Here is a 113,075-nt window from a genome sequence, read left to right on the forward strand (position 1 = left end):
TCTTCACTGCGCTGATCTATGTCGGCTTCTTCATTTCCAACATCGTCCTGGCGGGCAAGACCATCCACGGCATCGCCCCGAGCGTGCCGATGCCGGGCGCGATCGTGATCGGTGCGCTGAGTGCGACGGCCATTGGCGTAATTGGCTACCGCTTCATCCACATCCTCAACCGTATCGGTACCTGGGTGATGGGTTCAGCGCTGCTGGCCGGCTTCATCATGATGTTCGTGCAGGAGCTGCCGGCCGACTTCTTCAGCCGCGGCGCGTTCAACCTGTCCGGCTTTATCGCCACGGTGTCGCTGGGCATCATCTGGCAGATCAGTTTCTCGCCTTACACCTCCGACTACTCGCGCTATCTGCCGCGTGAAGTGGGCATCGCCAAGCCGTTCTGGGCCACCTACTTCGGCGCCACGCTGGGCACCATCCTGTGTTTCAGCTTCGGCACGATCGCGGTGCTGTGCGTGCCGGAAGGCACCGACGCGATGGATGCGGTCAAGCAGGCCACCGGCTGGCTGGGCCCGATCCTGATGGTGCTGTTCCTGCTCAACATCATCAGCCACAACGCCCTTAACCTCTACGGCGCAGTGCTGTCGATCGTCACAGCGATCCAGACCTTCATTGCCGAATGGACGCCGAGCATCAAGGTGCGAGTGATCCTGGCAGTGGTGATCCTGGTGGGCTGCGCGATGGTGGCGCTGAACGCGTCGGCGGGCTTCATCGGCCAGTTCATCGGCCTGATCCTGGCGCTGCTGCTGGTGCTGGTACCGTGGGCTTCGATCAACCTGATCGACTTCTACCTGATCAAGAAGGGCCAGTACGACATCGCCTCGATCTTCCGTGCCGACGGCGGCATCTATGGCCGCTTCAATCACCACGCGATCATTGCCTATGCCTGCGGCATCCTGGTGCAGTTGCCGTTTGCCAACACGTCGCTATATGTGGGGCCGTATTCGAACATTGTCGAAGGGGCTGACCTGTCGTGGCTGTTCGGCCTGCTGGTGACGGTGCCGCTGTACTACTGTCTGGCAACCCGTGGCAAGGCGGCCGAGACGGCGGGGCGGGTTGTGAGCGTCAACGACTGATAGAGTGCTGTTGCTGTAAGGGGCTGCTTTGCAGCCCTTTCGCGACACAAGGCCGCTCCTACAGGGGTATGCGTTTCCCGGTAGGAGCGGCCTTGTGTCGCGAAAGGGCCGCAAAGCGGCCCCAGCCATTTCAGATCAGACCTTGAACTGCGCAACCATGCCATTCAAATCCACCGCAAGGCGCGACAGGTCCTGCGCCGCTGCGCTGGTCTGGTTGGCCCCCGCCGACGTCTGCATTGCCAGATCCCGAATGTTCACCAGGTTGCGATCCACCTCCCGTGCCACTTGTGCCTGCTCCTCGGAAGCGCTGGCAATCACCAGGTTGCGCTGGTTGATCGAGGCGATCGCCTCGGCAATCACTTCCAGCGCCTCACCGGCACCTTGCGCCACCTCCAGCGTACCGTTCGCCCGGCCGCGGCTGCTGTGCATCGCCGCCACCGCACGCTCGGTACCGTTCTGGATCCCGGCGATCATCTGCTCGATCTCTGCCGTCGACTGCTGGGTCCGATGGGCGAGGGCGCGTACCTCATCGGCCACCACGGCAAAGCCGCGGCCCGCTTCACCTGCGCGTGCGGCTTCGATGGCGGCGTTGAGTGCCAGCAGGTTGGTCTGGCCGGCAATCGCACCGATCACATCCAGCACGCGGCTGATCTCGTTGGCATTGCTGGCCAGTTGTTCGATCTCGGTGGAGGTGCCCGCCACGTCGTTGACCAGGTGCTGGATGGAGGCCAGCGCCTGGTTGACCTGCTCACGGCCATCGCGAGTGGTCTGGTCGGCACCTTTGGAGGCATCGGCCGTGCTCACCGCGTTGTTGGCCACTTCTTCGACTGCTGCGGTCATCTGGTTGACGGCGGTGGCGGCCTGGTCGATTTCCGCGCTCTGCTGATGCAGGCCGCGGCTGGTGTCTTCGGTGACGGTGTGCAGCTCTTCCGAGGCCGAGGCCAGCTGGTCGGAGGAGGCGGCGATCTTGCGGATGGTGTCGCGCAGGCTGTTCTGCATGCGGCTCAAGGCGCGCAGCAGCAGAGCCGGTTCGTCACGGCCGATGACACGGATGTCCTGGGTCAGGTCGCCGGTGGCCACGCGCTCGGCCACAGCCACTGCATCGGCCAGCGGCACCACGATGCTGCGCGTGAGCACCGTGGCAATGGCGGCCAGTGCAAGCATGATGATCACCAGTGAGGCGATGATCGCGGTGAAGGCCTCGTCGGCTACATCGCTGCTGCGCTGCGAGGCATCCTCGGCACCTTTGCCGTTGTAGGCAATGAGCGCGGCCATGGCCTTCATCATGGTATCGGCGTACTGGCTCAGCGGGCCGCTGATCTGCTGCTTGGCCTGGTCCATGCGACCGGCAGCGATGTCCTGCACCACCCGCGACTGCAGGTCGAGGTATTGCGTGTAGGCCGCATTGAAGGCAGTGAACAGGGCGCGATCATCGGCGGCGATGATGGTGTCCTGGTAGTCCTTGAGGCCCCTGCTGAGCTGTTCGTTGACGCCCTTGAGCATGTCGATGTTGCGCGCACGCTCGCCGGGGTTGTCGTCCAGCGCGGCGCGCAAGGTGACGGCGCGGGCGCGTCCGAGGTTGGTGCTGATTTCACCGAGGGCAACCACGGCGGGCATCCAGGTGACACGGATTTCGTCCGTGGCGGAGTCCATCTGCCGGGTTTCATGGATTGCGATGAGGCCCATGGCCAGGACCAATGCGCCTAACAGGGCGAAAACGCTGCTGGCGCGAGTGCCGATCTTCATATTCCGTAACTGCATGGAATGCTCCTTGACGTTGGCGTGCAGGCGTCAAGAGCATGGTCGGACGGCCGGGTCACCGGGATGGCGCCAGGCTCTCGATGCGCTGCGATTTAAGTGTGTGCCTCACCCTTTGGAATGCTTTTTGATTTCAATGATGCCATATGGCCATCAATATTGACCAGTCATTCAATGTAACGACATCTTCTGAGGGATCCGTCATTTTTTGCTGGATCTGTCAGGAATGTGCCGTTAAAAGATCGAGATCTACGCAATGGCTGCGGCGAGCGGCGAGGCACGACCGGGGGCGCCTGCGCGATTCACGCGGCGCTTCGGGCGTAAGGGGCCGACCGAGTTCGGGCAGAAGGTCAAGGAATGGATGTGCGTACGGCGCGATGGCAAGCGGGCCGGGGATACCCTGGTCAGCCAGGTCTGAGTGCAGTGCCGAGCTTGGTGCTGTCGCGGGCATGCGCGACAGCACCAAGGCGATGCTTAGCTGTCGTAGCCGAGGTTCGGCGCCAGCCAGCGCTCGCTCACGCTAACCTCCTGGCCTTTGCGCGCGCTGTAACGCTCGATCTGGTCCTTGTCGACCTTGCCCACGGCAAAGTACTGCGCCTGCGGATGGGCGAAATACCAGCCGCTGACAGCCGCCGCCGGGAACATCGCGAAGTGCTCGGTGAGGAACACGCCACTTGGGCCGGTTTCGCCGATGGCGCTGCCGTCGAGCAGGCGGAACAGGGTTGCCTTCTCGGTGTGGTCCGGGCACGCCGGGTAGCCCGGGGCAGGGCGGATACCGCTGTATTGCTCCTTGATCAGCGCCTCGTTGTCCAGCTGCTCGTCGCGGGCATAGCCCCAGTGCTCTTTACGCACCTGCTCGTGCAGCCACTCGGCACAGGCCTCGGCCAGGCGGTCGGCCAGGGCCTTCACCATGATCGAGCTGTAGTCGTCGCCCTTGTCCTGGTACGCCTTGGCCACTTCCTCGGCGCCGATGCCGGCAGTGGTGATGAAGCCGCCGACGTAGTCGGTGACGCCGCTGGCCTTCGGTGCGACGAAGTCGGCCAGGGACAGGTTCGGCTTGCCATCGGGCTTGATGGTCTGCTGGCGCAGGTGGTGCAGGGTGGCCAGGGCCTGGCCGTCTGCGCCGTAGACTTCGATGTCGTCATCGGCAACCTGGTTGGCCGGCCAGAAGCCGAACACCGCGCGGGCGCTGATCAGCTTCTCGTCGATCAGCTTGTCGAGCATCTCGCGGGCATCCTTGTACAGCGCGGTGGCGGCTTCGCCGACCACTTCGTCGGTGAGGATCCGCGGGAACTTGCCGGCCAGGTCCCAGGAAATGAAGAACGGCGTCCAGTCGATGTACTCGGCCAGGGTGCGCAAGTCGATGTCTTCCAGCACCTTGACCCCGGTGAAGGCGGGCACCACCGGCTGGTAGCTGGCCCAGTCGTACTGCGGTTTGGCAGCGATGGCCTGCGCGTAGCTCAGGCGCTCGGTGCGGGCGCTGCGATTGGCGGTGCGCTCGCGCACTTCCACGTATTCCTGGCGGGTCTTCTCGACGAAGCCGGGCTTGAGCTCCTTGGACAGCAGCTGGGTGGCCACACCCACCGCACGCGAGGCGTCGGTGACGTAGACCACGGCGTCGTTGCTGTACTTGGGCTCGATCTTGACCGCAGTGTGTGCCTTGGACGTGGTGGCGCCGCCGATCATCAGCGGCAGGTGGAAGCCCTGGCGCTGCATTTCGCGGGCGACGTGGACCATCTCGTCCAGCGACGGGGTAATCAGGCCGGACAGGCCGATGATGTCGCACTTCTGTTCGCGGGCGGTCTGCAGGATCTTCTCGGCCGGCACCATCACGCCAAGGTCGACGATGTCGTAGCCGTTGCAGCCTAGTACCACGCCGACGATGTTCTTGCCGATGTCGTGCACGTCACCCTTGACCGTGGCCATGAGGATCTTGCCCTTGGCTTCCGGCTTGTCGCCTTTCTCGGCTTCGATGAACGGAATCAAATGGGCCACGGCCTGTTTCATCACCCGGGCCGACTTGACCACCTGGGGCAGGAACATCTTGCCCGCGCCGAACAGGTCACCGACCACGTTCATGCCGTTCATCAGCGGGCCTTCGATGACTTCGATCGGGCGTGCGCACTGCTGACGGCATTCTTCGGTGTCTTCGACGATGAAGGCGGTGATGCCCTTGACCAGCGCGTGTTCCAGGCGCTTTTCAACGGGCAGCGAACGCCACTCTTCGTTTTCCACTTCCTTGGTCGCGCCGCCGCCCTTGTAGTCGTCGGCAATCGCCAGCAGCGCGTCGGTGCCGTGCGGCGTGCGGTTGAGCACCACGTCCTCTACCTTCTCGCGCAGCGCGGCCGGGATCTCGTCGTAGATCTCCAGCTGGCCGGCGTTGACGATACCCATGGTCAGGCCGTTCTGGATCGCGTGGTAGAGGAATACCGAGTGGATCGCCTCACGCACCGGGTTGTTGCCGCGGAACGAGAACGACACGTTGGACACGCCACCCGAACTCAGCGCGTGGGGCAGGTGATCACGGATGTAGGCGCAGGCCTCGATGAAGTCGACGGCGTAGTTGTTGTGCTCTTCGATGCCGGTGGCGACGGCGAAGATGTTCGGGTCGAAGATGATGTCTTCCGGCGGGAAGCCGACTTCGTTGACCAGGATGTCGTAGCTGCGCTGGCAGATTTCCTTCTTGCGCGCGGCGGTGTCGGCCTGGCCGACCTCGTCGAAGGCCATCACCACCACGGCCGCGCCATAGCGCTTGCACAGCCGGGCATGGTGCTTGAACTGCTCGACGCCTTCTTTCATGGAGATCGAGTTGACGATGCCTTTGCCCTGGATGCACTTCAGGCCCGCTTCGATCACTTCCCACTTGGACGAGTCGATCATGATCGGCACGCGGGAGATGTCCGGCTCACCGGCGATCAGGTTGAGGAAGCGGACCATGGCGGCCTGGGAATCGAGCATCCCTTCGTCCATGTTGATGTCGATCACCTGGGCGCCGGCCTCGACCTGCTGCAGGGCGACCTCCAGGGCTTCGGTGTAGTTCTCTTCGCGGATCAGCCGGGCGAACTTGGCAGAGCCGGTGATGTTGGTGCGCTCGCCGACGTTGACGAACAGCGACTGGCGGTCGATGGTGAACGGTTCCAGGCCCGACAGGCGGCAGGCCTTGGCGATTTCCGGGATTTCGCGTGGCTTGTACTTGGCCACGGCCTCGGCGATCGCCTGGATATGGCCCGGGGTGGTGCCGCAGCAGCCACCGATGATGTTGAGGAAGCCGCTGGCGGCGAACTCTTCGACCACCGCCGCCATCTCTGCCGGGGTTTCGTCATACTCACCGAAAGCGTTCGGCAGGCCGGCGTTGGGGTGGGCAGACACATGGGTATCGGCCTTGGTCGCCAGCTCTTCCAGGTACGGGCGCAGGTCCTTGGCGCCGAGGGCGCAGTTGAGGCCCACGGAAATCGGCTTGGCGTGGCGCACCGAGTTCCAGAACGCTTCGGTGGTCTGGCCCGACAGGGTGCGGCCGGAGGCATCGGTGATGGTGCCGGAGATCATGATCGGCAGTTCGATGCCATCGTCCTCGAACACCTGTTGCACGGCGAAGATCGCCGCCTTGGCATTGAGCGTGTCGAAGATGGTCTCGATCAGGATCAGGTCGGCGCCGCCCTCGATCAGGCCACGGGTGGCCTCGATGTAGTTTTCCACCAGTTCGTCGAAGGTGACGTTGCGGTAGCCGGGGTCGTTGACGTCCGGGGAGATCGAGCAGGTCCGGCTGGTCGGGCCGAGCACGCCGGCGACGAAGCGCGGTTTGTCCGGGGTTTCCAGGGTCTTGGCATCGGCGACCTGGCGGGCGATGCGCGCGCCCTCGACGTTCAGCTCGTACACCAGCGATTCCATGCCGTAGTCGGCCTGGGAAATCTGGGTGGCGTTGAAGGTGTTGGTTTCGAGGATATCGGCGCCGGCATCCAGGTAGGCTTTCTCGATCGCCGCGATCACATCCGGGCGGCTGAGCAGCAACAGGTCGTTGTTGCCTTTCACGTCGCTTGGCCAATCGGCGAAGCGCGTGCCACGATAGTCGTGTTCCTCGAGGCGATAGCTTTGGATCATAGTACCCATGCCGCCGTCGAGGATCAGAATGCGCTCTTTGAGTGCGTGCTGGAGTGCTTGGAGACGAGCGCTGCGGTCGGACATAGGAACTACCTGGTCGGGCAAATATCAGAAGGTGCCGAATCATAACAAAGCTGCGCGGTTTTTAGGCGCATCGCCCTTTTTCATGAATTTTGTTCATGTTGGGTGACATCAAGGCACCCAGGGCCGACCAGACAATCGTGATGGCTTCACTACCCAGGACTTTTCGCACATGGTGCATCGTATCCTTGCCAGCGTCTTCGCGCTGCTCATCAGTGGCGTGGCGTCAGGGCAAGTCCCCCAGTCGAGCCCGGTGATTTCCTACACCCGGGACATCCAGCCGATCTTCACCGAAAAATGCGTGGCCTGCCACGCCTGCAACGACGCTGCCTGCCAGCTCAAGCTGGAGAGCCCCGAAGGTGCAGTGCGAGGTGCCACCAAGGTGCCGGTGTACCAAGGCGAACGCAGCAAGGCCGTGGCACCCACGCGGTTGTTCTACGACGCCCACAGTGAAGATGAATGGCGCAAGAAGGGCTTCTATTCGGTACTCGACAACCAGGGTAGCCAGGCGGCGCTGATGGCACGCATGCTTGAGCTGGGGCACAAGACCCCGCTCACGCCCAATGCCAAACTGCCTGACGAGATCGTCCTGGGGCTCAACCGCAACAACATGTGCCCGCTGCCGGAAGAGTTCGACGCCTATGCCGGCGCCCACCCCAAGGAGGGCATGCCGCTGGCGGTCACCGGCCTGACCGACAAGCAATACCAGACCCTGCAGCGCTGGCTGGCTGCCGGCGCGCCGGTCGAGTACCAGCCGATCCAGCCAAGCGCGGCCGAGGCCAGGCAGATCGCCGACTGGGAGGAGTTGCTCAACCGCCCGGGCTCCACCGAGGCGCTGGTCGGCCGCTGGCTGTACGAGCACCTGTTCCTGGCGCATATCTACTTCGTCGGCGGCGAGCAGGGCCACTTCTTCCAGTGGGTGCGTTCGCGCACGCCAAGCGGCAAACCGGTCGACATCATTGCCACGCGCCGCCCCAATGACCCGCCTGGCACCGACTTCTATTACCGGCTGATCCCGGTACAGGGCGTGATCGTGCACAAGACCCACATCACCTACCCGATGGGGCCGCAGAAGCTCAAGCGCGTCAAGCAGCTGTTCTACGCCGGCGACTGGCATGCCAGCGCGCTGCCGGGCTACGGCCCACGCCACCGGGCCAACCCGTTCGAAACCTTCGAGGCGATCCCGGCGGTGGCGCGTTACCAGTTCATGCTGGATAACGCCGAGTATTTCGTGCGCACCTTCATCCGTGGCCCGGTGTGTCGCGGGCAGATCGCCACCGACGTGATTCGCGACAACTTCTGGGCGTTGTTCCAGGAACCGGCCCACGACCGTTACATCACCGATGCCAAGTACCGCGGCGAAGCCACGCCGCTGCTGGCCATGCCGGGGCAGATCGACGATGTTGGCAGCGTGCTGAACCTGTGGCATGCCTACCGCGACAAGCGCAACGATTACGAGAAATTGCGGCGTGAGGCCTATGCCGAAATGCCGGCTCCGGGCTGGGCAACCCTGTGGGCCGGCAACGACAATGCGCTGTTGAGCATCTTCCGCCACTTCGACAGCGCTTCGGTGACCAAGGGCCTGATCGGCGACGTGCCGTTGACCGTCTGGTTGTTCGACTACCCGCTGTTCGAGCGCACCTACTACCAGCTGGCGGTCAACTTCGATGTGTTCGGCAACGTCTCGCACCAGCTGCAGACACGCCTGTATTTCGACCTGATCCGCAACGGCGCCGAGGTCAATTTCCTGCGCCTGATGCCGGCCGACCAGCGCAGCGAAATCCTTGGCAGTTGGTACCAGAACAGCGGCAAGGTGAAGATGTGGCTGGACTACGAGGACATCGACACCGACACGCCGAGCGGCATCAAGCTCGACCCGCGCGACCCCAAGCGCGACTTCGGCTTGAAGCTGCTGCAACGTACCGCCAGCCTCAACGCTGCCCCCGACCCGATCAACCGCTGCACCGGCGCCTACTGCTCGCGGCCGCAGATGAGCGAGGAGTTCCGCAACGTCGAGCAGTCGCTCAGCCGCTTGGTGTCACGCCCGGCCGCCGGCCTCAAGGTGATCGGCCAACTGCCTGAAGCGACCATGCTGCGCATCGAAGGCGAGGGCGGCCAGCGCCAGGTCTACAGCCTGCTGCGCAACCGCGCGCACAGCAACGTGGCGTTCCTGCTCGGTGAGGCTTACCGCTACGTGCCCGGGCTGGACACCCTGACCCTGTACCCGGGCGTGCTCAGCAGTTACCCCAACTTCATCTTCAACATTCCGGCCAGGGATGTGCCGGAGTTCGTCGAGGACATGGAGTACGCCAAGGATGACCCGGCGAAGTTCGAGCGCATCGTCATGCGTTGGGGGGTGCGCCGCAGCCATCCGGAGTTCTGGCGCTACTTCCATGACCTCAGTACCTATATCAAGGAAACCGATCCGGTGGAGGACGGGGTGCTGGACATGAACCGCTACGAGAACCTCTGATCGGGTGGGCTGACCTTTCCGAATACGCTGCGGTCGGAATCGGTGGGTGGTCCTGATCGATTGCTGGGGGCTGCTTTGCAGCCCTTCGCGGGTAAACCCGCTCCCACAGGTACTGCGCTGTTCTTGAAGTCAGCTCCGTCCCGTGGGAGCGGTTTTGCCCGCGAACGAGCGCGCAGCGCTCGCCTGTGCACTCGATGCGGGCCTCAATGCACCGGCAATCGCAGGTATTCCATGCTGTATTCGCTTCAGGCACTGCGGGCGTTCGCCGCCTGGGTGGTGGTCTGCCACCATTTCATGCAAATCTTCTTCGACTTCCATGCCACCGGCCCCATCGGCCAATTGCTCACCGACCGTGGCGCGGTAGGCGTCGACATTTTCTTCGTCATCAGCGGGCTGGTGATCTACCTGTCGACCCGCGACAAACCCATCGAACCTCGCCAGTTCCTGCTCAACCGGGCCTTGCGCATTGTCCCGGCCTACTGGTTCTACACCGCGCTGATGGCGTTACTGTTGCTGGCCTTCAGCCAATGGATGCCGCACCAGGCCTTCGACTGGCATCACCTGTTGCTATCGCTGCTGTTCATCCCGGCGGAAAACCCCGGCGGCTACGGTTTGTACCCGACCCTGAACGTAGGCTGGACGCTGAATTTCGAGATGTTCTTCTACCTGCTGTTCGGCCTGGCCTTCCTGGTTCGCCAGCGTCATCACCTCGTGCTGGTGACCGCTGGGCTGCTGCTGGTCAGCGAAGTACTCGGCCGCATGGGCGTACTCAGCCGTTTCTACAACAACGACATCATCTACGAATTCCTGCTGGGCATCGGCCTGGGCGTGATCCATCGTCGCGGCCTGATCCGCGAAGGGTTGTGGTTGCCGCTGGCGGTGCTGGGCGTGGCGGGTTATGCGATCTATCACCTGGACGCTGCGCAGCGCCTGCTGCACTGGGGCGTGCCAAGCGCGATGATCGTGCTGGCGTTCATCGCCCTGGAGCCGTACTTCAAGGGCAACCGCCTGCTCAAGGCATTGGGTGACTGCTCCTACTCGGTGTACCTGATCCACGTGCTGGTGCTATACGCCGGCTGGTTCGCCTGCCAGCGCCTGCGCCTGAACCCGTACCTGGTGTTCGCCTTGTGCGTGCCGTCCATTGGACTAATGTCGTGGTTCAGCTATCTGTGGCTGGAGCGCGGCCTGTACCGGCGGATGCAGGCGTGGCTGGCCGCGCCACGGGAGCAAAGCCCGGCATTCGTGCTTTCCCGAGTCAAATACTAGGACTTTGTTCAAAGGCCAGGTTGGCGTACACTTGGGCGCAAGTCTGTGAGGAACTTCCATGAGCGCTATAACCATTACTGACGCCGCCCATGATTACCTGGCCGATCTGCTTTCCAAGCAGAACACGCCTGGCATTGGCATCCGTATTTTCATCACCCAGCCGGGCACCCAGTACGCCGAGACCTGCATCGCCTACTGCAAGCCGGGCGAAGAGAAACCCGACGACGAGCCGGTCGGCCTGAAGAGCTTCACTGCCTACCTCGACGCGGTCAGCGTGCCGTTCCTGGAAGACGCGCTGGTCGACTACGCTACCGATCGCATGGGCGGCCAGCTGACCATCAAGGCGCCAAACGCCAAGGTGCCGATGGTCAACGAAGACAGTCCGATCAACGAGCGTATCAATTACTACCTGCAGACCGAAATCAATCCCGGCCTGGCCAGCCACGGCGGCCAGGTGAGCCTGGTGGATGTGGTCGACGACGGCATCGCCGTGCTGCAGTTCGGTGGCGGTTGCCAGGGCTGCGGCCAGGCCGACGTGACGCTCAAGGAAGGCATCGAGCGCACCCTGCTCGAGCGCATTCCGGAGCTCAAGGGCGTGCGTGACGTGACTGACCACTCCCAGAAAGAGAACGCCTACTATTGATCTGGGCGCGGCCGCTCCTACAGCGACCGCGTCAGGTCAAGGCTTAGCAACAAAGTGTTACGGTTTCAACCCCTGCGACAACAGGCCGCAGCCCGTGTTTAAAGGGCTGCGGGCCATCAGCGCCTTGGTCGGGTAGAAGCCCACTGGGTGTCATGCCAGAATGCCCCGGTTTTTCGGCCGGCCCGTCCCGAGGGTCGGCACCTTCCCTGTAAAGGATGGTTCAATGAATGATCAGTTTACCCGGCGCGCGGTTGTCGCCGGGATGGGCGTTCTCGGGCTCGGCCTGCTGGCAGGCTGCAACCCGGCCCGGGGGCTCGAGTTCAAGTACGGCAAGAACATGAGCAATGAAATCCTGGGGCGCAAGTTCAGCCTCAAGGACCCCCAGGGCAATGTCCGTACCCTGTCGAGCTTCTACGGCAGCATGCCGATGATCTTCTTCGGTTTCACCCAGTGCCCGGCTGTCTGCCCGACCACCCTGGCGCGCGCGGCACAGATCAAGAAGCTGCTGAGGGGCCGCGACCGCGAGATCTTCCAGGTGGTGTTCATCACCCTGGACCCGGAGCGCGACACCCCGCAAGTGCTCGATGCCTACGTCAAGGCCTTCGACCCGTCGTTCACCGCCCTGACCGGCACCCCGGAAGAAATCGCCGCGGTGGCCAAGGAGTTCAAGGTGTTCTACGAGAAGGTCCCGGCCGGTGACACCTATACCATCTCTCACTCGTCCACCAGCTACGTCTACGATACACGTGGCACCTTGCGCCTGAGCCTGGGTCATTCGCTGAATGCCAAGGAATGCGCTGAAGACCTGGCAACCCTTATGGAGATTTGCTAATGGCAGTATCCCTGCAACCTATCAAGCGCGGCCTGGCCGCCATCGCCCTGCTGGGCCTGGCCCTGCCGGCCCTGGCGCAAACCACCGTGAGCGACGCCTGGGTACGCGCCAGCGTGCCGCATCAGCCGTCCACGGGCGCCTTCATGACCCTGACCGCCAGCACCGACAGCAAGCTGGTCGGCGTGGCATCGCCAGTGGCCAAGACCGTGCAGGTGCACGAGATGACCATGAACGGCGACGTTATGGGCATGAAGGAAGTCAAGGCCGTGGAGCTGCCTGCGGGCAAGCCGGTGAGCCTCGACCCCAATGGCTATCACGTGATGCTGATGGGCCTGACCCAGCAGGTGAAGGAAGGCGAGAAGGTGCCACTGACCCTGACCATCGAAGATGCCAAGGGCGCCAAGGAAACCGTGGACGTGCAGGCAGAAGTCCGTCCGCTCAACGCCGAGGCTGGCGGCGGGCATGAGCACATGCACATGAATCACTGACCAACGAAAGGGCCGCATCAGCGGCCCTTTTTCATTGTGCTGCGCGCTTTAGCTACGGAAGCGTGGCAGCGGCCTTTCGAGGGTCAGCGAGGTCAGTGTCTTGCGGACCTGGGCCTCATCGGCCTCCAGGGCCTTGAGGCTGGCGCGGATCTTGCCCGCAGCGGGCACATCGCCCTGGCGGTCGATCCAGTCGGCAATTTCCTTGCAGGCACTGCTCAGGCAGGCTTGGCGCTGGTTCATCAGCGATATCAGGGTGGTGAGCTCTCTTTCGGACATGGCGGGATCCTCCGTTCAGCTCTGTCAGTGTAGCAGTGGCTGGCCAGCTTGCCTGAGGCCTGGCGTCGCGGGCGCTAACTGTGCAGGCAGGCGCTGCGATAGGCACCTGGCGTCACGCCAAACGCCTGCTTGAACTGCCGGCTCAAGTGACTCTGGTCGGCAAAGCCCAAGGTAAACGCCACCTCTGAAGCCGCCAGGCCGCTTTTCAGAAACTCCCGTGCGCGCGCCAGTCGCCGTTGTTTCAGCCAGGCATGCGGCGGCAAACCGGTGGCCTGGCGGAACACCCGGGCGAAATGGAACGGCGAGAGATTGACTGCAGCCGCCAGGGCCTCCAGCGATGGCGGGTCTGCCAACTGGGTTTCCAGCAGTTCCCGCGCACGGGCCACCGCCAGCGGTTCGTTGCCCGGGGCCTTGGGCTCCGGGCAATGGCCGTGGCTTTGCACCAGCGCCAGCACCGCCTGGCGCCAGGCGTGCTGTTGTTCCAGGGCGCTGGCACCGGCTTCCGACAGCTGGTGCAACTGGCTGAAGGCCCGCGCCAGGCTAGGGTCCTGGATCACGCTGTCCTTGAAGCGCGGCATGCCGTGCCGGCCCAGTTCCAGTTCGTCCAGCACCCCAGTCACCCGTTCATGCTCCGGATAGAAACCCCGGTAGCGCCAGCCGGCCTCGTGGGCGGTGGCGCCGGTGTGTAGCTCGTCCGGATTGATCAGCACCATGCTGCCGACCGGCGCCAGGTGTTCGCTGCCACGGTGCCAGAAGCGCTGCGCGCCCGATTCGATCACGGTGAATACATAGCCTTCATGCACATGCGGGGCGAAGCGCTGCTGGAAGTAGCGCGCATGCAGCATCTCGACGTCGCCCAGGGCCGGCGCCTGCCAGAGGTGGGTCTGTTCGCGCAGGGGCATGCTCATGCCAGAAAGCTGCGCAGCAAGAAGAAGATCAACATGCTCGCCAGCATGCTCAGCAACACGCTGCGGGTCAACAGCACCAGCGCAACGGCCACCAGGGCACCGAGCAGGTAGGGGTTGAGTGGGCTCAGGTCGAGCTGGTGGCCGGGCAGGAAGATGATCGGCCCGCAGATCGCGGTGAGCATGCCGGGCACGGCAAAGCCCAGGAACTGCCGAGCGTTTGAGCTCAGGCGCAGCGGCAGGCGTGGCTCCAGGAAGGCATAGCGGTTGAGGAATACCACGGCGCCCATGGCGAAGATCAGCAGCCAGATCATGGGCGGCCTCCGGTAAATTTCTGGCAGACGAAGCCGGCAGTCATGCCCAGCAGGCCAGCGGCGACCAGTGCGGTCTCCCAATGCCAGTAACTGAACAGCACCGAGCAGAATAGCGACACCGCCACGCACACCACGGTGGCGAGATTGCGTACCAGCGGCGCGATCAGCGCGACGAAGGTGGCGACGATGGAGAAGTCCAGGCCGAGCTGGTCGAGGTGCGGGATATTCTGGCCCAGCACGATGCCGGCCAGGGTGAACAGGTTCCACGCGACGTAGAAGGTCAGGCCTACACCGAGCGCATACCAGCGGTTGAACTGCTGCTGGTCGTAGTGGCTGGTAAGGGCGAAGAATTCGTCGGTGAGCAGGAAGCCCAGGACCAGCCGCCAGCGCAACGGCTGGTTTGACAAGACTGGGCGCATGGACAAGCCATAGAGCAGGTGCTGGGACGTCAGCAGCAGGGTGGTGAGCAGGATCGACAGCAGGTTGGCGCCGCCCTTGAGCATGCCGATCGCGACCAGTTGCGCGGCACCGGCGAAGACAATCGCCGACAGTCCTTGGCCTTGCCAGGCACTGAGGTTGGCCTCGATGGCCATGGAGCCGGCGAGCAGGCCCCAGGGAGCGACGGCCAGGGACAGCGGCAGGATGGCGATGGCGCCGTGCAGGAAAGCTTGGCGGGCAATGGGGAGACTGCTGGGCATGATGGCTGCACTTTTTACTCGGTAGGGCAGCATGACAGAGCGGCGGGGCGGGTGGCTTGAACGATCTTGCTTGTTTGCTGCCTGTGCCGGTTTCTCGCGGCTAAAGCCGCTCCTATCAGGTTTGGCGCCGGGGCAGGTGATTATCGTCTGGTCAGCCGCTGCTGCGCTGCCACGCAGCCATTGATCTCCACAGCCTTTTGCAGCAGAGCCTGGCGATGCTGTGGATCGAGGTCACTCAGCAATCGGTAGACCTCGGCCTGGTAGTCGCGCTGGCGCCCCCACTGCATCTGCAACCCTTGCGGGCGGCTGCGGCTGCAGGCCAGGCGTGCGGTGGGTTGCGGGAAGTAGGGCGCATACAGGGTCGCCATGCCCGGGATCGCCTCGAGGGCTTCGCGGTAGGCCGGGCTGGCATTGTAGGGTTGGCACCAGGTAGCAATTGCAACCGCCGGTGGTGCGAAGCCTTGTTTCAGGCTGGCCTGCAGCAGCGGGCAGGCGGCATCGGCGATCTGTGCTGCAGGCAGGTAGGTGGTGTAGTACAGCGCCAGGCGATACTGCGCCACCGGGTGGCCAAGCTCGACCGACTTTTTCAGCAGGGCCACTGCCGTCGGCAGGGTTTGCGCCATCGCCCGGCCCTGGCGGTTAAGCTCCGGGTCGACGCCTATGGCAGTGCGCAGGGTGCTGTTGTCGTCCGGGCTGTCGGCTTGCTCCAGCAGCGGTAGCGCCTGGCGGTAAAGCAGGTCGGCGTGTGGGTCGATACGTACTTCGAGCGCGTGCGCGGCCACCGGTGTCAGCACGATAAACAGTGCCGACGCCAGAACGACGGGGTTCACAGGCGCGCCCCGTTCAATGAACGAGGCCGGCTGGCTGCCAGGCAGGGGGAAACGGCTTGATGAGTGATCACAACTGCGCGTACGCCTCGGGCGAATCGGAACGACGGGGTATTCTATCGAAGCGAGGGTCAAAACCGAAACCCCGTGACTCGTCAGTCAGACGAGCTTGATCGGTGTGACCTTGCGCTGGCTGTGTCGTTCCTGGGCCAGCCCCAACTTGGCGGTAATCACCTTGGCCAGGGCATTGTTGCCCAGATCGTTCAAGTGCAGGCGGTCGACGAACAGATCGGCACCGAATACCGGCGAGCTGCTGAGCATGCTGTTCATGTCGTAGCACGGCACGGGGTCTGCCTGGCTTTTGATGCGACGGAAGAAAGCCATGTGCAGCTTGCTGTCGAATGCACCGTCGAGCAGGCGGTCGAAATTCCCCGGTTGTTGCTCGAGGGCGGCAAGCATTGCCAGTTCCCCCGCCGGCAGTGTTTCCCGGCACCAGGGCAGCAGGGGCTGGAGGATGAAGGTCAGGGTGGCGTGACTGTCAGCCAGCATTCGTTCCCATTGGCGCAAGGTGCGGGCGATGCTGTCGGCCGCTCGTGCCAGGCGCTTTTCCGGGGCGGACAGCGACCAGTTGGGGGCAGGTTCGTTGCGCCGTGGTGCCAGTGCCTGGCCCAGGCGCTGCCACAGCGACTCACGGCGAGCCGGGCCAGCGGGTGGCATGCCCTCGTTGAAACTGTTCAGGTAAGCCTGGTGAGCCTTGGCCTGCTGCGGGTCATACGGGCCGGCCAGGACCTCGCCGAGCGCTTCATGGGCCAAGGTGTTGAGGCCGCTGAGCAGTACTACATGGCCCACTTCGCCGAAGCGATGCTGGTGGGTCAGGAACAGCAACAGCTCCTGGCTGGCGTTGAGCCCGCAGCCGGCCAGGCTCAGCCATACCTCACCGGTCAGCATCGACAGGTGCGAGGCTACCGTATGTTCGTCGCAGCTGGCGCCGATGCCCAGGGCGGCCGAGCCGCCGACCAGCAGGTTGATGCGCGAGGCAGTACCGCGCTCGGCAACCGAGACGCGCTTGCCGGCGCAATGGCTGTAGCGCAAGCCAAGGGCATCGGTGTTGATGGTGCAGGAGCGGTAGCCGCTCTCGTGCACATGCAGGGTGTGTGGGGCGCGGCGATTGCCCAGCAGCAGAAAGCGCTGGTAATCATGATGCAGTGGCGAAGCGAGACCCTGGACATACGTGCTGGGTGTCATGGGCGCTCCTTCTCGGCTGGTGTGGTGGCGGGCGTTCAGCCCGCCAGTTCCTTGAGGTTATAAGCCAGGCCACCGACGGCAATCAGCAGCAGAACGACCCCCGAGGCCAGGGAAATCAGGCGGTTGCTGCGCTGCGAGGTGATCTTGCCGATGGCGAAGATGTACAGGCTGAGCACGGCGAAATCGATCAGTACCCACAACAGCGACAGCACCACCATGCTCTTGCCGAACGATTCGGTGATCTGGATGAACTGCGGGAAGAAGGCGATGAAGAAGATGATGTCCTTCGGGTTGGAAATACCGACCATGAAGCCTTGCCACAAACCGCCGCGCCCGGCTTTGGCCGGTTGCAGCTCGGCTTCGTCGACGGCAGGCGCCTGCAGGCACTCGCGCAGGGTGCCCACGGCAATGTAGCCAATGAACAGGCAGCCCAGCAGGCTCATGGCACTGAGCCAGGCCTTGTCGATGGCCGCACTGGTGAGGATGACCCAGGCGGCGGCGCCGATCAGCACGAGTGACGCCCAGTTGGTGCCGACGGCGGTGAACATGGCCTTGCGTGAGCCGGAGGCCGCGGCGGTGTTGACGATCAGCGCTACTACCGGGCCGGGGGTGGCGATCAGCAGCAGCACGGTAAGTGCGTAAGTCAGTGTCAGTGCGGTATTCACGGTCAGTTCTCGATCAGAATGTCGGGTGTCGCGTGGGCGTGGGCATGAAACGGGCAGCGCGCCGGATTGAGCGAGCCGGCTTCCTGCAGTTGGTACTGCTTCCATTCGAAGTTGTCATCCTGGCCAAAGAAGCCGAGGGTTTCGGGCATGACCCCTTCGTTGTAGTGACGCACGCGATCACGGATGCGGGCACGAATGCGTTGCCCGCTTTCGGTGCTGGCGTTGGCCACTTCGTCGAAGTTCTCCCGCGGGTTGATGACGAAGGTGATGTGCGGGCCGAGGTTGCGGCTTTTCATCTGCTGGTGGCCGGGGAAGTTCATGTTGATGAACAGCGGCATGCCGGCGTAGCAGAACGACCAGGCGTTGTCGTGCGGGTCGGTGGGAACCGCTTGCGGCCACGGGTGCGGGTCACGGGCATGGACTCCGCGCAGTACTTTCCAGGCCAGTGCCTGTTGCTCGGCCAGGGTGCTGTCGGCGGCTGTCTGCAGAAACACCACCAGTGGGCTGCCGATGCGTTGCTTGATCGGCACAGGGGTTATGGTGCGTACATATTCGGCCAGGCCCTGGGCGATATCATCGGCCAGTTGTTCGGCGCGGGCGAAGAGGATGTGGCAGGATGCGCCGGCTACCGCCTTGCGCCCGAACAGGCACGGGAAGTCGGGGTTGGCGAGCACGCTGCGAAAATGCTGTAAGGTTTGATGCGTCCAGTGCTGAGTGTTCCGTACATGTTCATCGGCCAGCTCTAGCGCGTCCAGGCGATAGCAGTTTCCATAACCCGTAAACATGATTTCCCCAGGAGATTCAAGTAAGAGAGAGTTCCACACTTATGCAGGCAGGTTGGAGACTTATCTTTGTTATTTACCTGCATTTTCTGAGACGCTCTTCACGTTGTAAAACGCGTGGAACTATGACCTACTATTAGTCTTACTCATGATTCGAGGGCATCATGTCGGAACGGATTCAAGCTTTGCACGCCCTGCGTGCTTTCGAGGTGGCCTCGCGCTACGGCTCGTTTACCCGGGCCGCTGAAGAGCTGGCCCTTACCCAAGGGGCGGTCAGCCATCACATCAAGACCCTTGAATCCATGTTCGGCTGCGACCTGTTCGAGCGCCGCGGCCCCAAGTTGAGCCTTACCGAGCATGGACGGGTACTGGCTCAAGAGCTGAAGGTGGGCTTCAAGATCATCGAAAACGCCTGCGCGCTGCTGCGTCAGGACCGTTATGGGTTGCGCTTGAAGGCCCCTTCGACGCTGACCGTGCGCTGGCTGCTGCGGGCGCTGGACGGGTTCAAGAAGCTTGAAGACAACTGCAGCGTGCAGCTGTCGAGCGTGTGGATGGACATTGACTCGGTGGACTTCTACTCCGAGCCTTACGACTGCGCCATCCTCCTGGCCAACGGCCGTTTCCCGGCCGACGTGGAGAGTATCAAGCTGTTCGATGAGTGGCTGATCCCGGTGTGTCACCCGGACTACATGGCACAGGCGCAACCCGAACTGGCCGACCTGCGCCAGCGTGAGTTCCTCCACCCATCACCGGACCGCCGCGACTGGCGGCGCTGGCTGGCGCGCATGGATGCGCTGGACATCAGCATCGACCAGGGCCAGGTGTTCGATACCCTCGACCAGGGCATCTCGGCGGCGCAGCAGGGCCTCGGCATTTCGGTGGTCGACCTGGTACTGGCCAGTGCCGACCTCGCCGCCGGGCGCCTGGTGACGCCGTTCAAGCATGCGGTGTCGACCGGTGACGGATACTACATGACCTGGCTCAAGAGCAGCCCCAAGGCGCGGCAGATGCACAAGCTGCGCGACTTCCTGCTCAGCCAGGTGCCGCCGCTGGGCTACAAGGACATCAACTACCTGTACGGCTGAATAGTTGCGCAGGCTGATCGTGCCGAGCCTGGGTTTGCCGATGGTGTGGAACAGCGCCATTGCAGCGTAGAATCGTGCTTTTCAGCAGAGGTCGACGCGGTGGAGTTGCAGCAGGGCTTTGTCCTGACCCGGCATTGGCATGACACGCCCGAAGGCACTTGCGTGGAATTCTGGCTGGCCACGGATGCCGGGCCACAGTTGTTGCGCCTGGCGCCGCAGGAATCAGTGGCGTTTATTGCGCAGGCGCAGGCTGAACACGCCCGGGTGTTGCTGGCCAAGGAGCAGGGCGCAGAGCTCAAACCGTTGCGCCTGAAAGACTTCGACCAGCGTCCGATGCTCGGCCTCTACACGCGCCAGCACCGCCAGCTGATGCAGTTGGAGCAGCGCCTGCGCACGGCTGGCATCGACGTCTTCGAGGCCGATATTCGGCCGCCGGAGCGCTACCTGATGGAGCGCTTCATTACGGCGCCGGTGCAGTTCACCGGCCAGCGGGACGCGCAGGGCGTGTACTGCGAGGCCCAGCTCAAGCCGCTGCCGGATTACCGCCCGACGCTGCGCCTGGCCTCGCTGGACATCGAGACCAGCGAGCGCGGCGAGCTGTACAGCATCGCCCTGGAAGGCTGCGGCCAGCGCCAGGTGTACATGCTCGGGCCGGCAAATGGCGATGCCGATGGCGTGGATTTCGACCTGCACTACTGCGCTGATCGCGCCGAGTTGCTGACCTGTCTCAACCAGTGGATGGCCGAGCATGACCCGGATGCGATCATTGGCTGGAACCTGATCCAGTTCGACCTGCGCCTGCTGCACGAGCATGCCAAGCTTCTGCAAGTGCCACTGGCGCTGGGGCGCAACGGCGCGCCGATGACCTTGCGCAGCCATGCCGGCGGTGGCCACGTCTTCGCCGAGGCCCCGGGGCGGCTGCTGATCGATGGCATCGAAGCGCTGCGTTCGGCCACCTGGAGTTTCCCTTCGTTCAGCCTGGAGAGTGTTGCCCAGACCTTGCTCGGCGAAGGCAAGGCCATCGACACACCCTACCAGCGCATGGACGAGATCAACCGCCGCTTCGCCGAGGACAAACCGGCGCTCGCCCGCTACAACCTCAAGGACTGCGAGCTGGTCACGCGTATTTTTGCCCACACCCGGCTGCTCGACTTCCTGCTGGAGCGTTCGTCGGTTACCGGCCTGGCGGTGGACCGCAGCGGCGGTTCGGTCGCCGCATTCTGCCACCTGTATATCCCGCACATGCACCGCATGGGTTTTGTCGCGCCCAGCCTCGGCAGCCGTCCGGAGGAGGCCAGCCCCGGTGGCTTTGTCATGGATTCACGCCCGGGGCTGTACGACTCGGTGCTGGTGCTGGACTACAAGAGCCTGTACCCGTCGATCATCCGCACCTTCCTGATCGACCCGGTGGGCCTGGTAGAAGGCTTGCGTCTGCCCGATGACCAGCACTCGGTGGAAGGCTTCCGCGGCGGTCGTTTCTCGCGCACCCAGCATTGCCTGCCAGCTATTGTCGAGCGGGTATGGCAGGGCCGGGAAGCGGCCAAGCGCGAAGGCAATGCGCCGCTGTCGCAAGCGCTGAAGATCATCATGAACGCCTTTTACGGCGTACTCGGCTCCAGCGGTTGCCGTTTTTTTGATCCGCGCCTGGCCTCATCGATCACGCTGCGCGGCCACCAGATCATGCGCCAGACCCGCGCGCTGATCGAGGCCCAGGGTTACGAGGTGATCTATGGCGACACCGACTCCACCTTCGTCTGGCTCAAGGGCGCTCATGACGAACAGGCCGCGGCCCGCATCGGTCGTGAGCTGGTGGCGCAGGTCAACCAGTGGTGGCGTGAGCACCTGCGCACGACCCTGAACCTGGAGAGCGCGCTGGAACTGCAGTTCGAGGTGCACTACCGGCGTTTCCTGATGCCGACCATCCGCGGTACCGACGAGGGCAGCAAGAAGCGTTATGCCGGCCTGGTGCAGCGCACCGATGGCAGCGAGGAGGTGGTCTACAAGGGCCTGGAGTCGGTGCGCACCGACTGGTCGCCGCTGGCCCAGCGCTTCCAGCAGGAGCTGTATGGGCGGATCTTCCGTGGCCAGCCTTATCGCGACTACCTGCGCGAGTACGTGCGCCAGACCCTGGCAGGCGAGCTTGATGAGCTGCTGGTCTACCGCAAGCGCCTGCGCCGGCCACTGGCCGATTACCAACGCAATGTACCGCCGCACGTGCGCGCCGCACGCCTGGCGGACGACTACAACAGTCGTGTCGGGCGACCCAGGCAGTATCAGCGCGGCGGCTGGATCAGTTACCTGATCACCACCAGTGGCCCAGAGCCCCTCGAGAACCTGCAGGCGCCGATCGACTACGAGCATTACCTGAGCCGCCAGTTGCAGCCGGTGGCCGATGCCATTCTGCCGATGGTCGGCGACGATTTCGCCCGCCTGACCGACCAACAACTGCCGCTGTTCTGAGCCGGGTAGTAGCCGGCCACCGCAGCTGCCTGAGCCGCTGGCACTAACCTGGCGTTTTCTTGTGAAGGAGAAACGCCAGTGCTCAACCTCAGCGAACACCCTGACGGCCAGGGCGAAACGGCGGACCGGGTTTTTCAGGACAAGTTGCTGGCCGAGCGTTTACCCGGCTGGTTGCGTGGCGCCACCCTGCAGCAGCTGCGCTGGCTTGGCGATGCAATGAGTCTGAGTCTGTACTTTACCGAGCAGGCCAGGGCAGTGCTTGGCACTGTCAGCAGTCTTGAGGCATTTGCCCTGCCCAGATTGCAACTGGCGATGGATCAGGCCTTCGGTATCGGACTTGATGCCGCACGCCTGCAGTTGCGTTGGGGGCACCGCGAACCGGTGCTGACGTCGCAGCCAATCGGCTACCCGGTCACTGAGCCGGTCTACCGGCAGATACCGTTGCTGGAAGCAGCACTTGGCAATTTCACCCAGGAACAGGCGAGCAGCGATGGCCAACTGTCAGGCAATCGCCTGGTCGATCCTGACGACCCTGCGCGCACGCTGCCCAGCGCCACGCGCTTCGCCGCAATCTGCCGGAAACTCGACCTCGGCGGGCAATACCAGCGGCACCTGGACGCCTGCCTGCAACCATCCGGGTCTACCGATACGGAGGGTGCGGCCGCTGAGCAGCGCCAGCGGGTGCTCTCGTTGTTCGCGCGAGCCCACCGCTACGGCATGCTTGCCGATGCCCATGTCGGGCTGATCAAAGGGGCGCTGAGCGAAACGGAACATCAGTTGCTGGTGCGCCTTTGCGGGCTCCATCAGCCGCTGACCTTGGACGGCCGCCCGGTGCAGGCCAAGCGTCTGGACCTGCTGGGTTGCCAGATGCAGCAGATACTCGTGCTCGACGTTCGCGACGAGCGCTACAGCCCCCTGTACACCTCCAGCAACCGGATACTCGTGCATATCCCAGGTGACCCACACGCACCTTGGCAGGTATTCGCCGACCTGCGCCATTTCGCCAACGCACTGGGCAAGCGGCTGCGCACGCCAAGCTATCAGCGCTTCTTCGCACGTTTCGTGCGCCGTCGCGACAGCCAGGCCTTCTTCAGCGCGGTCGCGGCTTGCTATGACGGGCTTTCGGACTTGGCCAACGCCGACCTCGAGGAACGTCTGCACGAATACCCGGCTCCGTTGTTCGACACCTGGGCGCAGGCCAGGATCAGGCAGATCAAGGACGATGCTGGTGTGATCGCGATGGCAACTGCGGCGGTCGACCTCGAAGTCCGCCGGGCCCACGAGCAGCGGCTGGCGGCCGAGGGTTGGACCTTGCTGACCCTGGCCGGGCTGTTCGTGCCGGCGCTGGGCCTGGCGATGCTGGCGCTGGCCGCTTGGGAAGTACTCAATGAAGCGTTCCATGGCATCGAGGCCTGGCACGAAGGTAACAGTGCCGAAGCGCTCGAACACCTGGTAAATGTTGCCACCGATGTTGCGCTGGTGGCCGCAACGGCTGCAGGCGTTCAAGGTGTGCGCAGGCTCTGGGCGCGATCTGCATGGGTCGACGGGTTGGTCCCGGCACGGCTCGACGACGGTAGCCAACGGCTGTGGCACGACGATGCGGCACCGTATCGAGGCACCGCACCGGCGTTACAGGCAGTACGTGACGAGGCAGGGGTGTATCGGCACGGCAACGATGCCTGGGTCGAGATGGAGGGGCATCATTATCCGGTCGAGCAACGCCCGGATACTGGCCGCTGGTACCTGCGCAGCCGCTCTGGGTATGGCCCCGAACTCTGCCACAATGGTGCGGGTGCCTGGCGGCTATGGAGCGAACAGCCGGCCCAATGGGCAGATGCACCGCGCATGTTCCGGCGCTTGGGCGGCGCATTTGGCCAACTCGATGATCGGCAGATCGACCTGGTGATGTTCACCCATGACCTGGATGCCGATCACTTGCGGTACCTGTATGTGCATGGGCAGGCACCTGACGCCGAACTGCTGGACAGCGTGATGCGTTTCGCTCTCGACAGTCGACTGCGCAGGTTGATCGAGGCTTTGGACGCTGGACACATGACTGACGACCGCGAAGCCTTGCAACAGTTGTTGTACATGGCCGACGGTGCCGTCCCGGATGATGCCGGTCTCGCTGAGCTGGCGACGCATCAACGGCAGTCGCTTTTCCAGGCACTGTACCAAGCTGCCCAGCCCGTGCCGACCCCTGCCGAGGAACTGCTACGCCGACAGTTTCCGAGCCTGCACCGGCTGGCGGCACGTGCGCTGCTGCGCGACACCACGCCTGCCGAGCGTATGGCAATGGATGAACAGCGACGCGTACCGCTGCGCCTGGCCACGGCTGCGCGAACCAGGGTCAACCACATCCGCCTGGTCAGGGCGCTCGAAGGCTTGTACCTGGACGCCCCACAGACTGCCGACCTGGCTCGGGTTGCCCTGGGCCTGAGCGAAGCTCTGCCGGATGCGCCATCGGGAATCTACTGGCGTCTGTTCGACAGCTCGGTACAGGGGCCGCTGCTGGCGGTGGCAGGGCCGCAAGGCGCCGGCAAGGCGGTCGATCTTGTGTATGCCGAGGGGCAGTTCCGCTTGTTCGATGCGGCGGGTCACCGACTGGCGGGGCCTGGCGAACTGTTCGAGGTCATGGCCGCAGCCTTTGACCCTGCTCAGCGGCGCATCATGGGCCTTGGGCAGCCATTTGCAGCCAACTTGCGGGCGCAGTTCGGCGCCCTGGCAGGAGCGCGCCGGCAACAGCTCGGGCGCCTGCTTGGCCAGGCCCCAGCGCGGGGCTGGTTCAGGCCACCTCAGCGGCTGGCTTACGGGCGCATCGGCTATCCGCTCAGTGGTCGCGGGCGTGGCAGTTCGCGGGCACTTCATGCCATGGTTCGCACGGTTTACCCAAGCTTTGATGACGCGCAGATTGAAGCCTGGCTGGCCCAGGTTCGCCAGGCAGGGCTGCAGGTCGAGGCCCATCTGGAGCGCTTGCAGGCTGAGTTGGCAGCTTTGGACAGCTGCATGAACCGCTGGTGTGCAACGGCCAGGTCGCGCGTTGAGCGTGCGGATCGGCGCAGCTTCGCCGACGGCTTGCGCAACTGTTGGCAGCGTACCGCGTCCAGAGCTGGCGGCGAGCTGCCGCTCTATTATCGGCTGACCATTCGCAATGTCACCCTGAGCAGCCTGCCGGAACTGCCAGAGTTGGTGAGCTTCGCCCATGTTCGCGAGCTTTCGTTGACGGCACTGGGCATCAGTGATGTGCCGGATGGGTTTCTGCGCGCTTTCCCGACCGTGCGCATCCTCGAGCTTTCCAGTAATCGCCTGACCCGGCTGCCATCGGGCCTGGGACGCTTGAGCATCCTTCGGGAAATGGACCTGTTCGGTAACCAGATCGTGCTCGATGCTGCGCAAAGCCGACAATTGGCGCGTTGCACGCACCTGGAGTACTTGAACCTGTCCTACAACCCGTTGAGTCGCGCTTTCTCGGTGCAGAGCATGCCTCGGCTGCGGCGTTTGCACATGCGCGCCACAGGGTTGACGGAGCTGCCCAGGGGCCTGCTGGCCAGTCTCGAACTGGTCATGGCCGACCTACGCGACAATCGCATCACCAGCATCCCTGGCGGCTTCTATCGGGCACCGGCCTGGGTCAGCAGTTGCATACGCCTGGAGGGCAACCCGTTGGGGCGCGTCGATGCGCAAAGGTTACAGGCGTTCATGCGAGACCACGGCTGGGCGGCAGACGTCGAGGAAGCTATCGGCGTGAGCACAGCCCGTCAGCGCTGGCTGGACGCTGCAGACAGCCTTGAGCGTATCGACCAGGCGGCGATGTGGGACGAGCTCGAGGTGTATGACGGTTGCGACGATTTCTTCAGCTTGCTGATCCGTCTGCTGCAAACCGCCGATTACCAGCAGCACCGGGAGGCACTGGCAACCCGAGTTTTCACCATGCTCAGGGCGATGTGCGAGCACGAGACCCTGCGCCAGGAATTGTTTGCCCAGGCCAGCTTGCCGGTGACGTGCCAGGACAGCGCGTCCTTGTCATTCAGCGGCCTGGAGCTGCGCATGCTGGTGTGGCATGCGCGCGTCGACGCTGCCGCCGGAGGGGAGCAGGCGGCATTCCTGCGGCTTGGCCGTCAGTTGTGGCGACTGGATGAGGTCGACCGGATTGCCCAACGCGACTATGAAAGCCGGCGTGCTGCAGGTGCAGACCCGGACCAGATCGAGGTGGTGCTGGCGTACCGCGTCGGCCTGCGGGCGACGCTGGACCTGCCTGCGCAACCCAGCGACATGCTGTTCGCCGAAGTGGCTGGCCTGGATCAGGCGCGTCTCGACCAGGCGCGCAATGATGTACTTGCCAATGAAACGACGGAACGCCTCAGCCAGGCGCTGGTCGAGCGCGATTTTTGGCGTGAACATCTGCTGCAGGCCAATGGAGCGCGCTTCGAATCGCTGGATGTGACATTTCATGCCCGCGTGGAGGCGTTGATGAATGCTTCCGACAGCCTACCTGAGGGGCGCTATCTCGAGGAAATGAACCAGGTGCAGGCCGAGCGTGAAGTGGCACGGCGGGCATTGATGTTGAGGCTCTCGCGTCAAGCCATCGGCGATCACCTGGAACCCTTGCCAGAAGTGCCGGAACCTTAAGGCGGGCGTTGCCGCCATGGTCTTGGGCTATGCTCACAGCAGGAAAGTCAGCGGCTTGGGTTGTAGGAAGTTTCTGGCGGTCAGTCAGAACCTGGCTGTTACCTTTCGCCCAAGCGTTCACCTGCCCAGCTGGTTTAGGCTCGCAGGCCGGATCTTTCTCCCTGATCCGCAGTCTTTGGTTAATCGAGAGAATAAGGAGATACGCATGCTCGTCCGGTCACTGATCCTCGCCACCTTGCTTGCCGTCGCCGGCCCGTTGTTTGCCGCCGACAGTGATGCGCCACTGGCCAAGGAGCTGGGCAAGGCCAGGCCGCTGGTGGTCATTGCACCCAGCGATAAGGACCCGACTTTGCGCGGCCTGAACGAAGCGCTGAAGGATCGCGCCACCCAGGCAGCCTTCAAAGAGCGCAGCCTGATCATGTTCAGCGTTGTCAACACGATGGGCAAGCGCGAGGACAAGAACCTTGAACAACAGACCACCATGGCCCTTATTCGCGAACTCAAGCTGGGCGCGAGCAAGGGCACCAAGGTGATCCTGGTGGGCAAAGACGGCGAGCGACATGTGCTCAAGGACGATGACTCGGGCGATAAGATCGACCCTCAAGTGATCATCGACGCGGTCGACCATTTGCCGGCGAGTGAAAAGGCGGTGAGCGCACCGGAACCCGTGGCCGCTGCGCCGGAACCCAAGGCCAAGGACAGCAAGGCAGCCAAACCGGTCAAGCCCGCCAAGCCAGCTGCCCCGCCAAAACCGTTGGATGACTGAACGCTGCAGGGTCATCGTGTACAGGCCTTGATCCAGTGGTCCAGGCTCAAGCGTCCCGAACCTTTGAGCAGCAGGGGCATCAGCGCGACCAGGTAGATCAGTGGCAGCTTGAAGTTGCCATGACCCTGATCGGTGATGGCGTAGCCTTGCGCCAGTTCGGCCAGGCTGGACCACTGCGCGGGCCAGTGCACGGCGGCAATCGCCACCACGGTCACCACCATCAGCCCCGCCGACGCCAGCCTGGTGCCCAGGCCAAGCAGCAACAGCAGCGGCAACAGCAGTTCGGCCCACATCGACAACTGCCAATTGAGTTCCGCCGGCAGGGCGTTGAAGGGAAATGGGAAACTCCCTTGCAAGTCGCCGAACCAGTTGCTGCCATTGAACTTCTCCAAACCTGATTCGAAGAACTCCCAGGCCAGGAACAGCCGCAGTGGCAGGTCGGCACTCCAGCTGCCGAGGCGATCGATCAGGTTGAAGGTACGGGTCGTCAGTGCATTCATGTGATTATCTCGCTCAGGAAAGGGCATCGGCAGCGCGACGCGGTGCCAGCTTGGCAGTCAGCTTGAGGGCGATGGCGCTGAACATCAGGGCGAAGGCCAGTGAGTACCCGCCGCCCATGGGGATGCGTTTGTAGAACGACAGGCAGAACACTCCGGCCAGTACCCACATGCCGGTGCTGTGCAGGGTTTTCCAGGTACGGCCGCCCAGCAGGCGCATCGGTGCCTTGAATGAGGTCAGGGTGAGCAGCAACAGAAACACATAACCGATGCTGCCAGGCAGGCTCGAGGTGACCGTGCGTCCGGCCCAGAACAGTTCAGGAAATTGCTGGGCGTAGCGGTAGATCAGCAGGCCATGCACGGTATGCGAAAAGGCGAAGGCCAGGCCCACGTAGCGTCGCTCGCGGAGCAACCAGCGGCTGCCATTGCCAGGCAGCAAGGTGACCATTGACGAGGCCAGGAAGGCCAGCAGGAACAGTGCAAAAGAGCTGCGCGCAGTGGCGCGGATGGCACTGCGCAGGCCTTCCGCACCGGGTGGGTAGCTGAGCAGTACCACGGCGGTCATGAACACGGTCAGGCCAGCAAGAGCGGTGAACAGTTTCCAGCCGGAGGGCAGGGTGAGCGGCTTCATGGGTGACTCCCGGAGTATCGTTGTGTGACCGGGAGTGTGGTGGGAATGAGTATCTGCAGTGTGTCGGTGAAAGCGGCTTTGTGTATCGGACTGTAGTTACCGGAGCTGTATGACGGCCCGCGCGGGCCGCCGCGTTTGTCGTTACAGCTCGATCTGGGCGCATAGCCCGCCGCTTTTTCGGTTGCTCAAGGTCAGCCTGCCGCCCATGGCCTGGGTCAGTTGCTGGGCGATGGCAAGCCCCAGGCCGGTACCGCCCGTGCTGCGGTTGCGCGAGCTTTCTACCCGGTAGAATGGCTTGAGCACTTCGTCCAGCTCTTCGGCGGGGATCCCGGGGCCTTCATCGAGCACCCGGATCAGCGTCTTGCCCCGCTCGCGGCTGACCTCAAGCTGTGCCTTGCCGGCAAATTTCAAGGCGTTGTCCACCAGATTCACCAGCACGCGGCGCAAAGCATGCGGGCGGGTTTCCAGCAGGCTGCCGGTACTACCGTTGCGCTCCACCTGGGCGCCGCTGTCCTGGTAGTCGAACACCACGCTGTCGAGAAAGGCGTCAAGGTTGATCCGGCAGGGCGCCTCGGTGTTGATGTCCATGCTGCGTGCGTAGGCCACGCCTTCGCGGACCAGGTGCTCCATGGCGTCCAGGTCGTGCCAGAGCTTGTCCTTCTCGACGCCATCGTCCATCACCTCGACCCGCAGTTTCATGCGCGTGATCGGTGTTTGCAGGTCGTGGGAAATGGCAGCAAGCAGTTGCATGCGCTCTTTGAGGTAGGCGGCGATGCGCGCCTGCAGGGCATTGAACGCCACGGCGGCGTACTGGACCTCGCGTGGGCCGCTTTCATCCAGCAGCACGCCCGGCTTGTCCGGGTCGAGGGTGTCCACTGCCTGGACCAGGCGGGTAAGAGGCCCGATGGCCAGGCGCACGGCGAGCCAGGTACAGAACAGCAGCACCGCCAGCTGGATCAGCAGTACCAGCGGCAACCAGCGCGCTACCGGGACGGGTGCCGGCGTGACATCGATGGTCAGTGGCGCCCCATCGGCCAGGCGCAGGTGGGCCTGGAAGTGGGCATTGGGGCCGGGAATGTCCTGGAAAGTCAGCGGATACTGGGCACCGATGGCCTTGACGATCGATTCGGCAGCCATGGGAGGATCGGTGCTTGGCATCGCTGAACCCTGCAAGCCTTCGTCCAGCCGGTACCGATAGGTGCGTCGCTCCAGCCTCGGCAGCCAGGCTGCACGCTCGGCAGCAGGCAGGCGGTCGAGGATGGCCACCGAGGTGACCACATCCTGCTCGAGGTTGCTGAGCATCATCGAGCGGCTGCTGATGTAGCGCTCGTACGCCTGCAGGCTGAACGACAAGCCATAGGCCAGCACCAGCCCGGTGAAGAAGATCAGTGCCAGGCGTGAGGCGAGGGTGCGCGGCCATTTCATGCCGGTGACTCGAGCAGTTGCACTGCCAGCGAGAACACATAGCCCTCACTGCGCACGGTCTTGATGCAGCTCGGCTCTCGGGCATCGTCGCCCAGGCGCTGACGCAGGCGGCTGACCAGCAGGTCGATGGAGCGGTCGAAGATGTCCGCCTCGCGGCCTTGGGTCAGGTTCAGCAACTGCTCGCGGCTGAGCACCCGTTGCGGATGGTCGAGGAACACCCGCAACAGGCGGTATTCGGCGCCGCTCAGCGCCACCAGTGTGCCTTCGCTGTCGAGCAGGTGGCGGGCGGTGGTGTCCAGGCGCCACTGGCCGAAGGCGAGCAGGCGGCTGCTTTCACTGATGGTCAGGTTCGGTGGCAGCATGCGGGTGCGGCGCAGCACGGCATTGATGCGCGCCAGCAGTTCGCGGGCGGAGAACGGCTTGGTCAGGTAGTCGTCGGCGCCCATTTCCAGGCCGATGATGCGGTCGGTCTCGTCGTTGCGTGCGGTCAGCATCAGAACCGGCGTGTTGCGGTGCTTGCCGGCACGCAGTTCGCGGCACAGCAGCAGGCCGTCGTCGCCAGGCATCATGATGTCGAGGACGATCAGGTCGACGCTGTTGGCCTCGAGGAACGCGCGCATCTGCCGGCCGTCGGCGACGATGCTGGTGCGCAAACCACTCTTTTTCAGGTAATTGCCGACCAGCTCGCGGATCTCACGGTCGTCGTCGACGATCAGGATGTGATCGACATGTTCCATTTGCAGCGTTCCTTTTCAAAAGGGGGGGTGGGCGCAGTGTACCGAGCGCGTAGGGACTTGCCTGTGCGGGTTTGTATTGCAGTGTATCTGGGCTGGGTGGAGATACAGCAGGAAGCAGATCACAGGCCGGGGCGACACATGCGAGATACCTGGCGGGCGTGAAATGGCTCTCACCGGGGAACAGTGATCCCCATTCCTGAAATGTTGCAAGGAGAGATGCCATGAACTTCAAGACCATCGCCAGCGCCAGTGTGTTCGCCGTGCTCAGCTTCGCTGCCGTTGCCGCCAATGCCAGTTCCACGTCCATGAACGACGCCAGCGTCATGCAGTACCGCTACGGCGATCACCTGGATGTAAAGAAGGTGCTGTCGCTGAAAGACGACCAGCGCAATGCCTGCGGCCCGGTCAAGACGCGCATGGACTACCTCGACTCCCAAGGCCAGTATCAGAGCGTCGAGTACCGCAGCTACGCCACGAGCGGTTGCCATGACAACTGATCGCCGACGGCTGCTGAACGTGGCGAGCGTGGCCTTGGCGCTGGTTGGCCTGGGCCTCGCTGGAGAGCAATTGATGGCTCGCGACAGTTTCGGCAGCATGCCGTCGCTGGCCGGTGCCAGCCAGTGGCTCAACTCGCCACCCTTGGACGCCCCGGAGCTCAAGGGCAAGGTGGTGCTGGTGGACTTCTGGACCTGGGACTGCATCAATTGCCAGCGCAGCCTGCCGCACGTCAACGACTGGGCACGGCGCTATGCCGACCAGGGCCTGGTGGTGGTGGGCGTGCATACGCCGGAGTACGACTACGAGCATGATGTCAGCCAGTTGCGAAGCAAGGTGGCCAGCCTGGGTATCGCGTATCCGGTGGCGGTGGATAACGACTATCAGGTGTGGAATGCCTGGGGTAACCAGTTCTGGCCAGCGCATTACTTTGTCGACCGGCATGGGCAGGTGCGGCATGTGCACTTTGGTGAAGGTGATTATGCTGGGCAGGAGAATGTGATAAAGGCGTTGCTGGATGAGAAAGGGTAGGCTTGTGCCGGCCTCTTCGCGGGTAAACCCGCTCCCACAGGATCGCGCAAGCCTTGAAGGTCTGCGCAGTCCCTGTGGGAGCGGGTTTACCCGCGAAGAAGGCTCTGCGGTCTGTCAGGAGAAGCTGGCGAAATGCGCCTGCATCCGCTCGGCATCTGCCTGTCTGCCACTGAACAGCTCGAACGCCTTGACCGCCTGGAACACCGCCATGTTGCTGCCATCGAGCGTGCGGCAACCCAGCGCGCGAGCGGCTTTCAGCAGTTCGGTCTCCAACGGGAAATAGATGATTTCAGCCACCCACAGACGCGGGTGCAACAGCGCCACCGGGAGTGGCGTGCCTGGTAACTTGGCCATGCCCACTGGCGTGGTATTGACCAGGCCATCGGCTTCGGCCACTTCGACCGCGAGGTCCGTGCCAAGTACCGCGCGACCCGCGCCGAAATGGCCATTGAGGTTGTCCACCAAAGCCTGGGCGCGCGTTGCGTCCACTTCGAACAGCACCAGTTGCTCGACCCCTTCGCTCAGCAGCGCATGGGCCACCGCCGAACCGGCGCCACCGGCGCCCATCTGTACCACGCGCCGGCGCGAAACATCCGGCAAACCGCGCCGCAAACCTTCGGCGAAGCCCAGGCAGTCGGTGTTGTGGCCGACCCGCTTGCCATCCTTGAGCACAACGGTGTTCACCGCACCAATGCCACGTGCCTCGTCCGACAGCTCATCGAGCAGCGGCAGGATGGCCTGCTTGAACGGATAGGTGATGTTGAGCCCGGTAAAGCCGGTGTGCTGGGCCGCATCGAGCAGCTGTGCCAGGGCGCTGTCTTCCAGCTGGAGCTGGTCGGCGTCGATCAGGCGATAGAGATAACGCAGGTGCTGGGCGTCGCCTTCGTGTTCGTGCAGGGCAGGGGTGCGCGAAAGCTGGATGCCACGGCCGATCAGGCCGGCGAGGATGGCGGGCTGGCTCATGCGCGCGGCTCCTGGAACAGCTCGGCAAAGTGGCTCAGGGCCATGCGGTAGCCATGGCTGCCCAGGCCGCAGATGACCCCCACGGCAATCGACGAGACGAACGACAGGTGGCGGAACGGCTCGCGCTTGTGCACGTTGGACAGGTGTACCTCGATGACCGGGAGTTCGCTGGCCACCAGGGCATCGCGAATCGCTACCGATGTGTGGGTCCAGGCGCCGGGGTTGATCACGATACCGGCACAGCGGCCGCGGGCGGCGTGGATCCAGTCGATCAGTTCGCCCTCATGGTTGGTCTGGCGAAATTCGATTTCCAGGCCGTGGGCGTGGGCAGTGTCGGCGCAACCCTGGGCCAGGTCGGCCAGGGTTTCATGGCCATACTGGGTGGGTTCGCGGGTTCCCAGCATGTTCAGGTTGGGGCCATTGAGCACGAGGATAAGGGGCTTCATGACGGGCATCGCTTTGTTGTTGTTGAATGCCGCTATGTTTGTACCGGGTGGTTAATTCCGTCAATCCGCTCAGGTGTCGCAGGGGGCCAAAGTGGGCGATTATCGAACTTGTCCGGCAGCGTGCCGGATTACGTAATTGTAATGCTGACGCCACCGCCTCGATAACCAGCCTTCTTTACAGTCCATCGCCAACGCTTGTCGACGAGGACTTTCGAAGTGCCCACCCCCCGCAAGATCGCCTTGCTCGGCCTGTTGCTGGCGGCCACCGCCAGCGCCCAGGCCGGGCCAGGCATGAGCCTGCCCGAGGCGTTGAGCGCCGCCTTTGCCAACAACCCTGAACTGGCCGCAGCCGGTCGCGAAGTCGGCATTGCCGAGGGCGAGCGGCGCCAGGCCGGGTTGATCCCCAACCCTGAACTGGCCTGGGAAATGGAAGACACCCGCCGCGATACCAGCACCAGCACCGTCACGCTCAGCCAGCCACTGGAACTGGGCGGCAAGCGCGGTGCGCGCATTGCGGTGGCCGGCGCCGGCCAGGCCATTGCCCAGCTTGACCTCGAAAGGCAGCGCAACAGCCTGCGCGCCGATGTGGTCCAGGCGTATCACGCCGCCTTGCGTGCGCAGACCGGCGTGGAACTGGCGCAGCAGTCGCAAGCGCTGACCGAGCGTGGCCTGCGGGTAGTCCAGGGCCGGGTCACGGCCGGCCAGTCGTCACCGGTGGAGGTCACCCGTGCCCAGGTTCAACTGGCCCAGGCCCGGGCCGACGTAAGACGCGCCGAAACCCAGCGCACCGTGGCCTACCAGGCCCTGGCGCGGTTGACCGGCAGCTCGCTGGCGACCTTCGACACCTTGCCGACGGCCAGTCTGTCGCCTGGCGCCGCACCTTCGGCCGAGGCCTTGCTCGGCCAGCTCGAACGGACCGCCGAATGGCGCCTGGCAGCTGCCCAGGTCGAGCGCGGCGAAGCGTCGCTGGGGTCGGCAAAGGCCCTGCGCGTGCCCAACCTCACCGTCAGTGTCGGCAGCCAGTACAGCCGTGAGGACCGTGAGCGGGTCAATGTGGTCGGGCTGTCGATGCCCTTGCCGTTGTTCGACCGTAACCAGGGCAACGTGCTCGCCGCGGCACGCCGCGCCGACCAGGCCCGTGACCTGCGCAACGCGGTCGAACTGCGCCTGCGCAGCGAAACCCGCAGCGCCGTTGATCAGTGGCGCACGGCGATGCAGGAGGTGCAGGCCTACGACCAGACCATCCTGCCGTCGGCGCAGCAGGCCGTGGACACCGCTACCCGTGGCTTCGAAATGGGCAAATTCGCTTTCCTCGACGTGCTCGACGCCCAGCGCACCTTGATCGACGCGCGCGGGCTGTACCTCGAGGCCTTGGCCACGGCAACCGATGCACGGGCACAGGTCGAACGGATCTACGGCGATCTGGAAGGTTTGAGCAACATTTCGAGCAGCAGGAGCAACAATGACTAACCCCCGCAAATTCGCCCTCCTGGCCGCTGCCATTGCCATTCTCGGCATGGGTGGCTTGGCCTGGACCGGCCACCTTGGCCAGGCCAGCAAAGGCCAGACCAGTCCAGCAGAGCCCCGCCACGACGACCATGGCGAAGACAGCCACGGTCACGCTGATGAAGCGGTTGAAGCGCATCAGGAAAAAGAAGGCGCACTGCACCTGTCGACTGCCCAGATCGAGTCGGCCGGCATCCGGTTGACCACCGCCGGCCCACGCGAACTGGGTACCGCCATCAGCTTCCCCGGCGAGATCCGTTTCGATGAAGACCGCACGGCCCATGTGGTACCACGGGTGCCGGGCGTGGTCGAAGCGGTGCAGGCCGAGCTCGGCCAGTCGGTCAGGCGCGGCCAGGTGCTGGCGGTCATCGCCAGCCAGCAGATCTCCGACTTGCGCAGCGAGCAGCAGGCCGCACAGCGCCGCCTCGAACTGGCGCGCCTGACTTTCCAGCGCGAGCAGCAGCTGTGGCAGGAGCGCATCAGTGCCGAGCAGGATTACCTGCAGGCGCGCCAGGCCTTGCAAGAAGCCGAAATCGCCCTGGCCAATGCCCGGCATAAAGTGGCCGCCGTCGGCCCGGCCGGTGCCGGTAACCGCTACGAGTTGCGTGCCCCGTTCGATGCGGTGGTGGTGGAGAAGCACCTGACCGTAGGCGAAGTGGTCGACGAGACCAGCAACGCCTTCACCCTGTCCGACCTCAGCCGCGTATGGGCGACCTTCGCCGTCGCACCCCGCGAACTGGCGAGGGTCACCACTGGGCGCAGCGTGACCGTCAGCGCGCCGGACCTCGGCGCCGAAACCGAAGGCACGGTCAACTACGTCGGCAGCCTGCTCGGCGAGCAGAACCGCGCCGCCACCGTGCGCGTCACCCTGGCCAACCCCAGCGGTGCCTGGCGCCCGGGGCTGTTGGTCAATATCGGGGTCAGTGTCGAACGCTTCAAGGCGGCCGTCGTCGTGCCCGAAAGCGCATTGCAGAGCTGGGAGCAGCAGACCGTGGTATTCGCCCGCACCGACGAAGGTTTCGAGGCCCGCCCGGTGAACACCGGCCGCCGCGACGCCGGCCAGGTAGAGATCACCTCGGGCCTGGCCGCCGGGACCCAGGTGGCTGCTGCCGGCAGCTTCGACCTCAAGTCCGAGCTCGGCAAAGCCTCTGCCGAGCACAGCCATTGACTGCGGGGATGCTTGCATGTTCGAACGCCTGATCCAATTCGCCATCGAGCAGCGCCTGGTAGTGATGCTCGCCGTGGTGCTGATGGCTGCCGTGGGAATCCACAGCTACCAGAAACTGCCGATCGATGCGGTGCCGGATATCACCAACGTCCAGGTGCAGGTCAACACTGCCGCGCCGGGCTATTCGCCGCTGGAGACCGAGCAGCGCATCACCTTCGCCATCGAGACCGCCATGGCAGGCCTGCCGGGCCTGAAACAGACCCGCTCGCTGTCGCGCTCGGGGTTGTCGCAGGTAACGGTGATCTTTGACGATGGCACCGATCTGTTCTTCGCCCGGCAACTGGTCAACGAGCGCCTGCAGGTCGCTCGCGAGCAGTTGCCCGAAGGCATCGAGGCCGGCATGGGGCCGATCTCCACGGGGCTGGGGGAAATCTTCCTGTGGACGGTGGAGGCCGAGCAGGGCGCACTCAAGGACGACGGTACGCCTTACACGGCGACTGACCTGCGGGTGATCCAGGACTGGATCATCAAGCCGCAGCTGCGCAACGTGCCCGGCGTCGCCGAGGTCAACAGCATCGGCGGCCACGCCAGGCAGTACCTGATCGCCCCCGACCCGAAGCGCCTGGCAGCCTACACGCTCACCCTCAACGACCTGATCGCGGCGCTGGAGCGTAACAACGCCAACGTGGGCGCCGGCTACATCGAGCGCAACGGTGAGCAGCTGCTGATTCGTGCGCCGGGGCAGGTGGCCTCGGCCGAAGACATCGCCAACATCGTCATTTCCACTGTCGATGGCACGCCCATCCGCGTCAGCCATGTTGCCCAGGTTGGCTTGGGCAAAGAGCTGCGCGCTGGCGCGGCTACCGAAAACGGCCGCGAGGTGGTGCTGGGCACGGTGTTCATGCTGATCGGCGAGAACAGCCGCACTGTGTCCCAGGCGGTGGCGGCCAAACTCGCCGAGATCAATCGCAACCTGCCCAAGGGTGTGGTCGCGGTCACGGTCTATGACCGCACCCACCTGGTCGAAAAGGCCATCGCCACGGTGAAGAAGAACCTGGTCGAAGGCGCGATCCTGGTGATTGCCGTGCTGTTCCTGTTCCTGGGCAACATCCGCGCTGCGCTGATCACTGCCATGGTCATCCCGCTGTCGATGCTGTTCACCTTCACCGGCATGTTCAGCAACAAGGTCAGTGCCAACCTGATGAGCCTTGGCGCCCTGGACTTCGGCATCATCGTCGATGGCGCGGTGGTGATCGTCGAAAACGCCATCCGCCGCCTGGCCCATGCGCAGCAGCGCCATGGCCGCATGCTGACCCGTGCCGAACGCTTCCACGAGGTGTTCGCCGCCGCCCGTGAGGCGCGCCGGCCGCTGATCTACGGGCAGTTGATCATCATGGTGGTGTACCTGCCGATCTTTGCCCTGACCGGGGTCGAGGGCAAGATGTTCCACCCGATGGCCTTCACCGTGGTGATGGCACTGCTGGGTGCCATGATCCTTTCGGTGACCTTCGTGCCGGCCGCTATCGCGCTGTTCGTCACCGGCAAGGTCAAGGAGGAAGAGGGCGTGCTCATGCGCACCGCCCGCCTGCGCTACGCACCGGTGCTCAACTGGGTGCTGGGCCGGCGCAAGCTGGCGTTCACCACAGCCGCCGGGCTGGTGCTGCTGTCCGGGGTCATGGCCAGCCGCCTGGGCAGCGAGTTCATCCCCAGCCTCAGCGAAGGTGATTTTGCCTTGCAGGCGCTGCGTGTTCCAGGCACCAGCCTGTCGCAGTCGGTGGACATGCAGCAGCGCCTGGAGCAGGCCATCATCGCCCAGGTGCCGGAAGTGCAGCGGGTGTTTGCCCGCACTGGCACCGCCGAGATCGCCTCCGACCCGATGCCGCCGAACATCTCCGATGCCTACGTGATGCTGCGCCCGCGCGAGCAGTGGGCGGACCCCGGCAAGCCCCGCACGGAACTGATTGCCGAGGTGCAGCGCGCTGCTGCCAGCGTGCCGGGCAGCAACTACGAGCTGTCGCAGCCGATCCAGTTGCGCTTCAACGAGCTGATCTCCGGCGTGCGCAGCGATGTGGCGGTGAAGGTGTTCGGGGATGACATGGACGTGCTCAACCGTACCGCCGCGCAGATCGCCAGCAGCCTGCAACAGGTACCCGGCGCCGCGGAGGTGAAGGTCGAGCAGACCACCGGCCTGCCGGTGCTGACCATTGATATCGATCGCGACAAGGCTGCGCGCCATGGTCTGAATGTGGGCGACGTGCAGGACGCCATCGCCATCGCCGTCGGCGGGCGCACGGCGGGCACGGTGTACCAAGGCGATCGCCGCTTCGACATGGTGGTACGCCTGCCCGAAACCCTGCGGACCGATGTCGATGGCCTGGGCAGCGTGCTGATTCCGGTCCCCGCCAGCGCGGCGGCCGGCGCGGCACGGATCGGCTTCATCCCGCTTTCGCAGGTGGCCACGTTGAACCTGCAGTTGGGGCCGAATCAGGTCAGCCGCGAGGATGGCAAGCGCGTGGTGGTGGTCAGCGCCAACGTGCGCGGGCGCGACCTGGGTTCGTTTGTCGAGCAGGCCGAGCAGACGTTGCTTGCGCAGGTACAGATCCCGCCGGGTTACTGGACCCGCTGGGGCGGCCAGTTCGAGCAGCTGCAGTCGGCGGCCGAGCGTTTGCGGGTGGTGGTGCCGGTAGCGCTGTTGCTGGTGATGGCTTTGCTGCTGATGATGTTCAACAACCTCAAGGACGGCCTGCTGGTGTTCACCGGGATTCCGTTTGCCTTGACCGGCGGGGTGCTGGCGCTGTGGCTTCGCGAGATTCCGCTGTCGATTTCCGCCGGGGTCGGTTTCATTGCCTTGTCGGGTGTGGCGGTGCTCAATGGCCTGGTGATGATCGCCTTCATTCGCAACCTGCGCGAGCAAGGGCGTGGCGTGCGTGCGGCGGTCGAGGAGGGGGCGTTGACGCGCTTGCGGCCGGTGCTGATGACCGCGCTGGTGGCGTCGTTGGGGTTCATCCCGATGGCCTTGGCGACCGGGACTGGGGCCGAGGTGCAGCGGCCGCTGGCGACGGTGGTGATTGGCGGGATTCTGTCGTCGACGGCGCTGACCTTGCTGGTGTTGCCGGCGCTCTATCAGTGGGCATACAGGCGCGAAGAGGATTGAGATCGCCGGGGCCGCTCTGCGGCCCTTTCGCGACACAAGGCCGCTCCCACAAGGATCGCGCAGTCCCTGTGGGAGCGGCCTTGTGTCGCGAAAGGGCTGCAAAGCAGCCCCAAGGGCCTCAGCTCGAAGCGCGGACTGCAGGGCTCACATCAACCCCAGCTTCATCATGCAACGATATCCGCGATGTCTCCGGCAACGCCAACCCGCCCACCAAGGCCACCAGCGCAATCACCACCAGGTAGAACGCCGGCGCCAGGCTGCTGCCGGTCTGTCCGATCAACCAGGTCGCCACCAGCGGTGCAGTCCCACCAAACAGCGTATACGCCACGTTGTAGGTAATCGCCGAAGCGGTATAGCGGGTCCGCGTAGGGAAACTCTCCGACAGCAATGCCGCCGTCACCACGCCACTGCACAGCGCCCCCACCGCCAGCAGGATCACCCCCAGCAGCGCCCCCGACATCGACCCGGAGTTGGCCAGCCAGTAAGCGGGGAACACGCAGACCATCACCCACAGGCAGGTGAAGCCAATGGTCTTGCGCCGCCCGACCCGGTCCGAGAAGGCCCCGGCCAGCGGGCAGCCAACGGCCGCGAACAACAACGCCACGGTGGTCACCAGCAGCGACTGGGCGCGGGTCAGGTTGCCGACCAGTTGCAGGTAGGTGGCGAAGTAGGTGGTGAACATGTAGAACGACAGCGCCGTCAGCGAAATGAACATGCCCAGGTTGCGGATCGCGCGGCCGTGCTTGCGCAGGGTCTCCTTGAGCGGCGAATGTTCATGTTCCTTGCCTTGGGCGATAGCCTCACGAAACGCCGGGGTTTCCTCCATGCGCCAGCGCAGGTACAAGCCCACCAGCCCCAGCGGCGCGGCCACCAGGAACGGGATGCGCCAGCCCCAGGCGGTCATGGCTTCGGCCGGCAGGCTGGCCTCCAGACCATAGGCGATGACCGCCGCGCAGGCAAAGGCCGAGAAGGTCGACACAGGCACGAAGCTGCCGTAGAACGCACGCCTGTTGCGTGGCGCATGTTCCATCAGGTAGGCGCAGGCGCCGGCATATTCGCCGCCGGCCGAGAAGCCTTGCAGGCAGCGCGCCAGGGTCAGCAGTGCCGGCGCGGCAAGGCCGATGCTGGCATAGGTCGGCAGCAGGCCGATCAAGGTGGTGGAGCCGGCCATCAGCAGGATGGTCAGCGACAGGATACGCTTGCGCCCAGGCGGTCGCCCAGTGCACCGAACACGATACCGCCGAGCGGGCGCAAGGCGAAGGCCACGGCGAAAACGGCAAAGGTCTTGAGCAGGGCGACGCTGGCATCTTCGCTGGCGAAGAACTGCCCGGCAATCAGCGTGGCGAGGAAGCCATAGACGGCGAAGTCGAACCATTCGACGAAGTTGCCGATGGCCGAAGCGGCGATGACCCTGCGCAGGGTGGCGGGGGATACCTCATGCGATGCAGACATACGGAAGCTCTCCGGTTTCCATAGGCAGCCTGGATGAATGTGGCGCGCTCAGGCGCGCCATCGTTGTTATCAAGGGCCAGTAGACCGGGTCAGCGGGGGCGGGCGCATCGTTCAGGGCGACATCGGGATGCCTGTTACGACCGCAACGGGCCGACGCTACACCGTAAACACCACGCCGGTGCGCGAGGCCGCGTTGCGGATGTGCTCCTGCATCGCCTTCTGCGCGGCCGCCTGCGAGCGGCGGCTCAGGGCGCGGAGAATCTTGCGGTGCTCCTGCCAGGTTTCTAGGGCGCGTTCCGGGCGAATGAAGGGCAGCTTCTGGCTCTCGAGGAAAATCTCCTGGCTCGCCGTGATCACCTGCAGCATCGCCTGGTTGCCGCAGGCTTGCAGCAACCGCTGGTGGAACGCGAAGTCCAGCCGGGCCGCGGCTTCGAAGCGGCCCGCGCGCAACTCCTGGTGCATCGCCTCGACATTTTCCTCCAGGCGATCGATGTCATCTGCGGTCAGGGCCAGTGCCGCCTGCCCGGCGGCGAAGCCTTCCAGGGCGTAACGCAACTGGAAGGTGTCACTGGCGGACACCTGCTCGGCATAAGGCCATGCAAACGTCGAGGCTGCAGGCACCGGCGCTTGCACGAACACACCCTTGCCCGGTTGCACGCTGACCAGGCCCAGGGCACTGAGCGACGACAGCGCTTCACGCAGCGATGCCCGGCTCACCCCCAGCTGCTCGGCAAGGTCACGTTGCGAGGGCAAGGCATCGCCGGGTTGATAGGTGCCTTCGTCGATCAGCTTGCGAATGCCTTGCAGGGCCTGTTCGGGGACGGCGCGGGGGAGGGTATCGAGCATGCTGTTCAGACCGGTCGGAGGGCGATGACTTTGGCTTTTTACGGCGATTGCCTTGCGCTGGCAAGTGCTGCTCCGCCCTGGCGCAGCGTAGTGCCCGGCTGCACGAAAGCGGGGCGTGCCCTCGGCGACGCGGGCGGCCGACGGGCAACTGTTCAGACCAGTAAGACCGTTCAGTGCGCGCTTTCCACCGCTTCGTGATGTGCCCGGGCGCACTCTGGCATGGCCCGTGCACTGCCCTGGCGGCAGTCCACTTCCTGAATGCTTGCGAGGCCATCCGATGAAGATATTCCGCCCCCTGTTCCTGGCCACTCTGTTCTGCGCCGGCGCCCTGGCATTGCCAGGCGCGCAGGCCGATGCGCTGGCCGACATCAGCGCCCGTGGCGTGCTCAAAGTGGCGGTGCCGCAAGACTTCCCGCCTTTCGGTTCGGTCGGCCCCGACCTCAAGCCTCGAGGCCTGGACATCGACACCGCCCAGCTGCTGGCCGACAAGCTTGGCGTAAAGCTGGCGCTGACGCCGGTCAATAGCACCAACCGCATTCCGTTTCTCACCACCGGCAAGGTCGACCTGGTGATCTCCAGCCTGGGCAAGAACCCCGAGCGTGCCGCCGTCATCGATTTCTCCCGCCCCTACGCACCGTTCTACCTGGCCGTGTTCGGCCCGGCCGACGTGGCCATCGCCGGGATCGACGCGATTGCCGGCAAAACCATCAGCGTCACCCGCGGCTCGATCGAAGACATGGAACTCAGCGCCGTGGCGCCCAAGGGCGCGGTGATCAAGCGCTTCGAGGACAACAACTCGACCATCGCCGCGTACCTCTCCGGGCAGGTCGAGCTGATCGCCAGTGGCAGCGTGGTGATGGCGGCGATCGCCGAGAAAAACCCGGCCAAGGTGCCGGTGGTCAAGGTCAAGCTCAAGGATTCGCCGGTCTACGTGGGGATGGCCAAGAACGAGCCAGCGCTGATGGACAAGGTCAACGCCACGCTGGAGGCCGCCAAGGCGGACGGCAGCCTGAACCGCAACGCGGAAAAATGGTTGAAACAGCCGCTGCCGGCTGACCTCTGAGCGGCGCCTGGAGCCTGTCACCATGGCCTATGAATTCGATTTCGCTCCTGTGTTGGCCCAGGCCGACCTGCTGCTCAAGGGCGCCTGGTTCACCCTGCAGCTGACGGCGGTCGGCACCTTGCTGGGCGTGGCCATCGGCGTGCTGGGTGCAGGTGTGCGCGCCTGGCACGTGCGGCCGTTCGACACGCTGTTCGGCCTCTATGTGGAGCTGATCCGCAACACGCCCTTCATCGTCCAGCTGTTCTTCATCTTCTTCGGCCTGCCCGCGCTGGGCATTCGCCTGAGCGAATGGCAGGCGGCGGTGCTGGCCATGGTGGTCAACCTGGGCGCCTATTCCACGGAGATCATCCGTGCAGGTATCCAGGCCATCCCCAAGGGGCAGCTGGAAGCCGCCGCGGCCTTGGCCATGAACCGCTTCGAGGCGTTCCGCCATGTGGTGCTGCGGCCAGCGCTGGCCAAGGTCTGGCCGGCACTGTCCAGCCAGATCGTGATCGTCATGCTCGGCTCGGCGGTGTGTTCGCAGATCGCCACCGAGGAGCTGTCGTTCGCTGCCAACTTCATCCAGTCGCGCAACTTCCGCGCGTTCGAAACGTACTTGCTGACCACCGCGTTGTACCTGCTCATGGCCATTCTCCTGCGCCAGTCGCTGGCCTGGCTGGGGCAGCGCCTGCTGATGGGGAGACGCTGATGGACTTCACCTTCTGGGACATCCTGCGCAACCTGCTGGTCGGCCTGCAGTGGACCTTGCTGCTGTCGTTGGTGGCCTTCGTCTGCGGTGGCCTGGCCGGGCTGTTGGTGCTGGTCGGGCGGCTCTCCGAGCAGCCGCTGTGGCGCGGCCTGGCGCGGGGCTATATCGAGCTGTTCCAGGGCACGCCGCTGTTGATGCAGCTGTTCATGGTGTTCTTCGGCATTGCCCTGTTCGGCCTCGATGTTTCGGCCTGGATGGCAGCGGCCATTGCCTTGACCCTGTTCACCAGCGCCTTTCTCGCTGAAATCTGGCGCGGTTGCGTCGAAGCCATCCCGCGTGGCCAGTGGGAGGCCTCCGGCAGCCTGGCGCTGAGCCGCCTGGAGCAACTGCGCCACGTCATCCTGCCCCAGGCCCTGCGCATTGCCATTGCCCCGACGGTGGGCTTCTCGGTGCAGGTGGTCAAGGGCACGGCGGTGACCTCGATCATCGGCTTCACCGAACTGACCAAGACCGGCGGCATGCTGGCCAACGCCACCTTCGAGCCGTTCATGGTCTACGGCCTGGTCGCGCTGGGTTACTTCGTTCTCTGCTATCCGCTCTCGCTGAGCGCCCGTTACCTGGAAAGGAGGCTGCATGCCCCTGCTTAGAGTGTCTGCATTGCACAAGTACTATGGCGACAACCACGTGCTCAAGGGCGTCGACCTGAGCATCGAGGAGGGCGAGGTGGTGGCCATCATCGGCCGCAGCGGCTCGGGCAAGAGCACCTTGCTGCGCACCCTCAATGGCCTGGAGTCGATCAGCGACGGCGTCATCGAAGTCGACGGCGAATACCTCGACGCCAGCCGCGCCGACCTGCGCGCCTTGCGCCAGAAGGTGGGCATGGTGTTCCAGCAGTTCAACCTGTTTCCGCACCTGAGCGTCGGCGAGAATGTGATGCTTGCGCCGCAGGTGGTGAAGAAGGCCAGCCGCAGCGAAGCACGCCAACTGGCCGAACAGATGCTGGCACGGGTGGGCCTGGCGGAGAAGTTCGATGCCTTCCCCGACCGGCTTTCTGGCGGCCAGCAGCAGCGCGTGGCCATTGCCAGGGCCCTGGCAATGTCACCCAAGGTGCTGCTGTGCGACGAGATCACCTCGGCGCTCGACCCTGAACTGGTCAACGAGGTGCTGGGCGTGGTGCGTCAACTGGCCAGCGAGGGCATGACCCTGATCATGGTCACTCACGAAATGCGTTTCGCCCGGGAAGTGGGCGACAAGCTGGTGTTCATGCACCACGGCAAGGTGCATGAGGTGGGCAACCCTCGCGAGGTGTTCGCTGCACCGCAGACGGCCGAACTGGCCAACTTCATTGGCGCGGTGGCGTCGGCTTAGCAGCAGGGGCGATGCAGCCCCACTGCCTTGGCGCACAGCCAGTGTCAGAAGCGCACGTCCACCGCTACCTCGAAGGTCCGCGGCGCCCCCATGTAGTACTGCAGTCCATAGGCCTGCTTGGCATACACCTCATCGGTCAGGTTGCGCACCCGCCCGGTAATGGTGGTGTGTTCATCCAGCCGGTAGCGGGCAAAGCTGCCGAACAAGGTATAGGCCGGCGCCTTGAGGGTGTTGGCGTTGTCGGCGTACACCGAGCCGACATAGCGGGCATCCACCCCCGCCGACCAGGCCGAGGTGAAGCTGTAGGTCAGCCACAGGTTGGCGACATTGGCCGGGACGTTGACCGGGGCGTTGCCCTTGCGCGACACCGATACGCCGTTGACCGCTTCATTGAACTCATCGTATTGCGCGTCGACATAGGCGTAGTTGCCCTCTGCCAGCAGCTTGGGCGTGACCTGCAGCCGGCCGGACAACTCGACCCCGCGTGAGGTCTGCTGCCCGGCCTGGACCGTCAGGTTGGGGTTGCTCGAATCGCGCACGGCAAAGTCCTTGCGCACGATCTGGTACAAGGCCACGGTCGCCGCGCCTCGCCCTTCGAGGAAGTCAAACTTGCTGCCCACTTCCCATTGCTCGCCCTTGGACAGGTCGAAGGTGCCGACGTTGGCGTAAGTGGCTGCCGCCAGCGAACCGGCTGGCAGGTCGGCGGCGGTGCTGTACTGGGCGTAGACGCTGGCCGACGGGGTCAGTTCGTAGGTCAGGCCGATGCGACCGGACAGCGGTTCCCAGCGCCGCTCGAAGAACGCCGGCGAGGTCGGTGTCACCGCGCCGTAGTTGGTCACCTCCATGTCCAGGTAGTCGTAACGCAGGGCCGTGAGCAAGGCCAGGCGCTCGGTCAGTTGCAGGCGGTTTTCGGCAAACACGGCGCGGTTGCTGGTGACATGTCGGCGCTGCTTGGTCAAGCCGGCGTTGACTCCGGGGATGTCATGGAAACTGCCGGGGTCGAAGTGGTCCGGGTCGACCACATCGGTCCAGCTCCCGGACCTCGGATACACGGTCTGGCGCATGTGTGAGTAATCCAGCCCCAGTGACCACTGGCTGGCCAGGCCGAACAGCGAGTTGTCGTGGCGCAATTCGATGCGCTCGCCCAGCACGCTTTGTTCATGGCGCTGCAGGTAAGGGCTGGCACGCTGCACATTGCCGTCGCGGGTGTAGCTGTAGCGCTCGACGTTGCGGTAATCGCGCTGGGCGCTGTAGTGGTACAGGGTGTTGTGCACGCTGGTGCTGTCGTTGACCTGGTAATCGAGCATCGAGCGCAGCCAGCGCACCCGCTGCTCGTAGCGGCCGTCGGCGACGTTGTAGTTCTCGAAGCGGCGGCTGTTGTCGATCTTCATGGTGCTGCGCCCCGGCAGGATCGGCGCGCCCCAGTACGGGCTGTCTTCGCGGTCCTCCTGGTATTCCAGCGCCAGGGTGTGGGTGAGGTCGGGCGTCAGGTCGCTGAGCAGGGAAAACGCCAGGCTGTCGGTCTTGCGCTGGTTACGGTCGATGTAGCCATTGCTGCCGGTGTGGCTGAAGTCCAGGCGCATGAAATGGCGGGCATCGGCCGGGTTGCTGGCCAGTGCCTGGTTGATGCCGAAAGCCACTTCCGAGTCGTCGTAACTGCCATGGCGCACGCGGCCATCGATGATCTGTTGGTCACGGCTGGCGGTCTTGGTGATGTAGTTGATCGAGCCGCCGACTGCGCCTGCGCCATGCAGGAACGACGACGGGCCGCCGAGCAGCTCGACACGGTCCAGCACCCAGGCGTCCACTGGCCGGGTGGCGCTGCTGTAGCCGAGGTTGATGCCGTTGAACAGCTGGGTCACCTGGTTCTGGGTGAAGCCGCGGTAGCTGACGAAGCCGCCATAGCCGGGGTTGGCCGACGCGTTCACGCCGGTCATGGCGTTGATCACATCCTGGCTGTCCTTGGCGCCGCGTTCTTCGATGACGCGGCGGTCCGATACGCTGACCGACGCGGGGGTTTCCCGTGCGGTGAGGCCCAGCCGCGAGCCGGTGCTGATGGGCACGTCCAGTTGCACGCCGGAGGGTGCATCGCGCTCACCGTCGATGGTGGTGGCGTTGAGTTCGACGGCGGCATCGTCCGCCCAGGCAAAGGTGCAGGTGCCCATGAGGAGCACCAGAGAGGTATTGCGGAGCATGTTGTTATGTCTTCCACGCAAAGGTCATGGCTGACGGCAAGCGCGCAGGCAGGCGCGCCCGGCTGAAGTCAGGCGATAGGAGTGATGGCTGCGGGGAGGACGACAGGGGGAGCGCGCGGTGTGAGGGCAGGGCGTTGGTAACGGGGCGGCGGTTGCGCCCAGCTGCGCACGACGATGGGCGAAGTGGCAGCGGCGTGTGCAGGGTTGAACGACCAGCCGCTGCTGGCCAGCGGCACGGCCAGGCCGAACGAGGAGCATACCGGGCAGTCGAGCTGGGCCATGTGCTCGTCGCCACCGGCGCCGTCGAGGTCGATGGCCACGCCGTGCTCGCTGTTGATCGAGCAGAAACCACCTTCCAGGCCGGCCAGGCGCAGGCCGCCCATCTGGCCATGGTGCAGGCCACACAGCAACAGGCTGAACAGGACGCTGGCATAGAGCGTCCAGGCAGTCAGGGTGCGAGTGTGCCGGGTGATTTTCATGGCGGCGAATCTATCACCCGGACGAACGGCAGGGTAGTGCCTGGCCGTGACAGGTTGTCGCAGCTCAGGCAGCGCGTTCGAGCACGTCCAGCAGGTCGACGAATTCCTGCGCGAGCTTGTGGCGTGGCGCCATGTGCACCAACGGTACCGAGACCTGGTGCGACTCGCGCATCTTGATCGAACTGCTCAGGTACACCGGCAGCACCGGCATGCCTTCGGCGCGCAACTGATCGACCAGGGTCTGGTGCAGCGCGGTGCGCCCGGCGAACTGGTTGACCACCACGCCCTCGACCTGCAGCGCCGGGTTGTGGTCCTGGCGTAGCTCTTCGACCTCGGCCATGACGCTGAGCAGCGCCTGGCGCGAGAAGCTGTCGCAGTCGAACGGGATCAGCAGGCGCTCGGCGGCCACCAGGGCACTGAAGGTGTAGAAGTTCAGCGCAGGTGGGGTGTCGATGTAGATCCGCTCATAGTCCTCGCCCAGCTCGGCCAGCAGCTTGCGCAGCTTGTTGATCTTGAACTTGCTTTCCAGCTTGCTCTGCAGGTCACTGAGGTCGGGGCTGGCGGTCACCAGGTGCAGGTTGTCGTAGCGGGTTTCGCTGATCGCCACGCGGTGCTTCTTGCCAGCGGCGGTGGCCGGCGAGAGGGTCTGGCGGAAGAAGTCGGCGATACCGGCAGGGATGGCGTCGTCGGTCAGCCCGGTGAGGTAATAAGTGGCGTTGGCCTGCGGGTCGAGGTCGACCAGCAATGTGCGATAGCCCTCGGCGGCGCTGGCCGCGGCGAGGTTGCAGGCGATGCTCGACTTGCCCACGCCACCTTTCTGATTGAAAACCACACGACGCATGAGACGCTCATCCATGAAGTGAAAATGTCAGGTTGGGGTCAATCCTATGACTGAAACACGACAGATTTATGACAACTGTTGAAACAATAGTTAAGTTCATCTTTTTCGAACCGCAAGCGCTCTGTTGCGGTGGTTTTGCGCTCATGGCCGCTCGACATGGCGCCGGTAGAAATCCAGGGTCGCCAGGTTCTTGTCCTTGGCTTCGAACATGATGTCGAAGCGGTCGAGGAACTGCAGGGCGTAGCGGTTGGTCCAGTCGTTCCACATCTGCGCGCTGTGCTGATACAGGTCACGCTTGTTCACCTTCTCCAGCAACGCCGGGATGGTCAGCTTGCGGTCAGCGTCGAAGCCCAGCGCCAGCAAGCTTTCCGGCGGCTGCGAGTAGTGCATGGTCGGCCGCACCCCACGCCAGCTGTCGATGATCCGGGCCACACGCGGGTCGTGCGGGTCGATGTAGTCACCCTCGTGGATCCAGCAGTGGTGGATGTCCAGCACGACTGGCGCAAGGTCGGCCAGTGCCAGGCAGTCGTCGACGCCATAGGTCTTCTCGTCGTTCTCGAAGGTGATCACGTTGCGTGCCACCTGGGACAACCGTGGCCACACCTGGCGCACACCGGCCGCGCCGAGGCGCCCGGCGATATGCACATTGCACTTGAAGTCCTGAAAGCGTTGGCCGAAGCCCATCATGCGGATCATGTCGGCGTGGTATTCGAATTCGGCCAGACTGTTTTCCACTACCTCGGGGCGGTCCGAGCCGAGCACACAGTACTGGCCGGGGTGAAATGACAGGCGCAAATCCTGCTCCCGAGCCAGCTTGCCGATGGCGGCGAAGCCTTCGGCCATCAGGGCTTGGAACTCGCTGTCGCGATAGAGCGGCGCGACGCTGGGGTGGCTGTAGAGCGGCAGCAGGTCGCTACTCAGGCGCACCATGCGCAGCATCGGCGGCAATTCGCTGACGTAGGCCAGCAGGCGCAGTTGGGCATCGAGGTTGTGCTGCACCAGCTCCAGCAGTTTGGCGCGGGCCGTTTCTTCGCTGGCACTGGTCAGCCAGCGCAGCGTGGTGGTGCGCGGATTGAAGGTGCGTTCGATCGCTTCCAGCGCTTTCACCGACAGGCTGCGGTGCGGGTGGCGGTACATGCAGGCGAAGCCCAGGCGGGGCATGGTCGGTCTCCCGATGAGGAATGTTCGTTGGACCCGGTGGCTGCGAGAACGATCACTTCAAGCCTGTTCCGGCCTCTTCGCGGGTAAACCCACAGGGATAGCGTTGCTCTGAAGTTGCGGTGCCTGTGGGAGCGGGTTTACCCGCGAAGAGGCCGCAACAGGCGAAGTATCGATCCAGGTTCAGGAGCCCGATTTTTCCAGGGCTTGCAGTTCATCCTCGACCTGCTGCATGCGCTGCTCGGCCAGGGCCTGGACCTTTGCATCCCGCGCCGTTTCGCGCATCAGGCCGGTGAGCTTGTCGCTCAAACGCTTGCCTTCCTCGGTCTCTTCCAGCGCCTTGGCCTTGGCCGGGTCGTGGGTGGCGGCGACGATGGTGGCGAATTCGGCGTCGCTGAAGTTCTTCTCGCTGTAGAGCTTGTATAGGTCCTGGCGCTGGTCCTCGACGGTGAGGTGTTTGCGCAGGACGTTGCTGATGGTGGCCGCATCCAGCTGCGGGTGGGTGCGCGTGAGCAGTGCAGCCATGCGCTCGATATTGTGGTCGTAGGCCTCCTGCAGCGGCAGGTTGGCCAGGATCTGCTGTTCGCGGGTGGGCTTCTGGTCGCAGGCGGCGAGGGCGGCAGTGAGCAGCAGGGGGAGCAGCAACTTCTGGATGCGGGGCATTGGGTGGCCTTGGGCGGGTATTTCCGAGAGGGGGATTATAACGGTGTGGCAGCGGCTGTCAGAAACCGCCTGACAACGGCCATTCCACTGCCAGGCGGATCTGATTGCCATCGAGCTCCGCCTGCGCCGTGTTGCCGCGGTGCACGTTGTGCCGCAGCGAGAAGGTGGTGCCCTTGGCCTTGCCGCTCTGCACCACATAGCGTGCCTCCAGGCCACGTTCCCAGTGCTTGCCACCCTTGCCATAACCCAGGTACGCATAGCCGCCGTTGGGGTCGACATGGCTGCCGTCGATATCGAAACCGCGTACATACAGGGCGGTCAGGCTCAGCCCCGGAATGCCGTAGCCGCCCATGTTCAGGTCATAGCGTGCCTGCCATGACTTTTCGTTGGGTGCGTTGAAGTCGGACATCTGCACGGCGTTGGCGATGTAGATTGCCCCACGCGTGACGTAGTCGAACGGCGTGTTGCCATCCACTTGCTGCCAGCCGAGGCTGTAGCTGTGCGGGCCCTGGTTGTAGCGTGAGACCAGGCTCCAGGTGGTGTTGTCGATACGCCCGGACAGCGCCTTGCCGGCGTCGGTGGTGCGGTACAGGTTGAGGTCCAGGCTCAGGCTGTGGCGGTCGCCCAGGGCCTGGGTGAAGGTGCTGCCAAGGTAGTGCTGGTTCCAGGTGTCTGCGTAGCGTGAGGTGTACAGGCTGCCACTGAAGGCAGCGCCGGGGTTCCACACCAGGCCGGCGAGGTCGAAGCTGTTGCCCTGGCGGCCATCGGAGTAGTTCACCACGAAGCCCTGGTCGTGGCTTGAGGCGTTGCGGTCGGTGCTTTCGTTGAAGTGGCCGGCGACCAGCTTGAGGGTGTCGTTCTCGCTGCTGGTCAGGAACAAGCCCGTGGCGGTTTCGGGGAGCAGGCGGCTGTCGGAGGAGCTGAACACCGGCGTCTTCACCCGCTGTTCGCCCCAGGACAGCACGGTGTTCGATACCCGCAGCTTCAGCGCCGCGCCGCCCCGGCTGTATGCGTTCTTGGGGTGGCCGTCGTTGTCCAGGCTCAGCAGGCGCGCCTTGCCGGCACGGCCGCCACCGCTGTCGAGCTGCACGCCCTGATAGGCGTGGGCATCGACGCCGACGCCGATCAGGCCCTGGGTGAAACCGGACTGGTACGTGCCCATCAGCCCGTAGGCCCATTCCTCGGCCAGGCCGTTACGTTCGCTGCGTGGCTTATAGGCATTGCGCGCGCCGCTGTTACGCCCGCCGTGCTTGTAGTCACGCTGGTCGTAGACCGTGCGATTGAGGATGCTCCAACTGCTGTCTTCGACAAAACCGCTGCTGTGGGACTGCGCCGAGCCCGCGAAGGCAAATGGGGCCAGGCCTGCCAGTGGCAGGGACAAAAGCACAGCGGCGGGGCGCAACAACATGGCGGGAAACGTCCTGGTTCAGGGGGCGCGGAAACGCAGGATGCGTGCGCCGTCGAAGGGGTCGGTGAGGTAGTGGGCATGCACGCCGAAGGTGCTCAGCAGGCGCTCGGGGGTCAGCACCTGCAGCGGCTTGCCGAGGGCTACCAGGCGGCCTTGGTCGAGCACTGCCACACGGTCGCAGGTCAGCGCCTGGTTGAGGTCGTGCAGGGCCACCAGGGTGGTCACCGGCAACGCCTGCACCTGTTGCAGCAGGCTCAGCTGGTGCTGGATGTCGAGGTGGTTGGTCGGTTCGTCGAGCAGCAGTACCTGCGGGCGCTGGGCCAGGGCGCGGGCGATGTGCACGCGCTGGCGCTCGCCGCCGGACAGCGAACTCCAGGACCGTTCACGCAGGTGCGTGGCGTCGAGGTCGGCCAGGGCCTGTTCGACCATGGCCCGGTCTTCGCGGGAAAACGGCGCCAGCGCCGACAGCCAGGGTGTGCGCCCCAGGGCGACGGCGTCGAACACGCTGATCGCGTCGAGGGTGTCGGCCTGTTGCTCGACCAGCGCCAACGCCTGGGCGACGCGCCGGCGCGGCAGGCGCGCCAGGGGCTCGCCGAGCAGCTGCACGTTGCCGCTGCTCGGCGTGCGCAGCCCGGCCAGCAATTTGAGCAGGGACGATTTGCCTGAACCGTTGGGGCCGACGATACCCAGCGTTTCACCGGCCGCCACGCTGAGGTCGATGTTGCTCAGCACACTGGTGCCTGACAGTTGCAGGCCCAGCCCGCTGCAGGCGAGTGGCGCGACGTGCGCGCTGTTCATGATGTTCATGGGCGCCCCCGGCGGCTGACCAGGATCAGGGCGAACACGGGCGCGCCGAGCAATGCGGTGACCACGCCGACTGGAATCACCTGGCCGCCAATCAGCGTGCGCGACAGCACATCGGCAGCAATCAGGAACAACGCGCCGCCCAGCGCGCTGGCCGGCAGCAGGCGGCTATGACCGGGGCCGAGCAGCAGGCGCAGGGCGTGGGGGATGACCAGGCCGACGAAACCGATGGCGCCGACGATCGACACCATCACCGCCGTCACCAGTGCCGCGCAGCTGATCAGCAGCAATTGCGTGCGGCGCACGGCGATGCCCAGCGAAGCTGCCGAGTCGGCGCCGAAAGTGAAGGCATCCAGCGCCCGACGGTGCCACAGGCACACCGCCAGGCCGAACAGCGCCACGGGCAATGCCTGCCACACCGACGGCCAGCGCACGCCACTGAGGTTGCCCAGCAGCCAGAACAGGATGCCGCGTGCCTGTTCGGCGGTGGCCGACTTGGTGATGAGCAAAGCGGTGATGGCGGTGAACAGTTGGGAGCCGGCAATACCGGCGAGGATGACCTGCGCGTGGTTGTTGCTCGGCCCGGCCGCACGGGCCAGCACCAGCACCAGCAAAAAGGCTGCCAGGGCACCGATGAAGGCGCCGCCGGACATGCTCAGGGCGACGCTGCCCAGGCCCAACAGGCCAACCAGCACCGCACCCGTCGATGCGCCGGCGGACAGCCCGAGCAGGTAGGGCTCGGCCAGCGGATTGCGCAGCAGCGCCTGGAGGATCACCCCACAGGTCGCCAGCCCCGCCCCGCAAGCGGCAGCGACCAGGGCGCGGGTCAGGCGGTAGTTCCAGACGATGCCGGCGTCGATCGGGTCGACCGGATAGCCGGCCTGCCACAGGTGGTTGGCCAGCACCTGGTAGACCACCTGTGGCGGCAGGTTGGTTTCGCCGATGGCAGTACCGGCCAGCACGGCCGCGAGCAAGGCCAGCAGGGCCAGGGCGCTGTAGGGCAAAGCTTTCATCATGGCGCCGCTTTACCGCTGGCGAAGGCCGCGGACAAGGTCTGCAGGCCGCGGAACAGGCGGATCCCGGCCTGCATGGCGTCGGCGTCGAGGATGATGATGCGGTTGTTCTTTACCGCATCCATCTGCTTCGTCACCGGGTCGTGGCGGAGGAATTCGAGCTTTTTCCGGTAATCATCGGCGGGGTAGCGGCGGCGGTCCATGCGCGCGATGATCAGCCAGGTCGGGTTGGCCTTGGCCAGGGTTTCCCAGCCTACGGTTGGCCATTCTTCAGTCGACTCGACCACGTTGCGCACGCCCAGGGTGCGCAGCATGAAGTCGGCTACGCCCTGGCGGCCCGCAACATAAGGGTCGATGCCGAGGTCGGCGCTGGAGAACCAGAACAGTGCCGAAGTCTGCGACAGGTCCTTGCCGGCCAGTTGCTGCCGGGCACCCTCCAGGCGTGCCTTGAGGTCGGCATTGAGCGCGGCACCGCGGTCCTGTACGTCGAAGATCTCGGCCAGCTGGCTGATGCTCTTGTAGATGCTGTCGACCTGGAATGCCTGCAGACGGGTGCCGTCGGCGCCGACCAGGTTGTCCTTGCCTTCACAGTCCGAGGGCAGCAGGTAGGTGGCAATGTTCAGTTCGCGGAACTGTTCACGGGTGGCGACCGCGCCCTGGGCGCCGACCATCCACTCGAACTGCACCGCCACCAGTTGCGGGCGCTTGCCGACCACGGCTTCGAAGCTGGGCTCGTTGTCGGCCAGGCGCGGCACCTTGTCGTTCACTGCCTGGTATTCGGGCAAGACGTTGTTGAACCACAAAGAGGTGCCGGCCAGTTTGTCGCCCAGGCCCAGGGCGTAAAGCATCTCGGTGCCGGCCTGGCCGATGGTGACCGCACGCTCAGGCGCCTGGGCGAAGGTCTGCGGCGCGCTGCAGTTGTCGACGGTCAGCGGGTAAAGGGTGACCGCAGCCTGAGCCAGGCCGGTGAGGCTCAGGCCGGCGAGCAAGGTGGCGATACGGGGCAGCATGCTGGGCGATCTCCTGTCGGACAGTTCTGGTGAGGAACGCACGGACAGGCATCGCCGCAGCCCTGCACGTGCAGGGGCAAGACGGATGGCCATCCCGGACACCCCGCCGGTTGGTGAATGTAGGCCGGCAGGTCTCCTGACTGGTGCGTCCTCGCCCGGCTCCGGCCTTCCCGGACCAGGTCCAGTGGCATCGATGGAGCAGGCTCGGCACCTACAGTTGCGGGGGCAGTTCCGATTGGCACGCCGGGTTGGGCGGGCCCGGGATTCCCTATTAATTCCGTGGTGGAAACCGGCGGGCGGCATGGTAGACCATCCGGCCGCCGGGTGAAACGCTGAATCAGAAGTACTTCAGCCAGTGGATGTCGCGCCGGCGCGCCTTGAGCCGGGCGAACCAGCGCACTGGCAGGTACAGCGCCGCCGCCAGCAGCAGCGCGGCCAGCCACACCGCGCCGATGCCGTCGAAGCCGAAGTAGTCGCCCTGGTTGAGGCCGAACAGCGCCACACAGGCCAGGTACAGCAGCTTGAGCACATACAGGTGCAGCAAGTAGAAGAACATCGGCGCTGCGCCGAGCACCGCCAGGGCGCTGACCCAGCGGGCAAGCCCGGCACGCTCGAAGGCACGCAGCAACAGCAGGCCGCAACCCAGGGTCAGGGCCAGGAACAGCAGCGAGGGCGGATATTTGGTGATGTTGAAGAAGCTCATCAGCGTCTGGGTGAGCGCCGGGTAGCCGCTCCACGGCGCTTCGCCGTAGCCGTTGTAGAGGCGCAGCACCATGAAGGCGAGCAGGGCGGTGACGCCGGCCATCAGCAGGCGATGCTGGCGCTCGCCGGCATCGCTGCCACGCCCGAACCACGGACCGAGGCCGTAGCCCAGCGCGATCACGCCGATCCACGGCAGCACCGGGTAGGAGGTGCGCAGGCGCAGGTTCTCCGAGACCTCCAGCCAGCCGCGGTCATGCAGGATCGCCCACGGTACATGCAGGGCTGATTGCGCGTCGAAGTGCAGGCCATCGAGCAGGTTATGGCCGGCGATGATCAGCGCGCCCACGGCGAGCAGGGCCGGACGCGGCAGCCACACCAGCAGCGACAGGGCGATCATGCTCACGCCGATGGCCCAGATCACTTGCATGTAGACCACGCTCGGTGGCAGCTGGAAGGTCCAGGCGAAGTTGACCAGGGTGAATTCCAGCACCACCAGGAACAGCCCGCGCTTGAACAGGAACGCCGACACATCGCTGCGACCCCGGTACTTCTCGCCATACAGCCAGGCCGACAGGCCGGTGAGCAGGACGAACACCGGTGCGCACAGGTGGGCCAGGGTACGGCTGGCGAACAGCGAAGGGTCGGTGGCATCGATGGCCATCGGGTCGCTGACCTGGCGGTGCAGGAAGAAGGTTTCGCGCACGTGGTCGAGGAGCATGAACAGGATCACCAGGCCGCGCAGGGCATCGATGCTCTGCAGGCGCTGGGTGAGCAGGGTGGGGGTGGCTGAGGCGCTGGTCATGGAAGGCGGTCGCAAGCAGGAATGAATGTCAAATGAAACGTTATCCTATAACTATTTGGTTGGCTTCTGATAGTGTTTTTTATGTTGCCTGTGCCGGCCTCTTCGCGGGCAAGCCCGCTCCCACAGGTTCACCACCCTTTTCAAATGAGTGGAAATCCTGTGGGAGCGGGCTTGCCCGCGAAGAGGCCGGGACAGGCGGTTCAAGTCAGAAGGTGTAATCCACGGTAGCGAAGTAGGACCTTGGCGCGCCCATCACCCACTGCTCGCCACTGAACACCGATGCCACATACTCCCGGTCGAACAGGTTGTTCACCTGCAACCCCAGCCGAACATCCGGCAGCACCTGCCAGCCGATGTTGGCATCGACCACGGTGTACCCCGGCGCACTCTGGCTATTGGCCGTGTCGGCATAACGCTCATCCACATAGCGTGCGCCAATCCCGGCCTCGACCTGCTGGCCGAAGCCTTTGGTCAACCACAGGTTGGCCGTGCGCCGTGGCACGTTGGCCGGGCGGTTGCCGGCACGGTCCTGGGCTACGCCTTCGACCACTTCGTCGAAATCATCGTACTGCGCCCGCACCAGCGACGCATTGGCCGACAGCTGCCACTGCTGCCCCAGGGCAAGTTCCAGCGACGCCTCCAGGCCGTCGGAGGTCTGCTGCCCGGCCTGTTGCGCCTCGTGGGTGATCGGGTCATCCACCAGCAGCTTGTTCTTGACGATATGGAACGCCGCCAGCGTCCATTCGCCACGGCCTTCCCAGAAGCGCTGCTTGAGGCCCAGCTCGGTCTGCTTCGCCTCGGTCAGGTCGTAGTGCATCTGTGTCGGGCTGAGGCTGACCAGATTATCCACCCCGTCCTCGCTGGTGGAGTACTGACCATACAGCGACAGGTCGTCGGTGACGGCGAACACCAGCCCGGCCCGCCAGTTGCCGCCTTGCAGGCTGCGGTCGCTGCGGCTGCCATCGATCAGGTTGTCGCGGTCGATGTGGTTCTGGTCGCGGCGCACGCCGGTCACCAGCGACAGGCGCTCGGTGAGCTGCAGGCTGTTCTCGGCGAACAGGGCGAAGGTGTGGGTGGTGGACAGTGTTTGCGGGCGTGTTGGCGAGGCGCTGTGGAACCAGCCCGGGGTCGGCTGCCACGGGTCGATGTAGTCGCCGCCGACGTCGTTGTACGGCCGATTGCTGTCGACGTTGAAGCGCACCTTGTTGTATTCGACACCGACCAGCGTCTTGCTGGCCAGGCCGAGCAGGCGGTGGTCGAAGGTGAAGGTCTGGCGGTCACCGATCTGCTCCTGGTTGTGCTTGATCTCCAGGTAGCTCTGGCGCTCCAGTTGCTCGCGGTCGGCGTCCCAGCTGTAGTGCTCGGCATTGCGCCAGTGGCGACGGCTCTTGATGTAGTAGAGCTGGTTGGTGGCGCTGAGCTGGTCATTGATCGCCCAGTCGGTGGTGAAACGGGTCCACTCGTCGTGGTAGCGCTGCACGTCGTTCTGGACGTTGTAGTTGTTCTTGCGCAGGCTGCTGCGGTAATGCCCGTCGATCAGCGGCGTGCCGTAGTAGTTGGCCGGCAGGGCGTCACCGCGCTCATGGGCGAGGGTGAAACTCAGGTCGTCGCTGGCATCGAAACGCAGCGCGGCACTGAGGGCCAGGCTGCGCGAGTCGGTGCGGTCGACCCAACCGTTGCCGGCCTGCTGGTTCAGGGTCAGGCGATAGCTCAGCCGCTCGCTGAGGCTGCCGCCGCTGTCCAGGCCTAGTTGCTGGCGGTCCCAGGAGCCGTAGCCCAGGCGCAGGCGGTTGTGGATGTCGCCAGCGAAGGGTTTTTTCGGGATCACGTTGACCACCGCGCCGGTCGCGCCTTCGCCATAAAGCACCGAAGCCGGGCCGCGGATCACGTCGATCTGCTCGACCATCCACGGGTCGACCGGGAAGGTCTGGGTACCGGCTCCGGTGTACAGGCGCGCGCCGTCGAACAGGGTCATCACCGAGCCATGGCCGGTGAATCCGCGCGCCGACAGGCCTGTACCGCCATCGCCCGGGTTGCCGATGAAGGTGATGCCGGGCGAGCGGGTCACGGCGTCCTGCACGGTGAGGTTGTTGCGTTGTTCGATCTGTGCGGCCGTGATGCTGCTGGTGCTGGCCGGGGTTTCCAGGGCACTGAGGTGCAGCCGTGAACCGGCCTCGGTCGGCGTGGCCAGGTCGACGCGCTGTGGGTCACGGGTATCGGTGATGGCCGTGGAGGGGAGGTTCAGCACAGGTTCGTCGGCCAGGGCCGGCAGGGTAACGGCCAGGCAGGCCGCCAGGGGGTGAAGCTTGATGAGTTGGGACATGTCGTTCCACTGCTGCAGGAATGAATGGATCCCGGTGGAAAACACGCAAAGGCGCACCCCGTACGCAGGCGCACGCGGATACCGGCCTGCGCCCGCCCACCGCGGGTTGCCAAGTGACGCTTCAGGCCGGTCTCCGGGCTTGCGAGGGTCATGAGTCCTTCACCTTCCCATGCTGGTGCACAGTGGTGTGTCGAAGGCATCGCTCGCTTACCGTTGCGGGGGCAGCGCCGGACTTGTCGTGGACCACGACGCACCGGCTTCCCGTTTCACCCTGCGCACGGCGGCGCAGGACACCTGAAACTGCCGCGTATCTGAACATCCCGACACTGCCTCGTCAAATGTCGCAGCATCGGAAAATAACGGCGAATCAGTTCTTTAAGAGTACTCCCTGAATTTTTTTCGAACTTTTCTGCGCGGCGTTGCCTCGAAGCGCTCGTTAGTCATTCGTATTACTGTCATGGAGACTTCAGGTATGTTCACCCGTAATCTGCTTCGCCAATCCTGCCTCCTCGCTTTGCTCGGCAGCCCATTGTTGGCAAGCGCTGCGCCCAGCACTGAGCCGCTGTTCAGCGTCGGCCTGTTGGGTGCATACAACAAATTCAAGTTCGAAGGTGGCAGTGATTCCGACAAGGAGCACATGGGCCAAGGTGGTGTGTTTGCCACGTTCGGTAACAAGCTCACCGCTGAATCGGGCTTCATCTACCAAGCCGGCGTCGAAGCCAAATACGGCAAGAAGAACGACGACAAGCTCAAGGAGGCGCAAGCCGACCTTGACCTTGGCTGGCGCGCGGCGCTGGATGCGCGCAACTTCGTCGATGTCATCGTGGGCGGTGGCTACAGCTGGACCCGCTTCGAGCCCGAGATCAACGACCTCGATACCAAGCTCACCTACAAATCGCCCTTCGCCAAGGCGGCGCTGGGCTACAACCATCAGTTCGATGCATCCACCTTGCGTGTGGAAGTGGGCGCGCGTCACACCATCGACGGGCGTGCACGGTTGAAGGTGGATGATTTTGGCAGCGACACGGTGGACATGAAAGACCGTACCAACCCTTATGCCGAAGTCACGCTGCTGATGAACCAGCAGGGCGGCATGCCGGTGCAGGCGGGCGTGTATTACACCCGCACCGAGTACAAGCTCGATGAGGATTCGCCAGTGGCGGACAACACCAAGCTCAAGCGTGACGAATTTGGCTTCAAGGTTGGCCTGGCCTTCTGAGACAGCGTTGAGCAGGATCGGCCTTTTCGCGCTTCAGTCGCGAAAAGGCCTTACCGGCTAGCGCCCACGTCGGCGCGACACCCGAGCCTCGATGTTTTTGCGCCCGATCAGCAGCGCTGGCTTCTCCACCACCGGCTCATCGGCGAGCCACTTGTACATCACCAGGCAGTCGACCAACCCCAGGCGCGCGTGGCGATAGGCCTTGGGCAGGCGGCCCACGGTCTCGAAGCCGAGCCGGGTCCACAGCGCCACCGCCACCTCGTTGCTCGCCACCACCGAATTGAACTGCAACGCCAGGAAGCCCTCCTGGCGTGCCAGCTTCTGCGAGTGCTCGCACATCAGCCGGGCCACACCACGGCCACGGGCGGCCTCGCAGACCATGTAGCCGCAGTTGCCGACATGGGCGCCGGGGCCTGCGGCGTTGGCCTTGAGGTAGTAGGAACCGAGCAGCGCGCCGTCTTCCTCGGCCACCAATGTGTGCAGTGGCTGTTGCAGCCACAGCTGGCGAGCTTGCTCGACGGTCAGCTCGGGGTCGAAGGCGTAGGTTTCGCGGGCCTGGACGATGGCCTGGAAGGTCGGCCAGAAACGCTCGAAATCGTCGGGCGTCATGGGGCGAATGTGGATCATGGCGGTTCCTGCAATGGCTAGGCCGCCAAGTCTGGGTGGCGCGGCGCCGTCGCGCAAGGGCGGCGACGCCGTCGGGCTTCAGCCGTTGGCCTTGCCCACCGCATCCAGGGCGCGGGCCGAGTAGACCAGTGCGGCCCCGGCATTCATCGCCACGGCTACACCCAGCGCCTCGGCGATCTCCTCACGGGTGGCGCCGTGCTTGACGGCTTGCTGTGAGTGCACGGCGATGCAGCCGTCGCAGCGGGTGGTGACGGCCACGGCCAGGGAGATCAGTTCGCGGGTCTTGGCGTCCAGGTGGTTGGTCTTGGCACCCGCGCCGCTGGCGGTCATGTAGCCGGCCACGGTGTCGGGGGACAATTGCTTGAGATCGCCGATGCCGGCCATCAACTGCTTACGGTAGGCGTCCCAGTCCATCATGCTCATCGTCTTCACCTTGGTAAGGTTGCGAGTGGAGCTTTCATGCTAGTCGAAGCGCGGGAGGCGAGACTTGTACTTTAGTGCTGGCCAGCATTGAGCGGCCAGAAAAGGCCGCTTCTGCAATGGCCAACGTGTCGGTCAGATATAGACGAACACCAGCACCAGGGCGGCGACCACCAACCACTTCTCCAGGTAGTAGCGCATGCGGTTGCGCTTCTTCAGCGCCTTGCCACGTTCGCGGATCTTGTAGATGCGGGTGAACAGGCGGTTGATGCCGCCGGTCTTGTCGCCGGCGTCGTTGGGCGCTGCGGCGGCGGCCATGACGTTGCGGCTGAACCAGCGGTTGAACGCGGTGGCCCAGCGGTACTTCAGCGGGCGTTCGATGTCGCAGAACAGGATGATGCGGTTGTGCTCGGTGGTGTTGGCCGCGTAGTGGATGTAGGTCTCGTCGAAGACCACGCCCTCGCCGTCGCGCCAGGAGTATTTCTCGCCGTCCACATCGATGTAGCAACCGTCATCGTTCGGCGTGTCCAGGCCGAGGTGGAAGCGGTACGAGCCGGCATACGGGTCACGGTGACGGACCAGCTTGGCACCCGGTGGCAGGGTAGCGAACATCGCCGCCTTGACCGTGCCGATGCCTTGCAGCAGCTCGGTGGTGCGCGGGCACAGGGTCATCGCCGAGGGGTGGCTTTCGCCGTACCACTTCAGGTAGAAGCGCTTCCAGCCGGTCTTGAAGAACGAATTGAAACCGACGTCGTCATAATTGTCGGACTTCTTGATCTCGCCCACGTGCAGCAGCTGCTGGCCTTCGGCACGGATCTCCTGCCAGTGGTCCATCAGTGGCTGCAGTTCGGGGAACGCCTCGACCGGCAGATAAGGCTTGGCCGGGTGCTTGGAGAACAGGTACAGGAAGCTGTTGACCGGGGCCAGGAAGCTGGAGTGGTCGCCCAGCTGACGGGTCAGCTTGTGGCGTACCCGACCGCGCAGGTGAACATAGGCGATCGAGAGGACGAAGATCAGTACGAGTGCGATTTTCATGGACGTTTACTTGTCGAAAAATGGCCATGCGCCATGGCATAAGCTCGCCAGCATAAACAATCATGGGGGCAGTTTGTACTTATTGTTACGTTAATGCGGGGCGACATTGGTGTAAGGCCCTTAAGCGTGAAAAAACGTTTCACGTGATGGAGTTCACATGATTCAGGACATTCGCCCGAGTGGCACCCCATTCAAAAGGTTGTTTTTCGCCTTGCCGGTCAGCGACGCCCAACGCCGTGCGATCAGCCAGTGGCGGCGTGGCCTGAACCTGCGCAGCGGCAAGCCGGTACCGAGCGAAAACTTCCACCTGACCTTGCTGTTTCTCGGTGATGTGGATGCGGCGCAGGTGCCGGCCATCTGCGCGGCGGTGGACAACCTGGCGCGGCCGGTTGCGCCGTTGCGCCTGCTGCTGGACCAGCTGAATACCTGGCAGCGCGCCAATGTGCTGGTGCTGGAGCCGCAGGAAACCCCCGCCGCCTTGCGCCAGTTGGTCTATGGCTTGCAGCAGGCGTTGTTGCCGATGGGCTTCGAAGAACAGGCCCGCGAGTACCGTCCGCACCTGACGCTGTCACGGGACTTTCGTGGCCAGGCCCCAGAGGCGGCCGTAGCGCCCGAGTTCCCTCTCAGCGCCCGGCATTTCACTCTGTACGAATCGCGCAAGGGCCGTTACTGGCCGCTGGCGCAGTGGCCGCTGGCGTAATAGCTCGGCTCGTTTCCAGAGGTTGACGCGATCTCTGTGGGAACAATGTCCGCAAGAGCGCTGCGATACCTGTGGGAGCGGCTTTAGCCGCGAAGCAGGCGACGCGGTGGATGGCACCGGCCTTGCCGGTGTTCGCGGCTAAAGCCGCTCCCACAGAGTCCCCGGTAAATCAGATAATTACGATTTGTTCCATGGGAGCGGGTTTACCCGTGAAGCAGGCGACGCGGTGGATGGCACCGGCCTTGCCGGTGTTCGCGGGTGAACCCGCTTTCACAAGAGCCGTGCGATACCGATGTGCAGGTCACACCGGCAGGCTCTGGTAGGGCAGTTCATCCCCCGGGCTGCGGGCAAACTGGCGCTTGTACTCGCGGCTGAACTGCGAAGTGCTCTGGTAGCCCACCCGATGCGCCGTCTGTGCCACCCCGAGCCCCTCACCGATCAGCATCTGCTGCGCCTTGAGCAGGCGCAGGCGCTTGAGGTACTGCATCGGCGCCATGTCGGTGCAGCGTTTGAAGTGCTCATGGAAGGTCGATACGCTCATATTGGCGCAGGCGGCCAGTGCCTCGACACTCAGCTGCTCGGTGTAATGTTCGCGCAGGTGCGTGAGCGCCGCGCCGATCCGGGCGAAGTGCCCCTGCTGTTCCACCAGCGCGCGCAGCACCCCGGCCTGGGGGCCGCGTAGCGCGGTGTACAGCACCTCGCGTACCCGCGCCGGGCCCAGCACCTTGGCGTCCACAGGGTCTTGCAGGCACTGCAGCAGACGCTCCACCGACTCACGCATCGGTGCATCGAGCGCCGCCGACGTCATCGACTGTGGCGTTTGCGCCTGCACTGCAGGGTCGGGTGCCAGGGCCATGCTTTGCACCAGTTCACCCAGCACAGCGCGGTCGATGTCCACCGCCACGCCCAGCAGCGGCTCGTCGGTGGTGGCAAAGGTTTCGCACATGAACGGTACCGACAGCGCTTGCACCAGATAATGGCCGGCGCCGTATTCCAGGGTGCGCGGGCCGAGGCGCGCCAGCTTGCTGCCCTGGGCCAGGATCATCAGGCTCGGCTCGTAGATCTGCGGGCTGCTGGCCACATAGTGGTCCCAGCTCAGCACCTGTACCTGGGGCAGGTGCGTGGGTACGAAACCCGGGCGGGTGGCCAGGCTGCGGATCAGCGAGCACAGCGGGGCGTTGGCATCGACGTGGCGGGTCAGTTGCATGAGGAACCTGGGCAGAGAATCAGACAGTCGCATCATCGCAGATCGGCAGGCCAGCGCCAGATGGTCGCTGGCAGGTTCGGAGAATCAGGCATGGATGCCGGAGAATCAGCCGTGGGCGGGCCGGGCGAGGGCGAGCAGAATGCGCAGCCTGAATCGTTTCACTTCCCTGTGAGGTCCCGCATGTACACCGCCATCGGTTACGCCGCCCAAACCCCGACCAGCCCCTTGGCCCCCATGTCCTTCGAGCGCCGCGCCCCGCGCCCGGACGACGTCGCCATCGAGATCCTCTACTGTGGCGTTTGCCATTCCGACATCCACCAGGCGCGCAACGAATGGGGCATCGCCGTGTACCCACTGATGCCCGGCCACGAGATCATTGGCCGGGTCACCGCAGTGGGTGACCAGGTCACCTCGCACAAGGTCGGCGACCTGGTCGGTGTCGGTTGCATGGTCGACTCCTGCCGCCACTGCGAGGCCTGCGCCAAGGACCTGGAGCAGTACTGCCTCGAAGGCCCGACCATGACCTACGCCACCCCGGACCGGGTCGATGGCAGCAACACCATGGGTGGTTATTCCAGCAGCATCGTGGTCAGCGAGCACTTCGTGGTGCGCATCCCGGCTGGCATGGACCTGCCCAGCGCGGCGCCGATCCTTTGCGCAGGCATCACCACCTACTCGCCGCTCAAGCACCATGGCGTCGGCCCCGGCCACAAGGTCGGCATCCTCGGCATGGGCGGACTGGGCCATATGGGCATCAAGCTGGCCAAGGCCCTGGGCGCCGAAGTGACCCTGTTTACCCGCTCCCGGGCCAAGGCCGAGGAAGCCCGCCGCCAGGGTGCCGACCATGTGATCGTGTCTACCGATGCCGAACAGATGCGCGCGGCGGCGGGCCGTTTCGACTTCCTGCTCGACACCATCCCGGTGCAGCACGACCTCAATCCGTATCTGGAGACCCTGAAGTTCGACGGCGTGCACATCCTGGTGGGCCTGATCGAGCCGATCGACCCGGCCGTGCATGCCGCCAACCTGGTGATGAAGCGTCGGGTGCTGGCCGGTTCGCTGATTGGCGGCATCGCCGAAACCCAGGAAGTGCTGGACTTCTGTGCCGCCCATGACATCCGTTGCGACATCGAGATGCTCGACATCCGCAACATCAACCAAGCCTACGAGCGCATGATCGCGGGTGATGTGAAGTACCGCTTCGTGATCGACATGGCCACCCTGCAGGGCTGAACCTGCCGTTAGCCTGCACCGGCCTCTTCGCGGGTAAACCCGCTCCCACAGGTACAGCGCTTGCCTCAGGCTGAGTGCTATTCCTGTGGGAGCGGGTTTACCCGCGAAGAGGGCGGTGCAGGATTGCACGATCAGCGCCTTGTCACACTTTCCACAACAGGCATCCCCCAATGCTGCCATGGTTGTGAGGCCCCGGCGTGACGCGTACCATGCGGGCAATCCTTCCAATAACAAACCCGTGCCTCAGCGCGGCCGATACTTGGCCCCTGACGCGCGTCCTTTCGCCTTGCCTGCGGAGAACAGATTCCAGCCCATGAACGGACCCATCCCCACCAACCTGCCGCCGACCGCGGGTGCTGGCAGCTGGCTGAGCGTGATTGCCCTGGCCCTGGCGGCCTTCATCTTCAATACCACCGAGTTCGTCCCGGTAGCGCTGCTCAGCGACATCGGCCGCAGCTTCGACATGACCACCGCGCAGGTCGGCCTGATGCTGACCATCTATGCCTGGGTGGTGGCGCTGGCTTCGCTGCCGATGATGCTGCTTACCCGCAACATCGAGCGCCGGCGCCTGCTGCTGTTGGTGTTCCTGGTGTTCATCATCAGCCACCTGCTGTCGTGGTTGTCGCAAAGCTTTGCCATGCTGCTGGTCAGCCGCATCGGTATCGCCCTGGCCCACGCCGTGTTCTGGGCCATCACCGCGTCACTGGCCGTGCGCGTGGCGCCGCCGGGCCAGCAGGCCAAGGCCCTGGGATTGCTGGCGACGGGCACGACCCTGGCGATGGTGCTGGGCATCCCGTTGGGGCGCGTGGTGGGCGAAGCGCTGGGCTGGCGCATCACCTTCCTCAGCATTGCCGCGGTGGCGCTGGTGACCATGCTGTGCCTGATGAAGTCGCTGCCGTTGCTGCCGAGCCAGAACTCCGGTTCACTGCGCAGCCTGCCGATTTTGTTCAAGCGCCCGGCGCTGGTGATTACCTACCTGCTGGTGACGCTGGTGATCACCGCGCAGTTCACTGCCTATAGCTACATAGAGCCCTTTGCCTTGCACGTGGCGCAGATCGGTGGTGAGCGCACCACGCTGTTGCTGCTGTTGTTCGGTGGCGCTGGCGTGTTCGGTTCGCTGTTGTTCAGCCGCTACAGCGACCGTTACCCGCATGGGTTCCTGGTGGGTTCGATCGGGGTGCTGGCGGCTTGCCTGCTGTTGCTGCTGCCGCTGTCGGGCGATTTCTATGTGTTCGCGGCGTTGAGCATGTTCTGGGGCGTGGCGATTCTCAGCTTCAGCCTGGCGCTGCAATCCAAGACCCTGAAGCTGGCGTCCGATGCCACCGACGTGGCCATGGCGCTGTTCTCCGGCATCTACAACATCGGCATCGGTGGCGGGGCGTTGCTGGGCAGTATCGTCAGCAGCCAGATGGGCGTGGCCGATATCGGCATGGTTGGCGGCAGTGTGGCGGTGGTCGGGTTGCTGCTGGCAGTGGCCAGTACCCGGCGATTCCGCGAGGCCCTGAGTCATTGAAGAACCGCACCGGCCTCTTCGCGGGTTTACCCGCGAAGAGGCCAGCGCAGGCATATCAACTCTCAGCTCAGCACGGCCGCCCATGCGGAAACAAGGAGCAACCCTGCCAAGCCCCGGTTGAACCACCGCAACCGCCCAGGCGCCTGCAACCAGCGCGCACTACCTACCCCCAACAGGGCCCACACCGCCATGCACGGCACGGCAATCAGCAGAAACACCAGGGCCAATTGCCACACCGGCAGCGTCGGTGCCGCAAACACGCCAATCACGGCCACTGCCATCATCCACACCTTTGGGTTGACCACCTGCAACGATGCTGCGCTGACTGCGCCGAACGGCTTGCCGCCTGCCGTATCCAGCGGCTCGCCGGCACTACGCAACATGCGCCAGGCCAGCCAGCTCAACCACAGCACCCCGGCCCAGCTCATCGCCTGCTGGGCTGTTGGATGGCGCAGCAGCGCCTCACCCAGCCCCAGGCCGACCAGCAACACGATTGTTGCCGCCGCACCACAGGCCGCCAGTATCGGTGCCAGGCTTGAGCGCAGGCCTTGCCGGGCGCCGTGGGCGAGGATCAGCAGGTTGGTCGGCCCCGGGCTGATGCTCGAGACCAGGGCGAAAAGCATGAAAGGTAACAACGATTGCGACATGGGAACGGCTCCGAATGCTCAGGGCCCCATGGTCGCCATTGACGGCTTGTCAGTCTGGAAGGTTTGAGCAGCGGCGTCGGTAGTCGGCCGGGGTCAGCCGATAGGCACGACGGAACCAGCGACCCAGGTGGCTCTGGTCGGCAAAGCCAAGGGTCATGGCCACCTCGGCAGGTGTCTGGCCGTGAGCAAGCAGGCGCCGGGCACGGGCCAGCCGCAGCTGGACCAGGTAGGCATGGGGCGCCAGGCCGAAGGCCGCCTTGAAGGCGCGGGTCAGGCGGAAACGGTCGACCCCACAGGCCTGGGCAACCTGCTCCAGGCCGATGTCCTGGTCGAAATGGGCGTGCAGGAAATCACGCGCCCGCTGTGCGGTCAGTGGTAGGCGCGGGTCGGGGTTGAGGCGCTTGCGCCAGTGCAGGTGGCGGGTCAAGGTGGCCAGCAGGGTGTCCATGGCCGTCTGGCGCACGATGCGCAACTCCTGGCCATGCACCGCCTGGAACGCCAGGGCGATAGCGTGGGCCAGGCGCTGGTCGTGGCACAAGGTGTCGGCGAAACGCGGCAGGCTGTCACCGGGGGCCTGTTCGAACAGCGCCCGCAGCTCGGTGTCCAGCCAGTTCGGTTCAAGGTACAGGGTCGAGTAGGTGAAGCCTTCGGCAGTCGGGGCATGGCCGTCGTGAAGGTCGCCGGGTTCGAGCAGGAAGACCTGGCCTGCAGTGCTCTGGTGGCGAACCCGACGGCAGTTGAACTGCTGCACGCCCTGCTCGGTGAAACCGACCAGAAAGCTGTCATGCCAGTGGGGGTCGTAGGCGTGCCCGACAAAATGAGCGCGAACCGACTCGATGCCGGTGTCGGCGTCCTGCTTGAGGTCGATCCAGTTGCTCATGGCGCTGCGCTGCTGACGGGGAGGGCAGTTCACCTTACTCCAGATGCGTTAGCCGGTTTAGAACAATTGTGCAGGCTGCAGCGCGGCAAAACGCTCGCGCAGCCACAAGTGCAGTTGCGTCACCGCGGGCGACAGCTGCTTGCGGTGCGGGCACACTAGCGTCACCGGCGTGGCTTCGCCCTGATGCTCCGGCAACAGGACTTCCAGTTCGCCGGCGGCGATGTTGGCACTGACGTCCAGCCACGACTTGTAGACGATGCCTTCACCTTCCAGCGCCCAGCGCCGCACCACGTCGGCGTCGTCGCTGACCAACGGCCCGCGCACCTGCACGGTGCGGTTGCCCAGCTGCCATTTGTCGTATACGCGGTTGTGCTGCAGGTACAGCAGGCAGTCATGCTGTTGCAGCTCTTCGGCTGTGCGGGGGCGGCCATGGCGGGCCAGGTAGGCGGGGGATGCCACCACCACGCGACGGTTCCAGGGCGCCAGCGGCAGGGCGATATAGTTGGCGTCCTGGTTGAGGCCATAGCGGATGGCGATGTCCACCGGGTCACGGCTGAAATCGGCCATCTGGTCGGAAAGGAAGAAGCGCAGGCTCAACGCCGGGTGCTCGCGGCGAAACGCACTGAGCCAGGGCAGCAACAGGTTGCGGCCGATGTCGGAAGGCGCGGACACCTGCAACACCCCGCGCAAGGTGCTGTGGCTGCCGTGCAGCTGTTCGTGGCCCTGGCGCAGGGTGTCGAGCACGCGCTGGGCGGTGGGCAGGTAGAGTTCGCCCTCGGCGGTCAGGCGCAGGCTGCGGGTGGTGCGGGCGAACAGGCGCACGTCGAGGTCGCGCTCCAGGCGCTTGATCGCGGCGGCCACTTGCCCGGGCAGCAGGTCGGCTTCATGGGCGGCAGCGGTGAAACTGCCCAAGGCGCTGCTGCGCACGAACAGCTCCAGGTCGGTGAAACGGAGCATTTTCACTCCAAAGGTGAAAGTGTTGCTGCATTCTGCCGCTTTTTCCGGTTTGCAGGAAAGATAAGATGCGCGACAAATCCTGTTTCGTTGATTGGAGTTGCAGCATGGATACCGTCTCCCTGGCCAAGCGCCGTTACACCACCAAGGCCTACGATGCCGCCCGCAAGATTCCCCAGGCCACGGTCGATGCGCTGCTCGAACAGCTGCGCCACAGCCCGTCCTCGGTCAACTCGCAGCCTTGGCATTTCGTTGTCGCCGACAGCGCCGAAGGCAAGGCCCGCCTGGCCAAGGCCACCGACGGCCGTTTTGCCTACAACTCGCCGAAAATCCTCGATGCTTCGCATGTAGTCGTATTCTGCACCCGCACCGATATGACCGAGGCGCACCTGAATGCGGTGCTTGAGCAGGAACAGGCCGATGGCCGCTTCCGCGACGAGCAGGCACGGGCAGGGCAGAACCAGAGCCGTCGCGGCTATGTGGACCTGCACCGTTTCGATCAGAAAGACCTGCAGCACTGGATGGAGAAGCAGACCTACCTGGCCTTGGGCACCGCGCTGCTGGGTGCTGCGGCACATGGGCTGGATGCGACGCCGATCGAAGGGTTCGATAGCAAGGTGATGGATGCTGAGCTGGGGCTGCGTGAGCAAGGCTACAGCAGCGTCGTGGTATTGAGCCTGGGCTATCGCAGCGAGGCGGACTTCAATGCCGGGCTGAGCAAATCGCGCCTGCCGGCGTCGACAGTCTTCACCTTCCTGTAAGTGCGTTATCGGCAGTGGCGGCCTCTTCGCGGGTAAACCCGCTCCCTCAGGGATATCACCGACCTTGAAGCCGGTGGAGACCTTGTGGGAGCGGGTTTACCCGCGAAGAGGCCAGCACTGCCGACACATTCGTCATGCATGAACGATACTGAGAAGCCCACTGACCGCTTCTGGATCTTGCCATGCCTGACCTGACCCCCAGCGAACAGATCGACGCCCGCATCGCCGTCCTGGACGACTGGCGCGGCCCGGCCCTCGCACGTCTGCGAGCCCTGATCCACCAGGCCGACCCCGACGTGCTGGAGGAAGTGAAATGGCGTGGCGTCCCGGTCTGGTCCCACGCCGGCATCCTCTGCACCGGTGAAAGCTACAAGGACAAGCTCAAGCTGACCTTCGCCAAAGGCGCGCGACTGGCCGACCCCGCAGGCCTGTTCAATGCCAGCCTCGACGGCAACACGCGCCGCGCCATCGACGTGTTCGAAGGAGATGAAATCGACGAACAGGCGTTCATCAACCTGATCCGGTCAGCCGTGGCACTCAACGCGAACAAGGACTGAGCGGCAGCTACCAAAGCGCGGCCGAAGCCGCCGTCAAAGCCCGCCCGAACACCGCGATCGCCGTGTCCACCTCGGCCTCGCTGGTAAACCGCCCGATACTCACGCGCACGCTCTTGCGTGCCCGCGCTTCATCGAGCCCCAGCGCCAACAGCACATGCGAAGCGGCATTGCTCGCCGAGTTGCAAGCCGATGTGGTCGACAGCGCCAGTTCACTGGCCAAGGCCATGCTGTTGAAACCGTTGGCTTCGATGCACAGGTTCAGGGTGTGAGGGATCCGCTGCAGGGCGCAGCCATTGAGGCTGACCCCCGGCAATGCCAGCAACCCATCACGCAGGCGCTTGGCCAAATGTTCGATACGCTGGTGCTCGCTGTCACCCGGCTCACCGGCCAGGGCGAAGGCACTGCCCATGCCGACGATCTGGTGCGTCGGCAAGGTACCCGAGCGCAGCCCTTGCTCATGCCCGCCACCGTGGATCTGCGCACGCATCAATTCACGGGCGCGAGGCCCGACATACAAAGCCCCGATACCTTTTGGCCCATAGACCTTGTGCGCCGAAAACGACATCAGGTCCACCGCCATTGCCTGCAGGTCAATGGCCAGCTTGCCGACCGCCTGGGCCGCATCCACATGCAGCAGGGCGCCATGGGCGCGAACCCGTTCGCCAATGGCAGCGAAATCGGTGACAGTGCCCAGTTCATTGTTGACGGCCATCAGCGACACCAGGCGGGTGTCCGCGCGCAGCGCAGCCTGCACGGCGTAGGGCTGGATCAGGCCGCCGGCGTCCGGCGCCAGGCGGGTGATGGCCCAGCCCTGGCGCTCCAGTTCCTTGACCGTATCGAGCACGGCCTTGTGCTCCAGCTGGCTGGTGATCAAGTGGCCAGGCTGGGCCATGCCCTGGGCGATGCCCTTGAGTGCCAGGTTGTTCGACTCGGTGGCGCCCGATGTCCAGACAATGTCGTCGGCGCGGGCGCCAACCCGCTCGGCCACTTGCCGACGGGCCTGCTCGACCACTTCGCGTGCGGCCTGGCCGTAGGCGTGGCCACTGGAGGCGGGGTTGCCGAAGTTAACCTGGCGACCGAGGCAGGTGAGCATGGTTTCGATGACCCGGTCGTCGACCGGAGTGGTGGCGGCGTAGTCGAAATAGAGCGGGGCGCTAGGCATGGGGCGGGTCCGTGCAATGTTGCCGTGGTGTCGGCAATCGTTGCATCAAGCCTAAGCGCTTGGGGAAAAATGATTTTGCTTTTTATGCTGCAGATAGCCGGTTAATGGAGAATGTTTTTCTCTACTGATAAATCAGTTGGAAATGCTTTTTCTCTCTGTGGGCCCAGGCGAGCCCACAGTGCCATGAGCGCTTCAGGCAGGCTCCAGCGCCCGTTCTTCTTCGGCCACCACGCGCTCGCACAATTCGATGATTTGCTCGCGCATCCAGCGGTTGGCCGGGTCCTGGTCGGTGCTCTCATGCCAGTACAGGTGAGTCTCCAGCGCTGGCACCTCCACCGGCAGCGGCTGGAAACGCAGCTGGTGGCGGCGGGCGAAGCGCTCGGGCACGGTCATGGCCATGTCGGTCTGCTGCAACACCTGCGAAGCCATCAGGTAATGCTGGGAGCGCAGCGCGACCTTGCGTTGCACGCCCATCTTGCCCAGTGCCAGGTCGACGTAGCCCAGGCCGTTGCGGCGGCTGGAGATATGGATATGGGTCATGCCCAGATAGTTGTCGAGGGTCAGCTTGGTATCGGCCAACGGGTGGCCCTGGCGCAGCGCGCAGACGTAGCGGTCCTGCATCAGCTTGACGTGGCGCACCTGCGGGTCGGTGTTCAGCGGGGCATCGACGGCGAAGTCCAGGCGCCCGGCGGCCAGTTCCTTGGTGGTTTCCCGGCGTTTGCACAGGAAGCTTTCGATCAGCACTGCCGGGGCCAGGCGGCGCAGACGCTGGAACAGTGGCGGCAGGATCACCGCCTCGGTCAGGTCGGTCATGCTGATGCGGAAGGTCTTGTTGGCCTGCTGCGGGTTGAAGATGCGGCTTTCCTGCACCGAGGTGCGCAGCAGCGCCAGGGCATTGCGCACCGGGCCGATGATGTTCTGGGCCATGGGCGTGGGCACCATGCCCTGGGCGGTACGTACGAACAGCGGATCGTTGAAGGTTTCGCGCAGCCGGGACAGGGCGTTGGACACCGCCGGCTGGGTGATGCCGACGATCTGCCCGGCGCGGGTCAGGTTGGCTTCGGTGTAGATCGCGTCGAAGACGATGAACAGATTGAGGTCGACCTTGCTGAGGTTCATGGCGCCGCTCTTTGTTGGAATTATTGGCCGATCATATATCGGTTATGAATGTTTATACACGCTGAAAATAGACTAGGTAGATCGAGGCTGGCTGCTCTAGGCTCTGCCCATGTACTTCGAACCGTGAAGGTAACCCCGATGGATTTCGCCTATTCGCCCAAGGTCCAGGCACTGCGAGAGCGCGTCAGCGCCTTCATGGATGCTTATGTCTATCCCGCCGAACCGGTGTTCGAGCGCCAGGTCGCCGAGGGCGACCGCTGGCAACCCACCGCGATCATGGAAGAGCTCAAGGCCAAGGCCCGGGCCGAGGGGCTGTGGAACCTGTTCCTGCCCGAGTCGGAGTACGGCGCTGGTCTGAGCAATCTGGAATACGCACCGTTGGCCGAGATCATGGGCCGTTCGCTGCTGGGCCCGGAGCCGTTCAACTGCTCGGCACCGGACACCGGCAATATGGAAGTGCTGGTACGGTATGGCAGCGAGGCGCAGAAGCGCCAGTGGCTGGAGCCGCTGCTGCGGGGTGAAATCCGCTCGGCATTCGCCATGACAGAACCGGACGTGGCGTCTTCGGACGCGACCAACATGGCCGCTACCGCAGTGCGTGATGGCGACGAGTGGGTGATCAACGGCCGCAAGTGGTGGACCTCCGGTGCCTGCGACCCACGCTGCAAGGTGATGATCTTCATGGGCCTGTCCAACCCCGATGGTCCGCGCCATCAGCAGCATTCGATGGTGCTGGTACCGACCGATGCAGCGGGGGTGAAGATCGTCCGCCCGTTGCCGGTATTTGGCTATGACGATGCACCCCACGGTCATGCCGAGGTGCTGTTCGAGAACGTGCGGGTGCCGTATGAAAACGTGGTCCTCGGCGAGGGGCGTGGTTTCGAGATTGCCCAGGGCCGCCTTGGCCCAGGCCGTATCCACCATTGCATGCGCTCGATCGGCATGGCCGAGCGGGCGCTGGAGCTGATGTGCAAGCGCTCGGTCGAACGCACGGCCTTTGGCCGGCCCCTGGCGCGCCTGGGCGGCAACGTCGACAAGATCGCCGACTCGCGCATGGAGATCGACATGGCGCGGCTGCTGACGCTGAAGGCGGCGTACATGATGGACACCGTCGGCAACAAGGTCGCACGCAGCGAGATCGCGCAGATCAAGGTGGTGGCGCCTAACGTGGCGTTGAAGGTGATCGACCGGGCGATCCAGATGCATGGCGGGGCCGGGGTGAGTGGTGATTTCCCGCTGGCCTACATGTATGCCATGCAGCGGACACTGCGCCTGGCTGACGGGCCGGATGAGGTACATCGGGCGGCGATTGGCAAGTACGAGATCGGCAAGTATGTGCCGGTGGAGATGTTGCGCGGCGGAAGGTGATGCAAGCCTGCTCCTGCCACTGCCAAGCACCGCGTCGCTTGCTGCTTGTCGATTTCGGCGCGGCGCAAGTAGAAAGATAAGTTCATCGAACTTGCAGGAAACGCCTTCAGACCCGCAATTGCGGGTCTTCCTCCTTCTTCCCCGCTTTGTCATTCCCATCCGATACCTGTACCAACGTCGTACCGTCCACCTGCACTTTCTCCCCCCGCGTCTTGATCAACGAAACCATAACCCCACCCAGCAACAACCCGAACGTCACCCCTAGCGACAGCAAGGCCGGCACCTTGCCGACCATGCCGTGGTAGAAGATCTTGCAGCCAATGAATATCAGCACCAGTGCCAGCGCATACTTGAGGTAGACGAACCGGTGCATCAGCGCTGACAGGGCGAAGTACAGCGAGCGCAAGCCGAGGATGGCGAAGATGTTCGAGGTGTAGACGATGAACGGGTCCTGGGTGATGGCGAAGATCGCCGGCACGCTGTCGACGGCGAACACCAGGTCGGCCAACTCGATCAGCACCAGCGCCAGGAACAGCGGAGTGGCATAACGCAGGGCCTTGCTTTCACCGGGCGGCGTCAGGCGCACGAAGAAGTGCGAGCCGTGGATCTGGTCGGTCACGCGCATGTGCCGGCGGACGAATTTCAAGATCGGGTTATTGGCCAGGTCGGGGTGGCTGTCCTCCTTCGACAGGGCCATCTTCACCCCGGTGAACAGCAGGAAGGCGCCGAAAATGTAGAGCACCCAGGCGAAGTTCTGCACCAGTGCCGCCCCCACGCCGATCATGATCGCCCGCAGGAACACCACGCCGAGAATGCCCCAGAACAGTACCCGGTGCTGGTAGCGGCGGGGGATGGCGAAGAAGCCGAAGATCATCGCCATGACGAACACGTTGTCCATCGACAACGACTGCTCGACCAGGAAGCCGGTGTAGAACTCCAGCGCCGACTGCGCGCCCAGCTCATGCCAGACCCACAGGCCGAACAGCACGCCGACGCTGAAATACCCCGAATACAGCAGCAGGCTCTCGCGCATTTCGATCTCGCGATCCTGGCGGTGCAGCACACCCAGGTCGAGTACCAGTAAACCGATGACGATGGCCATGAATACCAGCCACAACCAGGTGCTGGTGCCAAGAAACGGGGAGGTGAGGAATGTCTGCAGAGCTGTCATGAGCCCCTCCTTGAATGTCGACGTTGCCAGGTGAAGATCGCAACAGTGATCCGACATCACGGCTTGGCAGCCGTCAGAGGGGCCCGGTATCACATGAGCTTGAGCCTAGACCCGTTAGCCCGTGATGCCGAATGGTGAGCTGTTACATTTCTTTGCGTGTCAGTAGACCCAGACTTCAACCCGCCGGTTACGCAAGCGGCCTTGTTCCCTGTCATTGCCAGCGACCGGCAACTCGTCGCCCATGCCGGTCACTTCCAGTACTTCCACGCCACCCCTTGCCAGCTCGCGGCGAACCGCCTGGGCCCGCAGCCGCGACAGCAGGGCCGCGCGCCCTGGTGTTTCCTTGGGGTCGCCAAAGCCCACCAGCACTGCCTTGCTCTGCAGCTTGCCGGCCTGGCGCAAGTACTCGGCAACCCGCTGCACATCGCGCAGGGCCTTGTTGTCGAGGCTGGCGCTGCCTTCCTGGAAGCGGAAATTGACGCTCAAGCGTTGCGCCTGCTGGGCCAGGCTGCGGTAGCGCGGCGGCATGTCGGCCTGCGCCGCTACCGGTTGCGCCTTGACCTGCTGCGAAACGAAGCCCTGTTCGGCGACGATGGCCTGGCCGGCCGCGGTCTGGGCGAAGTCGGCCAGCGCGCGGGCCTGGGGTTTGGCGTTGGCTGGCAGGTAGAAGTACAGCCGCCGCGACAACGGATAGTCCTCGCTGGCGACCATTGGGCGGTCAGGCAGCATGGCCGGTGCATCGCCCTCGGCCACCGCCAGCACCTTGGCCCCGTGCACCGCTGCCAGGCTGCTGAAACCGATGGCGTGACGATCGGCGCTGACCCGCTCGGCCAGTGCTTCGCTGGACTCGAAACGCTGCGCCTGCCTGGCCAGCGCGCCATGGTGCGGTTCCAGTACCAGTGCCTTGAAGGTTTCATAGGTCCCGGAGCGATCATCGCGGGCATACAGGTGAATGGCCCCACCCGCCACGCCCAGTTGCTCCCAGCGCTGGATCTGCCCGGAGAAGATCTGCGCCAGTTGCTGGGTGGTCAGTTGCGGCAGGGGGTTGTCGGGGTGGACGATGACGGCCACGCCATCCAGGCCGATGACCTGTTCGGCGCTGGCCGAGCGCAGGTCGCCCAGGGCCTTGAGCTGGTTAACCTCGGCATCGCTGATGGGGCGCGAGGCCGCCGCCAGGTCTGCCTGGCCCTGGCCGAGGGCGGCAAAACCAGTGCTCGAACCGTGGGCGGCAATGTCGATACGCAAGGGTTGGCCATGCGCATCGCGGGCCTTGATCACGGTTTCGTTGGCCGCCGCCCCTGGCAGTTGCTCGATGTCCGTCGCTTGCTGCGCGCGCAGCTGCGCTTGCACCAATGCCGGCAGCAATGCTGCGCCAATGGTGTTGGAGCCCTGCACGCGCAATTGCGCAGGTTCGGCCCGGGCCGTCAGGGTCAGCAGGGGAAGCAGCAGGAGCAGCAGGCGACGCATGCCGGGCAACCTTTGGCATAGAGTTGCCCGGCAGATTACGACGGTGGCGTGACCGAAATGTGACAGTCAGGCGGCATCCAGTGCATCGACGATGGCCTGGCCGACCGCCTGGGTCGAGCGGCTGCCGCCCATGTCAGGCGTGGTCGCACCGCTAGCGATGACGGCTTCGATGGCCAGCAGGATTTCATCGTGTGCAGCCTGATAACGGGCGTCTGCGGTTTCCTTGCCAAGGAATTCGAGCATCAGCGCACCCGACCAGATCATGCCGATCGGGTTGGCGATGTTCTTGCCGAAGATATCCGGCGCCGAACCATGCACCGGCTCGAACAACGACGGGAACTTGCGCTCGGGGTTGAGGTTGGCCGACGGCGCGATGCCGATGGTGCCGGTGCAGGCCGGCCCGAGGTCGGAGAGGATGTCGCCGAACAGGTTGGAGGCCACAACCACGTCGAAGCGCTCCGGTTGCAGCACGAAGCGAGCGCAAAGGATATCGATGTGCTGCTTGTCCCAGGTGATCTCCGGGTAATGCGCGGCCACGGCGGCGGTGCGCTCGTCCCAGTAGGGCATGCTCACGGCCATGCCGTTGGACTTGGTGGCCGAGGTCACATGCTGGCGCGGGCGGTTGTGGGCGAGTTCGAACGCGTATTCGAGGATGCGGTCGACGCCACGGCGGGTGAACACCGATTCCTGCAGGACGAATTCGTTGGCAGTGCCTTCGAACATGCGCCCACCCAGCGACGAGTACTCGCCTTCGGTGTTTTCCCGCACCACCACGAAGTCGATGTCGCCAGGCTGCTTGCCGGCCAGCGGGCAGGGCACGCCAGGGAACAGGCGGACCGGGCGAATGTTCACGTACTGGTCGAAGTCGCGGCGGAACTTGAGCAGCGAGCCCCACAGGGAAATGTGGTCAGGCACCTTGTCGGGCCAGCCGACGGCACCGAAGTACAAGCCGTCGAAGCCCTTGAGCTGGTCGAACCAGTCGTCCGGCATCATCTTGCCGTGGGCCAGGTAGTAGTCGCAGCTAGCCCATTCGAAAAACTCGAACTGCAGGTCCAGGCCATGCTTGCGGGCGGCGGCTTCGACCACGCGGATACCTTCCGGGAGTACTTCATTGCCGATGCCGTCGCCGGGAATGGCAGCGATCTTGAAAGTCTTGGTCTTGGTCATGGCCACACCTTGTGTCTGGGGAACTGATGTGGGTCATGCTATAAGAGTTCGTTTCATAGATAATCGGCCAATTTATGCATTCTTGGTGCACGTATCGTGAATAATCTACCAAGCCTCGACGACCTCGATATCTTTCTTCAGGTAGCCCGCCGTGCGAGCTTTGCGGCGGTGGCCGAGGCCCGTGGCATGTCGGCTGCCTTCGTCAGCAAGCGCATCCGCCTGCTCGAAGCGGACCTCGGCGTGCGCCTGCTGCACCGCACCACCCGGCGGGTGACGGTGAGCGAGGAGGGTGAGCGGGTCTATCAATGGGCGCAGCAGATCTTCGAGGCATTGCAGCGCATGGGCGATGATCTGGACGCCGGCCAGCGTGAGCCGGCCGGGCAATTGCGCATCGCCAGCAGCCTGGGCCTGGGGCGGCGGATGGTGGCGCCGGCGTTGTCGGCGCTGACGTCGCGCTACCCACGGCTGGACATACGCCTGGACGTGCATGACCGCCTGGTGGACCTGGCGGCCGAGGGCGTCGATCTGGATATCCGCGTGGGTGACCAGATTGCCCCGAACCTGATCGCCAAGCGCCTGGCACGCAACTGGCGGGTGTTGTGTGCGGCGCCGGACTATCTTGCCCGGCGCGGCACGCCGAAGAGCCTGGCGGATCTGGCCAGCCACGACTGCCTGGTGATCAAGGAACGTGACCATCCTTTCGGGCTCTGGCACCTGGAGGGGCCCGCTGGCGAGGAAACTGTGCGGGTCACCGGCGCGTTGTCGAGCAACCATGGCGAAGTGGTGCACCAATGGTGCCTGGACGGGCGCGGGATCGTGTTGCGGTCGTGGTGGGATGTGCACGACAGCCTGGTGGATGGCCGGCTGGTGCAGGTGCTGGAGGGATATCGGCAGAGTGCCGATATCTGGGCGGTATATACCGCGCCGCTGGCCGGGTCGGCCAAGGTACGAGTGGCGGTGGAGTTTTTCCGGGAATACTTTGCTGAACGATTACGATTGCCTGAGTGATAGCAGGGGAGGGCGTTGCCCTCCTTTCGCGACACAAGGCCGCTCCTACACGGTAACGCGATCTCCTGTAGGAGCGGCCTTGTGTCGCGAAAGGGCCGCGCAGCGGCCCCGGTTTTTTAATGAGCCCCAGCCGACTTGCTCAGGTCGCTCTCGGCCCACTCGGTATAGATGCAGGCATCCGCCAGCGCCCAGCGCACTTTCACGGTATCCCCCGGCTGCATCGGCATCCCGGCGGCAGACAGCGCCTTCACCGTCAGCTCTGTACCGCCGGCCGTCACCACATGGCAGGTCTGGCTCTCACCCAGGAACAGCACTTCACCGACCTTGGCACTGACCTCGTTCCAGCCCGCAGGCAATGGCTCGCGCGCGGCCTGTTCGGCGGTCAGGGCCAGGGCTTTCTCCGGGCGCACCATGATCAGTGCATCCTGCTCTGCGCTGAGGCCCGGGGTCAGGCGAATCGCCACCGGCTGGCCTTCGAAGCTGGCCGCGCCATTGCTGCTGGCCTTGATGCGCAGGAAGTTGGAGTTGCCCAGGAACGACGCGACAAAGGCATTTGGCGGATTCTGATAAAGGTCGTAACCGGTACCCAGGCCAACGATCTTGCCATGGCTGAAGATGGCGATGCGCTGGGACAGGCGCATGGCTTCTTCCTGGTCATGGGTCACGTAGACGATGGTGATGCCCAGCCGGCGATGCAGCTGGCGCAGTTCGTCCTGCAGGTCTTCACGCAGCTTCTTGTCCAGCGCCCCGAGTGGTTCGTCCATCAGCAGGATGCGTGGCTCGTACACCAGCGCCCGGGCAATTGCCACACGTTGCTGCTGGCCACCGGACATCTGCGACGGCTTGCGGTGGGCGAACTTCTCCAGCTGCACCAGCTTGAGCATGGCATCGACGCGCTTGGTGGTTTCGGTGGCACTGAGCTTGCGGATCGCCAGCGGGAAGCCGATGTTGTCACGCACGTTCAAGTGCGGGAACAGCGAATAGCGCTGGAATACCATGCCGATGTCACGCTTGTGCGGCGGCACGTTGACCAGCGACTGGCCCTCGACCAGGATTTCGCCGCTGCTTGGCGTTTCGAAACCGGCCAGCATCGACAGCGTGGTGGACTTGCCGGAGCCACTGGAGCCGAGGAAGGTCAGGAACTCGCCGTCCTGGATCTCCAGGTCGAGGTTGTCGACGGCGGTGAAGTCGCCGTAGTGCTTGTTCAGGCCACGCAGGCTGACCAGGGTCTTGCCGTGGGCGTTGTCTTTGATGACTGCACTCATTGTTGTTTTCTCCGCACGCTCAGGCGTTGACTTCGGTGCGCCGGCGCAAGGCGGCGGCAATGAACATGACAAGCAGCGACAGGCCGATCAGCAGGGTCGAGGCCACGGCGATGACCGGGCTCAGGTCCTGGCGCAGGGTGGTCCACATCTTCACCGGCAGGGTCTGCAGGTCGGGGCTGGCCATCATCACGCTCAGCACCACCTCGTCCCACGACACCAGGAAGGCGAACAGGCCACCGGCGATCATGCCCGGGCGAATCGCCGGGAAGGTCACCTTGAATATCGCCTGCAGGCGCGAGGCGCCGCAGATCACCGCAGCATCCTCGATCGACTGGTCGAACAGCTTCAGCGAGTTGATGATCGAGATGATGGTGAACGGCAGGGCGACGATCACATGGCTGACCACGAAGGCGAACAGCGTGCCGGTGTAGCCGAGCTTGAGGAACAGTGCGTACACCGCCACGGCGATGATCACCAGCGGCACGATCATCGGCATGGTGAACAGCCCGTAGAGCATTTCGCGGCCGGGGAAGCGGCCACGCACCAGGGCGAAGGCGGTGGGCAGGCCCAGCAGCACCGCGGCGATGGTGGTCAGCACAGCGACCTTGAGGCTGGCCAGGGCGGCGTCCATCCACTCCGGGTTGGAGAAGAACTGGCCGTACCACTTGAAAGTCCAGCCCGGTGGCGGGAACACCAGCCACTGGGACGAGCCGAACGACAGCAGCACGATGAACACCACCGGCAGCAGCAGGAAGGCCGCGATGACCCCGGTGGTCAGGTACAGGCCCGTACGCAGCGGGCGGCCCATGGCATTGGGAGACAGGAGCATGGCGGTTTACCTCGCGTTGCCAACCGGGGATTCCGGCTGCAGCTTCAGGTACAGGTAGAAGAGCACCAGGGTGATCACCACCAGCAATGCGGCGGCGGCGCTGGCCAGGCCCCAGTTGAGGAACGACTGCACCTGCTGAATGATGAATTCCGGCAGCATCATGTTCTGCGCGCCACCGAGCAGGGCTGGGGTCACGTAGTAACCGAGCGACATCACGAACACCATCAACGCGCCGGAGAACAACCCCGAGCGGCATAGCGGCAGGAACACCTTCCAGAAGTTGGTCCAGGGGCTTGCGCCGCAGATCGAGCCGGCCTGCAGCACCATCGGGTCGATGGCGTGCATGGTCGCCTGCAGCGGCAGCACGATGAACGGGATCATGATGTAGCTCATGCCGATCACCACGCCGGTGAGGTTGTGCACCATCTCCAGCGGGGTATCGATGATGCCCATGGCCATCAACGCCTTGTTGATCACCCCCGAGCTCTGCAGCAGCACCAGCCACGAGTAGGTGCGCGCCAGCAGGCTGGTCCACATCGACAGCAGCACGATGTTCAGCAGCCAGCGGCCCCAGCCCTGGGGCACCAGGGTGATCGCCCAGGCCAGCGGGAAGCCCAGCAGCACGCTGATCAGGGTGACCACGCCGGCCACCGAGAAGGTGTTGAACAGCACCCGTGCATAGGCCGAGTTGGCGAACAGCTGCTCGTAGTTGCCCAGCCCTGGCGTTGGCTCCAGCACCCCGCGCAGCAACAGGCCGACCAGCGGGGCGAAGAAGAACAGGCCGAGGAACAGCAGGGCCGGCAGCAGGTTGCGGCTGCCTTTCCAGCGCTGGCCCAGGCTCACGCGACGAGGGGCCGTTCCCGGGGCGCCGGTGCCCGTGGGGGCACCTTGCGCGTTGTGCAGGGCGTTGATGGCGACTTTCATTTGACCAACCACTCATTCCAGCGGGCTGCGATGGCCTGGCCGTTTTTCGCCCAGTAGGCGAAGTCCAGGGTGACCTGGTCCTGGGCGTAGGCGGTCGGCAGGTTCGGGGCGAGGTCCTTGTCGAGCTTGGCCACGCTGTCGACGTTCACCGGGGCGTAGGCGGTCTTGTTGGCGAACGCGGCCTGGCCTTCGGCGCTGCTGGCATTGGCCAGGAACTTCATCGCCGCATCCTTGTTCTTCGAGCCTTTCGGGATGACCAGGAAGTCGGCCATGACCAGGTTCTGCTTCCAGCTCACGCCCACCGGTGCACCGTCTTGCTGCAGGGCATAGACGCGGCCGTTCCAGAACTGGCCGAGCGAGGCTTCACCCGAGGCCAGCAGCTGTTGCGACTGGGCACCACCGCCCCACCAGACGATGTCTTTCTTGATGGTGTCGAGCTTCTTGAAGGCGCGATCCAGGTCCAGCGGGTAGAGATCCTTGGGCGCTACGCCGTCGGCCAGCAGGGCCAGCTCCAGCACGCCAGGGCTCGGCCATTTGTACAGGGCGCGTTTGCCTGGGTAGGTCTTGGTGTCGAACAGCGCGGTCCAGTCGACCGGCTTGTTGGCACCGAGCTTGCCTTCGTTGTAGCCGAGCACGAAGGAGAAGAAGAACGAGCCGACGCCGTGGTCGGAGACGAAGCGCGGGTCGATCTTGTCGCGTTTGATCTGGGTGAAGTCGAGGGGTTCGAGCAGGCCTTCGCTGGCGGCGCGCAGGGCGAAGTCAGCTTCGACGTCGACCACGTCCCATTGCACGTTGCCGCTTTCGACCATGGCCTTGAGCTTGCCGTAGTCGGTCGGGCCGTCCTGGACGACTTTGATGTCGGTGCTTTTGCTGAAGGGGATGGCCCATGCTTCTTTCTGGGCGTCCTGGGTGGTACCGCCCCAACTGACGAAGTTCAGGCTGTCAGCGGCCTGGGCGGCCTGACATGCCAGGGTCAGCAGGCTGGCGGACAGCACTGCGGTTACACGTTTGCTCAACAGCATGGTTACGCCCTCGTTGCTTTTGTTATTCGAGGCGGGGCTTCTGGTGCGCCCGCCAACAGTATTCGGGGAGCAGCTAAAACAAAGTGTCTTGTGGCCGTTTGTGATTGTAGGTGCCGGCCTGCAGATTCAAGGTCTACGGGATATCATATTATGGTATTCCAAGATTTTGGCAAGAGGTATGAGGCTACCGGCCATCACTCCGCCCTTGTAGGAGCGGCCTTGTGTCGCGAAAGGGCCGCGAAGCGGCCCCAGGATTTCAGCGTCGACACATGAATTGCTGGGGCCGCCTTGCGGCCCTTTCGCGACACAAGGCCGCTCCTACACGACCCGTATCAGCCAACCATTCCTGGCTCAAAGGGAATGCTCTGCACCACTTCCAGCTCATACCCGGCCAGCCCCGCATACTTCAGCGGCGGCCCCAGGTGACGCAGCTTGCCCACGCCCAGGTCCTGCAGAATCTGCGCCCCGGTACCGACCTCCGAGTACACCTTGGACTGCCCACGCTGATAAGGCCGCACCGGCTGAGTCAGCTGCGGTACGCGTTCGAGCAATGCCTGGGAAGACTCGTGGTTGGCGAGGATTACCACCACCCCGGCACCTTCCTCGGCCACTTTCTGCAGCGCTGCCCACAGCGTCCAGTTGGCGGGGCCGGCGTATTCGGCACCCACCAGGTCGCGCAGCGGGTCGATCACATGCACCCGCACCAGGGTCGGCTGCTCACGGCGGATATCGCCCATGACCATGGCCATGTGTACGCCGCCTTCGATACGGTCCTCGTAGGTCACCAGGCGGAACGTGCCGTGCACGGTCGGCAGTTCGCGTTCGCCGATGCGTTTGATGGTCTGTTCGGTGCTCAGGCGGTAGTGGATCAGGTCGGCAATGGTGCCGATCTTGATGCCATGCTGCGCGGCGAACACTTCCAGGTCCGGGCGGCGGGCCATGGTGCCGTCATCGTTGAGCACCTCGACGATCACCGAGGCCGGGGTGAAACCGGCCAGGCGAGCCAGGTCGCAACCGGCTTCGGTGTGCCCGGCACGGGTCAGCACGCCGCCTTCGCGGGCGCGCAGGGGGAAGATGTGGCCAGGCTGCACCAGGTCTTCGGGGCGGGCATCGGGTGCCATGGCAGCGGCCACGGTGCGCGCCCGGTCAGCGGCGGAAATACCGGTGGTGACGCCGCTGGCGGCTTCGATCGACACGGTGAAGGCGGTGCTGAACACGCTGCCGTTGGCCGGTACCATCTGCTCAAGGCCCAGGCGCTGGCAGTGGTCGTCGGTCAGGGTCAGGCAGATCAGCCCGCGCGCTTCGCGGGCCATGAAGTTGATGGCCTGGGCGTCACAGCGCTCGGCGGCGATCAGCAGGTCGCCTTCGTTTTCCCGGTCCTCGTCGTCCACCAGCAGGACCATCTTGCCTTGCCGGTAGTCCTCGAGGAGTTCCTCGATGGTGTTGAAAGCCATGTTGCACACTCACTGTGGTGGGGTGATTTTTATGGTATACCATCATACACAAATATTTTTGCTACAGGAGAGCAGCGGATGAAGGCCTATTGGATCGCCCACGTCGACGTGACCGACCCCGAGCAGTACCAGCAGTACACCCAGCGCGCTCCCGCTGCCTTCAAGGCATTCGGCGGCCGCTTCCTGGCCCGCGGCGGGCGTAGCGAGGCGATGGAAGGGCGGCCCACTCCACAGCGTAGCGTGGTGATCGAGTTCGATTCGTATGAGCAGGCGGTGGCGTGTTACCAGTCCGATCTGTATCAGGAGGCGTGCAGCCATCGCCAAGGGGTGGCAAAGGCCGAAGTGATCATCGTTGAAGGCTTCGAGCCCTGAGTCTTTGCTGATGGCCCTTTCGCGGGCACGCCCGCTCCCACAGGCATCGCACAGATTCTGAAAACTGTGCAGTACCTGTGGGAGCGGGCGTGCCCGCGAAGAGGCCGATCCCGCTTACGGCATACCCGGCAACTCATGAGGCCGCAGGTCGAACACCAGCACCTCGGCATCCACCCCATTACCCAGCTCAAGCAGTTGTTCCTGCCGTACCCGCACACCATCCCCTTCATTGAGGACCTGGCCATTGAGCTCGATGCTGCCGCGTGCCACGTGTACATAGGCATGGCGATTCTCCGGCAAGCTCAGCGTCGCGCGCTCCGCGCCATCGAACAGCCCGGCATACACTCGCGCGTTCTGCCGCACCTGCAATGACTCCTCGGCACCATCCGGCGAGATGATCAGGCGCAATTTGCCGCGCTTCTCCTCGGCACTGAAGTGCTGTTGCTGGTAACGCGGCGTCGCCCCTTTCACATTGGGCACGATCCAGATCTGCAGGAAGTGCACCGGCTGCGCCTGGCTGTGGTTGAACTCGCTGTGCGCCACGCCATGACCGGCGCTCATCAGCTGCACGTCACCCGGGCGGATCACCGAGCCGGTACCCAGGGTGTCCTTGTGCTCCAGCGCGCCTTCGAGCACGTAGGAGAAGATTTCCATATCGCGGTGCGGGTGCTGGCCGAAACCCTTGCCAGGGATGACGCGGTCGTCGTTGATCACCAGCAGGTCGGAAAAGCCTTGCTCGTCAGGGTTGCGGTAGTGGCCGAAGGAGAAGGTGTGGAACGATTTGAGCCAGCCATGGAAGGCCAGGCCGCGGTCTTCTGCGCTACGGACGGTAAGCATGACGAATCTCCAGTAAGGGCAGGGCCCTCGGGCCCTGCCACAGGGTTGGCTGGCGTTACTGCAAATGCACGTTCAGTTCGTTTGCGGCCTGACGCATCGCTGCCTTGACCGCCGGCACCTGGCTCAGCGGGTTGAGCAGCCCATAGTCATGGATCATGCCGTTGTAGCGCACCGAGGTCACCGTCACGCCTGCCGCATTCAACTTACGGGCATAGGCCTCGCCCTCATCGCGCAGCACATCGAACTCGGCCGTTTGCACCAGCGCCGGTGGCAAGCCTTTCAACTGTTCACTGCTGGCCCGCAGCGGCGAGGCGTAGATCTCTGCCCGTGCCTTGGCATCAGTGGTGTAGTTGTTCCAAAACCACTTCATCATCCCGGTGGTGAGGAAGTGCCCTTCGGCAAACTGCTTGTACGACGCTGTCTCGAAGCTGGCATCGGTCACCGGCCACAGCAGCAGCTGGAAGCGCAGCGCCGGGGTGCCGGCCTCTTTGGCCTTGAGTGCGACCACCGCCGCCATGTTGCCGCCGACGCTGTTGCCGGCCACCGCCAGGCGCTTGCCGTCGACACCGATTTCCTTGCCATGCTCGGCTACCCACCGGGTCGCGGTGTAGGCCTGGTTGATCGCCGTCGGGTAGTGCGACTCAGGCGACGGGGTGTAGTCCACATAGACCGCCACAGCGCCGGAGCCGACCACCAAGTCGCGGATCAGCCGCTGGTGGGTCGGGAAGTCGCCGAGCACCCAGCCGCCGCCGTGGAAGAACATGAACACCGGCAGCTCACCTTTGACATTGGCCGGGCGCACCACCTGCAGCTTGATCGATTGGCCGTTGGCCTGAATGGTGCGCTCCTTGACCTCGATACCGGACAGGTCGACCTTCACCGAAGCCTGGGCACCGGTCAGTACGGCGCGGGCGTCTTTCGGGCTGAGCTGTTCGAGCGGCTTGCCGCCGCCTTGCTCCAGCGCTTCGAGAAAGGCCTGGGTGTGCTGCTCGACGCCTGGGCTGCCCGCAGCGAAAGCGCTGGACACGGACAGGGCGAGGAGGGAGGCGGTGAGGGTTTTGTGGACAATGTTCATGAGCGAATCCTTTTCTGTTCAAGTGTTGGTAATGGGCGTCTTGCCTGGCCTCCAGGGCCATCGCTGCGACCTGTGTGTAGATTAAGCAGGTGCAGTGGCGGGAAAAAGCCGCTATAAAGCGTTTGACTGTCACCAAGAGCGAGACAATGAACCCCTACGAAGACATGCGAATCTTTGCCCAGGTCATGGAGGCCGGTAGCTTCACTGCTGCCGCCGACCGCCTGGGCATGTCCAAGCAATCGGTCAGCCGCCGCCTGATGCAGCTCGAAGAGCGCCTCGGAGTGCGCTTGTTGAACCGCTCTACCCGGCGCCTGGACGCTACGCCGCTGGGCCAGCACTACTACCAGTCGGCACTGCGCCTGCTGGGCGAGGTGCAACAGGTGGAACACGACATCAGCGGCCAGGCCCAGGCCCTGCGCGGCACCTTGCGCCTGAGTGCGCCGCTGTCGTTCGCCATGGCCCACCTGGGCTGCCTGCTGACCGAGTTTCTGCAGTTGCACCCGCAGGTGGATGTGGAGGTGGACCTCAGTGATCGCGCGGTGGACCTGATCGGCGAGGGTTATGACCTGGCGCTGCGTATCGGCGCGCTGGAGGACTCCAGCCTGATTGCCCGGCGCATTGCCGATGTCGAACGGGTGTATTGCGCCAGCCCGGCGTACCTTGCCGCACGTGGCATGCCGGCCAAACCGGAAGACCTGGCCGCGCATGATTGCCTGCCCTATGGGCATTCGCGGCAGGTGCAGTGGCAGTTCCGCCAGGGTGGCAAGGCCCAGGTGATTCAGGTGACCGGGCGGATGCGGGCGAACAACGGCGAGCTGCTCAGGGATGCGGCGATTGCCGGGATGGGGGTGACCTATCTGCCGACCTTTATCGTCGGGCAGGCACTGGCGGACGGGCGCTTGGTGACGGTGCTGGATGAGTGGGTGCCGCTGGCGCTGCAGTTGTCGGCGGTGTATCCGCAGCACAGGCAGGTAGCGCGGCCGGTGCAGGGGTTTGTCAGTTTCCTGCGCGAGCGGCTGACTCAACTCTGACCTTGATAGAAGTGTTTGCTTCTTCGCGGGCTCGCCCGCTCCCACAGGTACGCCACAGTTCTCAAGGTCTGTGGTCTACCTGTGGGAGCGGGCGAGCCCGCGATGAGGCCGGTACAGATCAAATCATCAGCTGATCCAGCCCAACCCACCCGCCATCGAACTCATCCATGGCATCCAGCACAGCCTCCTGGAAGTACGCCAGCGATGCCCGGTCGAACAGCAACTGCAATGCCGGCAATCCATCACTTCCGACATTCACCACGATCACGTTGATCCGCGCCGCCGACGTCTGCGCCACAGCACCGACCGCAAACGCCTGCAACCGCAGATCGACCCCGCACAACTTGGCCATCACCGCACTGCAATGCTCCCCCGACAGTTGCAGCCAGGCATGGCTGTCCTGACGCGGCAGCAGGTAGTTGCGCCGGGCATCCTGCACCCAGCGCTGTTCTTCGCTGGCAACCCGGGCGCCCTGGTCTGCCAGGCTGCCGAGCAACAGGTACTCGCTGGCCGACAGGCGCGCCACCCAGCCGCCGTCGCCCTGGCGCAAGGCCTGGTTGGGCAGCGAGGGCAGCTGGTAGCCACGCCCTTGCAGGTAGTCAGCTGCGTCACCGCCGCGAAACCCGACCCGCGCCAGTCCGGTCAGGTCGGTCAACGCACAGGCGTGCAAAAGGCTGCTTGGGAGGTAGGCTTCGGCTTTCAGGCTGGTCATGGTTCAGAGTTCCTGGCGCAGGTTGTCGGGATCGTAGAAGGGCAGTGGCACCACCTTGGCATTGACCATCACGCCGCCTTCCACGCGGATCGGGATGTGCATGCCAGGCATCGCCTGATGGGCACCGGCGTAGGCCAGGCCGATGATCTGCCCGAGGGTCTGCGAGTACTCGCAAGAGGTGACGTTGCCACTGATGTCCGGGCCGTCCAGCACCAGGTGGCCCTCCAGCGGCTGCGGGCTGCCCTTGGGCAGGGTAAAACCGACCAGCTTGCGCTTGAGCGGCTGTGCTTCGAGGATCTCGATCGAGCGTTTGCCGACGAAAAACGGCTTCTTGCGGCCAATCGCCCACTGCATGTCGAGCTCTGCCGGGTGGCTCATGCCGTCGCTGTCCTGGCCGATGATCACGTGGCCTTTCTCCAGGCGCAGCAGGCGCTGGGTCTCGAGCCCGAACGGGCGGATACCCAGCCCGGCCCCGGCCTGCATCAGCGAGTCCCACAGGCGCTCGGCATGGCGCGCCGGCACATGCACTTCATAACCCAGCTCGCCGACGAAGCCGACCCGCAGGATGCGCGCCGGGATGCCGGCCACCGTGCCCAGGCGCACCCCCAGATAAGGGAAGGCTTCGGCGGACAGCTCGACATCGTTGCAGAGCTTGGCCAGCACCTGGCGCGCCAGCGGCCCGGCCAGGTTGACCGCGGCCAGGGCGGCGGTGACGTTGGCGATGTCCACGTCCAGCCGCCACTGCGCGTTCCACTTGAGCATCTGCTGGTAGATGCGGTCGACGCCGCTGGTGGTGGCGGTGACGTAGAAGTGCTGCTCGGCCAGGCGCGCGCAAACGCCGTCATCGATCACCACGCCGTGCTCGTTGGTCATCAGCGCATAGCGGGTGCGGCCGATGGCCAGCTTGGCAAAGCCGAAGGTGTACAGGCGCTCCAGCAGTTCGGCGGCATCGGGGCCGCGCACATCCAGGCCGCCTAGGGTAGAGACGTCGATCAGGCCGACCTTTTCGCGAACATGGCGTGCTTCCTCCTGCACGCAGCGCTCGCGGTGTTCCGGCTTGCCGTAGAAGGCCGGGCGCTGCCAGCTGCCAGCGGGCATCATCTGCGCGCCCGCCTGCAGGTGGCGGCGGTGCATCGGCGTCTGCCGGTACGGGTCGAACGCACGGCCGGCGACATGCGCCAGTTTCTCGGCCTGGAAGGGTGGGCGGGCAGTGGTCACGCCGGTTTCGCTGATGCTGCGGCCGGTGGCCTGGGCCACCAGGCGTGCGGTGGGCAGCGCCGAGTGGCGGCCCTGGGACGGGCCCATGCCGACCGTGGAAAAGCGCTTGACCAGTTGCACGTCGCGGTAGCCGCTGCGGGTGGCGTTGACGATATCGCGCACTTGCAGGTCTTCCTCGAAGTCGACGAAATCCTTGCCCTTGGGGTGCGGAAAGATCGGCCAGGGGAAGTTGACCTTGGCCTCGGCCACGCAGGCCGACGGCGTTGCTGCTGGCAGGCCCAGTGCCGCGAGGGCTTCGGCGGCGCCGCGGCTGGCGTCGGTGAGCACGTTGTCCAGGCGGTGCCGGCCGTTCACCGAGCCGGCAATGTCCAGGCCGACGGGCAGGTGGCTGATGGTGAACTCGTCACGGTTGACGTCATAGGCCAGCTTGCCACCGGCCTGGCACAGCAACTGATACACCGGCATGTAGCCGGCGGACATGCACAGCAAGTCGCAGGCCACGCGAAGGCCGTGGTCAGCAACCTTGCCCTGGCCGGTGATCGGGCGAATGTCCACGCCCGTAACGTGGCGCATGCCTGCTTCGTGCAGGGCTTCATAGACGGTACTGCCCAGGTGCACGGGAATGTCGCGACGCTTCAGCTCGCTGGCCAGTGCGGTATCGGCGGGCGCGGCGCGCATGTCGACCAGGGCGGCGACAGCCACGCCTTGTTCTTGCAGGTCGAGGGCGGCCAGGTAGCCGTCATCGTGGCCGGTGAGAATCACCGCGCGTTGCCCCGGCTTGACCGCGTACAGCTTCATCAGCCGCTGCGCGGCGCTGGTCAGCATTACCCCGGGCAGGTCGTTGTTGCGGAACACCACCGGCTGGTCGAACGACCCGGCGGCCACCAGGCAGCGAGTGGCGCGTACCTTGTACAGGCGCTTGTGCTGGATCACCGGCAGGTAGTTGTCGGTGAACCAGCCGTTGCAGGTGGCCTCGCACAGCACCTGGATGTTCGGCTGGCCTTCGACAGCGGCGAGCAGTTCCTGGCGCAGGCTGGCAGCGCGGGTGCCGGCGATGTCAAAGCGGGCGTAGGTCAGCGAGCCGCCGAGCACCGGCTGTTGCTCGATCAGCAGCACCTTGGCCCCGGCATTGGCGGCGTCCAGCGCGGCGCGCAGGCCGGCCGGGCCGGCACCGATCACGGCCAGGTCGACAAACAGATAGGCCTTGTCGTAGTACTGCGGCCTGAAGCCGAGGTCGAGCACGCCGAGGCCGGCCTTCTTGCGGATCAGCGGCTCCCACACCTTCCACATGCCCTTGGGCTTGTAGAACGAGCGGTAGTAGAAGCCCACCGGCATGAAGCGCGAGAACTTGCCCAGGTAGGCGTCGCGGTCGTGTTCCAGGCTGCCGTTGAAGTTCTGCCCGGCGACCACCTGGCCGTCACGGGCGGCCTCCAGGTCGGCCAGCACGTTGGGCTCTTCGGGGAGCTGCACCAAGGTGTTGGCGTCCTGCCCGGCCATGCTCAGCGGGCCACGCGGGCGGTGGTACTTGAACGAGCGCGACAGCAGCCAGCGGCCGTTGCCGAGCAGGGCACTGGCAATGGTGTCACCGGCAAAGCCCGGGCAGGCCTGGCCATCGAATTCGAATCGTAGGGGCCGCTCGCGGTCGATCAACAGGCCCATGGGTTCGGGGAGGCGAGTGAGGCTGTTCATCCGGCGATCTCCGGGGTGGCGGTGGGGCTGAAGTCGACGCGGCGGTCGAACACTTCTTTGGGGTCGAAGGTGCGCAGCACCTGGTCGGTGACGGTGTGGCGCTCGGCCAGGAACCAGTAGCTCGAGGCGTTGTGCAGCCACCACTCGGTGACCACGCCGGCCAGGTTGTCGCTGTTGAACACGTAGTCGGCCCACTCGGTGTCAGTGCAACTGGCCGGGTCGGGCATGGACTTGAGCTCGCCGCCGTAGGTGAACTCGCTGATGTTGCGCGGGCCGTTCAAGGGGCAAATCAGGATCTTCATCGTCGTATGCTCCTAGTGGCTGGCCGCAGTGGCGCCCATTTCGTTGACTTGCCGGAAGCGGCTGAAACGCTCCAGGGCGAATGGCGCGATCAGTTCCGGAACCTTGCCGCCGCTGGCGACCAGCTCGGCCATGGTCTTGCCGCAGATCGGCGTGGCCTTGAAGCCCCAGGTGCCCCAGCCGGCGTCGAGGTAGTAGTTGTCGACCGGCGACAGGCCCATGATCGGGCTGTAGTCCGGGGTCATGTCGGTGATCCCGGCCCACTGGCGCATCAGCTTGGCGTTGGCCATGAACGGGAACATCTCGATGGCGTGGGCCAGCAGGCTTTCCTTGAGGTCGAGGGTGGAGCGGGTGTTGTACAGCGGGTACGGGTCGGAGCCGCCGCCGAAGACGATCTCGCCACGGCTGGTCTGCTGTACGTAGCAGTGCAATGCCGATGAACTCACCAGCGGGTCGAGGAATGGCTTGAATGGCTGGGTGACCATGGCTTGCAGCGGGTAGGTGTGGATCGGCGCCCGGATGCCGGCCTTGGCCATCAGCTGCGAACTGGCGCCGGCCACCGCCTGCACCACACAGCCGCACTGAACGGTGCCACGGTTGGTCTTGACTGCTTCGATGCGGCCATTGCGAATCAGCAGGTCCTGCACTTCGGTCAGCTGGTGGATTTCCACGCCGCGCTTGGCAGCCTGCTTGGCATAGCCCCAGGCCACCGCGTCGTGGCGCGCTGTGGCGCCGTCGATGTGCCAGAGGCCCGCCAGCACCGGCAGGTGGCCGGGGTCGAGGTTCAGGCTCGGCACCAGCTCGCGGATCTGCTGGCGGTCGATCATCTCGGTGCGCCCGCCGAAGTGCCTGTTGACCTCGGCGCGCTGGCGGAACGCGCGCACGGTGGCGTCGGTGTGCGCCAGGGTCAGTTGGCCACGCTCGGAGTACATGATGTTGAAGTCGAACTCGTTGGACAGGTTCTGGAACATCCGCACCGATTCTGCGTAGAAGCGCACACCCTCGGAGGTGAGGTAGTTGGAGCGGATCACGGCAGTGTTGCGCGCGGTGTTGCCGCCGCCCAGGTAGGCCTTCTCCAGCACGGCAACGTTGGTCACGCCGTGGTACTTGGCCAGGTAATAGGCAATGGCCAGGCCGTGGCCGCCGCCGCCAATGATTACCACGTCATAGCGCGGCTTGAGTTCGCACGGTGGCGGCAGGTCGACCTCCACCGGGTAGTCGGCGCTCAGGCCGTATTTCAGCAGGGCGAAAGGCATGGGGTGCGCTCCTGGTGGGCGGCCTGTTGTTGCAGGTCGAGGGCGAGCAGGGTGTTTTTCATCAGGTAGGCGATGGTCATCGGGCCGACGCCTCCGGGCACCGGGGTGATAGCGGCAACCTGGGGCAGGGCGGCCGCGAAGTCGACATCGCCGACCAGGCGGCTATGGCCGCCTTCTTCGATGCGGTTGATGCCGACATCGATCACCACCGCGCCGGGCTTGAGCCACTCGGCGCCGACCAGGCGTGGCTTGCCGACCGCCGCGACGACGATGTCGGCCTGGCGGCACAGCGTCGGCAGGCCGCGACTGCGTGAGTGCACCACGGTTACCGTGCAGTCGGCCTGCAGCAGCAGTGCGGCCATGGGTTTGCCGACGATGTTCGAGCGGCCGATCACCACGGCATGCTTGCCGCGCAGCTCGCCGCAGGCATCGCGCAGCAGGCGCATGCAGCCGCTGGGGGTGCAGGGGGTGAGCACGTCGCGCCCCTGGGCCAGGCCACCGACGTTTTCGCTGTGGAAACCGTCCACATCCTTCAGCGGGCTGATCGCCTGGAGAATGCAGTGCTCGTCGACATGCTCGGGCAGCGGCAACTGCACGAGGATGCCGTTGACCTTGCTGTCGCGGTTGAGCCGGTCGATCAGGGTCAGCAGTTGCGCCTGGGTGGTGTCGGCCGGCAGCCGGTGTTCCTGCGAACGGATGCCCACTTCCTCGGCGCGTAGCACCTTGTTGCGTACATACACCTGGCTGGCCGCGTCGGCCCCGACCAGGACCACTGCCAGGCCTGGTTGCACGCCGCCCTGGCGCAAGGTCTGCACCTGCTCGCGAACCTCGGCCAGCACCCGCGCCGCGGTGGCCTTGCCGTCGATCAGCTTGATGCTGGGGATGGCGTTCATTTGAAGATCACCGTGCGGTCGTGGTTGAGGAACACCCGGTGCTCAAGGTGGTATTTGACGGCGCGGGAAAGGGCGATGGTCTCGGTGTCGCGGCCGATCGCCACCAGGTCGTCGGGGGTATAGGCGTGGTCGACGCGCTGCACTTCCTGTTCGATGATCGGGCCCTCGTCGAGGTCGCTGGTGACGTAGTGGGCGGTGGCACCGATCAGCTTGACCCCGCGCTGATAGGCCTGGTGGTACGGCTTGGCGCCCTTGAAACCAGGCAGGAACGAGTGATGGATGTTGATCGCCCGGCCTGACAGCTGGCGGCACAGGTCGTCGGAGAGAATCTGCATGTAGCGCGCCAGCACCACCAGTTCGGTGCCGGTGTCCTCGACGATGCGCATCAGTGCGGCTTCCTGCTCGGCCTTGGTCTCCTTGCTCACCGGCAGGTAGACGAAGCGGATGCCCTGGCGCTCGGCCATTGGCCGCAGGTCGAGGTGGTTGGAGACCACGGCGGTGATCTGCATGTCCAGCTCGCCCTTGGCATGGCGGTAGAGCAGGTCGGCCAGGCAGTGGTCGAACTTGCTGACCATCAGCAGCACGCGCAGCGGCCGGGCGCTGCTGTGCAGGCTCCAGTCCATGTCGAAACGCTGGGCGACATCGGCGAAGCCTGCTTCCAGCTGCGGCTTGTCACCGCTCACGCCAGTGTTGTAGCGGAACACCGCACGCATGAAGAAGCGGCCATTGTCCTCGTCGTCGAACTGTGCCATCTCGCTGATGTAGCAACCGTGCTCGGCCAGGTAGGTGGTCACCGCCGCAACGATGCCGGACACGGCCGGGCAACTGACGCGCAGGATGAAGTGATCGGGAGCGGGGTGCATGTCGGATAGGCCTCGTGATGGAGTGGGGCAGGTCTGGCACAAGGGCAAAAGAAGCTTCGCGGCGGGCGAAGTGTTGTTTCTTGATGGGAATATAAATTTCCCTTGGGCGATTTATAGGCGAAGCGAGGGGGCGGGGTCCAGCGGTTTGTGAAATTTTTTATCCTGGCAGGAAAGTTTTTCTGAAGCGTTTACTGAGAACGGGCTGGTGAAGCTATGCTTGCTGCATGAGCACCCCACCTCCTCTTCGCCAACCGTGCCCCCCTGGCGCCTGTGACTGCGGCCGCGAACACCTGGCCGGGCACCCGCCAGCGGCCCAGCGCATCCTCCTGCTCACCCGCCAGGAAGAAAAGCGCCTGCTCGAACGCCTGGAAAACCTCAAGGACCTGGAAGACCTGCAGCGCCTGCAACAGCGGCTGTACGAAAACCTTGGCATCCGCGTGCACATCAGCCCCGGCTTCAACGAAGTGCGCACCATGCGCGGCATCGTCATCGAACTCGACGAGCAGCCCGGCCTGTGCCGCAAGACCCGCCAGTCGATCCCGGCCGCGATCCGCCGGGGCCTTGAGCGCAACCCGCAGGTGGCGTTCCGGCTGCTCGATGCGCATGACTTGCTGAGGGATGCGTGAGGCTAGTGCTTGGCTTGGCTTGGCTTGGGGTGTGTGGGGGCTGTGAGATCGAGCGCCGCCCGCGCGGCGCATCGCGGGCAAGCCCGCTCCCACATCTGTTTCGGGCCAGTCCCTCCTGTGCCGCCAACAGGGACCGCCTTGTTGGCATGGCGATGCATCTCGGTGGAAGCCGACAGGGGTATGGCGATGCATCTTGGTGGGCATTGATGCTTGCTCCACCTGTCTTCAGTCATGCACCAAGGCGGATCCTGTTGGCGGCACAGGAGGGACTGGCCCGAAACAGATGTGGGAGCGGGCTTGCCCGCGATGCGCCGCGCGGGCGGCGCTCGATTTATGCCCCACCACATAACCCAAGCCAGGCACTTGGTAGCCTCAAATCTCTCTCCCGGCGAACATTGCCTATCCACAATCCCTGAGTAACCTAATTTTTCCGCAGCGCCCTACGTCTACCTGAGAACCTCCCTGCGCCAGGCGCGCAGTGGCATCCATCACTCAAGGAGACAGCCAATGACTTCCGTATTCGACCGCGACGATATCCAGTTCCAGGTAGTGGTCAACCACGAAGAGCAATACTCCATCTGGCCGGACTACAAGGCCATCCCCGAAGGCTGGCGCGCGGTAGGCAAGAGCGGCCTGAAGAAGGATTGCCTGGCCTACATCGACGAAGTCTGGACCGACATGCGTCCCTTGAGCCTGCGCCAGCAGATGGCCGCAGCTGCCGCCCAGTGACCCCGCTCAACCTGCTGTGCCTGCCGTATTCCGGGGCCAGTGCCATGGTCTACAGCCGCTGGCGGCGCAAGCTGCCGGCCTGGCTGCAGGTGCGCCCGGTCGAACTCCCTGGGCGGGGGGCACGCATGGGCGAGCCGCTGCAGACCGACATGCAGGCGCTGGCCCGGCAGTTGGCCAGTGAGCAACGCCTGGCCGTCAACGCGCCTTATGCGTTGCTCGGCCATAGTCTTGGCGCACTGCTGGCCTTCGAACTGGCCCACGAACTGCGCGCATTGGGCTGCCCGGCACCGCTGGCGCTGTTCGCTTGCGGCACGGCGGCGCCCACCCGGCGCGAGGATTACGATGGCCACAACTGGCGCGACCCCAAGAGCGATGACCAGCTCAAGTCCGAACTGCGCGAACTCAATGGCACGCCGGAGGAGGTGCTGGCCAATGCCGAGCTGATGAGCCTGACCTTGCCCACCCTGCGCGCTGACTTCCTGCTCTGCGGCCGTTATCTCTACCGTCAGCGGCCTGCCTTGCAGTGCCCGCTGCATGTGCTCGGTGGCGAAGCGGACCGGGCCAGCGCAGAGCAACTGCAGGCCTGGCGCAGGGAAACCCTCGGTGCCTTTTCGCTGCAGATGTTCCCCGGCGGCCACTTCTTCATCCACGAGCACGAGGACCAGGTGCTCGCTGCGCTGACACAGGCCCTTGAGGCGTATCGGCTTTCTGCCTGATTGACGGCGCCGCCTGCCTGGGGGAGGCTAGGCCTTTTTCCAGGCAAGAGGCGGACAATGCTGATCGAACATCACAAGGCCACGTTGCTGGTGGTCGACATCCAGGAAAAGCTCATCGGCGCCATGAGCGACCCTCAAGGCACTCGCGCCCGAGCGCGCTGGTTGCTCTCGGCCTGCCATGACCTGGAACTGCCGATCGTGATTTCCGAGCAGTACCCCAAAGGCCTGGGTCACACCTTGTCGGAACTGATCGCGGTGGCCCCGGCGGCAGAAGTGGTGGAAAAGACCCATTTCTCCTGCGTGGCCGCCCAATGCTTGCCGGCCGGCCTGATGGCCCGTGAGCAGGTCATCGTCTGCGGCATGGAAACCCACGTCTGCGTGCTGCAGACCGTGCTTGGCCTGCTGGCCCTGGGCAAGCAGGTGCTGGTGGTCGAGGATGCCTGCGACAGCCGTACCCCGGCCAACAAAGCCGCGGGCCTTGCGCGCATGCGCCAGGCCGGGGCGCAAGTGGTGACCCGGGAAATGGTGCTGTTCGAGCTCATGGGCAGCGCCAGCCACCCGCAGTTCCGCCACATCAGCAAGACCTATCTGGTCGGTGAACAGCCCTGAACGGCCGTCTGTTGGCGGCCGGGCTGATGGCCCTGGCGCTGTTGCAGGGGTGCGCCGGGCGCCGCGAGGAAGAGCCGGAGGCCGACCCGGCCAAGGTTCGCGCTCAGCTGATGCGCCTGCTGCCGGCCCAGGCCAGGGACCGCGAAGGCTGGGCCAGGGATATCCAGGTGGCGTTCGAGGCCCAGCGCATTGCGCCGAGCAAGCGCAACCTGTGCGCGGTGCTGGCGGTGACCGAGCAGGAGTCGACCTTCAATGCTGACCCGCAAGTGCCCGGCCTCGGGCGCATCGCCCGTGAGGAAATCGACCGCCGTGCGGCGCGCCTGCACATTCCCAAGCTGCTGGTCGACGCTGCACTGAAGACGCCTTCAGGCAATGGCCAGAGCTACCAGCAGCGCCTGCTGGCAGTGCGCAGCGAGAAGCAACTGAGCGCGCTGTACGACGAGTTCATCGCGCGCTTGCCGTTGGGCAAGACCTTGCTGGACGGCTTGAACCCTGTGCACACCGGCGGGCCGATGCAGGTCAGCATTGACTTCGCCGAAAAGCACGCCAAGGATTATCCCTACACCTATGACGGCACCCTTCGCCAGGAAGTCTTCAGCCGCCGTGGGGGCATGTACTTCGGTATTGCCCATCTGCTCGGCTATCCGGTGCATTACGAGCGCCAGCTGTACCGCTTCGCTGATTTCAACGCGGGGTGGTACGCCAGCCGCAATGCCGCGTTCCAGGCTGCCTTGAGCAAGGTCACGGGGGCATCCCTGGCGCTGGATGGCGACCTGGTCGCCCCCGGTTCGATCATGCCCGGCAGCACTGAGCAGGCGGCGCGCAAGCTCGGGGTCAAGCTGGGGCTGCGCAACACACAGATCCGCAACCAGCTGGAGCTCGGTGACAGCCTGGCGTTCGAGGACAGCAAGCTGTACAGCGGGGTGTTTGCCCTGGCCGATGCGGCTGCGGGCAAGCCGCTGCCGCGGGCCGTGCTGCCGGGGATCGAGCTGAAAAGCCCGAAGATCACCCGTAAGCTGACGACCGCCTGGTTTGCCGGGGCGGGTGGACGAGCGTTATGAGCGGTGCATGAATCGATAGCGCATGGCCAAGGCCCTGCAGGCAGCCTGTTCAGGCCGACAGCAACGGCCAGCCCTGGTGATGCTCCACCAGAAAATCCACGAACACCCGCACCCGTGCCGGCATCGCCGGCCCGCCGACGAATACCGCATGCAGCGGTTCGCGGTCGCCTGGGTTGTAGTCTTCCAGTAGCGCTACCAGTTGTCCGTTTTTCAGCTCATCGGCTACGGTAAAGGTCCCGATCCGGGCAATGCCCGCCCCCAGCCTGGCCAGCTGCGCCAACGCCTCGCCACTGCTGCACTCGATATTCCCCGTCACTTTCAGTGAAAAATCCTCCCCCGCCCGGCGAAACGGCCAATCCGGTGCTGCACGCCGGAAGTTGAAGCGCAGGCAGTTGTGCTGCGCCAGGTCCTCCGGCACCTGCGGCGCGCCACAGCGTGACAGGTAGTCGGGCGAAGCGACCACCACCTGGCCGGTATGACCGATGCAGCGTGCACTGAGCGAGCTGTCTGGCAGCTGGCCGAAGCGCAGCGCCACGTCGGCCTGACCGCCATGGATATCGGCGATTTCATCGCTCAGCGTCAGGTCCACCAGCACCTGCGGATACAACGCGCTGAACGCCGTCAGCAACGGCACCATCGTCTGCCGCCCATGCCCCAGCGCCGCGCTGACCCGCAAGCGCCCGCGCGGCACGCCCTGATCGGTGATCGCCTCTTCGACTTCCAGCAGGTCGGCCAGGATGCGCCGCGCCCCGCGCAGGTACGCCTCACCCTCGGTGGTGAGGGTGATCGCCCGGGTGGTGCGCAGCAGCAGGCGGGTACCCAGGCGCTGCTCGGCGCGGGCGATGATGCGACTCACCGCCGAGGGTGTCAGGCCCAGCTCGCGGGCCGCGGCAGACAGGCTGCCGGCATCCACCACCTTGGCAAAAACCTCCATCTCCCCGGATCGCCCGTTGAAATCCATCTGTGCCTCCAGCGCAAAGGTGGTTACCGGGAAACCGGTCTAGTGCATTCAAAAGTCTGATCGTAGCATTCCCGTCATAGATAAGGAGCCTTGTATGCGTATCAATCCCCCTCTCGTCGCGCTCGCCATCGGTGCCTTCGGCATCGGTGTGACCGAGTTCGCCCCCATGGGCATGCTGCCCGGCATTGCCAGCGACCTCGGCGTGTCGATCCCGGCGGCAGGCCTGCTGGTCAGTGCCTACGCGCTAGGTGTGCTGATCGGTGCCCCGTTGATGACCCTGGCCACCGGCAAAGTGCCGCGGCGCTACCTGCTGATCGGGTTGATGGCCATCTTTACCCTGGGCAACCTGCTTTCGGCCCTGGCCACCGATTACCAGAGCCTGCTGATTGCACGGGTGGTGACCTCGCTCAACCATGGCGCGTTCTTTGGCGTCGGCTCGGTGGTGGCGGCCAGCGTGGTGCCGCCCGAGAAGCGGGCAGGGGCGGTGGCCGCCATGTTCATGGGCCTGACCCTTGCCACCATTGGCGGTGTGCCGCTGGCCACTTGGTTCGCAGAGCTGCTCGGCTGGCGTACGGCGTTCTGGGGCATTGCCGGCCTGGGCCTGGTGGCGATGGCTTCGCTGTGGTTCGCGCTGCCCAGTGTGCCGCTGCCCAAGAGCGCAGGTGTGATGGCCGAAATCCGTGTGCTGGGGCGTGGGCCGGTGCTGGCGGCGCTGACCCTGACCGTGGTCGGCTCCAGCGCGATGTTCACCGTGTTCACCTACATTGCACCGATCCTTCACAGCCAGGCGCAGGCTTCCACGACCTTCATCACCGCCATGCTGGTGCTGTTCGGCATTGGCCTGACCTTGGGCAACGCGTGGGGCGGCAAGGCCGCGGATCGCTCGGTCGAGCGTACCTTGATCGTGTCGTTGCTGGTGTTGATTGCAGTGCTGCTGGTGTTCCCGGCGATGCTTGGCTGGTCGCTGCCGACGGCGCTGGCCATCCTGATCTGGGGCATTGCCAGTTTCGCCCTGGTGCCGCCGCTGCAGATGCGCGTGATGGATGCCGCCAAGGACGCGCCCAACTTGGCCTCGGCGGTGAACATTGGCGCGTTCAACCTGGGCAATGCGATTGGTGCGGCGCTGGGCGGCGCGGTGATCAACGCCGGCTTGGGATACTCGGCGGTGTCGTTTGCCGGGGCAGGGATGGCGCTGCTGGGGCTACTGCTGACCATCGCCTGGCGATCGCGGCCGGCAGTGCCGGTGCAGCAGACGGCGTAACGAACAGTGGGCTGCAAAGCAGCCCCGTTTGTGTAGACTTGCCGGGTGCCGATAAGGAAATCACCATGCATCCCACCCAGGCCGATATCGAAGCCTTGCTGTGCTACCAGGCCCAGCTCTACCCCAATGGCGTAGCGATCAAGACCTACACCCTCCAGGAAGGCAGCCTTTGGCCCGATTATGAAACGGTGGTCAGCGCGTTTTACCAGGAGGCCGGCAGGGACTGCTGGATCGACGTCAATTACCGGCCCACCGCCGACCACCTGCTCAGCGCCCCTGACACCATCGCCCAGGCCACCTTGCCCCAACTGCAGAGCCTGCTGACCTACTGCGTGCGTGGTGAACGGTTCTGTGACGGCCATTGGGCGGCCATGATCGAACGGGGCCACGTGCAGCGCATCCTCTCGCGTTTGGCCGCGTTTGCCTGAAGGCACGCAAATAGCTTGGCTCGGTACCATCTTCCCGCTGTTCATCAGCCGCCAGGCCGAAGTCGGCGCCGAGTACGACCTGGGCCGAGTCGCCTTCACTGCCAGCGCGTTGCGCATTCGCCAGCCGGCCTACGAGACCAACGCCATATCACGAGTGTTCGGCCGCCACGCCGCGCACCTACCTGCTCTGCGCCATCCTCGGTTTCTGAAGCGTGCTCAGCGGCTACCTGCTCAAGGCAGGCCGTTGCGTCCATGGGCAAGGTAGCCAGGCCGCTGGCTCAGGCGTTGGTAATAGTCACTCACGGCGGGCAGTTGGGGATGATCGATCGGTGTGGCGAACCAGCGCTGCACCGACAGGCCGATGGGGATGTCGGCCAGGGTGAAGTGCTCGCAAGCGACGAACGCGCCGGTCGCAGCCAGTTGCCGATCGAGGATGCCCATGTAGCGCGCCCACTCTGCGCAACCGGCAGCCAGCGCCTGGGTATCCTGATGCGCAGGCGAGTGGCGTACCCGCGACATGAACGGGTAACTCCACGCCCGGTTCAGGTCAGAGGCCTGCCAGTCGATCCACTGGTCGATGCGCGCCCGTGCCTGCGCTTCGCTTGGGTAGCAGGCCGCATCGCCATAGCGGTTGGCCAGGTAGCGGATGATGCTGTTGGATTCCCACAGCGTGAAATCGCCGTCCTGGATCACCGGGACCATGGCGTTGGGGTTGAGCGTGAGGAATTCGGGCGCATCGGTGGGCCGGAAGCCGCTGCCCCAGTCTTCGCGGGTGAAGGGGATGTTGAATTCGGCGCAGGCCCACAGCACCTTGCGCACGTTGATCGATGAGGCCCTGCCCAGTATCCGTAACATAGCTTCGTCCTTGATGAGGGTAGTGATAATCGTCAATGACCGCATTGTCTGGGTCAAGCTGGATCTGAAGCAGACATTCATGTGCGGCTCTGGCAAGGTGGACGCCGATCACGTCAGGCTTGAATTGCCCATGGATGCCTTCTACCTCATCGCCCTCGGTGCCATCGTCGCCGGTTTCGTCCAGGGCCTTTCCGGCTTTGCCTTCGGCATGGTCGCGATGTCGTTCTGGGCCTGGGGCTTGGAACCACGGCTGGCGGCGTCGCTGACCGTGTTCGGCAGCCTCACCGGCCAGCTGATCGCCGTGTTCAGCGTGCGACGCGGCTTCAGCTGGGCGTTGTTGTGGCCGTTCTTGCTCGGCGGCCTGGCCGGCATCCCGCTGGGGGTGTGGGTATTGCCGTACCTGGACATGCTCTGGTTCAAGGCGGTGTTCGGCACCTTGCTGGTGCTGTGGTGCCCGCTGATGCTGCTGGCGCCGCGCCTGCCACGGCTGCCGGGCAACCGCCTGGCCGATGGTGCGGTGGGCCTGGTGGGCGGGGCGCTCGGCGGAATCGGTGGTTTTACCGGCACAGTGCCTACACTGTGGTGTACCTTGCGCGGCTTCGAGCGTGATACCCAGCGTGCGGTGATCCAGAACTTCAACCTGTCGATGCTGCTGGTGACCATGCTCACCTACCTGGGCACCGGCGTGGTGACCCGCGACATGCTGCCCGCGTTCGCTGTGGTGCTGCTGTCCATGGCACTGCCGGCGCTGCTGGGCACGCGGGTGTACCTGGGAATCAGCGAGCTGGCGTTTCGCCGGGTGGTGCTGGGGTTGTTGACCGCCTCGGGGGTGGCCATGCTCATGGCATCGCTGCCGCAGTTGTCGAGCCGTTGAGTGCTTGCCTGGCGGCACTGAACTTGGCACCCTTTGCGCCGCTTCGATCTTCCGTGCCGTAACAGAAGGAACCGCACCGTTGAGTTGGGACAAAGTCGGCAAACGTCTGATCGCCATGCTGCTTGGCCTGATGGTCATCCTGGTGGCTTATATGCTGCTCAAGCCCCAGTCACGGCTCGAGGCGACCTTGACCTACGCTTACCTGACCTATCCCAGCCAGTTCAGCGAGCGCATCAGCCGGGCCAACGCGCAGCTCAAGTACGAGCAGTTGCAGCCGCGCATCAACACCATCAGCGACGGCGCATTGAACCCGTATCAGGTGGACAAGCTGATCGAACTGGCCCAGGCACCTTATGCGCAGCTGTTCGCCAAACCCTTCGAAGCCGGGTTGGTCGACCACCGTACTGGCTTGCTCATCGACCTGCACACCCGTGGCGACAGTGATGTGCGTGAGGTGAAGATCCGGCTGCCGGCCAAGGGCCTGGTGCAGGTACGCGATGGGTCGGGTAACGACACCCTGTACGAGGCGGCGACGGCGCAGGTAGAGATACCGGCCATCAAGAAGGGCAGCGAGTGCCGGGTCTGGGTGTATTTCGACGCCGACTACGCACAGATTCGCCAGGGTGGCATCGGTGTCAGTTTTGCTGGTGGCGAGGCCACTGTGCGGGTCTACCGTGAATTCACTGGGTTCCCGGCGCTGGTGGCACGCTACAGCCGCGAGTTGGTGGGGTTGCTCGCGGCATTGATGCTCAGCGTGCTGGGGATGGGGTACGCCTGCCTGGCCCGGCGGCGCGCCCTGGCCTGAGCATTCCTGCACCGGCCTCTTCGCGGGCTTGCCCGCTCCCACAGGTACTGCACAAGGCTTGAGAGCTGTGGTGTCCCTGTGGGAGCGGGCAAGCCCGCGAAGAGGCCGGTACAGGATCACTCAGGCTGGAACCATGGCAAAGCCCACGCCAAAGCGGTTCCAGGCGTTGATGGTGGCGATGGCCAAGGTCAGGTTGGCCAGCTCGGCCGGCTCGAAGTGCTGCTGCAGCGCTTCGTATTCTGCTTGCGGGGCGCCACGCTCGGGCAGACGGGTCAGGCATTCCACCCAGGCCAGCGCGGCACGTTCACGCGGGGTGAAATAGTTCGTGTCCTGCCAGGCGCACAGGGTCTGCAAGCGCGCCTCGGTCTCGCCGGCCTTGCGCGCGTCATTGGCATGCATGTTCACGCAGTAGGCGCAGCCGTTGATCTGCGAAGCCCGCAGGCGCACCAGCTCCAGCAGTGAGTTTTCCAGGCCACTCTTGGCCAGGGCCTGCTCCAGGCCGACCATGGCCTTGTAGGCCTCCGGCGCGTGTTTGGCCCATTCGATACGGTTGTGCATGACGTGCTCCAGGGATGTGTGTGGACATGGCGCTACCTTAGCGCCGAGCGGTGACTGGCCCGATAGCCAATCGCGCGCTTTGCCGGGAGGCCAATCGGGCCATTAAGGTGGCCACTGACCTGCATCCAATCTCTTCATTTCTTCCCTGACTGCCTGGACAGGATAATGGCCGGGTCTTGCTTGGGAGTTTCGATACGTGATGAGAGGGGCGTTGAACCTGTTGCTGGTGATCTTGCTGGCATTGAACCTGAGACCGATCCTGACCAGTATTGGCCCGTTGCTCGAGCCGATGCGCGCCAGCACCGGGCTGGGCTACCAGCAGGCGGCATTGCTGACGGCGTTGCCGGTACTGTGCATGGGCCTGGTGCCGTTGTTGCAGCCCTGGCTGCGGCGCTGGGTCAGCGAACATGGCGGCATGCTCGCCGGCCTTGGCGCCATTGCCCTGGCCTGCCTGTGGCGGCTGCAACTGGACAGCGCCTGGGCGCTGATCGCCAGTGCGGTACTGGCCGGGTTGGGCGTGGCGGTGGTGCAGGGCATGATGCCGGGCTTGGTCAATCGCTGGTTCCCCGGCCGCCTGGCCGGGACCATGGGCCTGTACTCGGCGGCGCTGATGTGTGGCGGCGGCCTGGCTGCGGTGCTCGGCCCGTCTATCAGCGAGTACTTCGGCCACTGGCAGGCCGGGCTGGGCTTGTGGGCGATCCCGGCGCTGCTGGCGGTGCTGGCCTGGGCCGTGCTGCGGCCCCGGGCACAGGCACCGAAGCTGGCCGGCGCCGCTGGCGGGCACTGGTTCGGCACGCGGCGGGCCTGGCTGCTGGCGCTGTACTTCGGCCTGATCAATGGCGGCTATACCAGCATGGTCGCCTGGCTACCGGCCTACCACCTGGAGCACGGTGGCACGGCGCAGGGCGGTGGCGGCCTGGTCGGCCTGATGACCATTTTCCAGGTGTGCGGTGCCCTGGGCCTGCCGCTGTTGCTGCGCGGCGTTGCTGACCGGCGCCCGGGCTTGTGGCTGGCACTGTCGATCCAGCTGGCGGGCTTCCTTGGCTTGCTGCTGGCACCGACGCTGGCCATGGGCCTGTGGGTAGCGCTGATCGGCTTTGGCTTGGGCGCTTGCTTCAGCCTGAGCCTGACCTTGACCCTGGAGCACCTCCAGACGCCCGCTGAAGCCGGCAGCCTGGCGGCCTTCGTGCAGGGCATCGGCTTCATCATCACCGGCATCATCCCGTACATCACCGGTTGGTTGCGGGATGTCAGCGGTGATTTCCAGGCATCGTGGACGCTGCTGACCGTCACCGTGCTGGCGATGCTGCTGGTGACCGCCTGTTTCGCCCCACGCGGCTACGCAGCGGCCATCGCCCGGCCGCGGCAGGCTGGCGAGGCGGCGCTCAACTGAGACGTTGCAAGGTATCGCGGACGCGGTCCAGTGCCGGGTCGATGTCCAGCAGCTCGATGGCGCCGAAGCCCAGCAGCAACCCTTGGCGCACGGGCGCTTCGCTGAAGAACGGCGCCAGCGAGTACAGGCCCACCTCCACCTTGCGGGCGAGGTTGGCCAGCAACTCGACATCCACCCCAGGCCGCGCCAGCGCGCTCAGGTGGAACCCTGCATTGGCGGGCACGGCGCTGAACCAGGGCGCCAGGTCGCCGTCCAGCCGCGCCAGTATGCGTTCGCGGCGGCCGCTGTAGATGTCATGGCAGCGGCGGATATGCTTGTTCAGGTGGCCCTCGCCAATGAACCGAGCCAGGGCCCACTGCAGCAAGGTCGGGCTGTGCCAGTCGCTCAGGTGCTTGGCCACGCAGGCGGCGCTGAGCACTGCCGGAGGCAGCACCGCGTAACCCAGGCGCAGCTCTGGCAGCAAGGTCTTGGAAAAGGTCCCGACATACGCCACCAGCCCTTGCCGGTCGAGGCGCTGCAGCGCATCGGCGGCCTGGCCCTGGTAGCGGAATTCGCAGTCGTAGTCGTCCTCGATGATCAACGCGCCTAGCTCGGCGGCCCGCGCCAGCAAGGCATGACGGCGGGCCTCGCTCATCGGCATGCCGAGCGGAAACTGGTGCGAAGGCGTCACGTAGATCAGCCGAGTGCCCTCGGCGACGTGAGAAACGCACAGTCCCTCATCGTCCACCGGCACGGATTGCAGCTTTGCCCCCAGGGCGAGGAACAGCTGGCGTGCGGGCGGGTAGCCGGGATCTTCCATGGCCACCTGGCAGCCGGGCTCGACCAGTACCCGGGCGATCAGGTCCAGGGCCTGTTGGGCGCCATTGCACACCAGTACATCTGCCCCATTGCAATGCACGCCACGGGCGTAGGCGATATGGCGGGCAATGGCCTCGCGCAGTTCGGGCAAGCCCTGGGCGGCAAACTGCCGCTCGGGGTGTCGCTGGCTGCGGCGCAGCGCGTAGTTCAGGCAACTGCGCCACTGGTCGAAGGGGAACTGCGCCTTGTTCGAGGCACCGCCGATGAAGTCATAGCGCGACGGGGCTTCCTGGGTGCGCCTGGCAAGTACCGTGGCGCGTTGCTGCCAGCGCTCCAGGGCGGCGGCAGCGGCCAGGGGCACGGTGGAGGGTTCATGGGTGCGCAGCGCTTGGCGCGGGGTGATGAAGGTGCCGCGGCCGACCACGCCGCTGAGCAGGTTGTCGTAGGTCAACCGCGAATAGGCCTCGGCCACGGTCTTGCGCGACACGCCCAGTTGCTCGGCCAGCAGCCGGGTCGGCGGCAGTTGCGTGCCGGCGGCCAGGTGGCCGCTGTCGATGCCGGCGCGCAGTTGCTGGTAGAGCTGGTCGGCCAGGCCTTTGCGGCCGTCCAGGCGGATATGCAGTTCCATGATCGCTGTCCCAGGCACGAGAGTGCTGAGGATAGCGGATCAGAACCGTGCGGTGCTCACCGTGATGTAGCCCTTGTCGTTGAGGTCGATGCAGATCACCGTTTCATCCGCCGAAGCCTTGCGTTTCTGCTTGATGCGCACGCCCTTCACGCCGATGGCGCGCATCCGGTGGCGGATGGCTCGCCCGCAGGGATCGAAGAAGATCTCGCTGGCAAGCAGTTCGATGCGCTCGACCAGTTGCCGGGTGTATTCGTCGGTTGCACAAAAGAACAGCACGCCTGACAGGTGTGGGTCGTCGTCCGGGTTGTTGACGTCGTGGGCCAGCAGCTCGCGCAGGGCACTGCGCAGTTCGGCCTGGGTGCGGGAATCTGGGTGCATGCGCAGGGTCCTCTGTGGCGAAGACGTCGATCATGTTTTGACCGACCCAAGGGCGGCAAGTAAGGCACTTCGGAATGCGCTGTGGGAATTTTCTGTGAATCCCAAGAAGGTGAGAATGCCGACCCGCAGCGGCGCAGCCTGCACTACGCAGCGGGTGGGCATTTCCACGAAGGTTGTTACTGCTCAGCCTCCTGCTTGAACTTCAAACGCCACCCATGCAGCAACGGCTCGGTATACCCGCCAGGTTGCTCACGCCCCTTGAACACCAGCTCCTGTGCTGCACGGTATGCATGCGAGCCCGCGAAATTACCGGCCATCGGCCGGTACGCCGGATCCCCGGCATTTTGCTGGTCCACCACCTTGGCCATGCGCTGCAAGGTCGTCTCGACCTGATCACTGCCGACCACCCCGTGATGCAGCCAGTTGGCGATGTGCTGGGCCGAGATGCGCAAGGTGGCACGGTCTTCCATCAACCCCACGTCGTGGATGTCCGGCACCTTCGAGCACCCGACGCCTTGCTCCACCCAGCGCACGACATACCCCAGGATGCCCTGGCAGTTGTTGTCCAGCTCGGCCTGGATATCCTCGGCATTCCAGGGCCGGTCCGGGCTGACCGGGATGCTCAGCAGGTCATGCAGCAACTGTTCGCGCTCGGCGTTCAGGTCGACGCTTTCCAGTTGCGCCTGTACAGCCGGCACGTCCACCTGGTGATAATGCAGCGCATGCAAGGTCGCGGCAGTCGGTGAGGGCACCCAGGCGGTGTTGGCGCCGGCGCGGGGCTGGGCGACCTTCTGCTCGAGCATGGCCGCCATCAGGTCAGGCATGGCCCACATGCCCTTGCCGATCTGCGCCTTGCCGCGCAGGCCGCAGGCCAGGCCCACCAGCACGTTGCTGCGTTCGTAGGCCTGGATCCAGGCGCTGCCTTTCATGTCGCCCTTGCGCAGCATGGCGCCGGCTTCCATGGCGCTGTGCATCTCGTCGCCGGTGCGGTCGAGGAACCCGGTGTTGATGAACACCACCCGCGCTCCCGCGCTGGCGATGCAGGCCGCGAGGTTGACGCTGGTGCGCCGCTCTTCGTCCATGATGCCCATCTTCAAGGTGTGCCGGGGCAGGCCCAGCAGGTCCTCGACACGGCCGAACAGTTGGTCGGCGAAGGCCACTTCGGCCGGGCCATGCATCTTCGGCTTGACGATGTACAGGCTGCCTTCGCGGGAGTTGCCGCGACGCTTGAGGTCGTGCAGACCGATCAGGCTGGTGACCACGGCGTCAAGGATGCCCTCGGGGATCTCCCGGCCATCGCGGTCGTGGATCGCCGGGTTGGTCATCAGGTGGCCGACGTTACGGATGAACAGCAGCGAGCGGCCGGGCAGGGTCAGTGGCTGGCCATCCGCACCCTGATATTCGCGGTCCTTGGCCAGCATGCGGGTGAAGGTCTCGCCACCCTTGCTGACCTGCTCGCTGAGGTCGCCCTTCATCAGCCCCAGCCAGTTGCGGTAGACATTCACCTTGTCCTCGGCATCCACTGCCGCCACCGAGTCCTCGCAGTCGATGATGGTGGTCAACGCCGCTTCGATGAGGATGTCCTTGACCCCGGCGGGGTCGGCTTTGCCGATGGTGCTGGTTGGGTCGACCTGGATTTCGACATGCAGGCGATGGTGTTGCAGCAGGATGGCCGTTGGTTGGCCGGGTTGGCCTTGATAGCCGCGCAGCTGCGCAGGCTCCGCGAGGCCGACCTGGCGGCCATCGCGCAAGGTCACCGACAGGTTGCCCTGGTCGACCGTGTAGGTCTGGGCGTCGGTGTGGGAAGCACCTGCGAGCGGTGCCGAGCGGTCGAGGAATTCCCGGCCGAAAGCAATGACCTTGGCGCCGCGCTCCGGGTTGTAGCCCTGGCCGCGCCCGGCGCTGTCACTGTCGGGGATGGCGTCGGTACCGTACAGGGCGTCATACAGCGAGCCCCAGCGGGCGTTGGCGGCGTTCAGCGCGTAGCGGGCATTGCTCAGCGGCACTACCAGTTGCGGGCCGGCCTGCTCGGCGATTTCGCGGTCGACCTGGTTGGTGCTGATGCGCACGTGCTGCGGGGTTTCAACGAGGTAGCCGATGCGGCGCAGGAACGCCTGGTAGGCAGCCATGTCACGGATCGGGCCCGGGTGCTGGCGGTGCCAGTTGTCCAGTTCGTGCTGCAGGCGCTCGCGTTCGGCGAGCAGCTCGCGGTTGCGTGGGGCCAGGTCGTGGACCAGGGTGCTGAAGCCTTGCCAGAAGCTGGCGGCGTCGATGCCGGTGCCAGGCAGCACTTCATCCTCGATGAAGCGTTGCAGGATCGGGGCGACTTTGAGTGGATGGGGCATTGTCTTCTCGCTCAGTGTACAGATTCAGAGAATGTGCTGCTTGTGCCGGCCTCTTCGCGGCTAAAGCCGCTCCTACAGGTACTGAGCAACCGTTGAAACCTGTGCTGTCCCTGTGGGAGCGGGTTCACCCGCGAAGGGTGCGGCGCCGATTCAAAGGGCCGCCACGCCCGCCTTGGCTACCTGGGCATCCTGCTCGGGCTTGACCCCGGACACGCCGACGGCGCCCACCACCTGGCCGTCGACCAGCACGGGCACGCCGCCTTCCAGGCTGGTCAGCAGTGGCGCGGTGACAAAGGCGGTACGCCCGCCATTGACCATTTGCTCGAAGTCGCGGGTTTCCTTGCGCCCCAGGGCGGCACTGCGGGCCTTTTCCATGGCTATGTAGGCACTCGACGGGGCACAGCCGTCCATACGCTCCAGGGCCAGCGGGTGGCCGCCGTCGTCGACCACGGCGATGGTCACCTTCCACTGTTGCGCCTGGGCTTGCTGGCGGGCGGCGGCGAGCAGGCGGCTCACTTCCGCCTGGCCGATCACGGGTTTGCTATGCATGGCTGTTCTCCTGGCTCAAGGCTGCTTCGACGATTTCGATCCAGTGCCGCACCGGCGTGCGCCCGGCCCCGTCGAGGTGGGTCTGGCAGCCGATGTTGGCGGTAGCGATGACCTGTGGTTTGCCGCTTTCCAGCGCGTTCAGGCGGTTGTCGCGCAATTGCCGCGACAGCACCGGCTGGGTCAGCGAATAGGTGCCGGCCGAGCCGCAGCACAGGTGGCCGTCCGGCACTGCGGTAAGGGTGAAGCCCAGGCGCGTCAGCAGGCTTTCGACCTGGCCGCCGAGCTTGAGCGCATGTTGCAGGGTGCAAGGGCAATGTAAGGCCAGGCGCTGGTCGGCGCACAGGCCGAGTTGTTCGACCGGTTCGTCGCGCAGCACTTCGACCAGGTCCCGCGACAGGGCACTGACCCGTGCAGCCTTGGTGGCGTAACGCGGGTCGTGTGCCAGCAGGTGACCGTAGTCACGCACGAAGGCACCGCAGCCACTGGCGGTCTGCACGATGGCTTCGGCGCCGGCCTCGATGGCCGGCCACCAGGCATCGATGTTGCGCCGGGCGCGCTCCAGGCCTTGTTCCTGGGCATTGAGGTGGTAGTCCACCGCACCGCAGCAGCCGGCTTCAGCCGCCGGCTCCACGCTGATCCCCAGGCGGTCCAGCAGGCGCGCGGTGGCGGCGTTGGTATTGGGCGACAAGGCGGCCTGCACGCAACCTTCGAGCAGCAGGATGCGCCGCGCATGGCGGGGCACGGGCCGTTCGCCGGGGGGCGTCACCTGGGCCGGCAGCTTGCTCTTCAGTTCGGCCGGCAGCAACGGCCGCAGGGCTTGGCCCGTGCGCGTCAGGGCCTTGAACAGCGCCGGGCGTGGCACCACTGCGCGCAGGCCCTGGCGCAGCAGGCGCTGGCCGAGCGGGCGCGGTACCCGCTGCTCGACCACGGCGCGGCCGATGTCCAGCAGGTCGTGGTACTTGACCCCCGACGGGCAGGTGGTTTCGCAGTTGCGGCAGGTCAGGCAACGGTCCAGGTGCAGTTGCGTGCTGGCGGTGACCGGCGCGCCTTCGAGCACCTGCTTGATCAGGTAGATACGCCCCCGTGGCCCGTCCAGTTCATCGCCGAGCAACTGGTAGGTCGGGCAGGTGGCCGTGCAGAAACCGCAGTGTACGCAGGTGCGCAGGATGCTTTCGGCTTCCTCGCCGCGGGGCAGGCGCTTGGCGCTTTCGCTCAGGTTGGTTTGCATGGGCGTGGCCTCACAGTTCCGGGTACAGGCGGCCAGGGTTGAATACGCCCTGGGGATCGAGTTGTTGCTTGAGCGCGAGGTGGTAGCGCAGCAGCGCCGCTGGCAGCGGCGCGCTGCTGTCGTCGCCGGGGGCATAGAGGGTGGCGTGGCCGCCGGCCCTGGCCGCTTGTTCGCGGATCAACTGCACCGGTGCCGTCGACTTCAGCCAGCGTTGCGCGCCGCCCCAGTCGATGAGCTGCTGCCCCGGCAAGTCGAGTTCGCCGCTGGCGGTCGGGACCGACAGCCGCCATAGCGGCGCCGGGTCGCAGAAGAAGGCCAGGCGCTGTTCGCGCAGGTCACTCCAGAAACGGCTGTCCAGCACTTCGCCGCCCAGGCGCTGGCGGGCCGACTGGACCGAGCCTTCACCCCCTTCCAGGCGCAGGTGCAGTGCTTCGCCATCGTGGCAGGCGGCGCTTATCGGCAGCGGCTGCTGGCCCCATTCGGCCAGTTCGGCCAAGGCCTGGTGGCGGTCCATCGGCAGGCGCAGGCTGAGGCATTCGCGTGGGCGTGGCAGTACCTTCAGCGACACTTCGGTCAACACCCCGAGGCAGCCAAAGCTGCCGGCCATCAGCCGCGAGACGTCATAGCCGGCAACGTTCTTCATCACTTCGCCACCAAAACGCAGTAGCTTGCCGTGCCCGGTGATGACCCGCGTGCCGAGTACGTAGTCACGTACCGACCCGGCCCATGGCCGGCGCGGGCCGGACAACCCGGCCGCGACCATGCCGCCCAGGGTCGCCTCGGCGCCCAGGTGCGGCGGTTCGCAGGGCAGCATTTGCCCGGCCTCGTGCAGCGCCGCCTCGATCTCCAGCAACGGCGTGCCAGCCCGGGCGGTGAGCACCAGCTCGGTCGGGTCGTAGCTGACGATGCCCCGGTGGTTGCGGGTATCGAGGATTTCGCCGGCCACCGGGCGGCCGAGCATGGCCTTGCTGTTGCCACCCTGGATGCGCAGCGGCGTGCCCTGGTTGAGGGCCTGGTTGACCTGTTCGAGCAGGTCCGGGCTCATGTCGCGGTCCATGCTCATCAGAAGCGCTCCAGTTCGGGGAAGGGCAATTGCCCGTGGTGCACGTGCAGCGCACCGAACTCGGCGCAGCGGTGCAGGGTGGGGATGTTCTTGCCCGGGTTGAGCAGCCCTTGCGGGTCGAATGCCGCCTTGACGGCATGGAACAGGGTGATTTCGTCGCTGTTGAACTGCGCGCACATCTGGTTGATCTTCTCGCGGCCTACGCCGTGCTCGCCGGTGATGCTGCCGCCCACCGCCACGCACAATTCGAGGATCCGCCCGCCGATGGCCTCGGCGCGTTCCAGCTCGCCAGGCAGGTTGGCATCGAACAGGATCAGCGGGTGCATGTTGCCATCGCCGGCATGGAACACGTTGGCCACGCGCAGGCCATATTCCTCGCTCAGTTCACTGATGCCCTTGAGCACCCGTGGCAGCTCGCGCCGCGGGATGGTGCCGTCCATGCAGTAGTAGTCCGGGGAAATCCGCCCCACCGCCGGGAAGGCATTCTTGCGCCCGGCCCAGAAGCGCACACGCTCGGCTTCGTCGCAGGCCAGGCGCACTTCACGGGCACCGGCTTGCTTGAGCACGTCGGCCACCCGCGCGCAGTCATCCTGGACGTCTGCTTCGACACCATCCAGCTCGCACAAGAGGATGGCGGCCGCGTCCACCGGGTAGCCGGCGTGGATGAAATCCTCGGCGGCGCGGATCGCCAGGTTGTCCATCATCTCCAGGCCACCGGGGATGATGCCGGCGGCGATGATCTCGGCTACGGCGCGGCCGGCGTCCTCGACGCTATCGAAGCTGGCCAGCAGAACCCGCGCCACCTGGGGTTTGGGCAGCAGTTTGACGGTCACTTCGGTAACGATGCCGAGCATGCCCTCGGAGCCGGTGAACAGCGCCAGCAGGTCGAAGCCCGGGCTGTCGAGGGCGTCGCTGCCCAAGGTCAGGCGTTCGCCCTCGACGGTGAGGATTTCGACCTTGAGCAGGTTGTGCACGGTCAGGCCGTACTTCAGGCAGTGCACGCCACCGGCGTTTTCGGCGACGTTGCCGCCGATCGAGCAGGCGATTTGCGAAGAAGGGTCGGGTGCGTAGTACAGGCCATGGGGCGCGGCCGCCTGGGAAATGGCCAGGTTGCGTACACCGGGCTGCACCCGGGCGAAACGCCCTTGCGGGTTGACTTCGAGAATGCGGTTGAAGCGTGCCATCACCAGCAGGATGCCCTTGGCCAGTGGCAGGGCACCGCCCGACAGGCCGGTCCCGGCGCCGCGCGCCACCACCGGCACGCCACGCAGGTGGCAGAGCCTGAGCAAGGTCTGCACCTGTTCCAGGCGTTCGGGCAGCACCACCAGCAGCGGCACAGTGCGGTAGGCCGAGAGGCCGTCGCATTCATACGGCTTGAGATCTTCCGCCCGATGCAGGATCTCCAGGTCGGGGAGTGCATCGCGCAACGCCTGTAACAGCGCGGGCTGATCCACGGCGGGCAGCGCGCCGTCGACACGTTCGTCGTAGAGGATGTTCATGAGGCTCACTCAGCG

Annotated in this window: 102 protein-coding genes, 2 pseudogenes and 2 riboswitches (1 of these 106 only partly in view); of the genes and pseudogenes, 40 read left to right on the forward strand and 64 right to left on the reverse strand. The window is 64.7% G+C overall.

The window, feature by feature from the left end; translation table 11 throughout:
* Positions 1–1,082, forward strand: partial view of a cytosine permease gene (locus CQW31_RS00320; RefSeq protein ID WP_054885121.1) — the 3' portion only. It extends 325 nt beyond the left edge of the window; the window shows 1,082 of its 1,407 coding nt (coding positions 326–1,407); its start codon lies beyond the left edge, outside the window; it ends in the stop codon at positions 1,080–1,082.
* Positions 1,083–1,217: 135 nt separating this feature from the next.
* On the opposite strand, the gene CQW31_RS00325 is transcribed toward CQW31_RS00320, so the two are convergent.
* On the reverse strand, positions 1,218–2,843 hold the full coding sequence (locus CQW31_RS00325; protein WP_099813406.1) for a methyl-accepting chemotaxis protein: 1,626 nt from the start codon (positions 2,841–2,843) through the stop codon (positions 1,218–1,220).
* Between the two features lie 253 nt (positions 2,844–3,096).
* On the opposite strand from CQW31_RS00325, the gene CQW31_RS00330 reads away from it, so the two are divergent.
* A complete protein-coding gene (locus CQW31_RS00330; protein WP_249341997.1) occupies positions 3,097–3,258 on the forward strand; it encodes a hypothetical protein in 162 nt (53 codons plus the stop codon).
* Positions 3,259–3,314: 56 nt separating this feature from the next.
* On the opposite strand, the gene metH is transcribed toward CQW31_RS00330, so the two are convergent.
* Positions 3,315–7,022: a methionine synthase gene (gene metH / locus CQW31_RS00335; RefSeq protein ID WP_054885119.1), complete on the reverse strand. Its 3,708-nt coding sequence runs from the start codon at positions 7,020–7,022 to the stop codon at positions 3,315–3,317.
* A gap of 169 nt (positions 7,023–7,191) precedes the next feature.
* On the opposite strand from metH, the gene CQW31_RS00340 reads away from it, so the two are divergent.
* The 5 genes from CQW31_RS00340 to CQW31_RS00360 all read left to right on the forward strand — a co-directional run bounded on the left by CQW31_RS00340 (position 7,192) and on the right by CQW31_RS00360 (position 12,721).
* Positions 7,192–9,492: a fatty acid cis/trans isomerase gene (locus CQW31_RS00340; protein WP_099813407.1), complete on the forward strand. Its 2,301-nt coding sequence runs from the start codon at positions 7,192–7,194 to the stop codon at positions 9,490–9,492.
* A 231-nt stretch (positions 9,493–9,723) separates the two neighbouring features.
* A complete protein-coding gene (locus CQW31_RS00345) occupies positions 9,724–10,758 on the forward strand; it encodes an acyltransferase (RefSeq protein WP_054885117.1) in 1,035 nt (344 codons plus the stop codon).
* A gap of 58 nt (positions 10,759–10,816) precedes the next feature.
* The gene (gene nfuA / locus CQW31_RS00350; RefSeq protein ID WP_016393607.1) at positions 10,817–11,401 is read left to right on the forward strand and encodes a Fe-S biogenesis protein NfuA; all 585 of its coding nucleotides are present in this window, start codon (positions 10,817–10,819) and stop codon (positions 11,399–11,401) included.
* A gap of 223 nt (positions 11,402–11,624) precedes the next feature.
* The gene (locus tag CQW31_RS00355) at positions 11,625–12,233 is read left to right on the forward strand and encodes an SCO family protein (protein ID WP_054885116.1); all 609 of its coding nucleotides are present in this window, start codon (positions 11,625–11,627) and stop codon (positions 12,231–12,233) included.
* Complete coding sequence (locus CQW31_RS00360) at positions 12,233–12,721, forward strand: copper chaperone PCu(A)C (protein ID WP_099813408.1); 489 nt, start codon at positions 12,233–12,235, stop codon at positions 12,719–12,721. The genes CQW31_RS00355 and CQW31_RS00360 overlap by 1 nt, the downstream gene beginning before the upstream one ends.
* A gap of 48 nt (positions 12,722–12,769) precedes the next feature.
* On the opposite strand, the gene CQW31_RS00365 is transcribed toward CQW31_RS00360, so the two are convergent.
* The 8 genes from CQW31_RS00365 to CQW31_RS00400 form a co-directional block, all read right to left on the reverse strand.
* Positions 12,770–12,997 (reverse strand): hypothetical protein, encoded by a 228-nt coding sequence (locus CQW31_RS00365; RefSeq protein ID WP_012313790.1) that lies wholly within the window; start codon positions 12,995–12,997, stop codon positions 12,770–12,772.
* A gap of 74 nt (positions 12,998–13,071) precedes the next feature.
* On the reverse strand, positions 13,072–13,905 hold the full coding sequence (locus CQW31_RS00370) for an AraC family transcriptional regulator (RefSeq protein ID WP_054885114.1): 834 nt from the start codon (positions 13,903–13,905) through the stop codon (positions 13,072–13,074).
* The gene (locus CQW31_RS00375) at positions 13,902–14,216 is read right to left on the reverse strand and encodes an AzlD domain-containing protein (RefSeq protein WP_054885113.1); all 315 of its coding nucleotides are present in this window, start codon (positions 14,214–14,216) and stop codon (positions 13,902–13,904) included. The genes CQW31_RS00370 and CQW31_RS00375 overlap by 4 nt, the downstream gene beginning before the upstream one ends.
* Positions 14,213–14,914: an AzlC family ABC transporter permease gene (locus tag CQW31_RS00380; protein WP_054885112.1), complete on the reverse strand. Its 702-nt coding sequence runs from the start codon at positions 14,912–14,914 to the stop codon at positions 14,213–14,215. Before CQW31_RS00380 ends, CQW31_RS00375 begins: the two co-directional genes overlap by 4 nt.
* A 140-nt stretch (positions 14,915–15,054) precedes the next feature.
* The gene (locus CQW31_RS00385; protein ID WP_054885111.1) at positions 15,055–15,744 is read right to left on the reverse strand and encodes a hypothetical protein; all 690 of its coding nucleotides are present in this window, start codon (positions 15,742–15,744) and stop codon (positions 15,055–15,057) included.
* 156 nt (positions 15,745–15,900) lie between these two features.
* Positions 15,901–16,986 (reverse strand): hypothetical protein, encoded by a 1,086-nt coding sequence (locus tag CQW31_RS00390; RefSeq protein ID WP_099813409.1) that lies wholly within the window; start codon positions 16,984–16,986, stop codon positions 15,901–15,903.
* 35 nt (positions 16,987–17,021) lie between these two features.
* Positions 17,022–17,651 (reverse strand): LysE family translocator, encoded by a 630-nt coding sequence (locus CQW31_RS00395; protein WP_054885109.1) that lies wholly within the window; start codon positions 17,649–17,651, stop codon positions 17,022–17,024.
* A 2-nt stretch (positions 17,652–17,653) separates the two neighbouring features.
* The gene (locus tag CQW31_RS00400; protein ID WP_054885108.1) at positions 17,654–18,436 is read right to left on the reverse strand and encodes a YqcI/YcgG family protein; all 783 of its coding nucleotides are present in this window, start codon (positions 18,434–18,436) and stop codon (positions 17,654–17,656) included.
* A 161-nt stretch (positions 18,437–18,597) separates the two neighbouring features.
* Between CQW31_RS00400 and CQW31_RS00405 the strand changes: the two genes are divergently transcribed.
* From CQW31_RS00405 to CQW31_RS00420, 4 genes are all read left to right on the forward strand, one after another.
* Positions 18,598–19,518: a LysR substrate-binding domain-containing protein gene (locus CQW31_RS00405; RefSeq protein WP_099813410.1), complete on the forward strand. Its 921-nt coding sequence runs from the start codon at positions 18,598–18,600 to the stop codon at positions 19,516–19,518.
* Positions 19,519–19,617: 99 nt separating this feature from the next.
* Positions 19,618–21,978, forward strand: coding sequence for a DNA polymerase II (locus tag CQW31_RS00410; protein WP_054885106.1), 2,361 nt, complete (start codon positions 19,618–19,620; stop codon positions 21,976–21,978).
* 78 nt (positions 21,979–22,056) lie between these two features.
* A complete protein-coding gene (locus CQW31_RS00415) occupies positions 22,057–26,607 on the forward strand; it encodes an NEL-type E3 ubiquitin ligase domain-containing protein (protein ID WP_099813411.1) in 4,551 nt (1,516 codons plus the stop codon).
* Positions 26,608–26,812: 205 nt separating this feature from the next.
* Positions 26,813–27,373, forward strand: a complete 561-nt coding sequence (locus tag CQW31_RS00420; protein ID WP_099813412.1) for a DUF4174 domain-containing protein — start codon at positions 26,813–26,815, stop codon at positions 27,371–27,373.
* Positions 27,374–27,384: 11 nt separating this feature from the next.
* Here the strand turns inward: CQW31_RS00420 and CQW31_RS00425 are convergent, their stop codons facing one another.
* The 4 genes from CQW31_RS00425 to CQW31_RS00440 all read right to left on the reverse strand — a co-directional run bounded on the left by CQW31_RS00425 (position 27,385) and on the right by CQW31_RS00440 (position 30,663).
* Positions 27,385–27,873, reverse strand: coding sequence for a DoxX family protein (locus CQW31_RS00425; RefSeq protein WP_054885103.1), 489 nt, complete (start codon positions 27,871–27,873; stop codon positions 27,385–27,387).
* Between the two features lie 13 nt (positions 27,874–27,886).
* On the reverse strand, positions 27,887–28,501 hold the full coding sequence (locus tag CQW31_RS00430) for a ferric reductase-like transmembrane domain-containing protein (RefSeq protein ID WP_099813413.1): 615 nt from the start codon (positions 28,499–28,501) through the stop codon (positions 27,887–27,889).
* A gap of 141 nt (positions 28,502–28,642) precedes the next feature.
* Positions 28,643–29,926, reverse strand: coding sequence for a HAMP domain-containing sensor histidine kinase (locus CQW31_RS00435; protein ID WP_054885101.1), 1,284 nt, complete (start codon positions 29,924–29,926; stop codon positions 28,643–28,645).
* Positions 29,923–30,663: a response regulator gene (locus CQW31_RS00440; protein ID WP_054885100.1), complete on the reverse strand. Its 741-nt coding sequence runs from the start codon at positions 30,661–30,663 to the stop codon at positions 29,923–29,925. Before CQW31_RS00440 ends, CQW31_RS00435 begins: the two co-directional genes overlap by 4 nt.
* Positions 30,664–30,884: 221 nt before the next feature.
* Between CQW31_RS00440 and CQW31_RS00445 the strand changes: the two genes are divergently transcribed.
* Complete coding sequence (locus tag CQW31_RS00445; RefSeq protein ID WP_054885099.1) at positions 30,885–31,160, forward strand: DUF2790 domain-containing protein; 276 nt, start codon at positions 30,885–30,887, stop codon at positions 31,158–31,160.
* The gene (locus CQW31_RS00450) at positions 31,150–31,689 is read left to right on the forward strand and encodes a thioredoxin family protein (RefSeq protein WP_099813414.1); all 540 of its coding nucleotides are present in this window, start codon (positions 31,150–31,152) and stop codon (positions 31,687–31,689) included. Before CQW31_RS00445 ends, CQW31_RS00450 begins: the two co-directional genes overlap by 11 nt.
* A 114-nt stretch (positions 31,690–31,803) precedes the next feature.
* Here CQW31_RS00450 and CQW31_RS00460 read toward each other — a convergent pair whose 3' ends face one another.
* Together CQW31_RS00460 and aroQ are read right to left on the reverse strand one after the other, a co-directional pair.
* Positions 31,804–32,652 (reverse strand): shikimate dehydrogenase, encoded by an 849-nt coding sequence (locus tag CQW31_RS00460; RefSeq protein ID WP_099813416.1) that lies wholly within the window; start codon positions 32,650–32,652, stop codon positions 31,804–31,806.
* On the reverse strand, positions 32,649–33,098 hold the full coding sequence (gene aroQ / locus CQW31_RS00465) for a type II 3-dehydroquinate dehydratase (RefSeq protein WP_099813418.1): 450 nt from the start codon (positions 33,096–33,098) through the stop codon (positions 32,649–32,651). The genes CQW31_RS00460 and aroQ overlap by 4 nt, the downstream gene beginning before the upstream one ends.
* Positions 33,099–33,314: 216 nt before the next feature.
* Here aroQ and CQW31_RS00470 point away from each other — a divergent pair, with 216 nt between their 5' ends.
* From CQW31_RS00470 to CQW31_RS00480, 3 genes are read left to right on the forward strand one after another with little or no spacing between them, the layout of a single operon-like run.
* Positions 33,315–34,568: a TolC family protein gene (locus CQW31_RS00470; protein WP_099813420.1), complete on the forward strand. Its 1,254-nt coding sequence runs from the start codon at positions 33,315–33,317 to the stop codon at positions 34,566–34,568.
* Positions 34,561–35,772, forward strand: coding sequence for an efflux RND transporter periplasmic adaptor subunit (locus CQW31_RS00475; RefSeq protein ID WP_099813422.1), 1,212 nt, complete (start codon positions 34,561–34,563; stop codon positions 35,770–35,772). The genes CQW31_RS00470 and CQW31_RS00475 overlap by 8 nt, the downstream gene beginning before the upstream one ends.
* Before the next feature lie 16 nt (positions 35,773–35,788).
* Positions 35,789–38,926 (forward strand): efflux RND transporter permease subunit, encoded by a 3,138-nt coding sequence (locus CQW31_RS00480; RefSeq protein WP_099813424.1) that lies wholly within the window; start codon positions 35,789–35,791, stop codon positions 38,924–38,926.
* A 118-nt stretch (positions 38,927–39,044) separates the two neighbouring features.
* On the opposite strand, the pseudogene CQW31_RS00485 reads toward CQW31_RS00480, so the two are convergent.
* A pseudogene (locus tag CQW31_RS00485) lies at positions 39,045–40,378 on the reverse strand (MFS transporter).
* Positions 40,379–40,534: 156 nt separating this feature from the next.
* A complete protein-coding gene (locus CQW31_RS00490) occupies positions 40,535–41,224 on the reverse strand; it encodes a FadR/GntR family transcriptional regulator (protein WP_054885091.1) in 690 nt (229 codons plus the stop codon).
* A 277-nt stretch (positions 41,225–41,501) separates the two neighbouring features.
* On the opposite strand from CQW31_RS00490, the gene CQW31_RS00495 reads away from it, so the two are divergent.
* The 4 genes from CQW31_RS00495 to CQW31_RS00510 are packed head-to-tail and all read left to right on the forward strand — an operon-like array spanning position 41,502 to position 44,343.
* Positions 41,502–42,287, forward strand: a complete 786-nt coding sequence (locus CQW31_RS00495; protein WP_099813426.1) for a transporter substrate-binding domain-containing protein — start codon at positions 41,502–41,504, stop codon at positions 42,285–42,287.
* Between the two features lie 22 nt (positions 42,288–42,309).
* A complete protein-coding gene (locus tag CQW31_RS00500; RefSeq protein ID WP_054886392.1) occupies positions 42,310–42,975 on the forward strand; it encodes an amino acid ABC transporter permease in 666 nt (221 codons plus the stop codon).
* A complete protein-coding gene (locus tag CQW31_RS00505; RefSeq protein ID WP_082433639.1) occupies positions 42,972–43,622 on the forward strand; it encodes an amino acid ABC transporter permease in 651 nt (216 codons plus the stop codon). The genes CQW31_RS00500 and CQW31_RS00505 overlap by 4 nt, the downstream gene beginning before the upstream one ends.
* A complete protein-coding gene (locus CQW31_RS00510) occupies positions 43,609–44,343 on the forward strand; it encodes an amino acid ABC transporter ATP-binding protein (protein WP_054886390.1) in 735 nt (244 codons plus the stop codon). The genes CQW31_RS00505 and CQW31_RS00510 overlap by 14 nt, the downstream gene beginning before the upstream one ends.
* A 44-nt stretch (positions 44,344–44,387) precedes the next feature.
* Here CQW31_RS00510 and CQW31_RS00515 read toward each other — a convergent pair whose 3' ends face one another.
* From CQW31_RS00515 to CQW31_RS00565, 11 genes are all read right to left on the reverse strand, one after another.
* Positions 44,388–46,538 (reverse strand): TonB-dependent siderophore receptor, encoded by a 2,151-nt coding sequence (locus CQW31_RS00515; RefSeq protein WP_099813428.1) that lies wholly within the window; start codon positions 46,536–46,538, stop codon positions 44,388–44,390.
* Positions 46,539–46,606: 68 nt separating this feature from the next.
* Entirely contained in the window at positions 46,607–47,017 is a 411-nt protein-coding gene (locus CQW31_RS00520; RefSeq protein ID WP_099813430.1) for a DUF2946 family protein, read from the reverse strand.
* A 64-nt stretch (positions 47,018–47,081) separates the two neighbouring features.
* Positions 47,082–47,858 (reverse strand): ParA family protein, encoded by a 777-nt coding sequence (locus tag CQW31_RS00525; RefSeq protein WP_099813432.1) that lies wholly within the window; start codon positions 47,856–47,858, stop codon positions 47,082–47,084.
* A 141-nt stretch (positions 47,859–47,999) separates the two neighbouring features.
* Positions 48,000–49,019: a UV DNA damage repair endonuclease UvsE gene (gene uvsE / locus CQW31_RS00530; protein WP_099813434.1), complete on the reverse strand. Its 1,020-nt coding sequence runs from the start codon at positions 49,017–49,019 to the stop codon at positions 48,000–48,002.
* Positions 49,020–49,199: 180 nt separating this feature from the next.
* Entirely contained in the window at positions 49,200–49,679 is a 480-nt protein-coding gene (locus CQW31_RS00535) for a hypothetical protein (RefSeq protein WP_099813436.1), read from the reverse strand.
* Between the two features lie 58 nt (positions 49,680–49,737).
* The gene (locus tag CQW31_RS00540; RefSeq protein ID WP_099813438.1) at positions 49,738–51,087 is read right to left on the reverse strand and encodes an OprD family porin; all 1,350 of its coding nucleotides are present in this window, start codon (positions 51,085–51,087) and stop codon (positions 49,738–49,740) included.
* An 18-nt stretch (positions 51,088–51,105) separates the two neighbouring features.
* On the reverse strand, positions 51,106–51,894 hold the full coding sequence (locus tag CQW31_RS00545) for an ABC transporter ATP-binding protein (RefSeq protein ID WP_054886383.1): 789 nt from the start codon (positions 51,892–51,894) through the stop codon (positions 51,106–51,108).
* The gene (locus tag CQW31_RS00550; RefSeq protein WP_054886382.1) at positions 51,891–52,907 is read right to left on the reverse strand and encodes an iron ABC transporter permease; all 1,017 of its coding nucleotides are present in this window, start codon (positions 52,905–52,907) and stop codon (positions 51,891–51,893) included. Before CQW31_RS00550 ends, CQW31_RS00545 begins: the two co-directional genes overlap by 4 nt.
* Positions 52,904–53,914: an ABC transporter substrate-binding protein gene (locus CQW31_RS00555; RefSeq protein ID WP_099813439.1), complete on the reverse strand. Its 1,011-nt coding sequence runs from the start codon at positions 53,912–53,914 to the stop codon at positions 52,904–52,906. The genes CQW31_RS00550 and CQW31_RS00555 overlap by 4 nt, the downstream gene beginning before the upstream one ends.
* Before the next feature lie 108 nt (positions 53,915–54,022).
* A riboswitch (cobalamin riboswitch) is annotated at positions 54,023–54,223 on the reverse strand.
* A gap of 28 nt (positions 54,224–54,251) precedes the next feature.
* Entirely contained in the window at positions 54,252–55,418 is a 1,167-nt protein-coding gene (locus CQW31_RS00560; protein ID WP_054886380.1) for a DUF1624 domain-containing protein, read from the reverse strand.
* A 205-nt stretch (positions 55,419–55,623) separates the two neighbouring features.
* A complete protein-coding gene (locus CQW31_RS00565) occupies positions 55,624–57,741 on the reverse strand; it encodes a TonB-dependent siderophore receptor (RefSeq protein WP_099813440.1) in 2,118 nt (705 codons plus the stop codon).
* Between the two features lie 106 nt (positions 57,742–57,847).
* Positions 57,848–58,054: riboswitch (cobalamin riboswitch) on the reverse strand.
* A 159-nt stretch (positions 58,055–58,213) separates the two neighbouring features.
* Between CQW31_RS00565 and CQW31_RS00570 the strand changes: the two genes are divergently transcribed.
* Positions 58,214–58,960, forward strand: a complete 747-nt coding sequence (locus tag CQW31_RS00570) for an outer membrane beta-barrel protein (RefSeq protein ID WP_054886378.1) — start codon at positions 58,214–58,216, stop codon at positions 58,958–58,960.
* Positions 58,961–59,017: 57 nt separating this feature from the next.
* On the opposite strand, the gene CQW31_RS00575 is transcribed toward CQW31_RS00570, so the two are convergent.
* The 3 genes from CQW31_RS00575 to lpxO all read right to left on the reverse strand — a co-directional run bounded on the left by CQW31_RS00575 (position 59,018) and on the right by lpxO (position 61,042).
* Positions 59,018–59,587: a GNAT family N-acetyltransferase gene (locus CQW31_RS00575; protein ID WP_054886377.1), complete on the reverse strand. Its 570-nt coding sequence runs from the start codon at positions 59,585–59,587 to the stop codon at positions 59,018–59,020.
* A gap of 78 nt (positions 59,588–59,665) precedes the next feature.
* On the reverse strand, positions 59,666–60,010 hold the full coding sequence (locus CQW31_RS00580) for a carboxymuconolactone decarboxylase family protein (protein WP_054886376.1): 345 nt from the start codon (positions 60,008–60,010) through the stop codon (positions 59,666–59,668).
* Positions 60,011–60,142: 132 nt separating this feature from the next.
* On the reverse strand, positions 60,143–61,042 hold the full coding sequence (gene lpxO, locus CQW31_RS00585) for a lipid A hydroxylase LpxO (protein ID WP_099813441.1): 900 nt from the start codon (positions 61,040–61,042) through the stop codon (positions 60,143–60,145).
* 157 nt (positions 61,043–61,199) lie between these two features.
* On the opposite strand from lpxO, the gene thpR reads away from it, so the two are divergent.
* Entirely contained in the window at positions 61,200–61,742 is a 543-nt protein-coding gene (gene thpR, locus CQW31_RS00590; protein WP_099813442.1) for an RNA 2',3'-cyclic phosphodiesterase, read from the forward strand.
* A gap of 301 nt (positions 61,743–62,043) precedes the next feature.
* On the opposite strand, the gene CQW31_RS00600 is transcribed toward thpR, so the two are convergent.
* Entirely contained in the window at positions 62,044–62,949 is a 906-nt protein-coding gene (locus CQW31_RS00600; protein WP_099813443.1) for an AraC family transcriptional regulator, read from the reverse strand.
* Positions 62,950–63,129: 180 nt separating this feature from the next.
* On the opposite strand from CQW31_RS00600, the gene calA reads away from it, so the two are divergent.
* Both calA and CQW31_RS00610 read left to right on the forward strand, forming a co-directional pair.
* Entirely contained in the window at positions 63,130–64,182 is a 1,053-nt protein-coding gene (gene calA / locus CQW31_RS00605; RefSeq protein ID WP_099813698.1) for a vanillin reductase, read from the forward strand.
* Between the two features lie 313 nt (positions 64,183–64,495).
* Positions 64,496–65,695, forward strand: coding sequence for a sugar transporter (locus CQW31_RS00610; protein WP_099813444.1), 1,200 nt, complete (start codon positions 64,496–64,498; stop codon positions 65,693–65,695).
* Positions 65,696–65,757: 62 nt separating this feature from the next.
* Here the strand turns inward: CQW31_RS00610 and CQW31_RS00615 are convergent, their stop codons facing one another.
* The 3 genes from CQW31_RS00615 to CQW31_RS00625 are packed head-to-tail and all read right to left on the reverse strand — an operon-like array spanning position 65,758 to position 68,179.
* Positions 65,758–66,342, reverse strand: coding sequence for a LysE family translocator (locus CQW31_RS00615; RefSeq protein WP_099813445.1), 585 nt, complete (start codon positions 66,340–66,342; stop codon positions 65,758–65,760).
* Between the two features lie 49 nt (positions 66,343–66,391).
* Positions 66,392–67,222 (reverse strand): AraC family transcriptional regulator, encoded by an 831-nt coding sequence (locus CQW31_RS00620; RefSeq protein ID WP_099813446.1) that lies wholly within the window; start codon positions 67,220–67,222, stop codon positions 66,392–66,394.
* Between the two features lie 57 nt (positions 67,223–67,279).
* Entirely contained in the window at positions 67,280–68,179 is a 900-nt protein-coding gene (locus tag CQW31_RS00625; RefSeq protein WP_054886368.1) for a LysR family transcriptional regulator, read from the reverse strand.
* Between the two features lie 104 nt (positions 68,180–68,283).
* On the opposite strand from CQW31_RS00625, the gene CQW31_RS00630 reads away from it, so the two are divergent.
* Both CQW31_RS00630 and CQW31_RS00635 read left to right on the forward strand, forming a co-directional pair.
* Complete coding sequence (locus CQW31_RS00630; RefSeq protein ID WP_054886393.1) at positions 68,284–68,937, forward strand: oxygen-insensitive NAD(P)H-dependent nitroreductase NfsB; 654 nt, start codon at positions 68,284–68,286, stop codon at positions 68,935–68,937.
* A 182-nt stretch (positions 68,938–69,119) separates the two neighbouring features.
* The gene (locus CQW31_RS00635; protein ID WP_099813447.1) at positions 69,120–69,494 is read left to right on the forward strand and encodes a DUF1801 domain-containing protein; all 375 of its coding nucleotides are present in this window, start codon (positions 69,120–69,122) and stop codon (positions 69,492–69,494) included.
* Positions 69,495–69,501: 7 nt separating this feature from the next.
* Here the strand turns inward: CQW31_RS00635 and CQW31_RS00640 are convergent, their stop codons facing one another.
* Entirely contained in the window at positions 69,502–70,656 is a 1,155-nt protein-coding gene (locus CQW31_RS00640) for a cysteine desulfurase family protein (RefSeq protein WP_054886366.1), read from the reverse strand.
* A 192-nt stretch (positions 70,657–70,848) separates the two neighbouring features.
* Complete coding sequence (locus tag CQW31_RS00645; protein WP_054886365.1) at positions 70,849–71,775, reverse strand: LysR family transcriptional regulator; 927 nt, start codon at positions 71,773–71,775, stop codon at positions 70,849–70,851.
* 138 nt (positions 71,776–71,913) lie between these two features.
* On the opposite strand from CQW31_RS00645, the gene CQW31_RS00650 reads away from it, so the two are divergent.
* Positions 71,914–73,143, forward strand: coding sequence for an acyl-CoA dehydrogenase (locus CQW31_RS00650; RefSeq protein WP_099813448.1), 1,230 nt, complete (start codon positions 71,914–71,916; stop codon positions 73,141–73,143).
* 106 nt (positions 73,144–73,249) lie between these two features.
* Here the strand turns inward: CQW31_RS00650 and CQW31_RS00655 are convergent, their stop codons facing one another.
* The 3 genes from CQW31_RS00655 to CQW31_RS00665 all read right to left on the reverse strand — a co-directional run bounded on the left by CQW31_RS00655 (position 73,250) and on the right by CQW31_RS00665 (position 76,948).
* The gene (locus CQW31_RS00655; protein ID WP_099813449.1) at positions 73,250–74,314 is read right to left on the reverse strand and encodes a TerC family protein; all 1,065 of its coding nucleotides are present in this window, start codon (positions 74,312–74,314) and stop codon (positions 73,250–73,252) included.
* Positions 74,315–74,473: 159 nt separating this feature from the next.
* Complete coding sequence (locus CQW31_RS00660; RefSeq protein ID WP_099813450.1) at positions 74,474–75,781, reverse strand: substrate-binding domain-containing protein; 1,308 nt, start codon at positions 75,779–75,781, stop codon at positions 74,474–74,476.
* Positions 75,782–75,847: 66 nt separating this feature from the next.
* The gene (locus CQW31_RS00665; protein ID WP_099813451.1) at positions 75,848–76,948 is read right to left on the reverse strand and encodes a tartrate dehydrogenase; all 1,101 of its coding nucleotides are present in this window, start codon (positions 76,946–76,948) and stop codon (positions 75,848–75,850) included.
* A 96-nt stretch (positions 76,949–77,044) separates the two neighbouring features.
* Here CQW31_RS00665 and CQW31_RS00670 point away from each other — a divergent pair, with 96 nt between their 5' ends.
* A complete protein-coding gene (locus CQW31_RS00670) occupies positions 77,045–77,956 on the forward strand; it encodes a LysR substrate-binding domain-containing protein (protein ID WP_054886360.1) in 912 nt (303 codons plus the stop codon).
* Positions 77,957–78,072: 116 nt separating this feature from the next.
* Here the strand turns inward: CQW31_RS00670 and CQW31_RS00675 are convergent, their stop codons facing one another.
* From CQW31_RS00675 to ribBA, 5 genes are all read right to left on the reverse strand, one after another.
* Positions 78,073–79,221: an ABC transporter ATP-binding protein gene (locus CQW31_RS00675; RefSeq protein ID WP_099813452.1), complete on the reverse strand. Its 1,149-nt coding sequence runs from the start codon at positions 79,219–79,221 to the stop codon at positions 78,073–78,075.
* Positions 79,222–79,240: 19 nt separating this feature from the next.
* Complete coding sequence (locus CQW31_RS00680; RefSeq protein WP_027919924.1) at positions 79,241–80,050, reverse strand: ABC transporter permease; 810 nt, start codon at positions 80,048–80,050, stop codon at positions 79,241–79,243.
* 6 nt (positions 80,051–80,056) lie between these two features.
* Positions 80,057–80,974, reverse strand: a complete 918-nt coding sequence (locus CQW31_RS00685) for an ABC transporter permease (RefSeq protein ID WP_099813453.1) — start codon at positions 80,972–80,974, stop codon at positions 80,057–80,059.
* The gene (locus CQW31_RS00690; RefSeq protein WP_054886357.1) at positions 80,971–81,996 is read right to left on the reverse strand and encodes a polyamine ABC transporter substrate-binding protein; all 1,026 of its coding nucleotides are present in this window, start codon (positions 81,994–81,996) and stop codon (positions 80,971–80,973) included. Before CQW31_RS00690 ends, CQW31_RS00685 begins: the two co-directional genes overlap by 4 nt.
* Before the next feature lie 332 nt (positions 81,997–82,328).
* On the reverse strand, positions 82,329–83,450 hold the full coding sequence (gene ribBA / locus CQW31_RS00695; protein ID WP_099813454.1) for a bifunctional 3,4-dihydroxy-2-butanone-4-phosphate synthase/GTP cyclohydrolase II: 1,122 nt from the start codon (positions 83,448–83,450) through the stop codon (positions 82,329–82,331).
* Positions 83,451–83,528: 78 nt separating this feature from the next.
* On the opposite strand from ribBA, the gene CQW31_RS00700 reads away from it, so the two are divergent.
* Positions 83,529–83,822 carry a DUF1330 domain-containing protein gene (locus CQW31_RS00700; protein WP_054886355.1) on the forward strand — a complete coding sequence of 98 codons (294 nt, stop codon included), beginning with the start codon at positions 83,529–83,531 and terminating at the stop codon, positions 83,820–83,822.
* Between the two features lie 114 nt (positions 83,823–83,936).
* Here the strand turns inward: CQW31_RS00700 and CQW31_RS00710 are convergent, their stop codons facing one another.
* Together CQW31_RS00710 and CQW31_RS00715 are read right to left on the reverse strand one after the other, a co-directional pair.
* Complete coding sequence (locus CQW31_RS00710) at positions 83,937–84,659, reverse strand: pirin family protein (protein ID WP_099813455.1); 723 nt, start codon at positions 84,657–84,659, stop codon at positions 83,937–83,939.
* Between the two features lie 55 nt (positions 84,660–84,714).
* Positions 84,715–85,734: an alpha/beta hydrolase gene (locus CQW31_RS00715; RefSeq protein WP_099813456.1), complete on the reverse strand. Its 1,020-nt coding sequence runs from the start codon at positions 85,732–85,734 to the stop codon at positions 84,715–84,717.
* Between the two features lie 146 nt (positions 85,735–85,880).
* Here CQW31_RS00715 and CQW31_RS00720 point away from each other — a divergent pair, with 146 nt between their 5' ends.
* Positions 85,881–86,765, forward strand: coding sequence for a LysR family transcriptional regulator (locus CQW31_RS00720; RefSeq protein WP_099813457.1), 885 nt, complete (start codon positions 85,881–85,883; stop codon positions 86,763–86,765).
* A gap of 118 nt (positions 86,766–86,883) precedes the next feature.
* On the opposite strand, the gene CQW31_RS00725 is transcribed toward CQW31_RS00720, so the two are convergent.
* From CQW31_RS00725 to purU, 6 genes are read right to left on the reverse strand one after another with little or no spacing between them, the layout of a single operon-like run.
* Positions 86,884–87,477 carry a sarcosine oxidase gene (locus tag CQW31_RS00725; RefSeq protein WP_054886351.1) on the reverse strand — a complete coding sequence of 198 codons (594 nt, stop codon included), beginning with the start codon at positions 87,475–87,477 and terminating at the stop codon, positions 86,884–86,886.
* A 3-nt stretch (positions 87,478–87,480) separates the two neighbouring features.
* Positions 87,481–90,384: a 2Fe-2S iron-sulfur cluster-binding protein gene (locus CQW31_RS00730; RefSeq protein WP_099813458.1), complete on the reverse strand. Its 2,904-nt coding sequence runs from the start codon at positions 90,382–90,384 to the stop codon at positions 87,481–87,483.
* Positions 90,381–90,686 carry a sarcosine oxidase subunit delta gene (locus CQW31_RS00735; RefSeq protein ID WP_099813459.1) on the reverse strand — a complete coding sequence of 102 codons (306 nt, stop codon included), beginning with the start codon at positions 90,684–90,686 and terminating at the stop codon, positions 90,381–90,383. Before CQW31_RS00735 ends, CQW31_RS00730 begins: the two co-directional genes overlap by 4 nt.
* A gap of 12 nt (positions 90,687–90,698) precedes the next feature.
* Positions 90,699–91,940 carry an FAD-dependent oxidoreductase gene (locus CQW31_RS00740; protein WP_099813460.1) on the reverse strand — a complete coding sequence of 414 codons (1,242 nt, stop codon included), beginning with the start codon at positions 91,938–91,940 and terminating at the stop codon, positions 90,699–90,701.
* Positions 91,922–92,833 (reverse strand): bifunctional methylenetetrahydrofolate dehydrogenase/methenyltetrahydrofolate cyclohydrolase FolD, encoded by a 912-nt coding sequence (gene folD, locus CQW31_RS00745; RefSeq protein WP_099813461.1) that lies wholly within the window; start codon positions 92,831–92,833, stop codon positions 91,922–91,924. The genes CQW31_RS00740 and folD overlap by 19 nt, the downstream gene beginning before the upstream one ends.
* Complete coding sequence (gene purU / locus CQW31_RS00750) at positions 92,830–93,696, reverse strand: formyltetrahydrofolate deformylase (protein ID WP_099813462.1); 867 nt, start codon at positions 93,694–93,696, stop codon at positions 92,830–92,832. Before purU ends, folD begins: the two co-directional genes overlap by 4 nt.
* A gap of 224 nt (positions 93,697–93,920) precedes the next feature.
* On the opposite strand from purU, the gene CQW31_RS00755 reads away from it, so the two are divergent.
* The 5 genes and pseudogenes from CQW31_RS00755 (at position 93,921) to CQW31_RS00785 (ending at position 97,456) form a co-directional block, all read left to right on the forward strand.
* A complete protein-coding gene (locus CQW31_RS00755; protein WP_054886345.1) occupies positions 93,921–94,322 on the forward strand; it encodes a hypothetical protein in 402 nt (133 codons plus the stop codon).
* Positions 94,323–94,829: 507 nt separating this feature from the next.
* Positions 94,830–95,051 (forward strand): MbtH family protein, encoded by a 222-nt coding sequence (locus CQW31_RS00770; RefSeq protein WP_054887100.1) that lies wholly within the window; start codon positions 94,830–94,832, stop codon positions 95,049–95,051.
* Complete coding sequence (locus tag CQW31_RS00775; RefSeq protein WP_054887099.1) at positions 95,048–95,767, forward strand: thioesterase II family protein; 720 nt, start codon at positions 95,048–95,050, stop codon at positions 95,765–95,767. Before CQW31_RS00770 ends, CQW31_RS00775 begins: the two co-directional genes overlap by 4 nt.
* Before the next feature lie 57 nt (positions 95,768–95,824).
* Entirely contained in the window at positions 95,825–96,376 is a 552-nt protein-coding gene (locus tag CQW31_RS00780) for a hydrolase (RefSeq protein WP_054887098.1), read from the forward strand.
* Positions 96,377–96,402: 26 nt separating this feature from the next.
* Positions 96,403–97,456, forward strand: a pseudogene (locus CQW31_RS00785) (DUF1615 domain-containing protein).
* A 30-nt stretch (positions 97,457–97,486) separates the two neighbouring features.
* Here the strand turns inward: CQW31_RS00785 and CQW31_RS00790 are convergent.
* Positions 97,487–98,398 carry a LysR family transcriptional regulator gene (locus tag CQW31_RS00790; protein ID WP_099813463.1) on the reverse strand — a complete coding sequence of 304 codons (912 nt, stop codon included), beginning with the start codon at positions 98,396–98,398 and terminating at the stop codon, positions 97,487–97,489.
* A gap of 94 nt (positions 98,399–98,492) precedes the next feature.
* On the opposite strand from CQW31_RS00790, the gene CQW31_RS00795 reads away from it, so the two are divergent.
* Together CQW31_RS00795 and CQW31_RS00800 are read left to right on the forward strand one after the other, a co-directional pair.
* Positions 98,493–99,659, forward strand: a complete 1,167-nt coding sequence (locus tag CQW31_RS00795; RefSeq protein WP_054887095.1) for an MFS transporter — start codon at positions 98,493–98,495, stop codon at positions 99,657–99,659.
* Between the two features lie 65 nt (positions 99,660–99,724).
* Positions 99,725–100,087: a DUF6508 domain-containing protein gene (locus CQW31_RS00800; protein WP_099813464.1), complete on the forward strand. Its 363-nt coding sequence runs from the start codon at positions 99,725–99,727 to the stop codon at positions 100,085–100,087.
* A gap of 231 nt (positions 100,088–100,318) precedes the next feature.
* On the opposite strand, the gene CQW31_RS00810 is transcribed toward CQW31_RS00800, so the two are convergent.
* Positions 100,319–100,942, reverse strand: coding sequence for a glutathione S-transferase family protein (locus tag CQW31_RS00810; protein WP_099813465.1), 624 nt, complete (start codon positions 100,940–100,942; stop codon positions 100,319–100,321).
* A gap of 13 nt (positions 100,943–100,955) precedes the next feature.
* Here CQW31_RS00810 and CQW31_RS00815 point away from each other — a divergent pair, with 13 nt between their 5' ends.
* Together CQW31_RS00815 and CQW31_RS00820 are read left to right on the forward strand one after the other, a co-directional pair.
* The gene (locus tag CQW31_RS00815) at positions 100,956–101,816 is read left to right on the forward strand and encodes a sulfite exporter TauE/SafE family protein (RefSeq protein ID WP_249341995.1); all 861 of its coding nucleotides are present in this window, start codon (positions 100,956–100,958) and stop codon (positions 101,814–101,816) included.
* 79 nt (positions 101,817–101,895) lie between these two features.
* Positions 101,896–102,621: a hypothetical protein gene (locus CQW31_RS00820; protein WP_054887091.1), complete on the forward strand. Its 726-nt coding sequence runs from the start codon at positions 101,896–101,898 to the stop codon at positions 102,619–102,621.
* Between the two features lie 120 nt (positions 102,622–102,741).
* Here the strand turns inward: CQW31_RS00820 and CQW31_RS00830 are convergent, their stop codons facing one another.
* On the reverse strand, positions 102,742–103,179 hold the full coding sequence (locus CQW31_RS00830) for a carboxymuconolactone decarboxylase family protein (protein ID WP_099813466.1): 438 nt from the start codon (positions 103,177–103,179) through the stop codon (positions 102,742–102,744).
* Positions 103,180–103,378: 199 nt separating this feature from the next.
* On the opposite strand from CQW31_RS00830, the gene CQW31_RS00835 reads away from it, so the two are divergent.
* A complete protein-coding gene (locus CQW31_RS00835; protein ID WP_099813467.1) occupies positions 103,379–104,572 on the forward strand; it encodes a cyanate transporter in 1,194 nt (397 codons plus the stop codon).
* Here the strand turns inward: CQW31_RS00835 and CQW31_RS00840 are convergent.
* From CQW31_RS00840 to glcD, 7 genes are all read right to left on the reverse strand, one after another.
* Positions 104,565–105,998: a PLP-dependent aminotransferase family protein gene (locus CQW31_RS00840; protein WP_099813468.1), complete on the reverse strand. Its 1,434-nt coding sequence runs from the start codon at positions 105,996–105,998 to the stop codon at positions 104,565–104,567. The genes CQW31_RS00835 and CQW31_RS00840 overlap by 8 nt on opposite strands.
* Before the next feature lie 39 nt (positions 105,999–106,037).
* Complete coding sequence (locus CQW31_RS00845; RefSeq protein ID WP_054887087.1) at positions 106,038–106,376, reverse strand: hypothetical protein; 339 nt, start codon at positions 106,374–106,376, stop codon at positions 106,038–106,040.
* Between the two features lie 176 nt (positions 106,377–106,552).
* A complete protein-coding gene (locus CQW31_RS00850) occupies positions 106,553–108,721 on the reverse strand; it encodes a malate synthase G (protein ID WP_099813469.1) in 2,169 nt (722 codons plus the stop codon).
* Positions 108,722–108,871: 150 nt separating this feature from the next.
* Positions 108,872–109,270: a heme-binding protein gene (locus tag CQW31_RS00855; RefSeq protein ID WP_054887085.1), complete on the reverse strand. Its 399-nt coding sequence runs from the start codon at positions 109,268–109,270 to the stop codon at positions 108,872–108,874.
* Positions 109,263–110,498 carry a glycolate oxidase subunit GlcF gene (glcF, locus tag CQW31_RS00860; RefSeq protein ID WP_099813470.1) on the reverse strand — a complete coding sequence of 412 codons (1,236 nt, stop codon included), beginning with the start codon at positions 110,496–110,498 and terminating at the stop codon, positions 109,263–109,265. The genes CQW31_RS00855 and glcF overlap by 8 nt, the downstream gene beginning before the upstream one ends.
* A gap of 10 nt (positions 110,499–110,508) precedes the next feature.
* Entirely contained in the window at positions 110,509–111,561 is a 1,053-nt protein-coding gene (glcE, locus tag CQW31_RS00865) for a glycolate oxidase subunit GlcE (RefSeq protein ID WP_054887083.1), read from the reverse strand.
* Positions 111,561–113,060, reverse strand: coding sequence for a glycolate oxidase subunit GlcD (glcD, locus tag CQW31_RS00870; RefSeq protein WP_054887082.1), 1,500 nt, complete (start codon positions 113,058–113,060; stop codon positions 111,561–111,563). Before glcD ends, glcE begins: the two co-directional genes overlap by 1 nt.
* Between the last annotated feature and the right edge of the window lie 15 nt (positions 113,061–113,075).

It is taken from the genome of Pseudomonas sp. 382 (genome assembly GCF_002759075.1).
Lineage (GTDB): Bacteria > Pseudomonadota > Gammaproteobacteria > Pseudomonadales > Pseudomonadaceae > Aquipseudomonas > Aquipseudomonas vlassakiae.

Coding starts and splice junctions, on each gene's coding strand:
- CQW31_RS00325 (WP_099813406.1), bottom strand. CDS start 2,843: ATGCAGTTACGGAATATGAAGATCGGCACTCGCGCCAGCAGCGTTTTC.
- CQW31_RS00330 (WP_249341997.1), top strand. CDS start 3,097: ATGGCTGCGGCGAGCGGCGAGGCACGACCGGGGGCGCCTGCGCGATTC.
- metH (WP_054885119.1), bottom strand. CDS start 7,022: ATGTCCGACCGCAGCGCTCGTCTCCAAGCACTCCAGCACGCACTCAAA.
- CQW31_RS00340 (WP_099813407.1), top strand. CDS start 7,192: ATGGTGCATCGTATCCTTGCCAGCGTCTTCGCGCTGCTCATCAGTGGC.
- CQW31_RS00345 (WP_054885117.1), top strand. CDS start 9,724: ATGCTGTATTCGCTTCAGGCACTGCGGGCGTTCGCCGCCTGGGTGGTG.
- nfuA (WP_016393607.1), top strand. CDS start 10,817: ATGAGCGCTATAACCATTACTGACGCCGCCCATGATTACCTGGCCGAT.
- CQW31_RS00355 (WP_054885116.1), top strand. CDS start 11,625: ATGAATGATCAGTTTACCCGGCGCGCGGTTGTCGCCGGGATGGGCGTT.
- CQW31_RS00360 (WP_099813408.1), top strand. CDS start 12,233: ATGGCAGTATCCCTGCAACCTATCAAGCGCGGCCTGGCCGCCATCGCC.
- CQW31_RS00365 (WP_012313790.1), bottom strand. CDS start 12,997: ATGTCCGAAAGAGAGCTCACCACCCTGATATCGCTGATGAACCAGCGC.
- CQW31_RS00370 (WP_054885114.1), bottom strand. CDS start 13,905: ATGAGCATGCCCCTGCGCGAACAGACCCACCTCTGGCAGGCGCCGGCC.
- CQW31_RS00375 (WP_054885113.1), bottom strand. CDS start 14,216: ATGATCTGGCTGCTGATCTTCGCCATGGGCGCCGTGGTATTCCTCAAC.
- CQW31_RS00380 (WP_054885112.1), bottom strand. CDS start 14,914: ATGCCCAGCAGTCTCCCCATTGCCCGCCAAGCTTTCCTGCACGGCGCC.
- CQW31_RS00390 (WP_099813409.1), bottom strand. CDS start 16,986: ATGACACCCAGCACGTATGTCCAGGGTCTCGCTTCGCCACTGCATCAT.
- CQW31_RS00400 (WP_054885108.1), bottom strand. CDS start 18,436: ATGTTTACGGGTTATGGAAACTGCTATCGCCTGGACGCGCTAGAGCTG.
- CQW31_RS00405 (WP_099813410.1), top strand. CDS start 18,598: ATGTCGGAACGGATTCAAGCTTTGCACGCCCTGCGTGCTTTCGAGGTG.
- CQW31_RS00420 (WP_099813412.1), top strand. CDS start 26,813: ATGCTCGTCCGGTCACTGATCCTCGCCACCTTGCTTGCCGTCGCCGGC.
- CQW31_RS00425 (WP_054885103.1), bottom strand. CDS start 27,873: ATGAATGCACTGACGACCCGTACCTTCAACCTGATCGATCGCCTCGGC.
- CQW31_RS00430 (WP_099813413.1), bottom strand. CDS start 28,501: ATGAAGCCGCTCACCCTGCCCTCCGGCTGGAAACTGTTCACCGCTCTT.
- CQW31_RS00435 (WP_054885101.1), bottom strand. CDS start 29,926: ATGAAATGGCCGCGCACCCTCGCCTCACGCCTGGCACTGATCTTCTTC.
- CQW31_RS00440 (WP_054885100.1), bottom strand. CDS start 30,663: ATGGAACATGTCGATCACATCCTGATCGTCGACGACGACCGTGAGATC.
- CQW31_RS00445 (WP_054885099.1), top strand. CDS start 30,885: ATGAACTTCAAGACCATCGCCAGCGCCAGTGTGTTCGCCGTGCTCAGC.
- CQW31_RS00450 (WP_099813414.1), top strand. CDS start 31,150: ATGACAACTGATCGCCGACGGCTGCTGAACGTGGCGAGCGTGGCCTTG.
- CQW31_RS00460 (WP_099813416.1), bottom strand. CDS start 32,652: ATGAGCCAGCCCGCCATCCTCGCCGGCCTGATCGGCCGTGGCATCCAG.
- aroQ (WP_099813418.1), bottom strand. CDS start 33,098: ATGAAGCCCCTTATCCTCGTGCTCAATGGCCCCAACCTGAACATGCTG.
- CQW31_RS00475 (WP_099813422.1), top strand. CDS start 34,561: ATGACTAACCCCCGCAAATTCGCCCTCCTGGCCGCTGCCATTGCCATT.
- CQW31_RS00480 (WP_099813424.1), top strand. CDS start 35,789: ATGTTCGAACGCCTGATCCAATTCGCCATCGAGCAGCGCCTGGTAGTG.
- CQW31_RS00490 (WP_054885091.1), bottom strand. CDS start 41,224: ATGCTCGATACCCTCCCCCGCGCCGTCCCCGAACAGGCCCTGCAAGGC.
- CQW31_RS00495 (WP_099813426.1), top strand. CDS start 41,502: ATGAAGATATTCCGCCCCCTGTTCCTGGCCACTCTGTTCTGCGCCGGC.
- CQW31_RS00500 (WP_054886392.1), top strand. CDS start 42,310: ATGGCCTATGAATTCGATTTCGCTCCTGTGTTGGCCCAGGCCGACCTG.
- CQW31_RS00510 (WP_054886390.1), top strand. CDS start 43,609: ATGCCCCTGCTTAGAGTGTCTGCATTGCACAAGTACTATGGCGACAAC.
- CQW31_RS00515 (WP_099813428.1), bottom strand. CDS start 46,538: ATGCTCCGCAATACCTCTCTGGTGCTCCTCATGGGCACCTGCACCTTT.
- CQW31_RS00520 (WP_099813430.1), bottom strand. CDS start 47,017: ATGAAAATCACCCGGCACACTCGCACCCTGACTGCCTGGACGCTCTAT.
- CQW31_RS00525 (WP_099813432.1), bottom strand. CDS start 47,858: ATGCGTCGTGTGGTTTTCAATCAGAAAGGTGGCGTGGGCAAGTCGAGC.
- uvsE (WP_099813434.1), bottom strand. CDS start 49,019: ATGCCCCGCCTGGGCTTCGCCTGCATGTACCGCCACCCGCACCGCAGC.
- CQW31_RS00535 (WP_099813436.1), bottom strand. CDS start 49,679: ATGCCCCGCATCCAGAAGTTGCTGCTCCCCCTGCTGCTCACTGCCGCC.
- CQW31_RS00540 (WP_099813438.1), bottom strand. CDS start 51,087: ATGTTGTTGCGCCCCGCCGCTGTGCTTTTGTCCCTGCCACTGGCAGGC.
- CQW31_RS00545 (WP_054886383.1), bottom strand. CDS start 51,894: ATGAACATCATGAACAGCGCGCACGTCGCGCCACTCGCCTGCAGCGGG.
- CQW31_RS00550 (WP_054886382.1), bottom strand. CDS start 52,907: ATGATGAAAGCTTTGCCCTACAGCGCCCTGGCCCTGCTGGCCTTGCTC.
- CQW31_RS00555 (WP_099813439.1), bottom strand. CDS start 53,914: ATGCTGCCCCGTATCGCCACCTTGCTCGCCGGCCTGAGCCTCACCGGC.
- CQW31_RS00560 (WP_054886380.1), bottom strand. CDS start 55,418: ATGACCAGCGCCTCAGCCACCCCCACCCTGCTCACCCAGCGCCTGCAG.
- CQW31_RS00565 (WP_099813440.1), bottom strand. CDS start 57,741: ATGTCCCAACTCATCAAGCTTCACCCCCTGGCGGCCTGCCTGGCCGTT.
- CQW31_RS00570 (WP_054886378.1), top strand. CDS start 58,214: ATGTTCACCCGTAATCTGCTTCGCCAATCCTGCCTCCTCGCTTTGCTC.
- CQW31_RS00575 (WP_054886377.1), bottom strand. CDS start 59,587: ATGATCCACATTCGCCCCATGACGCCCGACGATTTCGAGCGTTTCTGG.
- CQW31_RS00580 (WP_054886376.1), bottom strand. CDS start 60,010: ATGAGCATGATGGACTGGGACGCCTACCGTAAGCAGTTGATGGCCGGC.
- lpxO (WP_099813441.1), bottom strand. CDS start 61,042: ATGAAAATCGCACTCGTACTGATCTTCGTCCTCTCGATCGCCTATGTT.
- thpR (WP_099813442.1), top strand. CDS start 61,200: ATGATTCAGGACATTCGCCCGAGTGGCACCCCATTCAAAAGGTTGTTT.
- CQW31_RS00600 (WP_099813443.1), bottom strand. CDS start 62,949: ATGCAACTGACCCGCCACGTCGATGCCAACGCCCCGCTGTGCTCGCTG.
- calA (WP_099813698.1), top strand. CDS start 63,130: ATGTACACCGCCATCGGTTACGCCGCCCAAACCCCGACCAGCCCCTTG.
- CQW31_RS00610 (WP_099813444.1), top strand. CDS start 64,496: ATGAACGGACCCATCCCCACCAACCTGCCGCCGACCGCGGGTGCTGGC.
- CQW31_RS00615 (WP_099813445.1), bottom strand. CDS start 66,342: ATGTCGCAATCGTTGTTACCTTTCATGCTTTTCGCCCTGGTCTCGAGC.
- CQW31_RS00620 (WP_099813446.1), bottom strand. CDS start 67,222: ATGAGCAACTGGATCGACCTCAAGCAGGACGCCGACACCGGCATCGAG.
- CQW31_RS00625 (WP_054886368.1), bottom strand. CDS start 68,179: ATGCTCCGTTTCACCGACCTGGAGCTGTTCGTGCGCAGCAGCGCCTTG.
- CQW31_RS00630 (WP_054886393.1), top strand. CDS start 68,284: ATGGATACCGTCTCCCTGGCCAAGCGCCGTTACACCACCAAGGCCTAC.
- CQW31_RS00635 (WP_099813447.1), top strand. CDS start 69,120: ATGCCTGACCTGACCCCCAGCGAACAGATCGACGCCCGCATCGCCGTC.
- CQW31_RS00640 (WP_054886366.1), bottom strand. CDS start 70,656: ATGCCTAGCGCCCCGCTCTATTTCGACTACGCCGCCACCACTCCGGTC.
- CQW31_RS00645 (WP_054886365.1), bottom strand. CDS start 71,775: ATGAACCTCAGCAAGGTCGACCTCAATCTGTTCATCGTCTTCGACGCG.
- CQW31_RS00650 (WP_099813448.1), top strand. CDS start 71,914: ATGGATTTCGCCTATTCGCCCAAGGTCCAGGCACTGCGAGAGCGCGTC.
- CQW31_RS00655 (WP_099813449.1), bottom strand. CDS start 74,314: ATGACAGCTCTGCAGACATTCCTCACCTCCCCGTTTCTTGGCACCAGC.
- CQW31_RS00660 (WP_099813450.1), bottom strand. CDS start 75,781: ATGCGTCGCCTGCTGCTCCTGCTGCTTCCCCTGCTGACCCTGACGGCC.
- CQW31_RS00665 (WP_099813451.1), bottom strand. CDS start 76,948: ATGACCAAGACCAAGACTTTCAAGATCGCTGCCATTCCCGGCGACGGC.
- CQW31_RS00675 (WP_099813452.1), bottom strand. CDS start 79,221: ATGAGTGCAGTCATCAAAGACAACGCCCACGGCAAGACCCTGGTCAGC.
- CQW31_RS00680 (WP_027919924.1), bottom strand. CDS start 80,050: ATGCTCCTGTCTCCCAATGCCATGGGCCGCCCGCTGCGTACGGGCCTG.
- CQW31_RS00685 (WP_099813453.1), bottom strand. CDS start 80,974: ATGAAAGTCGCCATCAACGCCCTGCACAACGCGCAAGGTGCCCCCACG.
- CQW31_RS00690 (WP_054886357.1), bottom strand. CDS start 81,996: ATGCTGTTGAGCAAACGTGTAACCGCAGTGCTGTCCGCCAGCCTGCTG.
- ribBA (WP_099813454.1), bottom strand. CDS start 83,450: ATGGCTTTCAACACCATCGAGGAACTCCTCGAGGACTACCGGCAAGGC.
- CQW31_RS00700 (WP_054886355.1), top strand. CDS start 83,529: ATGAAGGCCTATTGGATCGCCCACGTCGACGTGACCGACCCCGAGCAG.
- CQW31_RS00710 (WP_099813455.1), bottom strand. CDS start 84,659: ATGCTTACCGTCCGTAGCGCAGAAGACCGCGGCCTGGCCTTCCATGGC.
- CQW31_RS00715 (WP_099813456.1), bottom strand. CDS start 85,734: ATGAACATTGTCCACAAAACCCTCACCGCCTCCCTCCTCGCCCTGTCC.
- CQW31_RS00720 (WP_099813457.1), top strand. CDS start 85,881: ATGAACCCCTACGAAGACATGCGAATCTTTGCCCAGGTCATGGAGGCC.
- CQW31_RS00725 (WP_054886351.1), bottom strand. CDS start 87,477: ATGACCAGCCTGAAAGCCGAAGCCTACCTCCCAAGCAGCCTTTTGCAC.
- CQW31_RS00730 (WP_099813458.1), bottom strand. CDS start 90,384: ATGAACAGCCTCACTCGCCTCCCCGAACCCATGGGCCTGTTGATCGAC.
- CQW31_RS00735 (WP_099813459.1), bottom strand. CDS start 90,686: ATGAAGATCCTGATTTGCCCCTTGAACGGCCCGCGCAACATCAGCGAG.
- CQW31_RS00740 (WP_099813460.1), bottom strand. CDS start 91,940: ATGCCTTTCGCCCTGCTGAAATACGGCCTGAGCGCCGACTACCCGGTG.
- folD (WP_099813461.1), bottom strand. CDS start 92,833: ATGAACGCCATCCCCAGCATCAAGCTGATCGACGGCAAGGCCACCGCG.
- purU (WP_099813462.1), bottom strand. CDS start 93,696: ATGCACCCCGCTCCCGATCACTTCATCCTGCGCGTCAGTTGCCCGGCC.
- CQW31_RS00755 (WP_054886345.1), top strand. CDS start 93,921: ATGAGCACCCCACCTCCTCTTCGCCAACCGTGCCCCCCTGGCGCCTGT.
- CQW31_RS00770 (WP_054887100.1), top strand. CDS start 94,830: ATGACTTCCGTATTCGACCGCGACGATATCCAGTTCCAGGTAGTGGTC.
- CQW31_RS00780 (WP_054887098.1), top strand. CDS start 95,825: ATGCTGATCGAACATCACAAGGCCACGTTGCTGGTGGTCGACATCCAG.
- CQW31_RS00790 (WP_099813463.1), bottom strand. CDS start 98,398: ATGGATTTCAACGGGCGATCCGGGGAGATGGAGGTTTTTGCCAAGGTG.
- CQW31_RS00795 (WP_054887095.1), top strand. CDS start 98,493: ATGCGTATCAATCCCCCTCTCGTCGCGCTCGCCATCGGTGCCTTCGGC.
- CQW31_RS00800 (WP_099813464.1), top strand. CDS start 99,725: ATGCATCCCACCCAGGCCGATATCGAAGCCTTGCTGTGCTACCAGGCC.
- CQW31_RS00810 (WP_099813465.1), bottom strand. CDS start 100,942: ATGTTACGGATACTGGGCAGGGCCTCATCGATCAACGTGCGCAAGGTG.
- CQW31_RS00815 (WP_249341995.1), top strand. CDS start 100,956: ATGAGGGTAGTGATAATCGTCAATGACCGCATTGTCTGGGTCAAGCTG.
- CQW31_RS00830 (WP_099813466.1), bottom strand. CDS start 103,179: ATGCACAACCGTATCGAATGGGCCAAACACGCGCCGGAGGCCTACAAG.
- CQW31_RS00835 (WP_099813467.1), top strand. CDS start 103,379: ATGAGAGGGGCGTTGAACCTGTTGCTGGTGATCTTGCTGGCATTGAAC.
- CQW31_RS00840 (WP_099813468.1), bottom strand. CDS start 105,998: ATGGAACTGCATATCCGCCTGGACGGCCGCAAAGGCCTGGCCGACCAG.
- CQW31_RS00845 (WP_054887087.1), bottom strand. CDS start 106,376: ATGCACCCAGATTCCCGCACCCAGGCCGAACTGCGCAGTGCCCTGCGC.
- CQW31_RS00850 (WP_099813469.1), bottom strand. CDS start 108,721: ATGCCCCATCCACTCAAAGTCGCCCCGATCCTGCAACGCTTCATCGAG.
- CQW31_RS00855 (WP_054887085.1), bottom strand. CDS start 109,270: ATGCATAGCAAACCCGTGATCGGCCAGGCGGAAGTGAGCCGCCTGCTC.
- glcF (WP_099813470.1), bottom strand. CDS start 110,498: ATGCAAACCAACCTGAGCGAAAGCGCCAAGCGCCTGCCCCGCGGCGAG.
- glcE (WP_054887083.1), bottom strand. CDS start 111,561: ATGAGCATGGACCGCGACATGAGCCCGGACCTGCTCGAACAGGTCAAC.
- glcD (WP_054887082.1), bottom strand. CDS start 113,060: ATGAACATCCTCTACGACGAACGTGTCGACGGCGCGCTGCCCGCCGTG.